We start from the raw sequence: 115,343 nt of genomic DNA, 5'->3' as shown, positions 1-115,343 counted from the left end.
GGCTGCGTGGTGATGCCCGGCCTGGTGAACACCCACTGCCACAGCCCCATGTCCCTGTTCCGGGGGCTGGCCGACGACATGCCCCTGGCCTCATGGCTCAACGAGCATATCTTCCCGGCCGAAGCCGCCCACATCAACCCGGAGACGGTGCGGGCAGGGGCCCTGCTCTCCTGCGCGGAGATGCTCTTGTCCGGCACCACCACGGTGTGTGACGGCTATTTTTACGAAGAGGAGGTGGCAGAAGCCGTGGTGGAGACCGGGATGCGCGGGGTGCTGGCCCATGGCGTCATCGATTTTCCCGCGCCCGGGGTGCCCGACCCTTCTGTGAACGTGGAAAAAGCCGCCGCCTTTGTGGAGGCGTGGAAGGACCGTTTTTCCCTTATCACCCCGTCCATCTTCTGCCACACCCCCTACACCTGCAGCGAAAAGACCCTGTCCGCGGCCAAGGAGGCCTGCCGCCTTTTGGGCGTGTTGTTCCAGATCCACGTGGCAGAAACCGAAGACGAGGTGCAGCGCCTGAAAGAGGAACGGGGGATTTCTCCGTATCAACTCCTGGACGACCTCCACATCCTGGACGAGGCAACCCTGCTCATCCATAACGTCTGGATGAACAACGGGGACATGGACCTTGTGGCACGCCGCGGTGCCGCCGCCTCCCACAACCCGGGGAGCAACACCAAGCTCGCCTCGGGGCTCTGCCCGGCCCAGGCCCTCATGGACAAAGGGATCCACGTGGGCCTGGGAACCGACGGCGCGGCCAGCAACAACAACCTGGACCTCTTCAACGACATGCAGGTGACGGCCAAGCTCCACAAGGCATACAGTCTGGACCCCGTGGCCATGGACGCCTGGACCGTCCTGGAGATGGCCACCCGGGAAGGGGCCAAGGCCATTGGCCTGGGGGGGAGTATCGGCAGCCTTCTTCCCGGCAAGCGCGCGGACATTATCCTGGTGGACATGAACAAACCCCACCTCACCCCCACCCACAACCCCGTCTCCCACCTTGTGTATGCCGCCTCAGGGGCCGATGTGCGGGACGTTTTTGTGGAGGGCAGGCAGGTGGTGAAAGAGGGCAGGCTCCTTACCGTGGACGTGGACTCCGTGATGGCTGAGGTCAATCGGATCGCCGCATCCATGGGGTGATCTTTCAGGGAACCGCATGGTTTGACCGTCTGATACGTTGTTGTTGATAAATTGTTACCCTGAAACAATGCAATCAATTTAAGGTGGACCATGAAGAAGATCTGGTTTGGATTTGTGGGGCTGGTGCTGCTTGCGGGCTGTGCATCCCTGTCTGGAAACGAGCCCAGGACCGTGAGCAAGCTGGTGATCGGAGACCTGGGCCTGGTGGCCCCTCCGGCACGTGCTTTTGCCATCTATCCGGTGGGCAATGCCGCCTACCTTGGCTCCGGATCCGGTGCAGAGATGCTTGTGGGCATGACGCGGGATGCCATCCGCAGGACCATGGAAGGCAAAGGCTACGTGCTGGTGGCGATGTCTGCGGAACCCGATTTCATCATCGGCTTCGGCCTGGGGATGGAGTCGAAGATTACCGATGAGGATATTTTTCGGAAAACCGGCATGGTGGCAGGGCTTTCCACCGAAGGGATCAACCAGTCGGCCTTTCAAAAAGGCTCCATCCTGGTGGCCATGTTCAGGCCGGGAGACAAAGAGCCTGCCTGGCGGACCCTGGCCCAGGGCATGGCAGACATGAAAAAAGCGAATGCCGCCCGGAAAGAGGCCATTGACGCCCTGGTGGCGGACATGCTGAGTCCCGTCCCCCCGGCAGGCAAGGAAACGCATTAAAGGGGACGGAGCCTTTGCACCGTCCCCCCTGCCCGCCGGAGTTTCGTTGTTTCCTTACTCCCGGGCCGCGGCAGGCTCTGCGGTGAGCCGCTCCACATCCTCAACGGTGGTGTTGGGGATATGGACGCCGTTTCGTTTGGAGAGGATCACCAGGGAGACTACCAGGGTGGCCATGGCCAGGAGCAGGCAGAGGGCGCTGCCCGTGATGCCCGCAAGCAGGTAGGCCACGAGGCTCACAGTGCCGTTGAGCAGGGCGTAAGGCAGCTGGGTCTCCACGTGATCGATGTGATCGCATCCGGCCCCGGTGGAGGAGAGGATGGTGGTGTCGGAGATGGGAGAGCAGTGGTCTCCGAAGAGCCCGCCGGAGAGGACCGCCCCGATGCAGGCGTGGAGGGGTGCACCCAGGGTTTCCGACATGGGGATGACCAGGGGCATGAGGATGGCAAAGGTCCCCCAGGACGAGCCCGTTGCAAAGGACATGATCCCACCGATCAGAAAGACCACGGCAGGCACGCCCCAGGCGGGCAGGGTGCCGTGGGTCACCTCGATGATGTAGTTTGCCGTTCCCATGTGTTTCCCCACAGCCCCCAGGGACCAGGCCAGCACGAGAATCACCGCCACGTTCATCATCTTGTTCATCCCGGAAAAATAGATATCGAAGCTCTCGCCCAGGGTTTTCACCTTATGAAAGACCATCAGGGAGATGATGGTGATGGCGGCAAAGAGGTACCCGGTGCTCAGGGCCGTGCGAAAGGTGCTGCCCGGGACCTTTTTCAGGGGAAATCCCAAGGGACCCAGGATGCCGAAGAGGGTGACGAAGAGGACGATGAGGGGGAGCCAGATGAGGATGGCCTTGCTGTTGGCGTTCCGCTCATCGTTGGCGTGCCTCAGGGGCTTGGAGTGGGGCCAGTAGCGCTCCCCGGTGTCGATGGTTCGTTTCTCGGCCCGGGCCATGGCGCTGAACTCATAGCCGGTGAACGCCACCACCGGCACCATGATGACCGCCAGGATCGGATAGAACTGAAAAGGAATGGCCTTGATAAAGGCGGTCCAGTCGGATTCGGCGATGCCCAGGGCTGTGAACTCCTTCTGGATGAGGCCCATGACGTAGACCCCCCAGCCGATGAAGGGAACGAGGACGGCAATGGGGGAGGCTGTGGAGTCGATGATCCAGGCCAGTTTCTCCCGGGAGACCCTCAGCTTGTCGAAGAGGGGTTCGGAGATGGGACCCACGATGAGGGGCGTTCCGAGGTCCGAGAAAAAGACGATGATTCCCCCCAGCCAGGCGGAGAGCTGCACCTTGAACCGGTTGTTGACGATCTCCGTCATCTTCAGGGCAAAGGCGGCAGCCCCGCCTGATTTTTCCATGAGCCCCACAAATCCCCCGATAAAAACCAGGAGAACCAGGACGCCCGCGTTGTAGCTGTCGGCGACCTGGGCAAAGAGATAGGATTTGATCATGGTGGTGACAGCCGTGACGGGATGACCTCCTGAGAGGATGAGAACCCCTGTGAGGACGCCTGCAAAGAGTGCCGGAATGACGTTTTTGAGCTTGATTGCGATGATGATTGCCAGCACAACCGGCAGAATCGAGACGATACCCATGTGTTCCATAGAAGAATCCTTAAAGACTGTCAGTGAATAATTTTAACTTATTTTCACTGTGCAGATAGGAGGAATCCACCGGTTTGTCAAGGGGGGATGGGCCTAAATAACTGAGGCGTCCGGCAATGTGCCGAACGCCTCAACGTTTTTTCTTTAGTAGGAAAATAGGAACTGATCTTCTGTCTGATACAGCAGATATGAAATCTTCGTCAGGCGCTGTAGTACTTTTTGTGGTACCAGCCTCCGTCACCGGGGGGACGGCCCATTTTCCGTCTGATGAGATAGGCAAAGAAAAGGAAGAGGACACGGGTGACGCCTTGAGTGAAGGGGGTTGCTTCCCAACGCCTGGGGGAGACAGTGACCCGTTGGGGGAGAAGCACCGGCTTTCCTGCGCGCTTCATCATCAGGGAGAGCTCCACATCCTCCATGAGCTTCATGGGGGGAAATCCCCCTGCCCCATCAAGGACTGACCTTACGAACTGACACTGGTCGCCGAAGCTGATGCCCGTGGTGTGGCAGCGCAGGTGATTTAACCCTGTGATGAGACGGGTGCGGGCCGTGGCAGGGGAAAACCCCATGGAGAAGGCGCCGCCGGGAACGGCGCTGTGGGCAAGGATCTTCCGGATGGCCTCGGCACCGTGGGCCGGAAAGCGGGCATCGGCATGGAGCACCACCAATACATCCCCGCTGCAGGTGGCCCACGCCTCGGCGATCTGCAAGCCCCGGCCCTTACGTGCGCACCTCACCACCCGGGCCCCGGCAGCCTCTGCCAGGATGCAGGTGGCATCCGTGGATCCTGCGTCGGCCACCACGATTTCCAGAAAGGGCCCGTCCATGGCAAGGCTTTCCACGGCTTCAGTGATTCCGGCCTCTTCGTTGAGGGTGGGGATGATGGCGGTCAGTGTGGGAAAGGGGGCTGGGTGCGTTTTCATGGGGAAAGTGTGCCACAGATGGACGGGGAGTGCCAGGGTGGTTTTGCCCTCACGGCGTGGTGGGGCCGTATTGAAATCGTAAATGGTTTTTCCGCATGCCATCAATACAAACGATTGGTTTTTTTACTCACTGCCCGATATATGCAACACCATTGAAATCGGTCGAAAAAGCACGGTGATGGCAGGGGGAACCATGGCATATGTTTTGAAAAACAGATGGGTTTACAGGGGACTCCGGTTTCTGGTGGCCGGAATTTTTCTGTGGTCCGGTGCGGGAAAGCTCATGGACCCGGCCGCTTTTACCGTGGTGATCGATGCCTTTGGACTTCTTCCCGAGGGGTTCTCCGGCCTGGTGGCCGTGGTGTTGCCCGTGGTGGAAGTGGTGGCGGGCCTGGCCCTGATTTTCGATATGCGGGGGGCCTTGGAGACCCTGTTTGTGCTTCTGCTGTTTTTCATGGCGATCCTCGGCTACGGGATCTACCTCGGCCTCGATATCGATTGCGGATGCTTTGGCCCGGAAGATCCTGAGGCGCGGGCCTTTGGCGGACTTCGCACAGCCCTTTACCGGGATGTTTTCTTTTGCGGTCTACTGCTCTCATCCGCCGTGAGCCGACGATTGAGGCGCGGTGCGGATCAACGTGTCGATGTCCAGGGACTTGACCCTCGAATGGCATGACAGCGCATCCCGTCGGTTGATTTGCGGATTGAGCAGTCCTTTTTGTGTGTTTGGATTTATGCGGTTTTTGAAACGGTTTTTTTAAGGAGAATGACGATGAAACGATTTTCTGCGGTGATTGCGGTGGGCCTGACCCTTCTGCTGGCCGGCAATGTGTTCGCTTTCGGCAAGAGCAAATTTGAAAAAGAGGTGGAAAAAGAGACCGGCGCCGTCAAGCTCGTGCGCGAGATCCAGCGCGGCGGCTACGACCTGGTGACCACCGCCGAGTTGAAGAAGATGATCGATGAGAACAAAGAGATGGTCATCGTGGACACCATGCCCTATGAAGCCAGCTACAAAAAGGCCCACGTTCCCGGCGCCGTGCAGTTCCTCTTCCCCATCCCCGACATGAACACCTGGAACAACGATGAGACCGCCGGTAAAACCCAGGCCGAATACGAAGCCCTCCTCGGCGCAGACAAAGAGAAAACCATCATCGTCTACTGCGGGTTTGTCAAATGCACCCGAAGCCACAACGGTGCGGTCTGGGCCAAGAAACTCGGCTACAAGAACGTCTACCGCTACAGCGGTGGCATCTACGCCTGGAAAGGCGCAGGCTACAAAGCCGAGAAGGTCGATTAAGACCGCCTAATTCCCTTTCTTCCAGGTCCTCCACCTGAAACATGAAACACCCCTGAACCGTGTCAGCCGGTTCAGGGGTGTTTTTGTTTGGTAAGTGTACATCCCAAAAAGCACAGCCTTCTGATGGTCAACGTGGGCGAAAAAAGCGTGCCTCCGGCGGCCAGGGAATAAATCCCCTGGACCCCAGGTTTCTGAAAGAATTTGCCCCTCGTTCCTCGGGCAAACCACATCCGCCTTTCAAGGAAGTCTTACCTTGATTATCGTTCGGCCATCGGCCTGTTTTCATCCCCACCCCCCGGACACCCTTGTTCCCAGGCTCCGCCTGGGAATGTTTTTCGAAAGGCTCTGCCTCCATGTGTGATGTCTCCGAAACCTGTGAAGCCCGTCAGCGAATGTGACGGGGCGAGGTACGAGCCCCGGAGCATTCGCACCTTGCTTTCGAGGTGGCACACCTCGCCGCCGGAGGCATGGTTTTATCGTTTTCTTGCCCACTCCTCCATGCGGCAGCGGGTGCGCAGGATAAAGAGGAGGCAGGGGATGGCGGCACCCGGGGCAAAGCCCAGGGCTGTATCGGCCAGGAGGCGGCGGAAGGTTGTGGTCGCTGACGGGGAGGTCCAGGTTTGTGTTTCGTCGGGAAAGGTGGCGGTGACCTTGTGGGTGCCCCACACCAGCGGGAGTGCGTTGCTGTTGGAGGCGGCCTGACGCACTTCGTCCGTGAGCCGGGTGCGAAGGTCTCGGATCTGTGATTGGCTGACGGGGCGCTTGGGGACGTCGAACCGATGGATCCATGGCATGTGGCCCTGGATACGGTCACAGGCAACGCCTTCGGCGCTGACAAAGGTGACGGGGATGTTGTGTTCTCCCAGTACGGCGGAGAAGAGCTCCACCTCGGTGACGGGGCTGTCATTGATGCAGAGCTTTCTTAGGCGCTTATGGAAAATGTGGGGGCTGAACCCTTCCTGGTCCGGGGCTGCGTGCCAGCCGACCATCACGGCGCAGTCTGCCTCGGGCATGGTGCCGATGAGGGGCACGGGGTGCCAGCGGTGGCCTTGGTCGCAGCGAGCTTCGGCCATGAGTTTTTCCGGGAGGATGTTAAAGCCCGTACCGTGCATGTCGCCGACGGTGATGCGGTGGTAACCGGCGTCAAGAAGGCCCCGGGCCGCGGCGTTGACATCGGCTGTGAGAAGGTGCCTTGCCTTGTGCCACGCATGGGAACCGGGCGTGCACTGGGCTTTGGCGTGAACGCCGATGATGCCTTCGATGTCTGCTAAGATAAGGGCTTTATCATTCATGGGGGCGCTTGCCTGTGGTTTGCCATACTCGGTTTTTGAGGGTGAGGATACTCCCTTGGGCTTTGCAGTCTCAGATCTCCAGCATGATACGTGGCTGATGGCGTTCAGGGCAAGAAAAAAGCCCTTTCTCCAAAACGGGCAAAGGGCTTTTTTATCTGTGCTCTGTCGACCGATGCACGTTCGGGTTACTTCTCCCACCCGGTAATCATCGCCTTTACATTGGGAATCGTGGGGCAGGTGGTGGTGTGGTGCGCATGATCACCAAAGGCCAGGATCATAAGGGCCCCCAGGGTGTGGATAACGGCAATGGCTCCCAGGCCAACGTCCGCCATGAAGTCGGTGCGGGTGTTAAAGCCATTGCAATCGAGAAATCCCGTGGCCATCTGAAGGGGAAGGAGCACGGCCGAGAAGACGAGGTAGACGATCCGCTGCAGGGGGTTGTGCTTGGCCCGCTCCGTGGCGGGGACGGGGTGGGGCTCGCCTTTGAAGATGCCCACGGCGTAGTGGCGCACCACCAGGGCCATCTTTCGGGTGGTGGGGATGTAGTGTTTCCATTCGCCGGTGGTGGCAATCCAGAAGGCAAAGAAGGCAAAGGCCACGGCCCAGGCGATGCCGGAGATGTTGTGGATAGTGACGGCTGCCTCAAAGCCCATGAGGGTGAAATTGCCGTGGACCTCTAAGCCCGTGACCATGAGGACGGTGATGACGGCCACCTGGAACCAGTGCCAGAGGCGCTCGTAACGGGTGAAAAGGTAGATGGGTTGGTTCATGGGATATCCTTTAAAAAAACGGGCGAAGGGCCAATGGATAAAGGCGAAAGGCCGTGGAGTCGCTTCGCTCCGGTCAGTTAAGTAAGGGAGGCAGGGCCTCCCGAGGGCCATTCCCAAAGCAGAGCCTGGGAACGAGACCAAAAAGGTGAGCCGTGTAATCGCAACCTGGGTGGAGGGGAGCCGTCCCTCTCCGCCAGGGCACGTTTTTACCCTTTTCGTCGCGCCAGCACGCGCAGCGTTCCGTGAATCACGACACCGACAAGGGATGCCAGGACCAGGGCCCAGCCCGAGGCTTCCAGGGGGCCACTGGTGTCGCGGCCAGGCATGTAGAAACCTGCCAGGTGGGGTGCGTCCATACGGCCGCCTTCCCGTGTGTGGCATTCGGCGCAGGCCACGGTTTCCTCTTTGGGGGCCACCATGTGGGTGATGGGAAAGACGTAGCTGGTCTCGGCAAAGGCGAGCTCCCCGCTGAAGGGAAGCCCGGCGTGCTCCATGCCGCTGGCCACGGCCCGGTTCCAGTCGTAGGTTTTCCAGTAGGCGTCACTCCCCTTTTTTCCGAAGAGGTGGGGGATGACGAGGTTCTTGCCTGGGCGTGGCTTGGCTGTGCTCGCCGAGACCGACCTCGCGAAGGGGAAGTAGGGCGTTGGGGTCCGTTCGGTTACCCAGGGGGCGGTTGACGGCGATCTCTTTTGACGGGTCCACGGTGTCCCGGGCCGTGAGGGTCTCGATGCTGCCGTTGAACCAAAAGTACTCGGGTTTGACGTGTTTCTCCCAGCGCATGTCCCCTTTCTTGGTCATGTAGACGGGCTTGCCGTAGGGGCCGTTTTCCACGTAAGGTTTTCCCTCCTTTTTGACGCCGGCCTTTGACCAGTCCCACCACATCTTGGTGGGCTTTTCCCGGGCAAAGGTGGGGATGTGGCAGGTCTGGCACGAGCCCCGCCCTTGTCGAGGTCGTTGGCCTTGGATCCCTTTTGGTGAGGGGTGGCCGTGTGGCAGGACTCGCAGGAGATTTTGTGGGTCAAATCATCTTCTACGAGGCTTTTTCGGCTTTCAAAGGCCGGGGTGCGGTAGGAGCGGCCCGCGATGTCATGGGCCACGGTGGTGTGGCAGCGTACGCAGTCGAAGTTTTTGCCCTTGGCATCCATGTGCACATCCAGGGCGTTGTCCGGCATGAAGAGGGAGGAGTCCAGGTCTCCGTGCTTGACTCCGTCCCCGCCGCCGCCGAAGAAGTGGCAGGTGCCGCAGTTTTTTCGCGTGGGGCGTGCCACGCTCTGGGCCACGGTGTTCCACTCAGGCGGGGTGAAGGTCTTTTTCCCGAACTTTTTGGGTTTGTCCACGGGCAGACCCGCCATGGTGGGGAATTTTTTGTAGGTGCCTGTCTGCTCATGGCAGACGAGGCAGTCGATCTTTGTCTCGTCGGTGAAATCAAAGCTTTTATCTTTCCAACCGTACCCGGCGTGGCAGGAGGTGCATCGGGGCTCGTTGCCGTGGATGCTGATGCAGAAGTTGTTCAAGGTCAGGCCTGCCTTGCCGATTTTCTCCTCTTCAGGGCTGTCGGGGTCCCGCCAGGTCCAGTGGATGGTCTGCATCACCTGGTTGCCTGCCTCGTTGTGGCAGGTGAGGCAGGCTTTGGTCACCTCGCTTCCCGAGGTGAAATTCTGCTTCAAGATGTCATGGTCGGCATGGCTCGTGGTGATCCACGGTGTGGTGTCTGCCGTGGCCTGCCTTGCCATGGCGCGTCCCGGTGCTTCGTCCGCCCGGGCAGATTCAAGCCCGAAGCAGGCCAGGCACGCCATGACCAGCCCCAGCCTTCGCATCATGTTTCCTCCCATAACGTCTCCCTTTGATGTGTGAAAAAACAGCCTCGCCGGAGGCCATTGAATAGTTGCATTCATGGTTAAGAGCAAAGGGTGTGCCAGGTGGCTGCACGTGTAACATATCGAAATGGTAGCTTCATATTGCAGGTGTGTTTGGGGTGTGTTAATAAATTAACGTAAGTATGGCAACAAATGTTAATTTACGTTAACTCCGCCCATGAGGTGACCCATGGAACACCTGATTTCCCATATTTTCGACACCCTTGCCGACGGCGTTCTCGTTGTGAACAGCAAGGGGCGGATCCTCGATGCCAACCGGGCTGCCGAGGAGCTCACGGGGTTTTCCCGGCAGGAGCTGAAAGGGGGCCCGTGCCGTATGCTGAACTGCTCGGGCTGCAAGCGGTTTGAAAAGGGTGGGGAACATCCGCACTGCAGCCTTTTTGCCTCAGGGGGGGAGAAGGTGGTGCGGTGCACCATCAAGTGCCGGAGCGGTGAGAGCATCCCGGTGTTGAAGCGGGCCCGGGTGATGGAGGACGGAGACGGGCAGGTTATCGGAGCCGTGGAGATCCTCACGGACATGAGAAAACTCGTGGCCCTGGAGAACCGGGTGGACGACCTGGCACGGGAGGTGGTGGCCAGCCGGGAGCACCACGGCATCGAAGGGGAGTCCGCAGCGATTCGTCGGCTCCTGGCCTTTATCGACAGCGTGGTTACTTCCACGGCCCCGGTACTGATCCAGGGCGAGAGCGGCACGGGCAAGGAGCTGGTTGCCCAGGCCATCCATACGGGAAGCATGGGGGCGGGGGCGCCCTTTATCAAGGTGAACTGTGCAGCCTTGAATGAAAACCTTCTGGAGAGTGAGCTCTTTGGCCACGTGAAGGGGGCCTTTACCGGTGCCTCCCGGGACCGGGTCGGTCGCTTTGAGGCGGCCCACGGGGGCACCCTGTTCCTGGATGAGATCGGGGACATGCCCGCCCCGATTCAGGTGAAGCTGCTGCGGGTCCTTGAGGAGAAGGTGATCGAAAAGGTGGGGGACCACACCCCGGTACCGGTGGATGTGCGGGTGATCACCGCCACCCACAGGGACCTGGGGGCCCTTGTTGAAAGGGGGGACTTCCGGGAAGACCTCTATTTCCGCATCAACGTCATTCCCGTTATCTGCCCGCCGCTGCGGGAGCGCGACGGCGACGTGCTGATCCTGGCCAACCGGTTTCTTACGCGGTTTGCCCTGCGGGACGGAAAGCCCATGACCGGCATCTCTCCGGAAGCCGCAGCAGTCCTTGACGCCTATGGTTGGCCGGGGAACGTCCGGGAGCTGCGCAACGCCATGGAGTATGCCATGGTCCTGAGCCGAAACGGGCGCGTGGAGGTGGAGCACCTGCCCGTCCATGTGGGGAACTCCCGGGAAGCCGTCCCCTTTCAGGGGGGACGGCGGGCCGTGACCAGGGATGACGTGGAGGCCGCCCTTTTTCGGGCGGGGGGCGTGAAAACCGAAGCCGCAAGGCTCCTGGGGGTGAGCAGGGTCACCTTGTGGAAATGGATGAAAAAAATGGGGCTTTGAATTAAAGGTCTGATCCCTGCGTCCCTTTCATCTCTTCCTCAATTTGCCTGTCCAGCTCCTCCATGCTTGTCTGCTCTTTGGGGGTGGTGACGGCGCTTTCGGCAAAGGGGTTTGCGTCTTTGCTCACCCAGCCCGTGCTGTCCCAAAGATGGTGGCGTTCGTCCATGGCTCCCTGCCAGGTGAAGGTGCCCCAGGGCGTTTTGAGGGCCTCTCCTTTTTTTCCTTCCATGCGTTTGCCATCCTTATAAAGGCTCCCGTGGTAGCCCTGGCTTCGGCTGCCCGGCTGGAGGATGTGAACCACAAGCTTCCAGCCATCTTCTTCCTTGACCATCACCTTGGGTGCGGTGCGGCCGCAGGGGGGCCGCTTTGTCATCTGGGCGACGCATGTGCGGTGCTGGGTCAGGCAGGCTTCCTGAGTTGCCGTGCAGGTGGTGCGGGGGCATGGGGTGGACGGGTCGGCCGTTTTGTTGGGGCAGGAGGACGGTGTGGCCCAGGCTGCGGCGGTCACGGCAAGGGCGGCTGTCAGGAACAGGCACATGCAGGTGCGTTTCATCATGTCGGGTCCTTTTTTGTTTTCTATGTCACGGAGATGGGTTGGGTACGGTTTGCTGCCCGTGGGTGGGCGTGTGAATGTCTATTTTTGCGGATGAGGGGGGAGAGGTCAAGGGGGAATGGGAGAAAGGGATAAGGGCTAAAGGGGAAAGGTTAAAAGGCTGAGGGCTAAAGGGGAAGGGCTAAGGGCAAAAAGGCTGAGGGATAGAGGGAAGGGGTAAAGGCAAAAAGGCTGAGGGCTAAAGGGGAAGGGGTAAAGGCAAAAAGGCGAAGGGTGAAGGAAAGGACGGGTTTTCCGGCTTGCGTAGAGGAAAGGGATCCGGCTAAAGTAAGCTTTTTGGGTAATGACTCAGCTCATCATTGCCTCAGGCGGCCCTGTCGGAGGCAACTGAATCGTTGCATTCATCATTTCTTCTCAGGACGTACCCATGAGCCATTCCGATCCGGTCATCCGCCACGACGCCCTCTCCCATTGCCGGATGCTCTTTTCCGGTGACTTTCGCCTGCTGGTCATGGCGGCCCGTGCCGGTCAGGGCAAGACCACGCTGGCACGGCAGCTGATGGCCTCGGCCCCGTCCCTTTGGCATGCCTGCTCACCGTTTCAGGACGACCCGTCGGTCTTTACGGACCGTCTGAGCCACAGTCTGGGGCTGCCTTCCCTGCCCGAGGGCGGCTTACCGGAGAATCGCTGGGAGCAGTCCCTGGCGCGGCTTGTAAAAGCTGCCCCCGATCTGGGGCCGGGCCTGCTGATTGTGGACGACTACCACCTGGTCATGGACAGCCCGGAAAACCGCACCTGTCTGCAGCAGCTCCTTGCCCACAGCCCGTTGCGCCTGGTGATTCTTACCCGTGAGTACCCGGATCACGCGGTCCTGGCCCCCTTGGGGGACACCCTTTTCATCGACAACGACCTTCTGGCCCTGAGCCTGGACGAAACCGCCCAGGTGGTGCAGGCTGCCCAAGGAGACCCTGTTGCGGCCCACACCATTCGGGACATCCATGCCCTCACCGAAGGGTGGCCCGGAGGGGTGCGGTTGATTCTGGAGCACGGGCGGCTGAGCGGCAGGCCCTTGTCCGGACATTTTCCCAAACTCTCCGGCAGCCGGATTCTCGGGGCCATGGATCTTCTCTGGACCGAGGCGTCTCCCAGGATGACCCTTCTGGCGGGGCTGGAGCGTATTCCTTTAGGGATCCTGACGGGCGACGGTCCCTGGCGCGCCGAGGGGGAGCTGCTTGCCTCCCTTGCGGACAGGGCGTGCTTTGTGAGGGTTCAGAAAGACAAGGATGGGGAGTGGGTCATCCTGCATCACTTGCTTCGGGATGCCTTTGCGGCCCGTAAATCCAGCCTGATGCCGGAGTTTTGTCGTCGCTGGGCCGAGGTGCTGGGTGCCGGATGCCTTGAACGGGGCCTTGTGGAGGAGGGGCTGCTCTGCCTGAGTCGGGAAGGCTGTCATCAAAGGCTTGCCGAGGAGCTGAGTTCTCACGGGCTGGCGCTTCTTGGACGGGGCCGGTTTGCCCTGGTTGCCTCTTTTCTCGATGTGCTATCGCCCTGGTCTTCAAGAAATTATCCCTGGCTGGACCTCTGTCGGGGGATCATTCTGCTCACCAAGGATCCTGTCTCCGCCCGGCAGTGGCTGGAGCAGAGCCTTGACGGCATGCGCGAGGCAGGTGATGAGGCAGGAGAGCTGCATGCCATCGGTCGCCTGGTGGAGTATGAGGTGCTCCACGGCGGGGCTTACGGCAGGCTTGCCCCGGACATCGAGCGGGGAAGGGACCTTCTTGAAACCATCGATTTGGCGGCGCATCACCGGCGTCATATCCTGGCGGCCCTGACTCTGGGGGCATGCTACGCCCTGGACGGGGCCGCAGCCCGCGGTCTGCTTCGCCTTCTGGAACCGGAACTTACGGCAGGCGGTGAAGATCACCTGGATCTTTTCAGCCTCCTGGTGCCCTGTTTGCACGCCATCCTGCGGACGGACGTTCCCAGTGCCCTTGCCGAACTCGACGCCAGGGTGGTGCCGGAGCGCATGGCGGCCTTGAGCCCGTCAAGCCGTTTTGCCGTCCACTTTTGTCTCTTGAACATCCTGCGTATTCGCGGCCGGGTGGATGATTTTACCCTGGCCGGGGGGTATGTGAAGACCCATTTTGCGCCTTTTCTTTCGTCGCCCTACCTGGTGAAGATGACCCGTACCTGGGACGCCCTGGCTGCGTTGCGCGGAGGCCGGGCAGAAGAGGCCCTCGGGATATTTGACGAGGTACTCACCACCGATGGCGGGCAAGACAACATCCACGCCGTGACCCTGGGCTGGAAGGCCCTGTGCCTGGCTCACCTGGGCAGGCACGACGAAGCCCGGGCCCTGTCTGCGGAGATCGGGCCGGTGGGACCCCTTGATTGCGGCCACTACTACGCTCGCCATTGTGCCATGATCCTGGGGTGCAGCCGAAGCCTGGACCCGGCGGATGATGGTGCGGTGCCCATCCTGATCCAGCACACCTCAGACCACACCCTTTTCGAGGATGCTTCCATCCAGGCCCTGGGGTTGGGATACCTGGCCAGGCGATACTTGACGGACGGCGAGGTCGATGCCGCCATGGGGACTGTTACGCGTATGCTCTCCATGATGGAGACCGTGGATTGCCTTAATTTTGCCGGGTTTGAGCCCCGCACGTTCACGCCCATGCTCACCGCGGCGGTGTCCGGGGGAGCCGAGAGCCAACGGGCTTTTCTGGCCGCCAGGCAAATGCTGGGCGTGGATCTCCTGGACGACGGCAGCGCCGTGCCCGTGCTGGACATCCGACCCGCCCCCGGTGGGCGCCTTGATGTTTGTTGCCTTTCCACGGGAAAATCGGTGACGATTCGAGCGGCCCAGCAGGTCCGGCTGCTCACCCTTCTGCTTGGGGAGCCCGGCACCTGCATGACCGCCCATCGCCTGGCTGCCCTTCTCTGGCCAGAGAAGGAGCCCAAAGGCCTCAGGGGGCGCCTCGACAACCTCATGAAGCGCCTGAGGCAGACCCTGGGCGCAGCCCTGGACGCGACGTCGCCCCGGTGTTATCTGGCCATTGACGCAGGCACGGCTGTGCTGCGCCATGTCCGGTGCGAGGCGGCCCGCCTCGATGACCTGCTGGAAGAGGGGCGGTTGATCTTGGAGCAGAAACGCCCCTGGACCGCCTCCGTTCTTTTGACCCGTGCCTTTTCCCTTCTCAAGGATCCCGCCCCCTTTGTCCCCGACCCCCGGGAAGTACGCCTTGCCGCCCTGGCGTGGTGTCCGGTGCTGGCACAGACCCACGGCACGGATCGGGCCCTGGATACCGGGCGCTGTGCCCTCACCTTCCTTCCCCTTTCTCCGTCCCTCAATCGACTTATCCATGATCTCTGCCTTGAGGCAGACCGTCCCCATCAGGCCCTGGACCAGGTGGAGCAGTTGCGAAAGTCCCTGCGCCGGTCGGGCCACAGCCTGGAAGAGCAGGAAGCGGTCATGGAGAGCTTTTGGGGGTAGGACATCCCACCGGTGGTTTTTATCTCGTTTTAACAGGTTACCTGAAAACGACAGGTCTCTGACAGGTGGGCCCCCAAGGGGGCGTATACTTTTGCCGATGGGTGGTTTACTTCATTCAGTCAGCCTTCCGGGTTGTACCGGGTATGCTGAATTAAGGAATCATCGAAAGGCACGTTATGTACTCTCCAAGATATCGACTCTTCTGGTGCGTGTGGTTGCTCTGCATGTTTCTGAGCGCTCCATTGCATGCCCTGGAATCCCCTTCCCCTGATGCCGCGGCACAGGGCGATCCTCTCTTTTCATCAGACAGTGCATCCCCATGGACCGTGGAACTCGGCGTGGACCTTGCCGGGTATGGGGCCGAAGCCACCTCAACGTACGGGGAGGAGGCTTACGACCTGAGCGTGCGTCACGGCATCAGTCCCATGGTGCAGGTGGCGTATCGGCTGAACGGCAACTGGGACCTGGAAGGCGGCGTGCGACACGACTGGATGCGCTGGAAGCTCTCTCCCTCCCTGGGGCCCGATGACGGTTCTGTGCGTGCGCTGACCCTGGCCCTGGGCGCGTCCCGGCACGGTGCCGAGTGCACGGTTCCTGTCTTGGGAGCCATCCGGCCCGTAAGCTCGATGGCCTTTTTGTGGCGCTTTCTCGACGCCGATCTGGACGGCCCTGTGCGGGACTACCGATCCGGACCCGGGGTGGAAGTCGCCGCAGGCTTTACCCGTGACTATTGGGGGCTCCGCGCCGGTCTCTCCTATACCCATCATGAAGGGTCCGACCTGCTTCCCGGAGCCACGGCCGAAGACCTGGACCTGCTGGGGGCGTTCGTGCGTTTTACCCTTTTTATAGGTCGTTAAGGTGGGAAACCTGTGGGGACCGGGTTGGGGAGCAGCTGTGTCCAGCCCGGTTTTGCCTATCCCCGTATCCCTCACCCCATGGATGGTTTTGTGATGAAAGACCCTGACATCAACCGCCGTACCCTGCTCAAGGGCATGGCCGCAGCCTCCCTCGCGCTGGCAGGCCTTTGCATGGGTCGTGTTGCCCTGCTCGATGGCACTTCGACCGGGCCTGTGGTCTCCCTTGGGGTTGCCCATGAGTGGGGAACCCTCAAAGAGGCCGTTGTGGGATCGCCTTACGTAAAGATCCCAGAGAACCTGTCCCCGGAAGTGCGCCGGTGGTTTCCCCGGAAATGGCAGGCGTTTTTTGTCGCCCATGCCGGGAAAACCCTGGCCGAGGCCGACCCCGCCTTTTACAGGCGCATGGATCGCCAGATGACGGCGGTTATCAAGGTGCTGACGGACCGGGGCGTCACGGTTCACAGGGCCCCGGAGATGACCCGGGTTGAGCTGGAATATATGGATTCGGCGTTCCCTGCCTGCGGGTCTCAGCTCTATCCCCGGGATCCGCTCCTGACGGTGAGGGACAGGTTCATCGAAACGGAGCTCCTGTTCCCGTTTCGTCGGCGGGAACGCTTCGGGATTCGGCGGGCATTGGACCGGCGGTTTGCACAAGCCAAAATGGCCCGGGTTTCCATGCCCCCCCTGGTGCCGCCGCCGGTGTACGGAAGAGGGGCTGTCCCATGGGGGCGGGGAGCTGTCCTCGAAGGGGGAGACGTCCTTGTGCTGGGGCGGGACATTCTGGTGGGGCTTTCCGGCAATGCAAGCAACCCCGAGGGCGTCCGCTGGCTGGCCGAGTACCTGGGAGCGGGCTACCGCGTCCATGGGGTGAGGCTCAGTCCCCATGTGCTTCACCTGGATTGCTGTCTCTCCACACCGAAGGAAGGCTTGGCCGTGGTGTGCCCCGAGGCCTTTCCCGACGGCCTGCCTCAATGCCTGCGCGGATGGGAGACCGTAGGCGTATCGGCGGCCGAGGCGTTGGAGGGCTTTGCCTGCAATGGCCTGATCCTGGATGAGAAGGCTTTGATCCTAACCGCGGGGGTGCCGCGCGTTGCCGACAGTCTGCGGGCCGCCGGGCAGGAGGTGATGGAGGTCCCCTTTGATGCCGTGACTTTTTTTGGCGGGTCCCTCAGGTGCTGGCATCAAGCCCTGGCGCGGGAGAGTGCCTGATGGGGCGAAACAGCAAAGGGAACCGGTTCAGCAAATGTGGGGTAGGCTTTTCGGCTTTGTCCGGGGCGCTTTTGGGCGTGGCCACCACGGCCCTGGTCTCCTGGCTGGCCTGGGGGTGCCTGGTTCCCTTTCTCCTTGCGGTGCGGAGCGCAAAAAAGTCCATGGCACAGGTGTGCTGGGCAGGCCTGGCCTACGGGCTGGTCATGTCGTTCTGGGTGGCTGGGGCCGCTTTAAGGTACACGGGCGACCGGTGGGGCGTGGCCTTGCTCTGTCACGGCGTGGCCGTGGGGATCATGGCCGCAAAGGCGGGAATTATCCTGATGCTCTTTGTCCCGGTGCGAAGGAAATCCGCTGGCGTTCAGCTGCTTTTCTGGCCCGCGGCAGCCATCCTTGCAGAGATGGGGATGTACCATCTCCTGGAGGGCTTTCCCTGGTTTCAGTACCCCATGGGGTTTTCCCAGGCCGGAAATCTTTATGTGAGTCAGCTGGCGGCCTTGGGAGGGATTTTTTGGCTCTCTTTTGCCGTTCTGGTGCTCAATCTGGTGTGCACCCATGGGATCAAAAGGCGCTCACCAGCCTGGGCGGCCTTTGTTGTGCTTTTCCTTGCCCTGCTCCACGGGGGAGGGGCCCTGGCGGTTCGTCAGGTGGAAGGGCTTCGCACGGGCGGGTTTCCTGTGGCCCTTGCCAACGATAACTCCTCGTTTACCCTGCGGTGGACCCGGGAGCGGGTCGACGAGTATGCGCAGCGCCTTCTGGGGCTGGCCGCATGCATTAAAGGGAAGGGCCAGTGCCTGACCATCTGGAACGAGGGTGTCGTGCCCTGGTCCTACAGGCCGGACGATGACCTCACCCTGGCCATTCTGAAGGCCACAAACACCTCAGCCGACACCCTGCACCTTATCGGCATGACCACCGCTGTTAAGGGCCACACCTTTAATTCGGCTTATCTTTTTACCGGCAAGGGGCAGGTGACGGGGCGCTACGACAAACAAAATCTTCTGAAGGGCATCGAAATGCCTGCTTCAGGGATGAAACTTCCGTTTTTTGAGGCCTCTCCCTTTGAAGAGCCTGCCGAGGCAAACCGGGGGATCCTTGCGGCCGGCCGTGCCCGCATCGGGGTGCTCATCTGCAACGAGAGCAGCACCAACCGGGTGGCAGCCTCCTTTGCCCGCAGCCCCTACGATTTCCTGGTGGTCCTGGCCAACAACAACTGGTTCACAGGCACGCCCCTGATCCGTCACCATTTTTACTTCAATCGGCTCCTGGCAATCCGGAACCGCAAAGACCTGGTGGTCAATAACAACCTCGGGGTGTCCGGCCATATTTCCGCCTCCGGCATCATTGTGCAGAGGCGGGAGTCCAAAGAGCCGTTTGTTAGCTATTGTACCGTCAAAAAAATCGTGAACCATGGAGATACTTGATGAAAAAACGCACCCATTGCTTGATGGCATTGTTTCTATGCGTCCTGCTCTTTGCTGCGGATGCCTCCGCGCGTATCGTTGCACACACGAATTGGCGCTGGCGCAATGACGACGGCACCGAAGAGACCGCCACCTGGGCCACGAAAGAGGCCCGACAGCCCGCGACCCTTGTGGGAAACGATGAAATCATCCGATTGAGGTTCAATAACATCAATGGATTCGACTGTGGCGAGTTGAAGGTGAAGGGCGCAGGCAGTGACTTTTTTACTCCGTACTCTGACTTTTTTTGTTATGGGGACTCGCGGTTTTTGACGGACGGGGAACCGGTGCAGAGGCGGTTGGGAGAAGATACCTGGGGTGGGAACGTTTATCATCCGGGTGGGGTTGCCGTGGAGTCTCCCTGTCTGATCATGGCGCCACCAAACGATACATTTCAGGAGATTGAGCTTTGCCTCAAGGCCAAAAAGGGACCGGGTGTTTCGGAGGGGACCTATACCTTTCAGCTGCCCGACGGGGATGAGACCCCTGTGGGACTCATTTACAAACATCCCCGGGCTGCCGTGGTCTCTACCCTGTCCCCGTGGGAAATCGCCGCCACCTCGGCCACAGGGCGGGGGGACTTGAAAGAACTCGGGCTAAGGCACCCCGTGAGCTACGGGGTGTGCTGGTCCGACACCCAGGACCCGGATACCACCTGCTCCAGAACCGACGGAGGCAAGACCGGCTCCACCGGAGTGTTCGGGCATGCCATGACAGGGTTGTCCCCGGGCACCACCTATTATGTGCGGGCCTTTGCCGTGAACACCGGGGGCACGGCCTACGGCCGAGGAGCGGGTGCGTTTGCCACCTGTCGGCTTCCGACACGGAAGAGCCCCGGGTGACGGGTGACGGCTAGCGAAAACAATGACAGCGTTTCCCTCAACATCACCCCCATGGTGACCTTCAGCGAGCCCATGGACCCGGAAAGCCTGACGCCTGAATCCGTGAACCTCACCACAGCCGGAGGCGTCAAGCCGCCTTTCCGCCATGTGTATGTGGAGGCCTCCCGGACCCTGGTGGTGATCCCCGAATCGGATCTGCCCGCCGATACCCTCTTGACCCTTATCATCTCCACCTCGGTCCGTGACCGGGCGGGAAACAGCCTGTACGAGACATTTGTGCGGCACTTTACCACGGCAAATCCGGGTGCTGACGAGGACAGCGACGGGGTGCCCGATTCCCTGGAAAAATTTCCCGGGGACAGCTCCCGTGCCACGGTGGCGACGGTCACCAACACAGGTCATTTTACCCTGGATGCCTCGGTGCTGAAACCTGGTGTGACACTCGCCGACGTGAGGACCCTCTCGGAATTCGACCCCTCTCTGGGGACAACGGGAAAACCCCGTGATGCCGAGTTCCCCGACGGGGTCCTTGCCTACCGGGTGGTTTCCGTGCCTTCAGGGGAGAGCGTGGAACTGCCCGTGGGGATGCCTTCAATCCTTCTTGAGGGGACTCGGGTCTACAAGGTGACGGAGGCAGGATACGTGGAGATCACGGAACGATGCCGCATGGAAGGCAACACCCTCTACGTGACCCTCACCGACGGAGGTGCAGGTGATGCCGACGGCGAGGTCAACGGGACCATCGACGACCCCCTTGCTGTGGCCGTTCCCAAGGCAAGTCCATCGCCGGATACGGACCCCGTGGGGGGCACCGACCAGGGAGGGCCGTGCTTTGTGCGAAGCGCGGCATGGCGGTAGGGGAAAGCCTCCGGCGGCCAAGGGCTGAGCCCTTGGAACCCAGGGGCGCAAATGCGCAGGGCGAGGAACGAGCCCCGGAGCATTTGCGAGCCTGGGGATTTATCCCCTGGTGTTTTTTCCGCTATTCGTGATCAGGAAACCAGGTTTTGTAGTTCTCCCGCATTTTGTACTTCTGCACCTTGCCGCTGGCCGTCATGGGGTATGCGTCGACAATGGCCACGTGTTTGGGGATTTTAAAGCGGCTGATTTTTCCCCGGCAGAAGTCCCGCACGTCTTCGGGGAGGAGATCTGCCCCCTGTTTCGGGATGACGAAGGCGGCCACTTCCTCGCCGTATTTGCGGCTGGGGATGCCCACCACCTGGACGTCCTGAATTTCTTCCATGGTGTAGAGGAACTCTTCGATCTCCCGGGGGTAGATGTTCTCCCCGCCCCGGATGATCATGTCCTTGTGGCGGCCGGTGATGGTGATGTAGCCGTCCTCGTCCATGGTGGCCAGGTCCCCGGAGTGGAGCCAGCCGTCTTTATCAATGGCTTTTTCCGTGGCCTCGGGCATGTTGTAGTAGCCCTTCATTACGTTGTAGCCCCTGCAGCAGAGTTCGCCCTGGGTTCCCGGGGCCACCACGTCTCCGGTTTCCGGATCGATGAGTTTTACCTCGATTTCGGGCATGGCTTTGCCCACAGTCTCCACGCGCTTTTCAATGCTGTCTTCGATGCGGGTCTGGGTGATCACCGGGGAGGCCTCGGTGAGGCCGTAGCAGATGGTGATTTCGCTCATGTACATTTTGCGGATCACCTGCTTCATCACGTTGATGGGGCAGGAGGACCCGGCCATGATGCCGGTGCGGAGCGAGGAAAAATCGAACTTGGCAAAGAGTTTGTGCTCCAGGATGGCGATGAACATGGTGGGCACGCCGTAGAGGGCTGTGCAGCGTTCCTCTTCCACGGAGGCCATCACCTGCACCGGGTCGAAGCTCTCTAAGACTACCAGGGTGCTGGCGTGGGTAACGGCGGCCAGGACCCCTAAGACGCAGCCGAAGCAGTGGAAGAGGGGAACCGGCAGGCAGAGGCGGTCTTCATGGGTGAAATTCTGGTTTTCGCCGATCCAGAAGCCGTTGTTGCCGATACTGTGGTGGCTAAGCATCACCCCCTTGGGAAACCCGGTGGTGCCGGAGGTGTACTGCATGTTCACCACGTCGTGGCAGGAGAGGGTTGCCTGGCGGGCTTGGTAATCTTCCTCTGAGACCATGGGGGCCATGGCTTCGATCTCGGGGATGGAGTACATGCCCCGGTGCTTTTCGTGACCCAGGAAAAAGACCCGTTTGAGGTGGGGGAATGTGTCGGTTTTGAGGTAGCCGCGCTGGCAGGTCTTGAGTTCGGGGATGAGGTCGCAGGCGATGTTGATGTAATCGGCGTCCTGATACCCGTTGATGACCAGGAGGTTCTCCGACTCCGACTGCTTGAGCAGGTACTCCAGCTCGGCGGACCGGTAGTTGGTGTTCACGGTGAGGAGAATGGCGCCGATTTTGGCGGTGGCAAACTGAAGGGTCACCCAGTAGGGGATGTTGGTGGCCCAGACCGCCACCTTTTCTCCCTTTTGGACCCCCAGGGCCATGAGGCCCCTGGCCACCCGGTCCACGGTCTCGCCGAATTCGCGATAGGTGAGCCGAAAGTCCCGGTCCACGTAGATGATGGCTTCGTTGTCCGGATGCTCGGCAACGGCTTTGTCGAGGATCTGCCCTAAGGTCAGTTCCCGAAGATTGGTGGTGGTCATGGTCTGCTGCTCCGTATTGCGCTGGCCCGTTTCACGGGCCGGGTTCGTAACCGAGGGATCTTCATGGCACGGGCGTGGCGGGTATCCGCCCGAACTATTCCGGAATGTAGAGCACCGCGTAGATGCACGCCGGGGTCTCTGAAGCACAGCTTACGTAGTGGGGGACCACGGAGTTGTAGTAGATGCTGTCTCCGGCCTTGAGCAGATGGGTCTCCGTGCCGTAGATGACCTCCACCTCCCCTTGGGTGACCACGATGAACTCCTCCCCTTCGTGGGTGGAGAGCTTTTTGTCATGGGCAGATTCGGGCAGGATCTCGATGAAGAAGGGTTCCATGTGCCGGTCGGTTTTGCCCTGGCCCAGGGAGAAGAACCTGAGGGCAACGGGTTTGTCCTTGTCCGGGAGCATGTCGATCTCTCTTTTCTGGTCGCCTTTGCGCACAATAAGAGGATCTTCGCTTACCTGATCATCAAGAAGGGTGCCCAGGCGGACCCCTAAGACCCGTGAAATTTTGAGCAGGGGACCAAGGGAGGGGAAATACTCTTTCTCACGGCCGATCTGTTCCAGGAACTCCCGTTGAAGTCCCGTGCGCTCCACAAGATCCTCCAGGGTGATGCCCCGTTGTTTCATCAGGCCGGCAATACGGCTGCCGATCTTCTCGATTTTCATGCAACGACTCCTTCATGTTGTGTTGGTGGATGGCTTGCCATCAAATATCACAAGGGGTGCCGGATTCCTTACAGGACGCAGGCACGTGGAGCGCCCCTCCTGCGGGATTGCTGACCGCCGGTCACCCTGGCGGGGGTTGAAAAGCATCGTGAGCCTGTCTCGTCGTGATCGGATGGGATGTCCACCGGTCGGGTGGGGGAAGAGGAAACAGCTTGAGAATGATCCCTTTCATGTTACAGGATCTCTTACCGAATTCATGCCTTGATTGTAAATGGATTTTTCGTGGAAAAACGTGTTTTTTTCGGTTTCTCCGCACGTGGGAAAGGCGGGTTTGCCCCCCGGGGCTTTCCGGGTGCGGGGCAAGCTGGGGAGAGGCGGGCGGCAGCGACGAATCGCAATGGGGGTATTCCTCCTTTACGGGGAACATAGTGGCTGATTACTTGGCCCAGAGGATGCGATGGTTTGCCGTGTCGATGGTGTGGGGAAAGTGTTTGAGAAAATCCATGCCCAAAAGGCCTTCGTGCTGGGTATGGCCTCCGTAATAGGGAATGACCGTGATGGTGGGGTTGTCCAGCTTCTTGGGACCCAGGGAGATAAAATCCGCCCTGGTGATACCTGTCTGGATGGTGTGGCCACCCGCCACCGAGGCATGGCCCGTAGCCATGTTCCTCAGACCGATGCGGCGTGCAAGGGCCTTGTGGATCACCGTGGTGCTGGCCCCGGTGTCCAGGAGCAGGATGGCCGAGACCGTCCGGTTGTTGTTGCCGATGGTCACCCGGACCAGGATTTTGTTGTCGGCAAAGGTGAACCGGGTAGAGGGCGCATTGGCCACGGGGGCGGGCTTGCCCTTCCGCTCCCGCTCTTCCTTGGTCATCTCTTCCTCTTTGAGGTCGACCACTGGCTCTTCGGGCTTCTCGTCAAACTGGTCGTAGAAGACCTTTGATTTTTCCGCCTCCTCTTTGGGCACCTGGCTCAGGTCGTCGGTAAAGCAGATGACCCCGTCTTCGTTTCTGTACTGGTAGAATTCCGCATATCCGGTCCCGCTGGAGAGAACCCAGGCCGCGGCAAAAAGTCCTGCGATGATGTGTCTGAGATGCATGGTGCTGTCCTCTCGGCCTGTTGCTCGGGTTATCCCATGGCCTCGGGAAGGACCAGGGCAATATCTGGAAAGAATATCACAAGAAGGGCAGCCAGGGCCAGGGCCGCAAGCAGAGGAAGCACCCCCTTGAAGATCACGGAAAGGGGGATGCTGGGCACAGCACTGGCGCCAGCGTAAGCGTGGATTCCCACAGGGGGGGTGATGACGCCGATCTGGGTGACCAGCACGATGACCACGCCGAACCACATGGGGTGAAACCCCAGCTCGGTGACCACCGGGTAGAAGATGGGGACGGTGAGCATGATCAGGGCCAGGGCGTCGATGAAGCACCCGCCCACCAGGTAGACCAGGACAATGAGGCCGATGACGGCATACGGGGGCAGGGCCATGTCCGCCACGGCCGTGGCGATCTCAAAGGGAATGCGGGTGACGGCCAGAAAATGGCCGAAGATGGTGGCCCCGGCAACGATGACAAGGATCATGCACGAGATGCGCGTGGTCTCGGAGAGGGCGGCTGCAAAGCCTGAAACGTCGATGGTGCCTCGGGCCAGGGCAATGGCCAGGGTGCCGAAGGCGCCGATGCCCCCCGCTTCCGTGGGGGTGAAGATGCCGAAGAAGAGCCCGCCCATGACCAGGGCAAAGAGGAGCAGGGTCTCCACCAGGCCGCTCAACGACGCCAGGCGCTCTTTGGTGGTGCTTTTGGGGCCCCGTGGCGCCACCTCCGGGGTGATGAGGGCCCAGACGGCAACGGCCGCGGCAAAGAGCAGGGTGAGCAGGATCCCCGGAAGGATGCCAGCCATGAAGAGCCCCCCGATGGACTGCTCGGTCATGATGCCGTAGAGAATGAAGATGACGCTGGGGGGCACGAGGATCCCCAGGCTTCCCCCTGCCGCCACCACCCCTGCGGCCATGGTGTCCTTATAGCCGTAACGCTTCATCTCCGGGATGGTTACCGAGGCCATGGTGGCGCAGGTGGCGTTGGTGGAGCCGCAGATGGCGGAAAATCCGGCGCAGGCACCGATGGTGGCGATGGCCATGCCCCCGGGCAGGTGACCCATGAACCGGTAGGCTGCCTTGAAGAGCCGGGTGCTGATGCCCGCATGGAAGGCAATCTGCCCCATGAAGATGAACAGGGGAATCACGGTGAGGTTGTACGATCCGAAAACGTCGATGATGTCCCGCACCGCCAAATTCAACGCCGCGTCAAAGGAGACCAGGGCACCAAACCCCAGGATGCCGGTGAGGGCCATGACAAAGCCCACGGGCATGCCCGTGAAGAGAAGGGCAAAGAGAAAAAGAAAACCGGCGGCCCCGGCGGTTGTTGGAGACATCATAAAGATACAGACCCTCAATAGCTCGGTTGAAAATGCCGAAAAGCCTCCGGCGGCGAGGTGTGCCACCTCGAAAGCAGGTTGCCATTGCGCTTCGCCCTTCGTTCCTCAGGGCAAATCGTAATGGCATTTTCTGCGGGCTCCGCCCGCAACCAAAGCTGGCGGCTTTACGGGACGGTTCATAATCTGTTTAGTCCGGGTGATATTAAGAAAATTCCAAAACCCTTCATCGTGTTTTTAGAAAAATGAAATGGGCCTCTCCTGCAAAAGCGGCGGCCACATGTCACACACCATGCGAATGCCTTGAAAACGGTTGCATGATGTCTGCTTTCATGCATTCGCCTCAGGGTTTCCAGGTGCCCCCACCTGGCCGCCGGAGGCTGGCTTTTCCTGCCCACTTTAACCATAGAAGGCTGGCTTTTTGACCATACAAGGCACGCTTTTCGCTACTTTAGCCGTGTGGCCAGTACGGCCACAAAGAGACCCATGCCTGCGGTGATGCCTGCCACCACGGGCCACACCGGGATTTTGAGGGTCATGGAGACCTCGGCGGCTTCTTTCAGCTCCAGGGCGTGGCTGCCCATGCGCAGGGTGAGGAGGCCGAAGAGGAGGATGAGCACCAGGGTGACGGTGCGGTCCAGCCATTTTGCAGGGGCCGGGGGGAGCTTTTCCCTCAGGAACGCCACGGCGATGTGGCCCCCTTTGAGGGTGGTGTCGGCCAGGGCAAAGGCCACCATAAGGGCGCTGAGGAACCCCACGGTTTCGTATGTCCCTGCAATGGGGCTGCGGAAGAAGCGCAGGACAACATCCAGGCAGGTTGCCGCCATCATGGCCAGAAGGCAGGCGGCGGCGAGCCAGGCAGAGAACGTGGCTCCCTTGGTGATGCCTGTGGTGAGCGGGCCCGGCCTGGTCATGCGCCCCTCGCCTGGAGTTGGAGGGCCATGATGCGTTTGAGGGTCTCCACCAGGGTGGCTCCGTCAAGGCCTTTCTCTGAGGCCCGGGTGATGTAGTCCGTCACCACCGGGCGGACCGCATCTTTCCAGGCCGCGTTTTCCTCTTTGGAGAGTTCCACGGTGCGGTTGCCCCGGGCAAGGCTGGCTTCCATACCTGAGGTATCCAGCTCGTCCCAGGCTTTGCCGTGGACATCCACCCACCGGGCGCTGGTCTGCTCCAGGATGGTTTGCAGGTCGGCGGGCAGGGCATTCCATTTTCGTTTGTTCATCACTACGTACATGGTGGTGGTGTAGCCCACGGTTTTGCAGAGGGTGGTGGAGGAGATCACCTCGGCCTGGCGCCAGCCCTTGAGGACTTCCACCGGCCCGAAGGTGCCTTCCACCACGCCCTTTTGAAGGGCCTCGTAGGTGCTGCCCTGGGGCATGGCCACGGGCACGGCGCCCAGGGCTTTTACCACCTTGGCCGAGAGGCCGGTGGAGCGGATCTTCAGGCCCTTGAGGTCGGCCAGGGAGGCCACCGGTTTTTTGGTGTGGAGCAGGCCCGGTCCATGGGCGTGGAGGTAGAGCACTTTCACGTTGTCCAGCTCTTTGGGGGCCATGGCCCGGTGGTAGGCATTGACCACCCGGGAGGCGGTGAGGCCGTCGGGATAGCCCATGGGGAGATCGCAGGCCTCCATGACGGGAAAGCGGCCCCGGTTGTAGGCGAACACCGACATGCCGATGTCGGAGATGCCCCCTGTAACCCCGTCGTAGCAGTTTTTGGCGTTGGTGAGGGTTCCGCCGGGAAAGACGGTGATTTTGATGCGGCCGTTGCTCTGTTTTTCCACCTCTCTGGCCCAGGCTTCGGCGGCCTTGGCCTGGCCGTGGGAGGCGGGAAAGAAGACGCTGTAGGTCAGCTTCCAGGTCTTGGCTGCTGCAGGGGTGGAAAAAAGGGCCAGGGCAAGGGCCCCGGCAAGAAGAAGGCAGGAACAGCGAAGGACATGTCGGGTCATGGTACACTCCTCGGAAATCCTGGTGTGATGTCACGTCGAAGGCCGTGGCGATGGCTCGGCCTGAAACCATGGTGTTTCGCCTTGTTGTGGAATGGTGATGCGTCATTAAAAAACCGTGACTGGCGGTCATTTGTCAAGGGAATTGTGGCTATGGTGGGGAATCCATGATGTTTTTTGCGTGCGGGTTCCCTATCAAGGGGCTGGGCGTGTGTTGATGGGTTGAGGCCGTCAAAGGGAGCGGTTTTCGGGAAAACAGGAATGAAAAAAGCCCTGCACGCGTCAAGTCGGGCGTGCAGGGCTTTTGGATGCAGGGAAACCGAAGTGTCTGTTTTATACCAGCCCTTCAGTCATTGGGGGTGTCGGCTTTTTCCACGATGCCTTTGTGGGGCTTGACCATCTCTTTTTTCAGCATTTTTCGTATGGCCTGACGCATGTCCGGGTCCTGGGTGAGCTTGATCATGTCTTCGCTCATCTTCATGGCGTCGGCGTCGTCGTGGGGAAAATCGTAGAGCCCGTTGGCTTCGTAGTAGGCGTGGTCGGCCTGGAAGACAAAGCGGTGGCGTCCCCACACGTCGTCTCGGAAGACCTTTCGCCCGCCGATGCCCACAAAGGTGGCCGGGCGCACATACCCGCGCTCGGCAAAGGCGGTGATGCGGCGGACCATGGTGTCGATGCGGGAGTCAATGAAGCCGCTTCTCTCCACCTCGTCGGTGACGGTGTCGGCAAGGTGGGCGCCCTGCCATTCGACGATGGCGTCCAGGGTCCCTTTCAAGGCCACCATCTGGGTCAGGGGGCCGGAGAGGAGCAGGCCCACCTGCTTGCCCTTCAGTGCGGGAACATGGTTCTGGAAAAAGCTGCGGTCGAAGAACTGCTTCCAGGTGGACGAGAGCCACCGGTCCCTGATTTCACCGGCGAGGATGAGGATATCGGCCGGGGCCACCTTTTCCCGGGCAAAGTCGATGAAGTCATCTTTGCCCTCGTAGATGCACGCGTGGTCGAATCCGCACTGGATACATCCCAGGCAGTCTCCCTTGACGTTGAGCTCTGAGAGGGTAACCACCTCGATGTCCGCCTTGAACCCTTGGGTGCAGCGTGCCACCATGCGCCCTAAATTGGTTCCGTCGTAGTTTTCGTCCTGGATGAGCAGCACTTTCAGGGGGCCTGAGTCCACGGGTTCAGGCGCCGGGCCGCTTTCGTAGACATGCCAGCTGTAGGAGAGCGGGTAGGTGCGCTTGCCGAACATGGCCCCGGAGGCGACATCCTCGAAGAGTTGCGCGGCAAACTGGGCCAGGCGTATCTGTCCTTCTTCCTTGAGGAGGTCGTAGGAATCTGCGGAGTAGGAGCCGGCGAAGAGGGTGTCTAAGTCGTCGTTGATGGCCCGCAGGTAGTCCACGGCATAGTTGTCGAAGAAGTTGATGGAAGTGGAGATGGCCGCAGCGTATTTCCCCTTGAATAGCGGGGCTTTGCCGTCGTTAAACACCTTCTCGATGAAGCGCTTGTACTGGGCAGGCACCAGGCAGGTATAGACGGGTGTGGCCCAGAGGATGAGGTCTGCCTGTTTCACTGACTCCATGACGGCGTCAAAGGCATCTCCGTTTTCTTCCATGAGGGCGTTGATTGTCTGGCCGATGTGGAACACATCGTAGGTATGTTCCGGGAACAGTTTACTGATGTAGTTGACCGATTGCAGGGTAACGCTGTCCTTACCCTTCGGGCTCCCACTAAGGACGGTGATGTTCATCTTTGGACTCCTTGAAGTTGCAAAAGCAAATCTTTAGGGGCCGGAAAGTGCACCATGAAACTACTGAAATGTCTACTTCCCCCTTCTCCACTGAGTGAGTTTTAGCAGACGGTCAATTCGTGTGTAAAGCGGAAAGTTTCACTTGCCACTTTGGTGGTTGAAACTTGGTAAACAATGTTTTAATATCGGAACCATTCTTGCCGCAAGTCCCCGAGGCGCGCGGTAATTGCTTTCCTCAGTTTTAAACTCGAATTTGTTGTTTTTTATGTAAGTGCTCAGACCCACTATGGTTCTTTGTTGAACCGCTGTTTTTTTTGAAAAAAAAAGGCACATGGGGAAGGGGCCTGCCACCACGACGGCAGGGTCGTGTCGTCGGGTTTGGACAACCCGCATCGGGATACACACGGTGATAAAATTCTACAATTCCAGGCCTGTGGGGGCGGAATTGCCAACCCATGCGAAGGATCGAGGATCAGGCACAATGGAGCAGATGATATCCGAAGATATTCCCCGTACGAATCGCGGGGTGCCTTATGTGAAGATGCGCGACCTCAAGTCGCTGACGGGGCTGCCCGGGTCCACCATTCAACACTATGCCAACCTGGGGCTCCTGCCGGGAACGGTGAAGACCGAGACCAATGTGGCGTGGTATCCCCCGGACACCGTGGCGCGGATCCGGCTGATCCGCCTGCTGCAGAACCGGCATCGCCACGCCGTTACTCAGGCCATTTCGCGGGAGGTCTTTATCCGCGACACCGGCCTCACCGCAGAGATCGTGGAACGGCTGGAGGCCTTAGGCCTTCTGCTTCCGGTGAGCGAAGGAAAGTATGATCGGGAGGACGTGATGGTGGCGTCCCTGGCCCGAAAAGCCCTGGCCATGGGGGTGGACCTGGAGGACCTCACTTTTTATTCGGATCTGGTGGGCAAGATGGTGGCCCGGGAGATGAAGCTGAGACGGGGGGTGAGCCGGGGGCTCAGCGTGGAGCAGAACAGCGCCATGACCCTGGAACTGACCCGCATGGGGCGGGCGTTTCGTATCTACCTGTTTGATCGGACTTTTCAGAAGGTGATCCTGGATTCGGTGTCGGAGGATGATTCGGAAACCATGTGACGGAGGCGCTGCCCCCGGCGGAGAGGCCGGGGGCAGTGCAGGGGCTTGTGCCTACAGGCCCAGGGGGGTGAGGCTTTCAAAGCCCTCTTCGGTGACCACGATGGTCTCCTCAAACTGGGCGGAGAGGGAGCCGTCACGGGTGACGGCGGTCCACTGGTCATCGAGGATATAGAGCTCGGGGCTCCCTAAGTTGATCATGGGCTCGATGGTGAAGACCATGCCGGGCACCAGGGGGATGCCGTGGCCCTTGCGGCCGAAGTGGGGGACCTGGGGGCCTTCGTGGAACTCGTAGCCTACCCCGTGGCCGATGAACTCCCGGACCACCGAGCAGCCCTGGCCTTCGGCGTAGCTCTGGATGGCGTGGCCGATGTCTCCGATGGTGTTGCCGGGGCGCACCACAGCAAGGGCCTGCTTCAGGCTCTCTTTGGCCACCTCCACGATTTTCACGGCGTCCTTGGACGGAGTACCCACATAGTGGGTCTGGTTGGCGTCTGCGTAAAATCCGTCCACAATGGAGGTGATGTCCACGTTGATGATGTCGCCGTCTTTGAGGACCCGGTCTCCGGGGATGCCGTGGCAGATGACATCGTTCAGGGAGAGGCAGACACTCTTGGGGTAGCCCTTGTAGTTGAGGGGGGCGGGGATGCCGCCGTTCTTGACGGTGAACTCGTGGACGGCGGTGTTGATCTCATCGGTGGTGATGCCCGGCTTGATCATCTCTTTGACCAGCTCGTGGGTCCTGACCACCAGATCGCCCGCGACCCTTATTTTTTCAATGTCTTCCGGCTTTTTCAGGCGAATGTCGAACTTGTTTTTGTAATACGCTTCCACGTTGTCGGGATCGGGCTGGCCTTTTTTCAAGGCGCAGCACTTCTTGTATTTTTTCCCGCTGCCGCAGGGGCAGAGTTCGTTCCGTCCGATTTTGATTCCTAATTTCTTTTTCATAAGGCCCAGTGTGAGTGGCAAGGTAAATGACATGGATAAACCCATGATGGCCTCAAAAACAAATGGGTGAGGCCGCGTTATATATACAACATGTCGCCAGCTGCCGCAGGGACCGGACAGGGAAAAAAGCAATACAGCCACCCAGGTAAGGTGGTGGGGGACGACCGCTGTCCGGCCTCGGGAATGCCTCGGCGTTCAAAGGGCCCGCGCTGTATAGTTGCCCGTTACTTTTTCATCCGTGCCCGCACGCCGTGTCGTCGGCTGGCGGTGACGTTTCCAACAACCGCATCAACCAGTGGTGTTGTTGCTCGAATGGATAAATATAGGGCAGGTTTAGGACAATGTAAAGGGGGGCACCGGAGACCGGTTGGCTGGGCGGGGGTGCAAGGCGGCAAAATGTTCCTTCTTTGATGATGAAATATCCGGGCTAAGGGGACTTCAGGCCGTGAATCCCCGGGCAGGGAGGGGCGGGTTGGTGTGACGGCCGGTGGGCCGGTCCATGGCCCGAAGGGGATCACTGCGGGTTGCGCGTGCCCAGAGGCGCCGTGAGAGAATATCGATTTTTTCGGTGCAGCCGCGGGTGATCCAGTGGGCCAGCTCCGATGCCGTGTCGGGAAAGGGACGGGGGGTGGGCATGGGGGCATCCAGCCACGCTGTGACGGTGCGTGGGGCAAGGCGTTCCATGCGAGTCGCAAAGCCAAGGAGTTCAAGGACCCTGGCGTTGGAGAGCTGCTCCATCTGGCTGTCGGGTCTCGTTCCACCAGGAGCTTTTTGCCCAGGTGAATCGCTTCGCTTGCAAGCTCAAACCCCGCGCTGCTGATCACCCCCTGGCAGGTGGCAAGATCTTTTTGGAACCCTGTGCGGCTGAAGGGGCGGAGGTGCAGGTTTCCCTGGTCCCGGGGGGCGTTGATGTCGCAATAGACCGTGTACCGGGCCTGTCCTGCCTGGGCAAGGACCTTCTCAACGGCGCGGCGTTCTTCAAAGGGCAGGTAGACCAGAATTTTTCCTGGGTCCGGCGGAGCCGCGGAGTGGGCTGTGTCGATGATGGGGGGCAGGATGTGCGGGGCATAGGGATGCCAGTGCAGGCCCACGGAGGTGGTGCAGGGGGCAAAGTATCTCATGACAAGGCGCTGCAGGGGCCGGGCTCCTTCCACGGGGACGGGGTCGGCAAAGGCGTTTTGGTGGGAGATGCCCAGGCACGGCAGGCCATGGAAGCGGCAATGCCAGGCCGTGACCGGTTCAAAGTCGCTGATGATGCGGTCAAAACCAGACAGGTCCAGGGCGCGGACATCCCGGAAAAAGGTGGGAAACGAAAGGTTGGCCGCTGTCTTCAGCGGGTCGATGCGTCCTTTTACCGTGGTAAAGGTAAGCCCTTTGCAGGCCCGGTAGTGACCAAAGGCCTCCATGTCGAAGAGTTTTTCCGGCGGCCTGCCGGAGAAGAGCCAGGTAACGTTTGCTCCTGCCGCTTCAAGGGCACGACCCAGGATTCGGGCTCGGGTGATGTGACCGTTTCCCGTGGCCTGGACACCGTAAAAGATCTTCACGGGGTCCCTCCCGGCATCAGGAGAAGGGCGGAGACGGCGCTGCTGATCCCCAGGGTCATGCCCGCCAGGATGTCCGTGGGGTAGTGGACCCGCAGGACCACCCGCGACAGGGAGATGAGAAAGGCCAGGCCCAGGGCCGGGATCATGAAGGCGGGGTAGACGTGTCCCACCAGGGTGGCCGTGACAAAGGCGGCGGCGCTGTGGCCCGATGGAAAGCTGAAGGTATCCGACGGGGTGATGAAGGCTGACACCTGGCCCAGGGCGTGGTTGGGCCGGGGCCTTCGGATGGTGTGCTTCAGGAACAGGTAGAGGGGCAGCTCAAGGGCAAAGGCCAGGAGCCCGGCCGCAAGAAAGTAGGGTCCTCTTACAGGCTCGAAGAGCGCAAGGCCCAATCCTGCGGCAAGGTAGAGGTAGCCGTCCCCCAGCCGGGAGATCCAGCGGAACACCCCGGCGATACGCTGGGCACGGGGCCTTTGGACAATCCAGAGGAAGAGTCTCACGTCACAGGTTGTGAACGTCTTGATGAGCGTGCTCATACATGGCCTCCTTGATGAGTGGTTGCATGTATTTTAAAGACATCCCTGTTTCGGTTGTGTGTCGGGGACGTGAGGGTTCTGTTGCCTTGCATCGGAGAAAATAAAAAGCCATCGGGGTGTGCCGTGGCTGTGGCCATCCAGCTCTGTATCCCCTGGGGTAACACACGGAAGAGACGTGTGAAAAGGTTTGGACAAAGGGGGCGCCCAGGCGCATGATAAAGGGCGATACGGATTTTCAGGCTGAGATGACTACGGAGAAAACGTGATGGCAGAGATGACAATTCGAGAAGCCCGCGTGCAGGATGCAGATACCCTCGCCGACATGATACGCCTCTCCCACTGGGACGTTGCAGAGCGTTTTGACCTTACAAAGGAAAATTGTCCCAAGCACCCCTCCTTTTGCCTGGACTCGTGGGTTCAGGCTGATTTTCAACGGGGCGTGAGGTACTTTTTCCTGGATACCGACGGCTCTCCTTCAGGGTGCATGGCCCTGGAACGGGCGTCGGATCAGGAAATGTACGTGGAGAGGTTATCGGTTCTTCCCCACAGGAGGCGCTGCGGAGCAGGTATCCGCCTTGTTGCCCATGCCCTGGGGGAGGCAGCCAACCTGGGCGTCGATACCCTGGGCATCGGCATCATTTCAGAGTTTGCCGAGTTGAAGGCCTGGTATCGGTCCCTTGGCTTTGAGACGGAGTCGGTGAAGCGTTTTGACCACCTGCCGTTTGAGGTGTGTTTTATGAAGCGCTGGGTGCCGGTGACGGTGTAGGGTATATAGAGCTCCCATGCCCTTGGAAAACAAAAAAAGCGGGCCCCGTATGGGGTCCGCTTTTCTGCGTTTGAGCCGGAGGTTGGGCTACTTGCCCTTGGCCGGATCCGGGAAGATGAATCCCTTGGCGGCGAGCTCCTCCTTGGAGAGGGCTTCCAGCTCGTGGGGGAGGACCAGCCAGTCCTGGGAGGCGTATTTGCGGTAATGAAAGTGGGGGGTGATGTCCACCTGGGTGTTTTCCGGCTTGTAGTAGAGGGCCGCCATTTTCACGTCTTCGGGGTTGCACTCCACCTCGTCCAGAACGCGCTCGTATACCGCCTTGAAGGTTTTTCCGCGGTCGAAGATGTCGTCCACGATGAGAAGGCGCTTGCCCTTTTCCATGCGGCGCTTCAAAGAGTCCAGGTTCTCTACCAGAACCTCACCGGCCTGGGCGATGCCCGTGTAGGACTGGGCGTGGATGGTGGTGAACTCCTTGGGGGTTCCGGAAAGGAGGCCAAAGACCTCCTGCATGTAGATACAGATCTGGGCCCCGCCCCGCGTGATGCCCGAGAGGATCTCAAAATCTTCCCCTGCCGTGAAAATTTTCTTGGCAAATCCCCAGCAGTCCCGTTCCATCTGGAGGGCGTCGATAAAAATTTTTTCGTTAACCTGGCTCATGTGAACTCCCCGGTTTTATAAAAAAGAGCCCTGTCATTCCCTGATTTAAGCGTGTTTGGCGCAGTCATACAGGGTTTTTGTCAGGATTTCCACTGAAGAATCATCCCGCAGCCACGAGAACAAGCCCCACGGACATGATGGCAATGCCCGTGAATTTCGGCGCGGTGCGGCTCTCCTTGAGGATCCCCATGCCCATGAGGGCGCCCAGGGGGATGCTGAGCTGGCGGAAGGCCACCACGTAGGTGACGTCCGAGGCAAAGTTCATGGCGGTGAGCACCAGGCTGTAGGTGCCGGAAACGCCGATACCGGTGACGGCGGCGTTCTTGAGGCGCCGGGTGACCGTGTGCCGGAGACGCCCTCGGGACGTTACCCTTGGCAGGACCAGAAGGAGCATAAAGCCGATACTTGTGAGGTTCTGGACGAGGAGGTAGAGCAGGGAGAGCCTGAAGGAGGAGATGCCCTGGTCCGTCAGGGGGGAGAGCAGGCGGATGCAGTGGTCGTCGGCCAGGGAGTAGACCACGGTGCACAGGGCCACCACAAGGGCCGTTGCCGAGGCGCGGTTGAGATATCCCCCGGGACGGATGTCTTTAAAGGAGGCCTGGGGCAGCACAAAGCAGCCCGCCATGATCAAGGCGCCGCCCGCAAGGCAGGTGGCGGAGATGGCGTCACCCCGACCCAGGAGAAAGGACCCGGCGGCAACAAAGACCAGGGGAAAAGCCCGGGCAATGGGGTAGACCACGGAGAGATCTCCGCACCGATAGGCCGCAGAGAGGCTGGTGTAGTAGAGGCACTGGAAGAGCCCCCCCACCGTCAGCGGAATCCAGACCGCCGGGGGAAACCGCAGCACGGTGGGAACCACGGGCAGCACCACTGGCGAAAGGGCCAAGGTGCCGATGACGGTGGCCACCAGGAAAAACGCGATGGAGGGGTGCTCGTGTTTTCCCAAGAGGTTCCATCCCGCATGGGTAAACGCAGAGACAATGATGAGGGCAACGGCGGTGAATTCCATGTCAGGGCTGCCTTTTCAGCATTGGGAGAATCTGGCTCAGGAGAAGGTCGGCACAGGCCTCGGGGGAACGCGTGCTGGTGTCGATGGTCAGATCCGGATTTTCCGGGGGCTCGTAGGGGGCGTCCAGGCCGGTCATGCCGGTGAGGACCCCCTGTTCTGCTCTGACGTAGAGGCCTTTGGGGTCTCGGGTGCGGCACACCTCAAGGGGGGTGGATACGTGGATCTCCACGAACCGGTTTTGAAATTTTCCCCGCAGGGCGTTTCGTTCGGCATGGTACGGGCTGATAAAGGCGCAGAGGGTGACGAGCCCGGCATCCAGAAAGAGCCCTGCCACCTCTCCGATACGGCGGATGTTCTCTTTGCGGTCGGAAGGCGAGAGCCCCAGGTCCTGGTTGAGACCGGAGCGGACATTGTCCCCGTCAAGGAGGATGGTGTGGACCCCGTGGTCATGGAGCCGTTGCTCCAGAAGACCAGCCACCGTGGACTTTCCCGATGCGCTGAGACCGGTGAACCAGAGGAGCAGGGGGGCATGCCCCTTTTGGGACGCACGCATCCCCGGGGTGACAGGGTGGTTGTGGGTGAACACTCGGGTCGTCATAACAGTTCCTTAACGAGTCTGGGCGGGGCAATGGCCGGATAGCCTTAGGTGATCCGTTCATACCATCGGACGGGGCGGGAGGAAATAGGAAAAGGGGGGTGGGGAGTGAATGGTCAATAGTGAATAGCGGGTGGGAAATAGCGAATGGGGAGCGGTTTCAGATGCGTCCCGTCATTACATGTGACGGAAAGGTGGCGCCGGGGCCTGGGGGTGTATTATAGCAGATGGCTTGGAAAGGTTTTTGGGTAGACGCAGGCAAGGAGAGAGGGAAATGGACGAGCCGGTATATATTGTCTCGGGATACATGCGATCCGGGACTTCCATGATGATGAAGGTGCTTGAAGGGGCGGGCATGGTGGCCCGGTACAACTCGAAAAAAGATGAGGTGCTGGGGGAAAAGTACGGCAGGGAGGATTACCACCCAAACCCGGAAGGGTTTTTCGAGCTGGGCCGCAAAGAGTTCGATGACCCCGGCTTTCCCGGGATTTTTTCAGGGCAGCTCATCAAGGTGCTTCACTGGCGGCTCAAGGGGCTGCCCGCCCACCCCTATCGCATCTGTTTTATGACCCGGGATCCCAAGGAGATCGAGGTGAGCTACCTCAAGATGTTCAGGCGCCGTCCCCCCTTTGTCCTTCAGAAATACCACGAGCTGGTGGCGGAGGTGGTTCGGGACGTGAATGCCCGGGGCGACTCCGAGATCCTGCTGGTGCCCCACGCCGAGATGCTCAGCGACCCGTCAACTGTCCTTGCCCGTCTTTCCTCAGCCGGGTGGCCCCTCACCGACCTTAAAAACGGCGCCGCCCAGGTGGATCCGTCCCTCTACCGCTCCCGCCCCGAGACCCTTGCCGAGGCCCGCGACGCCGTGCCCGGACTTCGCACCGACATGCCAGAGTGCCTGTCATAACAAAAAAGCCCCCGGAAAACCGGGGGCTTTTTTTTATATCATGCAGCGGTCGACAACGCGCCGCCTGCCAGGGAGATTATCCCAGAAGGATTTTCTTGGCAGACTGGTCGTTGATGTCCGAGATGTGCAGGATACCTGTCTCTTCGGCGGTCTCGCGGTTGGCTGCGAAGATGTCGTTTCGGGTCAGGGTGTCCATGGAGAAACGACGGGCACCTGCCATGAGCTGCTGGATGCCGCAGCCGAGCTTGTCGGCGAGGGTCCAGATGGCCATGGCGCCGTAGGGGATGTTTTCCATCTCCTCTTTGCCCACTTTCTTTTCGATGTCGTAGTAGCAGGAGAAGATCTCCTGGGGGGTGGTGCCGAACTGGGTAACGGTCTTGGGAAGTGCATCCCAGTTGCCGTTGACATTTTCCTTGCGCTCGTGGTGGATGGCACCTTCGATGTTGGCCCCGAGGAAACCGGGAACCATGAGGGCACGACCCATGCAGATGAGCTTGGTGAAGGGGGCACCCAGGGCCAGGCCCTTGTAGATGCTGTCTTCCAGGGCAAAACCGCCAGCAAAGGAGATGTCCACAACGTCCTGGCCGTTGGCAGCCAGTGCCGCAGCGTATTCGTAGGCCTTGGCGTGGAGGTTGATGGAGGGAACGCCCCAGCTCTGCATCATGTTCCAGGGGCTCATGCCGGTGCCGCCGCCGGAACCGTCGATGGTAAGCAGGTCGAGCTTGGCTTCGGAGGCGAACTTGATGGCCATGGCCAGCTCTTCCATACCGTAGGAACCGGTCTTCAGGGAGATGCGGGCAAAGCCGAGGCTGCGGAGGTAGTCCACGCTCTTCATGAAGTCTTCGCGAACGAGCTCTACGCTGTTGAGGTTGGTTCCACCGAGGCGGCTGTGTCGGGCAAAGGACTTGATGGCACCGCTCTTGAATGCTTCCTGAACTTCGGGAAGGAGGGGGTTGGGGTCAACCACGTAGCCACGCTCTTTAAGGAAGGTGGCGTAATCGAGGCTGGAGACCTGGATCTCGCCGCCGATGTCCTTGGCGCCCTGGCCCCACTTGAGCTCGATGATGCACTTGTCACCGTACTTCTCTGCAACGTACTCGGCCACGCCGTTACGGGTGTCTTCCACGTTGAGCTGAACGATGATGGCGCCGTAGCCGTCATAGTAACGCAGGTAGGTTTCGATGCGGCGGTCCAGCTCAGGGGAGTTGATGACCTTGCCGTTTTCGATGATGGACTTCTGGTCCACGCCCACGACGTTTTCGCCGACGACGATGGGAATACCGGTCAGGGCGCAGCCGATGGCAAAGGAGTCCCAGTATTTGGCGGCAATGAAGGTGGAACCCAGGGCACCGGTCATCAGGGGCATGCGGCACTTGGTCTTGATTTCGTTACCGAACTCGGTGGTCAGGTCCACGTTGGGGAAGATGCAGTCGTCCGGGTCGTTGGTAAGGGTGCCGTTGAGGCCCATGGCGCCGTACGCGTAGCCCTGGATTCGCAGGGAGTTGTAGGAGACGCCCAGGTGGGTGGTGTTGTTGGCACCAGCGGTGACCACACCGAAATCACGGGGGTAAAGGAGTTTACGGCCGACCATGCTGGAGAGCCAGGTCTCGCATTTGCCCTGACAGTCGGCGCGGCAAAGGGTGCAAAGTCCTGATTCAGCGGGGTTTCCACGGTTTACGGTTCCGAGTACATCGTTGTTTTTGGCAAAACGCATGACAATTCTCCTTCTCAAAGTGATCTTAAAAATATGTCAAATCAAAATTATCGTGATGCGGATGGCATGTTCTGTATGCAGCGTGATGTTCACGCGCTCGGTCACAGCGTTCTGAATGTAAATACCTGCTCAGGTATCGCAGTCCTTGATTAATAGAGAGTACAATGGCAAGCAAATGAGATCGCATGCTCGGTTCGTGATCCTGGGCAGATTTTATCCGGGGACGTCTCTGGCTGTTCAGGAGAACTCAGCAAAGGCGCAAAACATTCAGTGTAGCGCTTTGTATTATTAGTTTGACCGTTAAGATCGAACCAAAACACAGTTTATATGACAGTTCAAGAAAAAATTGAGCGAGATATTCCAAGGGATCGGGCAATGGAGTAGGCGCAAAATCCGCAAAAAAATGGGTTGAAGTAATTTACCTGCGATAAGTTTTAGAATGACTTATAAAAAGGGGGGAGACCGCTCCGAATTTTATTCGGGCTTTATGAGGATCAGCCGAATAATACAAAGAGGTCCATGCTCATTTTTTTCGCGCCGTGAACTGACGTTGACGTAAAATTCAGTCGTTGGTCCAGGGTTGGTACCCTGGCTGTCGGACGGGAATGCTCTGAATTTATTTGATATCTGATATATCACATATGTGAGAAACAGTGTTGTTCGGTCAAGGGAACGGTTCGCCGATTCGCTGCCTTTTGCCTGTTCTGCGTCAATCGCGAAACTGAACTGAATAATATTCGCGAAAAGGAATGTTCGGGGTGTGTTTCTGCGATTTGAGTTGAAATGACGGGGGGCTTTCTGTGGTTCGGTGAGTTCCGGCAGCAGGGCGGGGTGCGCGGAGAACGCCCCTGGCTCCTGAAACGGCGGGCGTTTCACCTTTATACGGGTTGGGTAAGGAAAAAGGCAAAGGGGGCTGTTCTGCTGAAAAGGCCTTTTGTAGCGTGGCCATGCACAGGAACAGCCCCCGAAGACTGCCGTTTTGGGGGTGCGGCCTTATCTTATACGGCAAGGCCCACAGAGAAGAGCAGGGAAAAGACCACCGAGAGCCTGGCCGTTGACGCCAGGGTCTCGTTCAGGGCGGGGCCCTTGGTGTGGAAGAGATCCTTTATAATAGGCAGCACCATGGGAGAGGCTCCCAGAGCCAGGAAGCCCGCAGCGCCCATGAAGCCGGAGAGGAAGAGCAGGGGCAGCATGAAAAACGGGATGAGGACAAGGAGTCCGCAGAAGACGGAGCTCATGCCGCGCCCCATGCGAACGGCAAGGGTCCGTTTGCCTGCCACGGAGTCCGTGGGGATGTCCCGGAGGTTGTTGACGTTCATGATGGCCGCCACCAGGAGGCCTGCAGGGATGGAGGCGATGAGGGGCCGGGGGCCCATGGCAAGGGCCTGGACGTAATAGGTGCCGCAGCACCGCCACCGGTCCGAAAAAGAGAAAGGCAAAAAAGCGACCTGAGGCCGTTGGAGGCGATGGGCAGGCCCTCCGCTGTATGCCAGGGTGGAGAGGATGCACAGCACGCCGATGACCACAATGGGCAGGCCGCCCCGGGCCACCAGGTAGATCCCCGTGACAGTGGCCAGCACCAGGCAGAGCACCATGGCGGCCAGGACCCGGTTCGGTGCGATGAGGCCACTCTGGGTTACCCGCACAGGCCCCATGCGCTTTTCCGAGTCGATGCCGTGCTTGTTGTCAAAGTAGTCATTGGCCAGGTTCACCGCCACCTGAAGGAACATGGCCCCGAAAAGGGCAGCCAGGGCCGGGAGAAAGGCAAAGGCGTTGTCGCCCATGGCACAGGCCGTACCCACGATAACCGGAGCCGCTGAAGCGGGAAGGGTTTTGGGCCGGATGGCAAGGAACCAGGGGGATGCAGTAAGGGTTTGAACGACAGACATGGGGAACTCCTTTATATAAAAAATGCCTCCGGCGGGTCGCTTTTTGAAAAAAGCTCCGCAAAAACTTTTCGATTGCATCGTCTTCAGCTGCCCAGCCCCGACGGGGCTGGGCAGCTGAAGACGATGCATGTGCGTTATGTTAACCCGGATATTTCACGAGTCGAGTGCACCCATATTCAAGGCATCAGAGCTGCAGATGTAGTGGTTTACCTCAAGGCTCTGATAACGCAGAAGGTGGGTGCACTCGGCCCGCCCGAAGGGTGAGAAAATCAAACAGCAAACGGCGATTTACATTTTGTATTTTCAAAATAGCTAATATTTTTATTGTAGATATCCGAAATAATAGCTCTTTTCTTTTCGGGGCTGGCTGCTTTTTCATGAAATATCCGGGTTAAAACAGCCCGCTTGTCGATAGCTTTCGGTCTGTCCATGTCGGTTGTAAGACCTGTTTTGTCAAACTTTTTCAGCCACGGCAGGGCCGCCGGAGGCTGAATTCCGTCTGCTTCTTACCCCTTTGCGTACCTTCGTTCGATGGTATGGATCAGGACATAGAGGGCCGCGCCCAAAAGGCCCATGGCCATGATGCCTGTGTACATCTCCGGGTACATGAGGACCTGGTAGGTCTCCACCACGATGTAGTAGCCGAGCCCCCAGCTGGTGAGGGACTGTTCGGCGATGAAGAGGACGGCCACGGCCGTGCCCACCGAGACCCTCAGGGCCGTCAGCACTGCGGGGATGGAGGCGGGCAGGTAGACGTAGCGGAAGAGGGCCCGTCGTCCCGCGCCCAGGGAGCGCACCGAGATGATGAGCTCGCGCCGGAGCCCTGCGGCTTCGTCCCTTACCACCACCAGGATCTGGAAGAAGATGATAAAGGCGATGAGGGTTATTTTGGAGAGATCGGTGATCCCCAGCAGCACGTAGATCACCGGCAGGAAGATGATCTTGGGGATGGGGTAGATGATGGCCACCAGGGGCCCGACGATGCGGTCGAGTTTGGGCAGCTGACCCAGGGCCAGGCCCAGGGGCGCTGCCGTGATGACGGCCAGGAGGATGGCGGCCAGGACCCGCGCTGTGCTGGCCAGAAGGTGGAGACCCAGTTCTCCGGGCAGGGCCTTGAGAAAGAGGGGTACCACCACGGTGGGGGGCGGCAGGATGGGCCGGGCAAGGAGCATGGAGGCCACCTGCCAGAGCAGGAGCAGGGTGAGGCTGCCCAGAAGGGTTCCCATGGGGGTGGAGCGCCGACGTGTCTGGCTCATGGCTCCTCCTTTCGGGACCGGGTTTCGATGAGGGCGCGCAGGGCGCTGCACTGGTCCAGGAACTTTCTGCCCATGCGCAGGTCGGGGTCTCCGGCGTGGGGATTGTCCACGATGGTGGGCGTTTGGTTCACGGTGTCGGACAGGACGAGAATTTTTTCGCCCAGGACCACGGCCTCTTCGATGTCGTGGGTGACGGTGAGGCTCGTGAGCCCGGTCTCCCGGTGAAAGCGGTTCATCACCCGCTGGAGCTCTTCACGGATGGGGGCGTCCAGGGCGGAAAAGGGCTCGTCCATGAGGAGGAGGTCCGGTGAGAGGACCAGGGTTCGGGCAATGGCGGCCCGCTGGCGCTGGCCTCGGGAGAGCTCTGCGGGGTATTTTTCCCGCACGTGATCGATGCCGAGCCAGGAGAGCCAGTGGCGGGTCAGGGCCTCTTCGGCCTCGGGGTCTTTTTTGGCGTCTTCGGGGCTGTGTTTGCCGTCGGGACCGTAAAACCCGCGGATCTTGAACCCCAGCTTCGTGTTCTCTTCCACCGTGGCCCAGGGCAGGAGCCCGTGGTCCTGGAGGACCAGGCCCGTGCGGGGCCGGGGTCGCTCAATGGGAGCGCCCCCCACGCGGATCACCCCTGAGTCTGGCCGGGTCAGCCCGGCCATGAGGTAGAGCAGGGTGGTCTTGCCGCAGCCCGAGGGGCCGATGACACTCCACGCCTCGCCCTGGCGGATGGTGAGAGAAAAATCCTCAAAGATGGGGGCTCGGTCCCGGTAGCGGAAGCCCAGGGTCTCTATGTCGATGATGGGAGGTGTCACAGGTCTCGCCTTACTCCTTGAAACGGCCGGTCACAACGGAGGTGCCGTAGGCGACGGGTTTTTTGAGGATGCCTTTTTCCGTCATCCAGGCCATGACATCGTCCCACTGTGCCTTTGATGGCACGGTGTTGACGGGAAAGGGCGGAATGACAAAGCTCTGGCGGACGTTCTTGGGGACCCGGATGTTTTTAAGCATCAGGGGACGGAAACTCTCCGGGTCGGCGTTGATGTCTTGGGCAGCCTTCATCCAGGCGTCCACAAAGGCCCCCACCGCCTGTTCGTTGCCGGTCCAGGCTTCGGCGCTGACGGAGAGGACGCTTGCGCTGTACAGGGGGGCGCGGGTGTCGTCCATCACCACATGGGCACCGGCCTTCATGGCGGCAAAGGCCAGGGGATCGGGCAGGGTGGCTGCCTTGATCTGTCCGGAGAGGAGCAGCTGCATGCGCTCGGGCAGGACAGGCACCGATTTTTTGACGATCTCTTTGGCAGAGAGCCCGCTGTCGCCCAGGAGCCGGTCCGTGAGGTACTCGATGACGGTGTGTTTGGAAACGGCAATGGGAACCCCTGCAAGCTGCTCCGGGGTGGTGATCTTTGAGCCGGGGCTGGAGAGGATGCGAAAAAGGGGCGAACTCCCCTTGGGTGCCCGGGCCACGGCCACGATCTTCATGCGCACCGTCTCCCGGTTGAAGCTTGCCGTGCCCGAGATTTCGTTGACCATGGCGTCGATGCGGCCCGCCTGCATGAGCTGGTCCCGTTCCAGGGCGCTGCCCACGGGGAGGGTCTCCACGCGGATGCCCGCCTCCTCGAAGTACCCCTTTTTCTCGGCCACGAACACGGGCAGCACATCGGGGATGGGCAAAAGGGCGATGCGCAGGGTGGGGGGCTGCTGGGCTGCGGAGGCTGTGGGGCAGACCGACAGCAGTGCCAGCAGGGCGAACAGGGTGGTGGCAGCCTCAATGGCGAGCTTTTTCATCATAGACCTCATGGCATGGGATTGAAAAGGCGGTGTTCCCATGGGGAAAACGCCTTACTGCATTACTCGTAACCTTACGGTGTATACAGGATTTTTACGGGGTAACGTACCCTGCCCGCACGCAGTTTTCACGCTTCGGTGATCCGGGGGATGGGCGTGGCAGGTCGTGAAGCGCTTTGATTTGAAGGGGTGTGATCGTCGTTTTTGTGCAAAAACGGTTGACACGGGTGGCGGGGTGTGACAGGAAGGAAGGCAACGGAAGCCTGTAGGTTTCAGAAGCAAAAATGGTTCTTTATGCGTTTTGGCCCCGAATCGGAAAGGGCTGGAAACGGCTAATCTTAAGCCACGAAGGCTGATGCATCGCGAGAGCGCGGTCCGTCATCATTTCGTGGTTTTTTTGTTTTTAAGGGCAGTTTTTTGTGATGCCATGGCTGGTTTGCGAGGGAGAGCCGGATGACTCGGGTGAGAAGGGGATGAGATCCCGACGCCGGCCCGGGAAGCCATGGAACGGTATGGGCCTGTGACGGGCCCGGGGCGAAGGTGCGGTTCCTGAATAGGTCAGGGCGGACGAAGGCGTCCATGATCGCGCCTTCGCCCTATTTTTTTGTGGGCCTAAGGGTACCAGGCATCCACCAGCTCGCCCACCTCAAAGGAGACGACCTCGTCGCGCTTTTCGAGCCAGGCGTTTGCCAGGGCTCGGTGCTCGTCGGTGACGCTGCCGCGGGTGGCCAGAACCACGAAACCGGCAAAGTCAAAACGGTCTCCGCCGCCGCCGAAATCCAGGCCGTTGGGATCGATCACTTCATCCAGAAAGGACTCCACAAAGGCGTCCAGGGCCTCGTTGGTGTTCTGGTCGGTGAACTTGATGGTGAGGTTGAAGCCAAACTCCTGGAACTCACCCACGTGCAGTTTTTTTCTCAGTCGTTTTTTCATGGTGGTGTCATTATCCTAATTTGATGGTTTACCCATGTTGTCGTGTTGTATTGGCGCCCCAGCTTACACGAATTCAAAGGGGACGCAATACAAAAAATCGCTTGATGCCGATCCGTTAGGGGGCTGCTTTTCCTAAGGCCCGGTTTTGGGGGATCGGGGGCGTATTTTGCGCGGGTTGAACCGGTTCACCGCCCGCCTCAGTTCCTGTGGCCTTTCGGTGCTGTCACCACCCGGGCCGTAGGTGAGGGCCACATAAAGGCGGATGATCCTGCGGGCCTCGGGGTAAAGGTGGGGGGCCTCTTTCTTGATCCGGTCGAGGAAGTCCAGGGGGCCGGTGGCCGGGTGGCGGGTGATTTGTTCTTTTTCCATTTTCTTTTGAAACAGCGCCCAGCTGGCCCGTACCGGTGGGATTTTGGTGCGGCTTCGCAGCTCCAGAATCAGCCAGGCCAGACCAAAGACAGCGCAGCAGAGGGCAACCCCCCAGGCTGCGGCGGCAACCCATCCTTTGGCGGATCGGGACGAGGCGCCCAGTTTTTTAAGGAACGCCTCCTGGAGGCTGCCGGAGTACCCGATGACCCGCGTGTCCCAGTGGTAGTTGAGTGCATCCCACCCCAGGCTGAGTCGCTGGAGCCCCCGGGCCAGGAAGGAGGCGCCGTCGCCGATGAAAAAGGAGGGGCGGTCCGCCTCGGGAAGCCCGAAGCCCGCCCCCCGCTCCACTCGGTCCGGGGCCACGGCTGACGTGGGGTCCACCCGCACCCAACCCTGTCCTTTAAGCCAGACCTCCGCCCATGCGTGGGCATCGGCCTGCCGGACGATGAGGTAGTTGCCCATGGGGTTGACGGTGCCGCCCAGGTAGCCGCCCACGATGCGTGCCGGAACCCCTGCGGCCCGCATGAGAAAGACAAAGGCCGAGGCGTAGTGTTCGCAAAGCCTGTCGGTGTCAAAGAGGAACCGGTCGATCCTCTCCCCGGGAGAATAGGCGAGGAGGTAACCAACCCGTTGGTGCCGAGATAGGCCAGAGCGCTGTCCACCACCTGGCGGGCATCCGTGGCCTGGGCCCGCCAGCGACGGGCCAGGCGGCGGCTTTGGGGGTTTCCCCCGGCGGGCAGGCGGGTGAACACAGCTTCCCAGGGGGCAAAGGGCCCGGTGGTGTAGGCGGTGAAGTCAAAACCCGGAGGGCGTCTCGAGGCCGCCCTTGGGCTTTTGCATGGTGTGGTCCGCCAACTGTGCCGTGCCCTTGGGCAGGGTGACGGGAAGGTCCAGGGGAAAGAGACGGTCCGTGTTTTTGGTTTCCACCATGATTTCGTAGGACGCAAGGGGGCCGGAACCTTTGACCGTTGCCCCCGATGGGGGGCGGATGGCGGCGCGCCAGGAGGTGCCGTTGAAGGTCTGGAAGACGATGCCCCGGAAGTAGCGCTGGTCCGAAGCGGGGATGACTCCGTCAAAGGTTACCCGGAAGACAGGGGCCTGGCTTTTGACCATCTGAGAGACGCTGCCCGGGGAGAGGGTGGTTGAAAACCCCGAGGAGGCGCTTCTGGTGGCGGTGATCCCGAAGAGGCTGCCGTCGATGCGCGGGAAAAAGAAGAAGAGGACCAGGGTGAGGGGGACTGCCTTGCCGGTGATGGCCCCCGATACCTTGAAGGCCTCTTTTAAGGGGACCGCAGGGCAGTTGATGCGCAGCAGGATGGCGGTGATGTGGATCATGGCCGCCACCATGTACGCTGTCATCACAAGGGAGGCGGAGAAAAAGAGGCTGGAGACCACCATGAAATAGGCAATGAAAATGGCGATGAACAGGTCCCGCTCCCGCCGGGTCTCCAGGGGCTTCAAACCCGCCATGACACACAGGAGGCTTGCCCCGAAGCGGTTGTCGATGACCCCGTTGCTGGAGACAAACACGCAGGCAAACCCCAGGAAGGTGAGGCACACGCGGGAAAGGGTCCGGGGCAGGGGCCACCCCTTGGGCTCGGACAGGACCGCATACCCCCAGAACCCCACACACCAGACAGGGATCCAGGGGCTGAGGTGGGTCATGTGGGGAATCAGCCCGGCCGCAAGGGCCGCCACCAGCAGGGGCAGGGTGCCTTTTACCGCCTCTTCCCTGGGATGGCGGCCCTTTTTTGTTGAAGACGTCGACACGGTGGTTGGTCCAACCCTTTCTTTCATGTTCTCATGGCAAGATGCTTTCGAGGTGGCTCACCTCGACGCCGGAGGCACGCTTATTGTTAATCGCTTGGTGGCATCATGGCCAGGGCGGTGAGGCATTGGTCCCGATGGGGGACGCTGGCCGGGGCACCCGGAGTGATGGCTATGCCCGGGGCCGAAAGGCCGTAAGGGATTCCTTGCCGGTGGGCTTCCAGCACCAGGTGGCAGAGGTGGCTGATGCGGGCTTCGGTTCCTGTTGTCCGGATGAGGTCCCAGGAGAGGGTCACGGCGTGGTTCTGCTCTGCCTCAAAGGATTTGGTCCAGAGTCCCTGGCCCCGGGCCAGGGGCTTCCAGGCAATTCGGCTTCCGGGGTCCCCCGGCCGATAGGTCTTGAGTTCCCTGAAGTCGCCGGTCTCGGAGTGGGGAGAGGTGCCTGCGCCTTGCCCAGGGGTAGGGGCTGCGGCCGTTTCAAAGGCATGGGGCAGGGGCGCGGGAAAGACAAGGCAGTGGGTGTCCAGCCGGATGCTTACCCAGGTGCGGAAGAGTCCGAAGGGGTAAGTGGACTCCACGACGAGGGGCGGGGGCCGGAAGCGTCCTCGCGTCAGGGTCTCAAGGGGCAGGCGGAAGGTGACGGTTTCCCCTGCCGGGATGTCCCGCACAACGCGTCCCTGGTTTTTAAAGCCTGCCGAGACCCTGTAGCGGGGGGCTGCATCGGCTTTGACGGCCAGCTCAAACCAGAGGGGCTTGCCCGCAAAGACAGGGACGTGCTTTTCCGATACCAGGGTGAGCACCTTGATGTTTTTCTGGGTGTAGAGGGTGGACATCAGGGCCATGGAGGCCAGGAGAAAGGCAAAGAGAAACCCGGGGTTGTTGGTGTAGTTCAGGGCCCCCCCGATCATGGCTGTCACCGCGCAGGCAAAAAGGAGTCCCCGGCCCGTGGGGAGGATGTAAATGCGCAGGGCCCTGATCCCAAGGGGAAGGGGCCGTCGGGGTCCCCGGGAGGTGAACCGGAGCAGGGCGTTTGCCGCGGCGACTCTCACGGGACGGGACCTCCATGAGCAGGTCCTGGAGCTGCCGGAAGGAGTATTCGGACCGCGTCTCCCGGGACTGGAGCCGGTGTCCGGCGATGTAGGGGAAGACAGCCTGGAGGTCTTCGGGGATCACGTGGTCCCTGCCGTTGAGGCAGGCCCAAGAGCGGGTGGCGTGGAGGATGGCCAGCCCGGCCCGGGGGGAGAGACCGTGGGTGAAGTGGGGGGCGTTCCGGGTGAAGTCAAGGAGGTCCTGCACGTAGTCCAGAAAAGCGGCGGAGACATGGATGGCGGCGATGCTGCTTCGAATGGTCATGACCTGCTCGGTGTTCAGCACCGGCCTGATTTTTTCAATGGCGTGCTTTCGGTTCCCGGTTTCAAGGAGTTCGCGTTCGGCTTTGCGGTCCGGATACCCCACGCTGATTCGCATGAGGAACCGGTCGAGCTGGGACTCGGGCAGGGGAAAGGTGCCGGACTGCTCCAGGGGGTTCTGGGTGGCGATGACGAAAAAGGGCTTGGCCAGGGGGTAGCTGTTGCCCTCAACGGTGACCTGCCACTCTTCCATGGCCTCCAGAAGGGCGCTCTGGCTCTTGGGGGTAGCGCGGTTGATCTCATCGGCCAGGAGCACCTGGGTAAAGATCGGCCCCTTGTGAAAGACGAAGCTGCCGCTGGCTTGGTCGAAGATGGAGACCCCCAGGAGGTCGCCGGGGAGCATGTCGCTGGTGTACTGCATCCGGGTGAAGCCAAGCCCCAGGCAGCGGGAGAGGGCCTTGGCAAGGGTGGTCTTGCCGATGCCCGGCCGGTCTTCGATGAGGAGGTGTCCACCGGCAAAGAGGCAGGTGATGGCAAGTTTTACCTCGTGGGTTTTGCCGAAAACCACCCTGCTCATGGCGGAGATGATGTCGTCAAAGGCTTTTTTCATGGCGGCCTTTATATCATTGTATCAGGCGGGCCGGGGCCCGGTTGCGTTTGGCATGGTTCCAGAAGGCGTTGGGTGCTGATCTCCTTCAACGGGGATGACCACAGGTGGTGATCCGGTACGAAAGGGTATCAATTTTTTGATGATACGTGGTTGACGGTGCCTTCGTCAAATCTTTCCGGCTTTCCGGGGGCTCTTCGGGCGAGCGGTTTGTCGTTGATTGAGACGCGAGATGTTTCATGGTACGCTATGACGTTTGATGGGGCCGTCTTGTGGGGCCCCATGCCATGAAACCTGGAAAGGAAAAAGGAACGGCCCATGCAGCGCATGATGATTACGGATTTTGACGGGACCCTGTTCCGCAGCGACCGCACGGTGGCGGATGAGGATCTCGAGAGCCTTCGGCGGCTGGGTGAGCAGGGCATCATCCGCGTCATCGCCACGGGGCGAAATCTGTACTCCTTCATGAAGGCCGCCCCTGCGGATCTGCCCGTGGACTACCTTGTCTTCTCCACCGGGGTGGGTATTGCCCGCTATCCCGATCCGGCGGCCAACATGATCCGGGAGGCGAGCCTCTCCCATGAGGCCTGCCTGTGCATCAAGGGCGTCTTTGATTCCTTTGGCCTGGATTACATGGTCCACGGGGCCGTGCCCGAGGGACATCGCTTTGTCTACCACCGGCACGCCCCGGAGAACCCCGACTTCGATACCCGTCTCTCCTTTTACGACGGGTTTTCCGAGCCCATCAACGGGCACTTTTCCGGCCCGGCCTCCCAGTTCCTGGCCATTACCCGGGAGGTTCGCGCCAGCTCTCTGTTTGCCGAAATCACCGAGGCTCTGGCCGATTTCACCGTGATCCGCACCACCTCGCCCTTTGACGGCACCAGCACTTGGCTGGAGGTGTTCCCCAAGGGGATCTGCAAGAGCGAGGCGGTCTCCTTTCTTGCCGAGCAATGCGGGGTTTGCCCCTCTCAGACCATGGCCGTGGGCAACGACTACAATGACGAAGACCTCCTTCACTGGTCGGGCAAGGGGTTTGTGGTGGCCAACGCGCCGGACGACCTGAAAGCCTGCTTTGCCTCTGTTTCCGACAACGACACCTGCGGGGTCTCCGAGGCCTATCGGTCGCTGGGCGCGTTACTTTTCCGCTCCTGCTGACCCGGGATATGTCATACGCAAACCACCAAATAAGAGCAGGTGGGTGAGGGCCGCCGATTGTTGAGGTATTTCAAAAACCCACCATGTAATTCACCGTTTTCTGCTCGACCCGTGAAATATTCGGTCTGGGGTTTGCACCACCCTCCGTCCTCCTTATTCTAAAAGAGCCTTCACGGTCCGTGGTTGCGGGCGGGGGCTGCTCTGGTTCTTTTCATATCTCTTCCGGTTCTATTCAGATGAGTTCCGATACGTGTGCCCTGGCATGCACATGTCCTGCCGTCTTGCGGGCCTTTGTCGGCTTTGCCCTTCGTCTCCCTTGATCGTTACAAAAGAGTTTTTTAAACATTTGTTTGAAATGAACAGTTGATTTAAACATATGTTTGAATTAAGCTGAGTCAGAATCGAAAACATGCCGGGATATGGTGTGGTTGAAGCGGATAACTGGAAGAGGAGACGAGAGATGGCGGTGGAAGAGACCAAGGCAAATATTCTGGACGCAGCGGAGTCGTTTTTTGCGGAGCTGGGGTTTCACGGTACCTCCCTCAGGCAGATTACCGAGCGCGCCGGGGTCAATGTCGCGTCGGTGAATTACCACTTTGGCAGCAAGGAGAACCTCATGGACGCGGTGCTCCGAAGGCGCCTTGAGCCCCTCAACGCCATTCGGCTGGCCCGGCTGGATGCCGTCAGGGCCGAGGCGACTGAGGCCGGTGAGCGTCCGTCGGTGCGGGCGGTGATGACGGCCCTTATCGAGCCCACCCTCCGGGCGGTTGTCCAGCCAGTTTATTATGAGCCGCGTCTAGCTCTGAGCACAAAGGGGCCATGATGGAACGTGTGGGCCCGTTGATCGAGCCCCTTCTCAAGCAGTACTTAGAGACCCTCTGGGAGGCCCTCCCGAACCTGCCCGAAGAGGAGGTGGTCTTGAGGTTACGGATGTCCCTGGGGGCCATGCAGCACGCGATCCATGCGGTGCGCGGGCACCAGACGGACTCCTGCCCGAAGGAATTGACCACGGCCATTCCCGAAGACGAGGTGGTGGACTCCCTCATCGATTTTGTTACACGGGGCATGGAGGACACATGAAACGAAGATGGATGATGGTTCTGGCCCTTGGCCTGGGGATCCTTTCAGGCTGCTCCGTCCATGACCGGACAGCGCCCGGGGCCCTGGCCGAGGAGGCCTCGGATTTACGGGAGGCAGGGGATAAAACCCCGCGCCCGGAGGTGGACTGGTGGCTTTTTCTGGAAGACGAGACTTTGAATACGCTGGTGGAGACGGCCCTGGAGGAGAACCCCACCCTGGATAGAGCCGCGGCCAACGTGCGAAAGGCTGATGCGCTGCTGGGGGCGCAAAAAGCGGCGGATCTTCCCGGGGTCAATCTCACCGGTTCTGCGGGCCGCGCCCGCACCGAAGGGTTCATGGCCGGGATCTCCAACTCCTGGAACCTCTCGGCGGCGGCCTCCTACGAGCTGGACCTCTGGGGCGGCAGGCAGGCCCTTGAAAATCAGCGGGCCCTGGATCGGGAAGCCTCCCTTGCCTCCCTTTCCGAAGCCCTTGTGACCGTATCGGCTCAGGTGGCGGACACCTGGTACCTCCGCCTTGAGCGTCAGGTGCAGCAGGATCTGTCCGAAGAGCGGGTGGCCCTGCGCCGGGAGCTGCTGGAGATGATTGAGTGGCGTTACGGCCAGGGCACGGCCACGGCCCGGGATGTCTACGACACCCGCACCGAGCTGGCCGTGGATGAGGTGACCCTTGCCAGGTACCGCACCGACGTGGCTGTGGCCGACCATGCCCTGTCTGCCCTGCTCAATCGCAAACCCGGCGGCCTTGAGGCCGTTGTCCCCGGAATATCGGACAAGCCCCTTCCCACCATGGCTCCCCTGGCCCGGGATCCCCTTTCATCACGCCTGATCCTCGGACGACCCGATATGGTCCGTGCCATGCTGGATGTGATGAAGGCCGATGAGGCCGTTGCCGTCTCTCTGGCGGACCGGTTTCCCACCTTCAGCCTCACGGCCGGGTACGGCAGGGCCGGAGACGGCTGGGAAGCGGGGTCCAACAGCGGCCCGGTGTGGAACATCGGCGGTGAGCTCCTGGCCCCCCTCATCGACTGGGGACGGCGAAAGTCCCTGGTGGAGGCCGACAGGGCTGCCTTTGACGATGCCCTGGCCCGGTACCGTACCACGGCCCTTACCGCCTTCACCGAAGCGGCGGACGCCCTCACCCGGTGCCGCAACGGCGAGCGGGAAGACGCCCGCCTCAAGGAGTCCCTGGATGCCTCATCGGCCACCACGGCTTACGTGACCAGCCGGTATCTGGAAGGCGCCTCGGATTACCTGACCCTGATGATCGCGCGTATCGCGGAAAATGAAGCCCGGAGCCGCCTGGCAACCAGCCGGCGCCTTCTCCTGTCCAACCGCATCGGCCTGGCCCGTGCTTTGGGAGGGTCTTTCAGCGACACATGGGTTGAGACGTATGTGACGACACACAGAGAAACGGAGTAATGGTCATGGAAGATGAACGGCGGTCGAGCAAGGAGAGAACCATGGGACAAAACTGGCGCCCGCGGCTGAAATGGATCCTGCCCCTGGTGATCCTGGTGGCGGGGTTTCTGGTGATGCGTGTGATGATCCACCTGAAACGGGCACCGGAGAGGACCACGGCCGAAGAGCGGGGCCAGCTGGTGGAGACCGTGCCCGTCACCCGCGCCGAAGGGCGGGTGCGCATCGTGACCCAGGGCACGGTGGTGCCCTTCCAGCAGATGGACGTGGTGCCCAGGGTGTCGGGGTATGTGACGGCGGATCACATGGAAGTGGGCAAGTCCTTTGTCGCAGGGGAGGTGTTGTTCACCCTGGATGACGAAGACTACCGCCTGGCCGCTGTCAAGGCCGAATCCCAGGTGGCCCAGGCCGCTCTGGCCCTGGCCGAGGTGCGCTCCAAGGCCCGGTCCGCCAAGCTGGAGTGGGAGCGGATGCCGGGCCGTGAGGGCATGACTCCTTCCCCCCTCTTGCTCTATGAACCTCAGCTGGCGTCTGCCAAAGCCCAGCTTGAAGGGGCAAAGGCCGATCTTGCGGCACGGCGCCTGGATATCGCGCGCTGCACGGTGAAGGCCCCCTTTGCCTGCCGGGTCCTTGCCGAAACCGTGGCCCCGGGCCAGTTTGTCTCCCAGGGCATGACTGTGGCCCGCCTCCTGGCCTCGGACCGCATGGACGTGGTGGTGCCGGTGACAGCCGAAGAGCTGGCCTGGGTGGACCCGGAGCAACACGAGGTCCGGGTGAGCCTGACGGCGGGTAAAGAAAAGGCCCTTCGCACCGGACGCCTGGTGAGGCGCCTGGCCGACGTGGACCCGGACGGCCGCATGGCACGGCTCCTGGTGAGGGTGGAAGCCCCTTTTAAGGATGAGGTGGCCGCCGTGGTCCCCGAGATGTACGTGGGGGTGGAGCTGACGGGCAGGCCCATTGCCTCCGGTTTCTCCATTCCCCTTGAAGCCCTGGTGGACGGCAAATGGGTCTATGTCCTCACCCCGGAAAGCACCCTGTCCGTGCGGGAGGTGACCGTGGTGTGGCGCCGCAAGGCCCGGGCCATTGTCACAGGTCCCCTTGCGGAAGGTGAGCTGGCCATTACCTCCGGGGTTGCCGGGGCCGCCCCGGGCATGAAGCTGAGGCAGTGGCAGGCAGCGCCCTGATCGGGGTGCCTCCGGCGGGCAGGGGATACATCCCCTGCACCCCAGTATTGCGAATGCTCCCGGCCTTCGTTCCTCAGGCCGATTCCATTCGCTGAGGGGCTTTGCCCGATATGAATGCCCATGGTTTGTGCGGGGTGGTCCACAAAGAAGAATGTTTGGTAACCATCCCCCTCAAAAAAAAGCCTCGGGCGGAGCCGCCGGAGTTATTCCGCTTAGAGCCAAGCGAAAACCCCATGAAGGGCATGGGGTTTTCAGGCGAATGACATAGGTCTTTGCAGCAAAATCGGTTGCCATATGTCATACCCCACGCGAATGCACCGAAAACGTCAGTATGGTGTCCACCTTCATGCATTCGCCATAGGGTTTCAAGGTGCCCTCCACCTTGCGTAGAAGGCGATGTCAGGGCAAGTATTCAAACCTATAACGTTGTGTGACCCTTAGGTGCCGAAATGAAAAAATGGATTGAATGGATGGCCAACAATCATGTGGCGGCCAACCTGTTGATGATGGTGTTTGTGGTGGGCGGTCTGATCAAGGGCCTGGGGGTGAAGCAGGAGGTGTTTCCCGAGATCGCCCTGGACAAGGTCCGGGTGGAGGTGGAGTACCTCGGGGCGGGCCCCGACGAGGTGGAAGAGGGCATCATCCTGAAGATCGAGGAGGCCATCTCCGGCATCGACGGCATTGACGAGCTCTCCTCCCAGGCCTTCGAGGGCCGGGGCAGCGTCATCGCCGAGCTGCGCACCGGGGTGGACCCCAACGTGGTGCTCCAGGATATCAAGAGCGAGGTGGACCGCATCACAACCTTCCCGGAAGACGCGGAGCAGCCCATTGTCAGTAAAATCTTAAACCTTCAGGAGACGGTGTCCGTGGTGGTCTACGGCGACCTGCCCGAACGGACCCTGAGGGAGCGAGCCGAGATGGTGAGAAACCAGCTCCTGGACCATCCCAAGATCACCCAGGTGGAGCTGGGCGGGGTGCGGCCCTACGAGGTGACCGTGGAGGTGACGGAGGAGAACCTGAGGCGTTACGGCCTCACCATGGAGACCGTGGCCGCGGCCGTTCGCCAGGCCTCCCTGGACCTGCCCGGGGGCACCATCAAGACCCGCAGTGGAGAGATCCTGCTGCGCACCAAGGAGAAACGCTACAAGGCGGCGGAGTACGCCGATATCGTCATTGTCCGGGGAGGCAACGGGGCCACGGTGAGGCTTGGAGACATTGCCGTACTCACCGATGGCTTTGAAGACACCGGCACCTACGCCCGTTTTGACGGCAAGCCCGCGGCCATGATCAACGTCTTTCGGGTGGGCGATCAGAAGCCCACGGAGATCTCCGATATCGTGCTGGCCTACGTGGACGAGCTCAACGCTCAGTGGCCGGACTCGGTGCGCGCGGCCGTGTGGAACGACACCAGCGAACTCCTGGAGAGCCGCCTCAATCTTTTGAAGAAAAACGCCCTTTTGGGCCTGTGCCTGGTGATCATCGTGCTGGGGCTCTTCCTGGAGCTGCGCCTGGCCCTCTGGGTGATGCTGGGAATTCCCATCTCCTTTATGGGCGCCTTGATGCTCATGCCCTCCTTTGATGTCTCCATCAACATGATCTCCCTGTTTGCCTTTATCCTGGCCCTGGGGATCGTGGTGGACGACGCCATCGTGGTGGGGGAGAATATTTTCGCCCATCGCGAAAAGGGAAAGCCCTTTCTCCAGGCCGCCATCGACGGAGCCGCCGAGATGTCGGTTCCCGTGACCTTCTCCATCCTCACCACCGTGGCCGCCTTTCTGCCCATCGCTTTTGTGGCCGGGACCATGGGCAAGTTCATGGTGGCGGTGCCCATCGTGGTGATTTCTCTTCTCCTGGTCTCCCTTGTGGAGAGTCTCTTCGTGCTTCCCGCTCACTTGAGCGGGGGATCGGCCAAGCCCCTTTCCGGCCCGGTGCTGGGGCGCATCGATGCGGTGCGGGTCCATTTCGGGGAGCGGCTGGAACGCTTTGTGTCCGGCCCCTATAAGCGTACCCTGGACCTGGCCCTTGCCCATCGGTACACCACCTTTGCCATCGGCATCGCCCTGCTTTTGATGAGCGTGGGGCTGGTTCGGTCCGGCCTTATCAAGTTCACCTTCATGCCCGAGGTGGAAGGGGAGCGCATCACCGCGGCCCTTCAGATGCCCGTGGGCACTACCCTGGAATCCACGGGCCGCCAGACCGACATGCTCATTGAAACGGCCATGGAGGCCGTGGCCGAGATGGATTCAGAAAATCCGGGGGAGCCCACCATCTTTCGCCATGTTTACGCCATCGTGGGCGGTGCCATGGCGGCCACCGGGCCTGGAAACGACGGCGAGGGCGCTGCCTCCTCCACCAACATCGCCCAGGTGGCCCTGTTCCTGACCCGGGCCGAAGAGCGCTCCGTACCCATCAGCGAGGTCAAGGCCCTGTGGAGGAAAAAGGTGGGGGAGATCCCCGGCGCCGATTCCCTGACCTTTACCACGGACCTGGTGCAGATGGGCGCCGACATCGATGTGGAGCTGCGGCATGTAGACTACCGGGTGCTGGAGGCTGCCGCCGAAGAGGTGAAGGCCTATGTGGCGGGCTACCCGGGTGTCACCGACATTGAGGACAACTTCTCCCCGGGCAAGGGGGAGATCAAGTTCACCCTTACGGACGAGGCCAAGACCCTGGGCATCACCGAGGCGGACTTTGCCCGGCAGGTGCGGGGCGCTTTTTTCGGCAGCGAAGCCTTGCGCCTGCAGATCGGTCGCAACGAGGTAAAGGTGAAAATCCGCTACCCGGAAGGGGACCGCAGGCTTATGCAGACCCTCACCGCCATGCGCATCCGCACCCCCGGTGGAGGGGAGGTCCCCATTGCCCGGGCCGCCCGGTTTGACCGGGGCCGGGGCTACTCCACCATCACCCGGAATAACCGCAAGCGGGTGGTGAACGTCACGGCCACGGTGAACGCCAAAGAGGGCAACGCAGGGGAGATCAACGCCGATATCCGGGAGAAGCTGCTTCCGGGCCTCATGGCGACCTACGACGGTCTCTCCTATGGGTTCGCAGGGGAGGAGAAAGAGAAACGCGAGTCCCTGGGGAGCCTGAAAGAGGGCTACCTCCTGGCCCTGTTTGCCATTTATGCTCTCTTGGCCATTCCGTTTAAAAGCTACGGCCAGCCCGTGATCATTATGTTCGCCATCCCCTTCGGCATTGTGGGGGCCATTTTCGGCCACCTTCTCATGGGCTACAACCTGAGTATGCTGAGTCTCTTCGGCGTCATCGCCCTCTCCGGGGTGGTGGTCAACGACTCCCTGCTCATGATCGACCGCATCAACACCAATCGGGCCAGGGGCATGACCATCCTCGAAGGGACCCGTGAGGCCGGTCAGCGACGGTTTCGTCCCATTCTTCTGACCTCGCTCACAACCTTTTTCGGCCTCGTGCCCATGATCCTGGAGACCAGCGTCCAGGCCCAGTTTCTCATCCCAATGGCCATCAGCCTGGGCTTCGGCATTCTCTTTGCCACCCTCATCACCCTGCTTCTCATCCCGGCCCTCTACATGATCCTTGAAGACGCCAAAAGGGTCTTGGGCTTGGGCAGGGAGATCCGTCGAGGCGATATACCGTCTTGATGGACTCGGTGTGGCGATATGTCGTCTTTACCGTCGCAACCGGGGGCGCTGTGACGCCCTCCGGTTGCCGGGTGCTTTTCCTTTCTTGTTGTTTTGTTGTTGCCCGGATTATACTGCCTGAACAGAAGGTTGTCCCACCTGCCCCCGGCTGTGCCCATGGCCGGATCGCGGGGCGGTTTTCCTTTTTGCGTGCCTGGAACGGATTCTGCACAGGTTGATGCCCGCATGGCTTCAACCACCCACCCGAACAAGGAGCAACCATGGATGCAAAGGCGCTTGTCGAGAAACAAAGGGAGTACTTCAACACAAACACGACCAAAGACCCGGCCTTTCGGGTGGCGCAGCTCAAAAAGCTCAAGGCGTTGCTCAAAGCCAGTGAGGCCAGGCTCAACACGGCCATTTACGAGGACTTCGGCAAGTCCGAGTTTGAAACCTACCTCACCGAGCTCTCCCAGATTTACCATGAGATCGACATGTTCGTGAAAAAGGTGCCCCGGTGGAGCAGGAGAAAAAGGGTCCCGGGGAGCTTGGCCAATGTGCCGTCCAGAAGTTACATCCTGCCCGAGCCCCTGGGCACCACCCTTGTCATCGGAGCGTGGAATTACCCGTACAACCTCTCCCTGATTCCGGCGCTTTCCTCTTTGGCCGCAGGGAACACCGTGATCCTCAAGCCCAGCGAGCTGCCCGCCCGGACCTCACAGGTCATGGCCGAGATCATCAACCAGGGCTTTTCCGATGCCTACTTTCATGTGGTGGAGGGCGGGGTGGAGGAGACCACCGAGCTGCTGGAGAACGCCTTTGACAAGGTCTTTTTCACGGGAAGCATCCCGGTGGGGCGCATCATCTACCAGAAGGCGGCCAAACACCTCACCCCCGTGACCCTGGAACTCGGGGGCAAGAGCCCCACCTTTGTGCTTTCGGGTTGCGACATCCGGGTGGCCGCCCGGCGCATTGCCTGGGCCAAGTTCCTCAACGCCGGGCAGACCTGCATTGCCCCGGACTACGTGCTGGTGGAAAAAGAGGTGGAGGCACCCCTGCTTGCCGCTCTGAAAGAGGAAATACAGGCCCGCTACGCTCCCGGAGAGGACCTTCGGGAGAACTACGTGCAGATCATCAACGAGCGAAACCTGGAGAGGCTGGCCGCCCTCATTGACCCGGCCAAGGTCTACCACGGCGGGGAGGTGAACAGGGCCGCCCGGACCATCAGCCCCACCCTCATGAACGGGGTAAACTTCGAGGATCCGGTCATGGAAGATGAGCTTTTCGGTCCCATCTTGCCGGTCATCGCCTTCTCCAACCTGGACGAGGCCATCGGCAAGGTCAAGGAGCGGTCCAAGCCCCTTGCCTGCTACGTGTATGCAAAGGACAGGGCACGGATCCGCAAGGTCCTCCGGGAGGTCTCCTTCGGAGGCGGGGCGGTGAACGACTCCCTGATGCACCTGAGCAACCCCAACCTGCCCTTTGGCGGGGTGGGGGCCAGCGGCATGGGCAACTACCACGGCAAAGCGGGCTTTCGGGCCTTTACCCACTACAAGAGCATCCTGGACAAACCCACCTTTTTTGAGGCTCCCCTGAAGTACTGGCCCTACGCCCCATGGAAGCTGAAGCTCATCAGGCGGATGTTCAACTGACCCCGGTAGAGGGGAAAAGCAAGCCTCCGGCGGCCAGGTGGGGGCACCTGGAAACCCTGTGGCGAATGCATGGAGGAGGGCATTAAGCAACCGTTTTCGGGGCATTCGCGTGGTGTGTGACATATACGATGATGGGGACTTGGGATTCGTTTTACGTTGACCGGAATCACTCCGGCGGGTTGCTTTTTGAGCAAAGCTTCGCAAAAATAAGAGGGACGAGGCTGTCGGAAACACATAATCACACAATGGCTTTCCAGAATACCGCTGGGATTTGACCCGAGGAACGAGGGGCAAAGCCCGGCGGTAATTTGCTTTCAAGGTGGCACACCTTGCCGCCGGAGGCTGTTTTTTGTGCTTTTATTTTTATTTTGAAGTGGGGCGCGTTCCCAAAAAACAAAACCTGTTTGTCGAACGTTTTCGTCGCGTTGGAGTCCTTGGTCGAAGGCGGACCAAACGTTTGGCCCCCGGCAAGGCTGTCGGAGGCAATGTTGAGCTGAAAAGTGACGGTGGGGGTGTATGCAGGAGCCTGTGAGTGATTCGGAGCAGTTTTCGTTTTTCAGGGAGTCCATTGGGTGCATCAGCGCGAGCCTGGACATGGACCAGGTCCTCAAGCGATTGCTGGTGTCCATGCAAGACCGGATACCCATGAACCGGCTTGTCCTGATCTACTTTGATTACCCGAAAAACTGCTTCAAGCGCCTGGGCTATGCCTCCCTGATGCATGAGACGTTCAACGCCTTTCCGGAATACCTCCACATTGAACAGGGAGCGGAGTACGTGGAGGAGGCCTTCAAGCGAACCGAATCCGCCATTGTCATCGAGGACCCGGACCGGGATCTCCTGGCCGGGGAGTATGTCCGTCACGCGGGCACAGCCGATGACTCGTTTATGGCGATCACCCTCATGCTCGACGGGGAGCGCATCGGCGCCCTCATCGCCGTCACCAGCGGCAGGAATCTCTTCACTCCGACCCACCAGGAGCTCTTCAGCCTTTTGAAGGAGCCCATGGCCCTGGCCCTCTCCAACACCCTGCGGTACCAGGAAGTGCTCCACTTGAAAGAGCAGTATCGGTACGAAAAACACGAGCTGACAAAAAAAATGGGAAGTGCCGTGGAGGGGAGCGTCATCGGTGAGACAGGTGGCCTGGGGCCGGTGATGGCGTCGGTGCGCAAGGTGGCGCCCCTGGACAGCTCCGTGCTTCTTCTGGGGGAGACCGGGGTGGGCAAAGAGGTGATCGCCAACGCGGTGCACGCGCTGTCGCCGCGAAGCGCCAGCCCCTTTATCAAGATCGATTGCGGCACCATCCCCGAAACCCTTGTGGAAAGCGAGCTGTTCGGCCACGAGAAGGGAGCCTTTACCGGGGCCGGGGGGCGAAAGCCCGGGAGCCTGGAGCTTGCCGACGGGGGCACCGTTTTTCTTGACGAGATCGGGGAGCTCTCCCTGACCGCCCAGGTCAAGCTCCTGCGTCTGCTGCAACACCGCGAGGTCGTGCGGGTGGGCGGTCACAAGGTCATTGCCCTGGATCTTCGCATTGTCTGCGCCACCCACCGAAACCTTCAGAAGATGGTCCGCCAGGGGACCTTTCGGGAAGACCTCTGGTACCGCCTCAACGTCTTTCCCATCCGGATTCCCCCATTGCGGGAGCGCAGGCAGGATATCCCCGCCCTGGTCGCCCACCTCATACGCAAGAAAGCCCGGGAGATGAACCTGGGCACGGCCCCTTTTCCCAACAACTTTGAACTCAGCGAGCTGGCGTCCTATGACTGGCCCGGCAATATCCGGGAGCTGGAAAACATTCTGGAGCGCTGGCTGATCCTGGGGTGCGGTTCCGTCTCCTTCCGCTCTCTCCTGAACCCTTCGGATGGCGCAGGCAAGGAGGCCTCGTCCCTTCTGTCGGTCTTTGACAGGGTCACCACCCCGGACCAGGTCCTTCCCCTTGCCACCATCGACCGTCGGTACATCGAATCCGCGCTGAAAGCCTGCAACCATGTGGTGGGAGGCAAAGAAGGCGCGGCCGTGAGGCTCGGCCTTCCGCGGACCACCCTTCGGAGCCGCATGGAAAAGCTGGGCATTCATCGCCGTCGGACCAAGAACACCCTGTAACGATTCAGCCTGCCTTCTATGGTGAAAGTACCCGTCAAAAAGCGTGCCTCCGGCGGCAAGGTGTGCCACCTTGAAAGCAGGTAGCGGAAGTGATTTGCCCCTCGTTCCTCGGGCAAATCACTTCCGCATTTAAAACGGCATTCATGCAAATATTTTTTTGTGACCTGTTTGCTAAACTTTTTAAAAGTTTAGCCCCCGGCAGGGCCGCCGGAGGCTTGTTTGAACGGAATCGTTACACCACCCTTACACCCTGAACCGTCCCACCACCTCTTTAAGGCGTCCGGCAAGGTCCAGAAGCTCACTGGCGTTTGTACTGACCGTGGCGCTGCTGGTTGTCATTTCCCTTGCCTGGCTGTGGACTTCGGCGATGTCTCCGCTGATGCCGTCGGTGGCTTTGGCGCTTGTTGCCACGTTGCCGTTGATCTCCGAGAGACCCTGGGATGCCTGGTTGACATTTTCGGCGATTTCCCGGGTGGTGGCGGCCTGTTCTTCCACGGCTGTGGCCGTGGTGGCCACGATTTCACTGATCTCGTCGATGACCGTGGTGATTTCGTTGATGGAGTCCACCGAGATCGTTGTCGCCTGCTGGATACCGCCGATCTGGTCCCGGATGTCTCCGGTGGCCATAGCCGTGAGCCGGGCCAGCTCCTTGATCTCCGATGCCACCACGGCAAACCCCTTGCCCGCTTCACCGGCCCGTGCCGCTTCGATGGTGGCGTTCAAGGCCAGGAGGTTGGTCTGGTCGGAGATGTCGGTGATGGTTTCGGTGACGGCATCGATCTTCTGGGCGGCGGCCCCTAAGTCCGAGATCTGCGTGTGGGCCTGTCTGGCACGGGTGACGGCGGTGTCCGCAATGCTACGGGCCGACTCCGTGTTCTGGGCCACCTCCTGGATGGTGGCGGTCATCTCCTCGGCGGCTGCGGCCACCATGGAGACGTTGGTGGATGCCTGCTCCATGGCCGCGGCAACGGCGGTCATGCCCGTGCTCATCTCTTCGCTTGCCGAGGCAACGGTCTCGGTCTTGGAGGCGGCCAGCCCTGCCCCGGAGGACATCTGGCCGGAGACGGCGGCGAGATCAGCGGATGAGGCCGACAGGGTCTCGACCCCGGAGGCGAGTTCCCGAATCACCCCGCCGATGTTTTCCGTCACATGGTTGAGAGACTCCCCCAACTTTCCCACCTCGTCCCTGTTACGGACCGTCAGGGTCCGGCTGAAATCCCCGGTGGCCATGGCCTCGGCAACATCGACCCCCTCCTTGATGGGGCCGGTGATGCTGTGGACGATGGCGTAAATGATGGCAATGAGAAGCAGCACCGACACCGTACCGATGCCCATGCTGATGCGCCTGATGCTGTCGGTCTCGGCATGGATCTCGCTCAAGGGCACGTTGACCATGACGGCCCACGGGGTTTTGGCCTTGCCGATGCGGATGGGCTCGCAGATCCGTACCACCTTTTCCCCAAGGGAAGCCGAGTGGTTGGCCACATCAAAGCCTTGTCCAGAGGCAACCTTGCCGAGGAGGCCCTTGATCCAGGGGTCGGTTTCCAGCACCGACCGGCCGATGCGTTTTGTTTTCGGATGGGTTACGTAGGTGCCTGCATTGGAGATGACGGTGAGGTAGCCGGTGTCAAGGATCCGGATGTCGGCGAGCCGTTTTTGGAGCGTGGAAAGGGCCATGCTGACGCCCGTAACCACGGGCCCCTCCCCGGAAGCGGATGGGCACGGCCAGGGTGGTCATAAGGGTCTCCCGGTTGTTTACGCTTCCCATGAAAGGCTCGATGAGGGTCTCGGTGCCCTGGGTCTTGGGAAGGCGATAGTAAGCCTTGGTCTCATACCCCTTGAGGGCCGCCAGGGAAACCTCTCCGCCTTTTCGGCTGGCAAAGCGGGCATAGCGCCCCGTGGCGTCGTAACCCGGTGTGGCGGCGAATTCGTTGTCGCGACCGTCAAGGGCGTCGGGTTCCCAAATCATCCAGGTGCTGAGAAAAGAGGGGTTGTCGGCAACGAGGCTTGCCAGGATGGTGTCCACGGCCTCTCGTCCGGGGGGATCCCCGGAGAGTTTCAAGCCCTCAAAGGTCTGTGCCAGGGTCCGGGCAGCGGTCATGGCCGTCTCCAGCTCCGCTTTGACGACGCCGCCGTATCGGTAGGATGTTTCCATGGCGTTCTCTTTGGCGCTTTCTTCTGTCACGTTCCGCCTTTACAGCGACCATACCGATGGTCACGGCAAAGGAGAGAAAAGCGACCGTACCGATGTAGAGAAGCATCTTGGTCTTGACCTTGAGGTGTTTCAGCATTGCACATTCCTTTCATCATCGGGACGGAGGTTCGACCGGGGGCGTTGCGTCGGGCTGTGGCATGAGCAGGACCGGAACGGGTACACTACAGATGTCAGTCATTCTATTTTATTTTGATTAATGTAAGTTTGGATAACAATATGGGGAGACGTGAGGAAAAAGTCAATGGGATAATGGGAATTCAATGCTTACGAATGGTAGTCATAAGATGTACTGTCTTGTTATAGCGATTGATCCTTTTTGCCCCTGGCTGCTTTGCCTGGAGGGCGTCATCCGGACGCTATGACTGGAATTGCTCCAGCCATTTTGCATGCACAATGAAGTTGATAATACATAGAAAAAAAGATAGCATCGGTGTCGGGTCCCGGTGGGGTCGCCAAGGGGCGGCGGGGGTATTATTTACCTCCATATTTCATGTTGAACACCATGCCTGGGTACAATCTGAAATATACCCATGCCCCTGCCAGTGCGCCGAGGCGCCTCACCGGGCCCCTCCAGTCCGGGCGGCAACCCGAAGGCCGTGTGACGGGCCTTCGGATTCACTGCAGGTTCCCGGCTCTTTACTCCCCGAACAACCCCTTGCTCTCGTCAAAGACGATCTCCCCATTGAATACCGTTGCCAGCACCGGGATCTCCCCGATGCGGCGGGCGTCCACGGTGAGGATGTCTTCCCCCAGGATGCAGAAATCAGCCACTTTTCCTACCTCGATGGACCCTTTTTCTTTTTCCATGTTGTCCTGCCAGGCGCCGTTCAGGGTGTAGGCACGGATCGCCTCTTCCCGCGTGATGCGTTCTTCCGGTCCGTTGACCCTTCCGGATACCGCGTTTTCTCGCAGTATCGCAGCCTGGACGCCCTGGCGCCAGTTGGGCAGGGTGACCGGGGCGTCGCAGCTGAAGGTGAGGACCAGGCCGCTCTCCTGGACCATGCGCGCGGGAAACTCCTTTGCTGCCCTTTCGGCGCCCACCACGGCAACCTCGAAGTCGGAGATCATGGCGCCGATGGTAGGCTGCATGGAGACCCCGCAGGGGTACTTGCCTAAAGCCCGGGTGGTCTCAGGGGCCATGAAGTCCCCGTGGATGAGCTGGTGCCTCACAGCCACATCGGGGTTGTTGTCACAGGCGTACATAAAGGCCTCGGCAGCGGCGTCTACGGCCCGGTCGCCCGTGGCGTGGATGCCTGCCATAAAGCCTTTGGAGTGGACGTAGTTCACCATCTCCTTGAGGTTGTTCCGTTTCTCCTCTTCGGTGTCACCCGGGACCACGGAGGCTCCGTATCCTCCGGCCTCGTATGGCTCCTTCATCCAGCTGGTGCCGGTGAGGGGGACCCCGTCTGCAAACATCTTGACCCCGGAGAATTGAAGCCTGTGCGGGTCGGTGTCCCCGGGGATGGGGAAGCCGGCCATGTTTTTTTGGATGTCTTCAAGGGTCAGGGCCCCGTAGTCTCCCAGGAGAAGGAGCACGTTGGTGCGGACCGTGAGTTTTCCTTCACTAAGAAGCTCCCGGTAGATCTCCACGAACTCACCGCTCATGACCCCGAAGAGCATGGTCTCGCCCCCCGGGCCGATGGCCGCGTCCGTAAAGCTGGTGATGCCGTTTTTATTGAGTTCGTGAATGGCGGTGAGCACGGCCTGGCGCTTCTCCTCCCGGGTCAAAAGGGGAATGTGGGTGGAGACCATGGCGATGGCCGCCGGTTCCTTGAAGAGACCCGTGGGCTCTCCGGTGGCAAGGTCCCGCTCCATCTCCCCCGAGGGTGGGGCCGGGGTCCGGGCGGTGATGCCCGCTATCTCAAGGGCCTTGCTGTTCACCAGCAGGGTGTGGCCTGAAAAGTCGTTGAACACCACGGGGTTGTCCGGTGAGACCGCGTCGATGTCCGATCTCCGGGGCATGCGGGACGGGTCGTTTTTGCACTCCTTCAGGGTCCCCACATCCCAGCCGAACCCGCGGATCCATTCTCCGGAAGGTGTCTCGGCCACCTTGGCCTTCAGGGCACCCACCATCTCCTCGATGGAGGTTACCGCAGGGGCCGTGAGGTCCAGGGCCAGGGGAGGCCGGGTGGCCCCGAAGTAGGGGCCGTGCATGTGGGTGTCGTTGATCCCGGGCAGCATGGTGTGGCCCTGGAGGTCGAGAACCCGGGTGGCGGGCCCGATGTATGGGGCCATCTCTTCATTTGTGCCCACGGCGACGATGCGTCCTGCTGACACCGCCACGGCTTCCCGGATGCTGTTGTCGCTGTCGACGGTGATGATGTGTCCATTTTTGATAACCAGCTCTGCGGCCATGTATCTTCTCCCTGTTGTGGGGCCGGGGCAGGCTCCCCGACCGTTATCTGATGCCCCTCAGTCTATCGTGGGACATTGGGAAGTCCATATGGAAAGAGTGCAGAGAAAAGTAGGCACAGGGCTCTATAGTCGGGCTAAGACTTGCCCTTTGGCCCCCATGGGATAACATGGGTGGGAACGGCAACCGGTGGTGATATATCGTCACGGCATAACGCACCTGGATGGAAGGAGAGAATCTGTGAAAGCAACGCATGGGAGAGCGCCGGTGTATGCGGAAAAGACAGCCAGAGACCTCATGGAAGCCGACATGCCGGTGGCCGCCTTGCTGCTGGATCAACGGTTTGCCCTCACAGGGTACAACCGGGGATATGCCGAGATCCTGTCCCGCTACAACCTTGGGATTCCCGAGGCGGGCAGGGGTGTCTCCTATTTTGATTGCGTCCCGGCGTGCACGGAGCGGCTGAAACCCATTCTGGCCCGCACCCTGGATCATGGGCGCCCCATGGCCCTGAGCAACATGGTTCTGGAGGCCGACCTCGGGGACAAAAAGGTAACGACCCTCTGGAATTCGTATCACGCCCCGGTTGTGGACAGCACTGGCAGGGTCAGCGGTGTGCTTGCCTTTATCCATGATGTCACCCCCAGGACGGAAGCAGAGGCCCGGGTCCGCGAGCTGGAGGCACAGGTGGCCGAGCTGAAGTCGGCCCTGAGGACGGTGATGGCCTTGAAAGCAGAGGACAAGGGGCTTCTGGAAACCCGCCTTGCCGCCAACGTTACCCACCTTGTCCGCCAGCCCCTGGAAGACCTCAAAGCCACGGGCCTCACCCCTCGCCAGCGATCGCTCCTCAGGGTGGCCGAGGCTGGCCTGGATGAGTTCACCTCCCCCTTCTCAGAGGTCCTGGTCACCTCAGGCTGGAACCTGACGCCCCGGGAGACCCGCATCGCCCATCTCATCAAATCCGGCAAAAGCACCAAGGAGATCGCCGACCTGCTCTGCATCTCCGTGGGAAGCGTCAACACCCACCGGCACCACCTGCGGAAAAAACTGGGCCTGACTCGTCACCCCATTTCCCTGAGAGCGTTTCTGCAAGAAGTCAGCGAGGGTTAACCCTTGAACGTGCCTCCGCCGCACGCCATCTAAAGGTACGTGCGGAGGGGGGGCGCGGGGTTGGTCAGTCGGTTTCCACGGCTCGGGGGTGCATGTGCTTCAGCCGCGGGGAGAGGGTTTTGATAAAGGCCTCGGCTTGCTCTTTGGAGTCGAAGCGCTTGGCCTGGTGGCGTTTCCCAAAACGGCTTTTCGTTACGATAAAGCAGCCACCGGGCTTGCAGCAGTCGATTTTGATCACGGCGTGTGCTGCAACGGCGGGGGAGACAAAGGCTGAGGATAGCAAAGCGCACGCCAGGACCAGGACCTGGATTGTCTGTTTGATGTGCATGGTTGCTCCGCTCATTTTAAAAAAGGGTCATGGTGTAAGTCACATTCACCTGGGTGTTGGATATCTTCTGGTCCATGCCGTACTCCCCGTCGGATTTCATGGTGTTGCTTCCGTGCTCTATCTCAAGGGCGAGGCCGGGGAGGGCAGGGGGGGCATAGGCAAGGCGGCCGCCGTACTCATGCTGCCTCAAGTTATCCACATACTCCGAGCCATCGTGGAGGTTGCGCCCTTCCACGTAGTAGGCTGATGCGGAAAGCCCGGAGAGGAGGCCAGCTATGATATCGTGGCCGATTTCGATTTTCTGGGCGGTCTCTCCGTCATGGTTGAAGATGCCCTGGACCCCGGTGGTGTAATAGCCATTGTCCTTGCAACCGGCCAGGGTAGAGCCATTCAAGGCCCAGTCCGTTCCCATGGTTCCGTCGATGGATTCGAAGAAGTCGGTGTTTTTCTCAACATCGGAGATCGCGAACTTCACCCATGTGTTTTTTCGGGTCAGGATCACTTGGCCGCCCACCATACCGAGGGTATGGTCGATATCCTCGTGTTGGGGTTTTGTGTCGTTTTTGAGACGGTACCCGCCAGCGGTCTGAATGTTCCAGAGGTCAGAAAACGTATGGAACCAGGTTCCTTCCAGAAAGGTATATTCAAGAATCTCTTTTTGGCGCCCATGGGCTGCTTTGAGGCCGAAGGGCCCTTTTTCAAACCGAAGATCAGCAATCTGAACCGGCTGCGGATCAACGATCCCGTCCCGCCAGTCCCCTTTGTAGGGGCCGAATTTGTGAAAGGTGTCGTCGGAGTAGTCGCTGCCGCCCATGACATGCATCAGGGTCAGGGTGACAGGCTCCCAGGAGATTTGGCCGGATACCAGTTCATACATGCGTGGGGTGGTTCTGTAGTCCCCCGGACCCAGAAGGACATGGTCGGATTCCATGCGCCCGTAGCGAAGCAGGAGGTTGTCATTGGGGGTGATGCGGACGCTGACCCCCACTTTTCCAAAACCGTTTTTTCCTTCCTGAAAAAAGGTTTCGTCTTTTCCGTATGTGTTTGCGGCGTTTTTTTTGTCGTATTTAAAGGGAATGACGTGGTAGGCCACGGCATCCACGCCAATGCAGTTTTTGAACAGGCCGGATGCATAGTGAAGGCTAAAGACCCCTGCGGATTGGTTTCGTGAGGTTTCAGGGCCGTACCCCGAGTCGGTGCGGGCATTTTCACCTGTGGCCCTCAACCTCAGCTCAAGGCTGCTGTCGGTGAGAAAGGGGTTGGCAGATGCCGGTGCGGCAAGGACAAGTAGAAGGATCAGGCAGGATAGAGAACGAAAAACGGGATGCACAACAAACTCCTTAATTAAAAAAACGATGGGGCTTTTAAGGCCACGGATCAACAAAAGCCCTATGACTATATTTTTTAAAAAAGGGGATCAAATTTTTAGTTTCAATGAGTATGTATGTCTATATCGAGTTTTACTATATTTAGTGATGCTCTGTATCCTTCCGCTGGGGATTTCCCATGGGCAACTGTTTTAAAAAGTTGGTAAAGAGGCTGTGAGGGTGCTGCTCTCTCCTTAAGGCACACACCGCTGTGTTCTGTGTTGCGTGATATAGACTAAATGTTCGCTGAAAAAGCGATTGGGTGAGATAAATGAAAGGTTATTACAGCGGGTTAAGGTGGTGGCCATTCTTTTTGGATGCAGCCTCCTTTAAAGGCGGATGTGGCTTGACCCGAGGAACGAGGGGCAAAGCACACCCGCACCCTGCTTTCAGGGTGGCACACCTTGTCACCGGAGGCATCTTATCGGAACTGAATAGTTTCTCAGGAAGATAAAAAGGAGGGGAGGAGATGACCGTGCCGAACGCCCCTGGGGGATTCAGCACGGCCACGTGTGCCTTGAATGCGGCTTTAAGATCAGCTCGCGCGACGTTGGCGACCGCCGCCGGAACGGCTGTGTCCGCCCTGACGGTTGCCGCCGGAGTTGCTGCGGTTGCCGTTTCCGCCTGTCCTGCGGGCGGCCTGCTGGGGCCGTGCCCCGGAGCGTCCGGTGCGTGCAGGGCGCCTGCCTTTGCGCTTGAGGATGGGCTCGGGCGCGATGGACGGATCCGGCTCATAGCCCGGGATGACCTCGGTGGTGATCTTGCGCTTGAGGAGTCGCTGGATATCGGAGAGCAGCTTGTTTTCGTCCACGCACACCAGGGAGACGGCGTGGCCGTCCTGCCCGGCGCGGCCGGTGCGGCCGATGCGGTGCACGTAGTCCTCGGGCACGTTGGGGAGCTCGTAGTTCACCACGTGGGGAAGCTGCTCGATGTCCAGGCCCCGGGCAGCGATGTCTGTTGCCACAAGGACCCTGACTTTTCCGTTTTTAAAATCGTTGAGGGCCCGGGTCCTGGCGTTCTGGGACTTGTTGCCGTGGATGGCGTCCGAGATCAATCCGTTGCGCTGGAGCTGTTTGCTGACCCAGTTTGCCCCGTGCTTGGTGCGGGTGAAGACCAGGACCTGGCTCCAGTTGTTGGCACCGATCATGTGGGAGAGCAGCTCCAGTTTTCGGGTGCGGTCCACGGGGTGGACCACCTGGGTCACGCGCTCTGCGGCGGTGTTCTGCCGCGCCACCTGGATGGTGGAGGGGGCGTTGAGCAGGTCGCTGGAGAGTTTTTTGATCTCCTTGGAAAAGGTGGCCGAGAACAACAGGGTCTGGCGCTCTTTGGGAAGCTCGGTCATCACCTTGCGGATGTCGTGGATAAAGCCCATGTCCAGCATGCGGTCGGCTTCGTCCAGGATCAGGGTTTCCACCCTGCCGAGGTCAATGGTGCCCCGCTGCAGGTGGTCCAGGAGACGGCCCGGGGTGGCCACGACAATGTCCACGCCCCTTCTGAGCTTTGAAATCTGGGGGTTGATGCCCACGCCGCCGAAAATCACGGCGGTGTGACAGGATATGTACTTGCTGTAGTCGCGGATGCTGTCGCCGACCTGGGCGGCCAGCTCCCGTGTGGGGACCAGGACCAGGGCCCTGACCACGCGGCGTTTGCCTTTGATGGGGTTGGCCTGCATTCGCTGGAGCATGGGCAGGGCAAAGCCTGCGGTTTTGCCGGTGCCGGTCTGGGCGCCGGCAAGGACATCATGGCCTTTGAGAACGAGAGGGATTGCCTGCTCCTGGATCGGGGTGGCCTGCTCATAGCCCTGATCCGCTATCGCGCGCAACAATTCGGCGGAAAGGCCGAGCTGTGAAAATAACATGGGGAAGAAAACTCCGGGATCACCCTGCCCCTGAGCCATGGATACATCGGCAGTCATGGGTCGGCCTGGGCCGGGCTTGTGTGTTGGACTCCCTGGTCCGCGGAACTGCGGGACGGAAGTGGATGGCGCCGACCGAAGTGCGCCAAGGAGTGCGGACTATAACACCGGAAACCGAGTCTGTCCACAGGGCAGCGTCGGTGTCGCAGGGCGATCTCATGGGGATTTTGCTATGGATGGTTGCTTTGGATATCAACCAGTTGAAATATTGAGGGAATAATTCTTGTGGGAAGTGGGCGTTCAAGGTGGCACTCCTTGCTGCCGGAGGATTGTGATGCAACCTCGCGAACCCTGTGGACATCGTTTTTGGGTGACGTCTGTTTTTCATGTCCCGGCAACCTGCCTGCCGGGCGTTCTTTGCTTATCCCCCTTGATTCTTGCTCTTTGTTGGGGGTATGTCATTTAGGGACGGTTTGTCCACCGGATTTTTTCAATACACCATTATCAAAAAAGGGACACGTATGAAGCGGATAGCATGGGTTGTTTTTTGTGCTCTTTTTGTCGGGGCCACGGCCGCCGACGCAGCGGTGATCTACATGAAGAGCGGCCGGGAGATCCTCACCGATACGTACTACAAAGAAAACGGCATGGTCTACTACACCGTGGCCGGCCAGACCGTGGGCGTCCCGGAGTCCACGGTGGAGCGGGTGGACGAGTCCGTCACCGACTCCGGGCCGGATCAGCGCCTCATCACCATTCGGATGCCCCGGTATGTGGAGGTGGCGTCTCCGGTTCAGGGCGTGGAAAACGGCTTGTATGAAGAGGTGGTGTCGGAAGGGGCCTGTCCTGTTTTCCGAACGCTCTTCGGCACAGGGGGGCTTTACGGCCGGGACTGCGCCAGTGCAAAGGGAGAGTGGGTCCTTGCAAAAGGGGGGTCAGCGTCCCGCGGAACCGAGACCCTTGCCGTGCTGAGGCACGTGCCCAAGGGCCAGGGGCCGGAGTATGGCGGGTCCCACTGGACGGCGTCAAACGGCAGGGTGTGCGAGGTGACCATCAAGGCCGTTGCCCCCCCGGCCACCACCGGTGAGAAGAAGCTGGTGCTGAAGTTCAACGGATTTCCCAACGGTTTTTTCAACGGGATCTACAAACCCTGGGCCATTGTCAACGGGCGCATCGCCTACAAGATGACCAAGGCCAAGGACGAGGCCTTCATTGAACTGAGGGCCAACGGTGGGGACGTGCCCTCCTATTACTGGGCCGTGAGCTTCGGCCACGACACTTACTATCACAGCGTTCCCTTCGATACCCCCGGGGGGCTTTTTCCCCATGAGGTGACGGTCTGGACCCACAAAGGAACGGACAACACCATTACCGGGGTGGTGGGGGAGGTGAGCACTGAGCGGGAGCACACCTTCGAGTTTCGATAACCCCCGGTTTTGTCGCGCTATGATTAAAAAAAGGCCCCCGGATCACCGGGGGCCTTTTTTATGCTGGTTACATTATAACCATTAATAATTGTCGGGCTTCAGCTCAAAGTGGGCCTGGGGATGTGCGCAGGCCGGGCAGCTGGCCGGAGCCTCTTCGCCGGTGTGGATGTACCCGCAGTTGCGGCAGGCCCAGACGGTACCGGCTTCGCGCTTGAAGACTTTTCCTTCTTCGATGTTGGCGGCCAGGGCGCGGTAGCGGTTTTCGTGGTGTTCTTCGGCGACGCAGATGCTTTCGAACATCACGGCGATGGCCTCGAAGCCCTCTTCACGGGCCACTTTGGCATAGCCGGGGTACATGCTGGTGAACTCTTCCTTCTCCCCTTCGGCTGCTGCCTTGAGGTTTTCAAGGGTGGTTCCGATGACCCCTGCCGGGAAACTCCACTTCACCTCTGCTTCTCCGCCTTCAAGGCACTTGAAAAATCGCTTGGCGTGCTCTTTTTCCTGGTTGGCGGTCTCTTCGAAGATGGCAGAGATCTGGACGTACCCCTCTTTTCTGGCCTGGGCTGCAAAGTAGGTGTAGCGGTTGCGGGCCTGGGACTCCCCTGCAAAGGAGGTGAGGAGGTTTTTTTCGGTCTGGGTTCCTTTCAGTGATGCCATTGTGTGTGTCTCCTTAAAAGAAAAGGTTGGGTCGTGACGACGCGGGCGATGTGTCCCGAGACGTTGGTTTATTTTACGATAAGGCCTTCTGGGGGCGACGTGCGCGGCATATGCCGGGGGGCTGCTTGGGCCTGATGGACCCGGGCACTGCCTGGCGGCTCTCATCGGACCGTGTGAACGGTCCAGGCACGAATGGGTTTGATCCTATCAGAAAGCGCTGAGCGTGTCATAGTCAAAAGGCGGTTTTGTCGTCAGGGTAAACGCATTTAGAAATCGGTAAAATCAGATATATGATATGGAAGCGTGGCCTCCGGCAGGGCTCCCCGGAGGGCTGCCGGAGGCAGTGACGGACGGTGGCGTTATCGGCGTTGTTCGTCAAAGTCGATGATCTCCGATGCCATGCGCTCAGGCTCTTCCCAGGGGATCATGTGGCCGGTGGCCGGTATTTTCGCCAGGTGCGCGTCGGGGATGAGGCGGGCATACTCCTCACCCGCGGACAGGGGCACGAGCTTGTCCACCTCGCCCCAGATACAGAGGGTCGGCAGGCTGATCCCGGTGGCGCGCCCGTCGAGGAAGTCCCGGAAGAGGCCGTCGCGGGTGGTTTGGGTAAGGGTGGCCAGGTCCATGGGCGTGTTGGTGTTGGTCAGGATGATGTCCCGGGTGCACTCCGGGTAGTCCGGACGTCCCGGGCCGGTCATGAAGAGGCGGTGGCTTTGGGCCAGGGCCTTTTCCGTGAGGAACCGGTTGATGACTTTCTGGGGCACAGGGGCCAGTGCCAGGCGGGCGTACCAGGGCAGGCGGTCCAGGACCTGCCTTAAGCCGATGGCACCGGCCAGGGTCAGGGTCTGGATCCGGTCCGGGGCTTGCAGGGCCATGCGGGCGGCGATTTCACCTCCCATGGAGTGGCCCACCAGGGTGAACCGTTCCACGCCGATTTCCGACAGCCAGGCCAGGAGCCTTTCCGCCTGTTTTTCGGGAAGATAGGACGTATGCTCCTTGGACGAAAGGCCGTGTCCGGGAAGGTCCGGGGCCAGGACCCGGTATTTTTCTTTGAACAGGGGGATCATGGGTTTCCAGAAAAAACCGGAGCAGGACCAGCCGTGGACCAGCACCAGGGGGGGGCCGTCTCCGGCTTCGATCCAGTGAATGCCGTGTTCATTGACTTCACACGTCGTTGAGCGGGCCTCCAAGTCACCCATGAGGGCCGTTTCCAGCGTCTCGGGTGCCAGGCCCCTGTGGCGCGTGACGAATTCGCCTGCTGCGTGCAGAACGTCTTTCATCTTTCTTTTCTCCTCTCTTTTCTCTTTTTCTCGTGGGAACTTTTTATGCTTCGTATAAAGCGTGAAGGCATTTATACGTGCTGTTTTTTTGTCTGTATGGCTTTTGATATCAAATTGGTATGCCGGTGGCATCTGGATGCGGGGCCTTTCGGCTGTTCATGCATACCTTCTTACCATATACCTGAGGCAGCAAAAGTCCAACCGGAATTGAGGGAAGGGCAGGGAGGATTTATCAGGTAAGGGGGAGGTCCGGGGAGCCCGTGGAACTGCCGGGCGCACCGGTGGGAGACTGGCAGAGTTGCTTCCTCAGGTCCTTCAATGTCACGAGATCTGCCCGAGATAGATCGGGGGGTCGGGGAGCTTGAAGGCTTTGAGGAATCCTTCCAGTTCTTCGGGGTGGAGGGTGAGCTTCTGGAGGGATTGCCTGGAGACCCACTCCACGGAAACCTGATGTGGGTCCGGGGCGTGCCCCATGACGGGGTCGTAGGGCTCGGTGAGTTCGCAGAGAAAGGCAAACTCCACATGGTGCTGGGTGATCTCCGGGTCTTTGCGTGCCGGGTGGCTGTGCTCGTAGACGCCCAGGAGACCCAGGACGTTGACAGTGGCGGCCACCTCTTCGTGGACCTCCCGGATTACGGCCTCTTCCAGGGTCTCCCCTGCTTTCTGGCGCCCGCCGGGCAGGGTGTAGAGGGTCTGGCCGTTGTCGTACTCCTTCATGAGCATCAGGATGTTCTGGCCGTCGGTAATGATGGCTTTGGCGATGTTTAACGAGATGATCATGGGGGCCTCCTTGATGACGGTGGCTCTGGAATGAAACCCGGTTTGTCTTGCATCTTATCCTGACTGAATTGGTTTGCGCAACCCTTAGGAAGGAACATGGCCTGTGCTGTTTTCCAGTTGCTGCATGCGAAAGTAGAGTCCTTTTTTGTCCATCAGCTCGTCGTGGCTGCCCGATTCGGCGATGCGACCCTTCTTGACCACCAGGATGCGGTGGGCGTGTCGGGCCGTGGAGAGGCGGTGGGCGATGAGGAAGGTTGTGCGGTTTTCCATGAGCCGGGACAGGGCGGCCTGGATCTCCGATTCGCTCACCGAGTCCACATAGCTGGTGGCCTCGTCCAGGATGAGGAGTTCGGGGTTTTTTACAAAGGCCCGGGCGATGGAGAGGAGCTGCCGTTCCCCGCTGGACAGGGGGCGGCCCCCTTCGGTGAGGAGGGTGTCGAGGCCCTGGTCCAGCCGGTCCAGGACAAAGCCGCACCCGGCCTGGCGCAGGGCGGCGTCAAGGGCTTCGGGGGCGGGTGGACGGTCCGGGTCGGGGAGGATGTTCTCCCGGATGGTACCGGCAAAGAGGAAGGGGTCCTGCATGACCATGGCGATGCGGCTGCGCCACCTTTGGGGGTCCAGCTCGGCCAGGGGATGGCCGTTGACCCGGATGGTGCCGCCCTGGGGATCCCAGAACCGGACGAGGAGGCTGACGATGGATGTCTTGCCCGCGCCCGTGGGCCCCACGATGGCGATGGTCTCCCCTTTTTTGGCGGCAAAACTGACGTTGGAAAGGACTGGCTCTCCATCGGTGTACCCAAAGCTGAGGTCGTCAAAGGCGATGGTGTCGATGGGCGCACCAGGGTCTCCGCCGGGCTGTTCATCGTCTGCCACGGGGGTGTCGAGGATGAGAACGAGGCGTTCGGCCGACGAGAAGGCGTTCTGGAGGATATTGTATTTTTCGGCGATGTCCCGGATGGGGCGAAAGAACATGCGCAGGTAGCTGATGTAGGCCACAAGGACTCCCAGGCTGGCAAAGCCCCCTAAAACCCGGTAGCCCCCGTAGAAGATGATGAGACTCAGGGCCGTTGCGTTGAGCACCTCGATGACGGGCATAAAAAGAGCAAAGATGCGCACCTGGGCCATGCCGGCGTCATAGTGCCGGTCCGAGAGTCGCCTGAAGGCGGTGTCGGTCTCCTTTTCGCGGGCAAAGAGGCGGATGACGCTCATGCCGCCGATGGTCTCGGCCAGGTGGGCGTTGATCTCGGCGATGCGTACGCGCAGGTCCCGGAAGGCGGAGCGGGATCGGCGGGCAAAACCAATGGCGGCGGCCACGGCCACGGGGATGACGATGAGGGTGACGGCGGCCAGGCGATAGTCCAGAATGATCAACATGGCCAGGATGCCAGCCAGCAGAAAAATATCTTTAAAAACAAAGGTAATGACCGAGGTGAACATCTCCCGCAGGTTTTCCACGTCCCCGGTGAGGCGCGTCACCACGCGGCCCGTGGGGTTTCGGTGGTACCAGGAGACCGGGAGCTTGCGGATGTGGGTGAACAGGGTGAGGCGCAGGTCGTGGATGATCCGCTGGCCCATGATCTCCAGGACAAAGGTCTGGCAGAACCCGAAGAGGAAGTTGAAAAAGAGGGCACCCAGAAGGAGCAGGGCGGCCTTGACTGCCCCGTTGATGTCGGCCGCCCGCAGCCTGAGGCGGGTCTCTGGGTCGGCCTTGTCCAAGGCGGCCCTGGGGATGGCAAGGGGGCCGTCATCTTTTGGCCGGAGCTCAGGATGGGCGAAAAGGAACCGGTTGACCGCGGGGTCGGAGGAATCCACGGCAATCATCCGGGTTTCGGGCCTGGCCGGGTCGGGCACGATGTAGCGGTCCAGGGCCTCTTTGGTGATCCAGGGGATGGAGAGGTCAAGGCCCGTCAAAACAATCACCAGAAGCAGGGCCGCCGCCAAAAGTTTCCGGTGGGGGGTGATAAAGGGGAGCAGGCGGCCTGCCAGCCGGTAGTCCTTGGACTGGGTGATATCTGTCTCTTCGATGTATCCGCCCCTACGCATGGTCTGCCTCCTCGATTTCCATGGCCAGGCTCTGGAGTCGCCAGGTTTCCCGGTAGTATTCGTCCGTTTCCAGCAGGTGGTCGTGGGAGCCCCTGGCGCGGATGTGCCCCTCCTCCATGACGAGGATCTCGTCGCAGGGCACGATGGCGGCAAATCGGTGAGACGCCACCACCAGGGTGCGGCGGGCATCGGCAAACACAGCCTCGATGATGTGGTGGGCGGTGCGGGTGTCCACCTGGCTGACAGGATCGTCCAGGATGAGAACGGGGGATGGGTCGTAGAGGGTTCGGGCCAGGGCCACCCGCTGCTTCTGGCCGCCGGAGAGCATCACCCCCTTTTCGCCCACGATGGTGTTCAGCCCGTCTTCAAACCCTTCGATGGTCTGGGCAAGGCATGCCGCCGTAACGGCCCGGTTCAGCTTGCCGGTGTCCGCGCCTTCACCCAGCCCGCAGATGTTCTCTTCGATGGTGCCGGAGAAGAGCCAGGGCTCCTGGGGCATGAAGCGGACAAGGCGCCTCACGTCCGCCGTGGGAAGGTCGGGCAGGGGCACGCCGTCCATGCGTATGGTTCCGCCCGTGGGGTCGTAGAGGCGGACCAGAAGGGAGAGCAGGGCGGTCTTGCCGCTTCCCGGCGGCCCGACGATGCCTAAGCTCTTACCGCTCTCCACGGCCAGGGAGATGTGCCTTAACACCTGCCTTGAACCGTTAAAAGAGAAGGAGACTTTCTCCATATCCAGACGGCCTGCGGGGTTTGGAAGGGGGGTGGGGTGACGGGGCTCGGCTACCTTGGGCCGTTCGCTGAAGATCACGGCCAGGCGGTCCAGGGAGGCTTTTCCCCGCTGGACGAGGTTGGTCATCCAGCCCAGGGCCATCATGGGCCAGGTGAGAAGGCCCAGGTAGCTGATGAAGGCCACGAAATCCCCCGGAGAGATGCCGCCGGTGATGACAAGCCGCCCGCCTGCCCCCACCACGATGGCCGTGCCCATGCCCGAGAGAAAGATCATCAGGGGCATGAGGCTCCCCGTGATCCTGACCAGCCGCAGGTTTCGCCCCACGTAATCTTTGGAGAGATCCTTCAGCCTGTCGTCTACCTGTTTTCCCCTGCCGAACACCTTGACCACCCGGATTCCGTCCACGGCCTCCCTCACATGCTCGGTGATGGCGGCAAGCCCCTCCTGCACCGACTTGTGGCGCGCGTGCATGCGTCTGCCGAACACCCGGGCGCTCAGGACGATAAAGGGCATGGGGACCAGGGCCATGAGGGTGAGCCCCGGGTGGATCCAGGCCATGAACCCGATGGCCGCGCCCCCCAGGACCACGGCGTCGGTGACGGCGACGATGCCCATGCCTGTTGCCATGCGGATGTTGTTGATGTCGCTGGTGGCATGGCTCATGAGGTCCCCGGTGCGGGTGGTGTCGAAGTAGCGGGCGTCCAGGGTGAGCAGGTGGGAAAAGAGATCGCTCCGGATGGCCCGCTCCACCCGCCGTGAGGTGCCGATGAGGCAATGGCGCCAGCCAAACCGGAACACGCCGATGAGCACTGCAAAGCAAACGATGATGCCGCCGTCCCGGGCAAGGAGATGCGGCGTGGCCGTTCCCGCGGACAGGGCGTCCACCGCGTGCTTGACGATGCGGGGAATAAAGAGCTGAAAGGCGTCCACGCCAAGCAGGAAGAGAAGCCCTGTGGCGATGCGGCGCAGGTTTTCGCGAAAGTAAGGACGGATCAGGTCAAAGGCAGTCATGGCATATCCACAAAAACAAGGGTGGCAGGTGAGGTAATTCACTGTTCAAAATGGGGATTAAATGACGGGAAGTCAAGGGCGTTGGGGCGTGAGTATCGACCAGACAACGGCGAAAAGAAACATGCCTCCGGCGGCCCTGCCGGGGGCCAAACTTTTAAAAAGTTTGACAAACAAGTCTTAACCACGTCTTTTCAGGTTCCGCCGAAGTCATGCTACAGAGCTTTTTTTAAAAGAAACGACCCGCCGGAGGCTGATCGGTTAAATCCACAAAGGCAAGCGGCAGCAATGTATTCTGTTGCGTCGAAGCTTGTGAGCCAGCCCGCCCACAGCATCAGCGTTTGTGTCGGGCGAAGCCCGAGCCGAAGGCCCTTGCGCTTTGGCCCGAGGAACGAGGGACAAAGCGCAAGGGCAATGAGCTTTCGAGGTGGCTCACCTCGCCGCCGGAGGCTTTTTTTATTCCGTCATTCCGTACTCCGCCCGTTCGATGAGTTCAATCTGCTGGGCGTGGTTGAGGCGGACAAAGTAGGCGTTGTAGCCGGAGATGCGGACGATGAGGTTGGGGTAGTGTTCCGGGTGGGCCATGGCGTCTTTCAGGGTGCGGGAGTCCACCACGTTGAACTGCATCTGCATGCCTCCCATGCCGAGGTAGGCGGTGACGTATGCGGCCATGGTATCCACGATCTTCTGGCGGTTTTCCCCTGGTTTGGGGACGAGTTTGACGTTGAAGGCGATGTTGTTGTCCATGTGGGCGGGGTTGAGCCGGGCCACATCGGAGATGAAGTCCAGGTAGTTGGCCGAGGCGTGGGGTTCCGGGGTGAGACCGGGGGTGAAGGCCTTGCCGGCCAGGCGCCCCGAGGGCAGCGTGCCGGAGAGGGCGCCGTAGGCCACGTGCTGGCTCATGGACCAGAACCCGCAGGTGTAGGGGCCGCCGCGGTGGTTGGTGAAGCTGTGGTAGGTGGTGCTCAAAAAGCGGGTGATCTCGTTGCAGAGGGAGAGGGCCTCCTTGCTTCCGGACCCGAACAGGGGGGCGTGGTTGCGGACCAGCTCGCGGATGTGGGGCGCTTGGGTGAACTGGGTGTCCACGGCCTTTTTGAAGGCGGCAAGGCTGAGCCGTTTGTCGTCGAAGACGAGTTTTTTGACGGCCAGAAGGGAGTCGGTGACATCGGCCAGGCCGATGTTGGAGGTGCCTGAGCTGTTGTACAAGGCGCCCCCCTGGGTGATGTCTGTTGCCGTATCCAGGCATCCGTCCATGAGAATGCTCAGGAGGGGCGTGGGGCGCATCTCCGCGTGGAGGGCGGCGTAGGTGTTGTTCAAGGCGACGGCGTGTTGGATGAGAAAGCGCTGCTGGGTTTTTCAGGCGTTGAAGAAGGCCTCGAAATCGGTGAAGTGCTCCGGGGTGCCGGTGGTTACCGCAGGATGGGCAAATCGGTTTTGTTTGTCGGGAGGATGATGGGTGTGGTATTCTAATGATCTGAAATTATGGTGCTATATCGGCGTGCATGGCCCTCGTCTGATGGAAGGGCCGTCCAGGGGGCATAAAATTTTATAACGCCTGGAAATATGCGCGGGGAAAGGCTTTGCACGGTTTTTTAGTAAAAAGGCAAAAAAAGTATTTGACAGGAGGCTTCCGAGGTCTTTAAAACTTCATACATGTCAAATGTCGACATTTGGAACGGGCGCAAAGGGGAGTCCCCTTTTCCCCCTTCAATGATGGACATGATAACCCAACATAATGAAGGATATCACGCATTATGACCCAGCCGATCCAGACGCCCGACGCACCCGCAGCCGTAGGCCCCTATTCCCAGGGGATTGTTTCCAACGGATTTGTTTTTGCCTCAGGCTGCCTCCCCATCGATCCCGCCACCTCCACCATGGTGGAAGGGACCATCGCCGAGAAAGCCACCCGCGCCCTTGAAAACCTCAAGGCCGTAGCCGAAGCAGGTGGAAGCTCCCTCGACAAAGCCGTGAAGGTGACGGTGTTCCTTGCGGACATCGCCGATTTTGCCGAAGCCAACAAGGTGTACGCAGAGTATTTCAAAGAGCCTTATCCGGCCCGAAGCGCTTTTCAGGTGGGCGCGCTGCCCTTGGGCGCCGCCATTGAAATCGAGGCGATTTTTGCTGTGTAAATGAAGATCCGGGCGGTGATGGGTTCCATGATCGCCCGTATTTAAACGGACCTTGCAGATAGATCCGATAAACGCTTATTCCCTCCCAAATAAGGAAATAAAGACCATGAATTTCACTAAATTTCCCCGTCGCGGTTACCTCCAGGGCCAGACTCCTGTCGAGCCCATGAAAAACCTCAGCAAAGCCCTCGGCGGCGAGGTGAACCTCTTCGTCAAGCGTGACGACCTGCTCCCCGGTGCGTCCGGCGGCAACAAAACCCGTAAACTGGACTTCTGCATCGCCGACGCCATCGAAAAGGGTGCCGACACCATCATCACCTGCGGTGCCATCCAGTCCAATCACTGCCGCCTCACCGCTTCCTGGGCTGCCAAAGAAGGCCTCGAGTGCCACCTCGTTCTCGAAGAGCGCGTCAAGGGCTCTTATAAAGAAGACGGCAGCGGCAACAACTTCCTCTTCGAACTCCTTGGTGTGAAGTCCAAGCGTGTTGTTGAAGGCGGTTCCGACATGATGGCTGAGATGGAGAAGACTGCTGCAGAGCTGAAAGCTGCCGGCAAGAAGCCCTACATCGTTCCCGGCGGTGCTTCTAACCCCATCGGTGCCCTGGGTTACGCTGCATGCGCCGAAGAGCTGATGAACCAGCTCAACGACATGGACCTGAACATCGACTACGTTGTTGTTCCCTCCGGTTCCGCCGGTACCCACGCCGGTATGGTTGTGGGCATGACCGGGATCAACGCCAACATCCCCGTCATCGGCATCAACGTGTCCCGTACCAAGGAAGCCCAGGAAGAGATCGTTTTCGGTCTGGCACAGAAGACCGCTGAGCTCCTCGACGTCAAAGGCGGCGTTGCCCGTGAAGACGTGGTTTGCTACGGCGACTACGTCGGCCCCGGCTACTCCCTGCCCACCGACGCCATGGTTGAGGCCGTGAAGCTGTTCGCCGGTGAAGAGGCGATCCTTCTCGACCCCGTCTACACCGGTAAAGTGGCTGCCGGCCTGGTAGACCACGTACGCAAGGGAACCTTCCCCAAAGGCTCCAACGTTCTCTTCCTCCACACCGGAGGATCCCCCGCCCTCTACGCTTACCTGGACACCTTCAGGTAGCATTCGGCGAGTGAGATCGTAAATTTCCGCAGCACCGGTGAAGGTTATCCGGTGCTGCGGTTTTTTTGTTTGTGCGGGTCGGCAGGGCCAGGTGCCCTGGAATGTGCAGGTGCGTGAGTTTCGGTTGATCTCACGGAGAATATGTTGCATAAAATGAGTGCAAACGAACCAATAACCCAACACCGGTCGTTCTCCTGACCAGGGAGCCCGGAGCCCGTAACGGAATATAGATGCACCATGGCGGAAATCAAAACGTACAGTGAGCAGGTAACCGAGTACATCAAGCGATCGATTCTGGAAGGGTCCCTGAACCCCGGTGACAAGGTCAACGAGGTGCACGTAGCCGCCAGCCTTTCCATCAGCCGGGCACCGGTGCGGGAGGCGCTTCAGATGCTGACCCGCGACGGGCTTATCGTTTCTGTTCCCCAGAAGGGCAAGTTTATCAACTGCCTGACCAAAAAGCAGATCAAAGAGAGCTACTTTACGGGCGGGGTTCTGGAAGGCGCTGCCGTTGCCGCCTCCATCGACGAGTTTACCGAAAAAGATTTCGACACCCTCCAGGCCATTGTGGACCGTATGGAGGTGGTGGCCTCCATGGAGACGGCCGCCGATTACATGCCTGCCCTGGACGACCGGTTTCACGAAGTCCTCTTCTCCAAGACGGACAACACCCTTCTGGTGGAACTCTCCCGGAGATACTGCCACGGCCTTTCCAAGTTTCTCCTCTTCCGGTACTGGCGTAATCTCTTCTCACCCCGTACGGTCTGGCTTCGCCACAAATCCATTGTGGACGCGCTGAGAACCCGGGACAAGGTGGTTATTGAGAGGGCGCTTCGCGAGCACTACATTGAATCGGGTGAGCGCATGTCCATGTACGGATGTGAGCAGGACAACCCGTTGTGTAAGATTTGCAGGTAAAGCAGGTGATAGGTAAAACAGGTCATAGGCAAGGCAGGTCATAGGCAAGGCAGCTCATAGGTAAGGCAGGTCATAGGCAAGACAGGTTATAGGTAAGACAGGTCATAGGCTATTAGGTGGCGGCTGGGCGTGGGTTGTGGATCACGTCAGGGGCCTGTGACGCAGAAACAGTCGCCGTGTCTTTTTCCCATTTTTCTCCATTCTTTCATCCCCCATGTCCGAAACACGGACTCCTCTACCATCCCTTCCGGTTAACCGGCAGATACAAATCGGTATATCCATTCAATCTATGTCCTCATGGGGCTTTGTTTTTCAGGCTTCTTTGCATTCTCTGGTGGGCGTCGTCAGTGCTCAATACAAGGGAAAGGAACGATACATTGCATCAGGGGCTCTTTCGTTCCCAGGCTCCGCCTGGGAATGACGCAGGGAGGCTCTGCCTCCACGATTGAAGTCGCTTCACCCTGTATGTTTTACCCATTATGCCGCTATGCTCCGCACCGGCAAGGCAGAGGCTTGTTTCTAATGGGTTTTGAACAGGGCGGGGACGTTGCCTTTGGCAGGCTCCGAGGCGATGCGGCCTGTGTTGGGGTCCATGTGGCGGAGGGTGACGCCGTCGGGGCGGTCGAAGCGGGCGGGGGGGCTGTTTTTCCAGGCGGTCTCCATGAGATCTGTCCAGATGGGCAGGGCGGCCCGGGCACCGGTTTCGACGCGGCCCAGGGTGGTGTAATTGTCGTTGCCCACCCAGACCCCTGCGGCGACGTAGGGGGAGAAGCCCAGGAAGAGGGCGTCCCGGTAGTTGTCGGTGGTGCCGGTTTTGCCGGCCAGGGGTTTGCCCACGCGCAGGGCGCCTTTGCCGGTGCCTTCGGTGACCACGGCGGCGAGCATGTCCGTGACCACGGCGGCGTCTTCCCGTGAAATGGCCACGGTATGGCTGGGGCGGCCCTCCCAGATGACCCGTCCGTCCCGGTTTTCGATGCGGGTAATGGCCATGGGCTCGGATTTGATGCCCTGGTTTGCAAAGACCGCATAGGCCCGGGTGAGATCCATGAGGGTGGTCTCCGAGGTGCCCAGGGCCAGGGAAAGGTTGTTGGCCAAAGGCGAGGTGATGCCCAGGCGGCGGGCAAAGGCGGCCACATTGGCCACGCCCAGGGAGTCGGCCAAACGTACGGCCGGGATGTTTTTGGAGAGGGCCAGGGCCTTTCTCAGGGTGATCTCACCGCTGTATGTTTTGGAGAAGTTCTTGGGCTGCCACGGCTTTTTCCCTCGCCCCATGGAGAAGGAGACCGGGGAATCCAGGATAAGGCGGTTCTGGTCGATGCCCTTTTCCACGGCAAGGCCGTAGATAAAGGCCTTAAAGGAGGAGCCGGGCTGGCGCTTGGCCTGGGTGGCCCGGTTGAAGTGGCTTTTTTTGAACTCCCGGCCCCCGGCCATGGCCAGGATGCCTCCAGATTGAACGTCCATGGCAACAAAAGCACACTGGGGCGCCGGGTTTTTGATGCGGTGTTTCTTCATGCGGGCCTCAAGGCGGGCCATGTTTTTGGCCATGGAGGCTTCCCCTGCCCTCTGGAGGGAGAGGTCCAGGGTGGTGCGGATGGTGAGGCCGTCCCGGTAGAGGCGGTCGAGCCCCACGATGCCTGCCAGCTCGCCTTTGAGGTAGTCGATGAAGTAAGGGGCTTCGAGGACCCTTCCGCGTCCGCGCTTGCCGGCCAGTGCCAGGGGTTCGGCCAGGGCTGCGTTGTAGGCCGGGGTGGTGATGCGGTGGCGGTCGTGGAGGAGTTTGAGCACGAGGTTGCGACGTTTGATGGCTTTTTTAGGGCTCACCAGGGGCGAGTATCGGGACGGGGACTTGGGAAGCCCTGCCAGCAGGGCGCACTCAGCCAGGGTGAGTTCGGAGACCCCTTTATCGAAGTAGATGTTGGCGGCGGACAGCTTTCCGCCAGCGCCCCACTGCCGAAGTAGATCTGGTTGAGGTAGAGCTCCAGGATCTCTTTTTTGGTGTAGCGGCGTTCCAGCTGAAAGGCGAGCATCGCCTCCTTGAGCTTTCTGTCGATGCTTTTTTCCCGGGTGAGGAAAAGGGTCTTGGCCAGCTGTTGGGTGATGGTGCTGGCCCCTTCCACGAAGTTCCGGGCGATGATGTCCTTGACGATGGCCCGGGCGATGCCTTTTAAGTCCACCCCGTTGTGGTCGTAGAAGTTTCTGTCTTCGGTGTTGATGATGGCGTTTTGCAGGTGGGTGGGGACAATGGCAAGGGGCACCGGGTCCCGTTTTTCCGCGTAGAATTCGGCCAGGAGGGCCCCTTCCCTGGAGTAGACACGGCTCACCGACGAGGGCTTGAAGGACTTTAAGGCCTCGATCTGGGGCAGGTCCCTGGTGGTCCCGAAAAAAAGGCCGGCCATGAGGCCGGCCGCGGTGCCGATGACAACAACGGCGATGACGGTCAATGCAAAGCGTCGATTCATGGGGTCATACTACGTTGGGGCACATTAAAAATCAACGGCTTCCTTGACGGCGATGAGGCGGCTGACCATCTCGGCGAGGCCTTCGTCTGTAAAGGGCTTCATGAGGATGGCGTCCACGGGGCTGGCCCCGTCCCCGGCAGGGGGTGCCGCGTCGCTCTGGGTGGTGACCATGAGAATGGGCAGGCGCGAGCTGTCGGCATGCCTGCGCAGCTGGGAGGCCAGGGTGAACCCGTCCATCTCGGGCATGTTGAGGTCCGTGACCACCAGGCGGGGAGCCAGGGCCGGGATCTCCCGGGCGGCGGTCTCCGGGTTCTCGAAGGTGGCGACTTCATAGCCCAGGCCGTTGAGTTTTTTCATGTAGAGCATGAGCATCATCTTGGAGTCGTCCACGCAGGCGATGAGGGGGCGGCTTACGCCGGTATCTGCCGTGGCTTTTTTCACCCGGTCGGCAAGGGCCTTGAATCGTTTTTTGGATAAAAAGGCCACGCAGTGGGCCCGCACGTCCGGGTGGGCGTGGCGGATGAGGTGGGTCTCGGTGAGCCCTTCGAACCCGTCGATGGTCAGGAGAAAGCGCAGGGTGTTGTCCGACTGGGAGTCGATGAGGGCCCCCACCACCTTGGCGGCGATGTCGTCCCCGAAGGAGACGATGTTGGTGATGCCCTTGATCAGGGGGGTGGAGATGTTGCGGTCCACGGCGCGTGCCGCGGACATGCGCACGGCCTCGGAGTCGTCGGCCAGCCCGCGGGCCAGGTGGAGGGCCCATCTGGGGGAGGGGAGGCGTCCGGCTGCCTCGTAGACAGCGTAGCGGATGTTGGGGTCCCGGGGCAGGGAAGCCAGCAGGCCCAGCAGGGGCGGCAGGGCCTCGGGGGCACCGCAGCGGCCCAGGGCGTTGACCGCGTGGATCACCAGGTCGGTGTTGTCGCTTTTGAGCTGGGCGGACAGGGCGCAGACCCCTTCGCTGCCTGCGGCGGCAAAGATGTCGATGGCCAGGTTGCGCAGGGTGTGTTCTGTGGAGCCCAGCAGGGCGGCCACGGCAAAAAAACCGGGCTTGCCCGTGAGGGGAAGGGTCTCGGCGATGCGCTGCCCCTGTTCCCGGTTCTCTTCGCAGAGGCGCTTGATGAGCATGGGGCCGTCCTCTCCGGACAGGCCGAGGCTCGCTCGCAGGGCGGCGGTGAGGACCAGGGGTGAGCGGCTGGTGGCCACCAGGTCCAAAAGGCGGGGCAGGGCCTGGGGCAGGTCCAGCTCCACCATGGCGTCGGCCCAGAAGGAGAGGCGGTTCTCGTCCATGGGGCCGAAGGTGTTGCCGGCCAGGAACTGGCCGATGATCCACTCCACCTCCATGCGGTTGCCCTTTTTCCTCAAGTCGTTGGTGAGGAACTTGACGATGGGCAGCCCCGGCGACTCGCAGCTCAGGAAGAGCTTTTTGAGGGTGGTGTGCTTCATGGTTTCGGAGATGGTGGTGAAAAAGGGCATCAGCGCGCAGCCCTTGACTGCGTCGTTAAAGTCGATGCAGTGATTCAGCTCTTCGATGTACTGGCGTTCTTGTTTATCCATGGACGGCCCTCGATGGGGTCATGCGGGGCGCCGCCGAAGGGGAGGCGTCCGGCAATTGATAAAACGTGGAGTTCAGGTAACGCATGGGGACAAAGGGCGACTCCTCCTGGGCAAGGGATCGGGTTCAATACAGTAGGAGGCAGCCGTCGGGCTCGAGCTGGCGCGAGAGGTTGTCGAAGAGCCGCAGCCGGTCTTCACGGGTGAAGTAGATGGCCACGTTGCGGCAGAGGATGATGTCGAATTTGCCGAGTCCGGTCAGGGGGCCGAGCAGGTTCTGCTTGCGAAAGGAGACCATGCTGCGGATGTCGTCGTTGATACGGTAGCCGTCCCCCTTGGGGGTAAAGTATTTGCCGAGGCGGGCCGGTGAGAGGCCGCGGGTGACCTCAAACTGGCTGTAGAGACCGTAGCTGGCCCTGGCGATGGCCGCATCGGAGATGTCCGTGGCCAGAAGCTGCAGGTCGATGCCCGGTTTGGGCAGGCCCAGTTCCCTGAGGACCATGGCCGTGCTGTAGATCTCCTGGCCCGTGGAGCTGGCGCTGCTCCAGATGCGGATGGTGACCCGGCCCCCTTTTTTGCTTTTGCGGTCAATGAGGTCCGGAATCAGGCGGTGCTGAAGCAGGTTGAAGGGGGCGTTGTCCCTGAAAAAATAGGTCTCGTTGGTGGAGATGGCATCGATGATCTTTTTTTCGAGGGTCCGGGACGCTTCGGTGCGGGAACGGGTGAGCAGCTCCTGGTAGGAGCGGCAGCTGTATTCCGCGGCAAGCTGGCCCAGCCGGGTTTCGATGAGGTACTCCTTGCCTGCGGCCAGGGTAATCCCCGAGATCCCATAAATGTATTTTGAGAGCGCTTGAAATTCGCTTTCGGTGACCTTCAGTCTGTTCATCGGACCTGCTTGTTGTTGCGATGTGGTTGCCGTTTCAGAGCCCTTACGGGGCGGTGGAAACACCTACCCTGTGCGCCGTGGTGTCGCCTCCGGCGCCGGAGCTCGGTCAAATGGGTGAAAGGCATTATTTGAGCGTGCCCATCAAGGCGCGGGCCATGTCCGGGAGGGGGACCACCTTGTCCGTGATCCCGGCCTCTGTGGGTGCCTTGGGCATCCCGTACACCGTGCAGCTGGCCTCATCCTGGGCCAGGATGACGGCGCCGTTTTCGTGCATCCTCTGCAATCCCTTGAACCCGTCCTGGCCCATGCCGGTCATGATGATGCCGGTGGCCCGTCCCACGTAGTGGTCTGCCACGGAGCGGAACAGGTAGTCGGCCGAGGGGCGGCAGCTGTTTTCCGGGGGATCGTTGGTGATGCGGACCATGCGATGGGTCCCGTCCCGGTGGGCCTCCACGCGCATCTGTTTGCCTCCCGGGGCGATGAGGGCAAGCCCCGGTTTCAGGAGGTCACCGTCTTCGGCCTCCTTGACCTCAATGGCGCATTTGGTGTTGAGGCTGCCCGCAAGGGACTTGGTAAAGACCGGGGGCATGTGCTGCACAATGAGGATGGGCACACCGATATCGGCCGGAAGCTTGGGCAGCATGGCAGCAAGGGCGTTGGGACCGCCGGTGGAGATGCCGATGGCCACCACCTCGGAGGGGCGGCTCACCGTGCGGGTGATGCGCCTTGGGGGCGGGGTGGCCGGGGTGGCGGCCGGTTTGGGCCGTGCCTCCCGCGGGACGGCGGTGCGGGCCAGGGTGGCCCGGGCGTTGTCCAGGCGCGATCGGAATTTCTTCTCCTGGATGAGCGCGGTGACCGCCGGTGTGAGCTGGGTGCGGATTTTTTCGACGTTTTCCGCGGCGGTTCCGGACTGGGGCTTGGTGATGAAGTCAAAGGCCCCCAGCTCCAGGGCGCGGATGGTCATGTCCCCGCCGGTGGTGGTGAGGGTGGAGAGCATGATGATGCGGGGCAGCTTCATGCCCGTTTTTTTCAGCTCTTGCAGGAGCTCCAGGCCGTTCATCTCCGGCATCTCGATGTCCAGGGTGATGAGGTCGGGCTTGAAGGTCTTGATCTTGGTCAGGGCAAATCGCCCGTTGGCCGCGGTGCCGCATACTTCGGCACCCGGGATGGACGCAATGACGTCTCCGACAACTTTACGATAGAGAATGGTATCGTCAACCACCAGTACTCTGATGGGATCCATGGCGATTCCTCCAGGAAACAAAAGAAGGGGTTAAGGGCTCGGGCACCAACGGATTCACGGGGTACCGGCAGGCTGGCTCATGCCGGGATGCACACCCAAATGGGGTCCGGGCTGCGACGACCGCAGTGCGGAGGCACGGGGACCTCCCGCAGGAGGTCCCTTGTCCGCTTTTCTGCCGAAGGGTTCACACGACTCCGGCGATGGTGACCTATCACCGAATGGGAATCGGGGTTAGCTTTATTACATCCGGCGCTCGGGGGCTGTGCTTACCCTTCGGTGAGGACCCGTTCGATGTCCAGGACACCGATGAGGCCTGCTTCGGTCTTGACCACCCCTTCGAAGTAGCTTCCTTCGATACCGCCCAGGTTGGCGGGGGGAGGTTCCACGTGGCTGGGGTCGGCGCTCATGACGTCGCTGATGCGGTCCACCAGCAGCCCGATGTGCTCACCCATGGAGTCCACAATGATGTTGCGGTTGTCCTTGTCCCGGGTGATGGGGGAGAGCCCCGTCTTGAGGCCGAGGTCGATGACCGTGACGATGCGCCCGCGCAGGTTGAGGACCCCCACCACGTAATCGGGGGACTGGGGCACACCGGTGACCTCGGTCTGCTTGTTTATAGTTGTATCTTGAGGATGTCGATGCCGCACTGGGCCTCCCCTACGGAGAAGGTGGCCAGTTCCAGCATGGACGAGTTTCCGTTTTTTTTAGCCTGTTCATTCATGGTGTCTCTCCTAACGCTGATGGGGTTGCACGGCTACAGGGAGTATTCCCGAACCACATCGATGAGCTTTTCCCGGTCCAGCTTGATCTGGTAGCTGTCGATGCCGGCCTCCTTGCCTTTCTGGATGTCCCGCTCGCTGGCAAGGGAGGTGAGGGCCACCACGGGCAGGTGCCCGAAGGTTTCCGAGGCTTTGATCTTTTTGGTGAGCTCAAAGCCGTCCATGTTGGGCATCTCCAGGTCGGTCAGGATGACGGTGAAGTCGTCCACCCCTTTGTTGAGGTAGTCCCAGGCCTCGGCCCCGTCTTCGGCGGTGGTGACGATGAACCCTTCGTCGTTGAGGAAGTCGGAGACCTGATTGCGGAAGAAGGCCGAGTCTTCGGCAAAGAGGACGCGGATTTCGCCGCCTGTGGCCGTGGTGTCCGGGCCGGTGGGGCGGTTCTCCTCAAACCAGGTGGGGTTGACCGTGCGCACCAGCTCGAAGATGTCCACCATGAGGGTGGTGTGGTCCCCCACGATGAGGGAGCCCATGATCCCCTCCTGCTTGAGGGTGGAGGCGTCCACGTTGAGGTCCACTTCCACGGCGTCCACCGGGGGCGTGACGAGAAGGCCCGTCTCCCGGCCTCCCACGCGGAAGACCACCACTTCGTACTGATCGCTCTCCGGCACAGGGGCCACGTTGGCCACTTCGGAGACCTCGTTCAGGGGCAGGGTGCCGCCGCGATACTGGATCACCCGGCGTCCGCCCACCTCTTCGATCTCTTCGGATTTTATGCGCTCAATGCGTTCCACCAGGTTGAGGGGGGCTGCGAAGTGTTCGGCCTCGCCCCCTTTGAAGGTGAGCAGGGCCGTACGGTCGCTGCCCGCGTTGTTGCGTTCGTTGGCCGAAGCCTCTTCGGCGGCGCTGATGGTCTTGGAAGAGGTCTCGTTGAGGGAACCCATCTTGGCCAGGGAGGCCACGTCCAGGATGAGGGCCACACGGCCGTCGCCCATGATGGTGGCTCCGGCGTAGCCGTCGCATTTGCTCAGGTGGCGGCCCAGGGGTTTGACCACGATCTCTTCTGAGTCCCGCAGCTCGTCCACCACCAGGCCGTACTTGAAGTTGCCGGCGGAGACCACGGCGATGTTGATGGCGCTGTCGCTTCGGTAGCGCCGGTCCTCGCCGCTTCGCATGTCGCGAATCTCTTCGGGGAGGTCGTCCTCGTTCTGGCGGCGGTCGGCCAGGTTGCGGCGTTTGTCCGGGTAGACCTTGCCGTCTTCCGGGTGGACAAAGGTGGGGGCGATGTCCAGCAGGTCGGTGAGGCGCAGCAAGGGCAGCAGGGCCCCGCGGAGTCTCACCACGTCGGCGTTGCCAACCTTTTCGATGCGGTCCTTCACCTGGGCCGCGGGGATACGCAGGAGCTCGTCCAGGTTCACCTGGGGGATGGCGTAGCGTTCGTTCTCCACGGAGACGATCTGGCTGGGGATGATGGCCAGGGTCAGGGGCAGCTTGATGAGGATGGTGGTCCCTTTCCCGGGCTTGGAGTGGATGTCGATGATCCCGCCGAGCTTGTCCAGGTTGGTCTTGACCACGTCCATGCCCACGCCGCGGCCGGAGACGTCCGTTACCTGGCGTGCGGTGGAAAAACCCGGGAGGAAGATGAGGCCCACCTTCTCTTTGGTGCCCATGACGGCCACGTCGGATTCGCTGAGCAGGCCCTTGCGAATGGCTGCCGCGGCAATGGCGTCTCCGTCGATGCCGCCGCCGTCGTCACTGATCTCGATGTTGACCTGGCCTGCTTCGTGGAAGGCCTTGAGGAAGATGCGTCCCGTGGGATTTTTACCCAGGCGGGCACGGTCTTCCGGGGATTCGATGCCGTGGTCAACGGAGTTTCTCACCAGGTGGGTGAGGGGGTCGTTGATGGACTCGATGATGGTCTTGTCGAGCTCCACGTCCTTGCCCTCGATGAAGAGGTCCACCTTTTTGTTCAAGGTGCCGGCAAGGTCCCTGACCACGCGGGTGAATTTGTTGAAGACGTTGGAGATGGGCTGCATGCGGGTGCGCATGATGGCCTCCTGGAGTTCGGAGGTGATCATGTCGATGCGTTGCCCGGATGTCTCCACGGCCCGTGTGTTGCTTCCGGTGATGCCCTGCATGAGCTGGTTGCGGCTGAGGACCAGCTCCCCTGCCAGGGTCATGAGGGTGTCGAGAAGTTCCAGGTTGACCCGGATGGAGGTCTGGCCCTTGCTTCGGGGCTCCATCTCCATGGGCTTGGCTTCGTGCTCGTCCACCCTGGCGGGGGTGGCAACGGCCTGGGGAACTGGCTGGGGCGCGGGTGCGGCCACCGGTTGCGACGGCTCGGCCGGTTCGGGGGCGCTGGGGGCTGCCGGAGTCGCTGCGGACTCGGCGTCCTCGATGATCTGGTCCATGGCGGCTTCGCCCCCGCCCAGGAGCGGGGTGATGTCCTCCACGGCGGATTCGTCAAGCTCGGCCAGCAGGGGCGCGATGTCCGGTTCGATGATGGAGGCGAAGAGGACGAGGAAGGGGCGGTCTCCCTTGGCGTCGGCGGGAACCGTGGGGTCGGTGGAGCCCAGGATCATGCCGCTGTTGCCCAGGGTGTTCAGGACCTCGTTGACCACCTTGCCCTGATCGGCGATATCCCGGTTCAGGTCGTAGGTGAGTCGGTAGACGTATTTGCCCTGCCGGAGAAATTTGTCCAGCTCCTCTCTGTCCACCTCAAAGGCGGCCAGGGGGTCTTCGTCGTCTTCGGTCACGAAGGGGGCAGGGGCCTGTGCCTGGGGCTCAGCGGGAGCCTCGGGCAGGCTGTCGATGGCGACGAGGGCATCGACAAAGGTGGTGATGTCCGCCTCGTTGCTCGTCTCGATGTTGTTGACCAGGTCCGTCAGTTTGTCGAAGGCGGTGAGCAGGGTGCTGATGACCGCAGGGGCCGGGTCCAGCTCACCGTTGCGCATCATGTTCAGGGCGTTCTCCAGGTTGTGGGAGAGCTCCTTGACCGTGGTGAGGCCCATGAACCCAGCGCCTCCTTTAATGGAGTGGGCTGCACGGAATACGTTGTTGATCAACTCTTCGCCGTTTTCAAGTCCCGCCTCCTCAATGGCCAGGAGGTCGCTTTCAACTGTGGGAAGGTCCTGCCGGACTCTTCCACGTACATTCTTAGGGTGTCGTCGTCTTCAAAAATCATTGCATATACCTCCAGCTCAGCCGGTCAGGTGCATTTGGATGCCTTGTCCGTTGGACGTGTTATTCATTCGCTTAATCGTACTTATCGGCAGGAAGGGAAGATTACTTACCCTTTTTTTTGCAGCAGCGGTGATTTCAAATGACTTCGGTAAGATGGGTGAACAGGGGCGGGAATATGCGGGAAATATACGGGGCGGTCGGGGTAAATTGCTGTTTGGTAAGGAAATACGGACCGGATCTTTTGTTTGCCTTTCCTCGGTAACTTCCATATAATTTGCCCGTTCATTGACCGGGTACACAGATTTTTCTGAGAGAACTGGCCTTGTATCCACCCCCCTTTGTCCCATTGGAGTTTGAACTATATGACTGGTTTTCTGACGGTTTCGTGGGGCGCAGCCTTTGCTGCGGGCCTGCTTTCGTTTTTTTCCCCGTGCGTGCTGCCGCTGGTTCCCGCTTACTTTACCTTTATAACTGGCTTTTCTCTGGAGGAACTCCATGCCGGAGGGGCGGGGGTGAGAAAGCAGGTGATTTTAGCCACCCTGGCCTATGTGTCGGGGTTTTCCCTTGTGTTTGTGCTCTTGGGGGCGGCGGTCTCCTCCCTGGGCGGCCTGCTCTACGACAGCAAGGAGTGGCTCCGCATGGGCGGAGGGATCCTCGTGATCCTTTTCGGGCTTCACTTTCTGGGGCTGCTCCGCGTTCCCAGCCTGCAGGTGGACAAGCGCCTGAGGGTACAGCACAAGCCCCTGCACCTTTTCGGGGTGTTTGTGGTGGGCATGGCCTTCGGCGCAGGGTGGAGTCCCTGCATCGGCCCCATGCTGGGATCCATCCTTGTCCTTGCCGGGAACCAGGAGACGGTGGCCCGGGGCATGGGACTTCTCACGGTCTATTCGGCGGGCCTGGCCCTGCCCTTTATCCTGATTTCCGTTTTTATCCACGCCATGTTGAATTTTATGAAAAAGGCGCGCAAGGTGCTGCCCTATGTGAACAAAGTGGCCGGCGTCCTGCTTGTGGCCGTAGGGATTCTGCTCCTGGGCGGGTATATCAATGCCCTTGCAATCCCCTGACCGTTATGCTGTTGTAAAAGGAGCGCTTTTGCCCTGTCCGGGGACCCGGCTACGGGCAAAGGCGATAAACCGAATCCATCGATGCCCGGGTGGCCGGTCACGGTGGGAGAACCCATCCGGAGGATACCCATGCGCAACGCATTGATATCGTTTGTGGCGGCCCTGGCCTGCCTGCTGATGACCGACACGAGCGCCCTTGCCCTGGATACCACCCCCGGCGGCATCCAGTGGAAGTAATTGCGGAAGGGGTGAGCATGTCCGCTTCCAGCGGCAGGAAAATATATGTCAATTTCCATGCGGCCTGGTGCAAGTACTGCACCCTCATGGCCGAAACCACCTTTCAGTCCGAAAAAGTGATCGCCTACTTGAACGAAAACTTCGTTCCGGTGCAGGTGGATGCGGACCGGGAGAAGGAGCTGGCCCGCAAGTACCGGGTGAGGGGGTTGCCCTACAGCCTGTTCCTCGATGAGAACGGGGCCCAGATCAGCTTCATGAATGGATACCTGGATGCCGATACCTTTCTGGAACGGCTCCGGTTCATGGCCAACGAGGGGTATAAACGCTAAATGGACACCACGGCCCCCTTTGATGTGAATTACGCGCGGGAGATGATTCGTACCACGACACACCCCGATTCCATCGGAGACCACCTGAAAAAGGCCTCCGTGTTTATGCTCATGCGGACCCCTGAGACCGACCCCACGATCCTGGCCATCTTGAAGGCCGACAACAAGGGGTACCCCTGGGCCAACCAGGTGGCCTTTCCCGGCGGACACCAGGACCCGGTGGACGCCTCGCCCCTCTCCACGGCGTACCGTGAGCTGAGGGAAGAGACGGGGATCCTGCCCGATCAGGTGGATTATGTGGGCTCTCTGGGCCATTTCCAGACCATCAAGAACACCGAGATCGAGGCCTTTTTCGGGATCTGGCACGGGGAAGAGGAGGAGGTGGTCTTCGACCCCTCGGAGATCGCCCGTATTGTCATGATTCCGTTGGGAGAGGTGGTGAAGGCCCATCATGAAAAGGCCTATTCCGGTCGCGTGCCGGGGTGGGATGAGCTGCAGTACCCGGTGGAAAACATGGCCGTGTGGGGCGCCACCGCCCGCATTTTTCACTACTTCACGGAGCTGCTGCTCGTGTAGGCCTGCAGGAACGGAGGGGCCTTTCGCTCAAGTCCGCCCTGATACAACCATACAAACTGCCCTGCGGCTGCCCGCGCACCCGCAGGGCAGTTTTTTTGTGCCGCAAGGATGGCGCCACGGGCCCCTATTTTGTGAAGAGCTTGATGCGGATGGCGTGCAGGAGGATGGAGACGAAGATCCAGACCGCCAGGACAATGAGCAGGGCCGGGACCCAGATATGGGCTTCCCACATGGGTTCCGACAGGCAGACATCCAGGCCTACCCCACCGAAAATGGCCGACACAATGGCGATGATGAGCAGCAGCCGCGTGGCCGTCCGGGACCGGTACAGCCCGCCGATGGCCCGCCTGATGTCTGGGGGCGTCTTTTCTACCAGCCGTTTGTCGGCTCGTTTGTCGTCGAACATGGCAATCTCCTTGAAAGGGCGGCTTAGGGCCCTGGATGGGGCGTTTTTTATCCGGGGCCACCATGGCGTCGGGCACCGGCAATGCGGGAAAGCATAGCACGCCTTTGGCCCGGTGAGGGACGGCTTTTTTTGCCGTGGGCCTCGATGGCTTGCGGAGCGGCGTATCCCGTGCTGATTTCAGGTCTGGGCGGACATAAAAAAATAGGGGTGCAACGGGTGTTTACATGCGTGGTCATGTGTATACTGGCTTGATTTTTTTCAAGATATGGCTGGTGGTGGTCCGGAGGGGGAATATACAACATGTGGGAGAATAGGGTTGACACTGACTATATATTGTGTAAACTTGAGCTGTCGCTGGGGCCAATACCTGACCGGCGACATCCCCGGGTCACCACCTGACACCCGATTTTACCATGCCGCCCTCTCCTGGGGCGCGGCAGGCTGAAAACCGAGTTCTCGGAAGCCCGAACAATCAGAACATTTCATGACGACATGGGGCAACAGAGGCAACCATGGCAAGGCACCCATCCGGAGCTGATTCCGGGTAGCCCTCCGTGGGCATTGCCCGGTCCCCAACTCACTGAACGAGGAACATCCGATAAGATAATCCATGACGGCGTCGGTGTCTCACGGCAGGAAGGATTCTGCTCAGGCGCGTCCGGCGTCATGTCACGTCGTTGCCGGTCTCACATTAGGGCGTAGTTGATCCCTGCCTTGAGGGCTGTCGGTCGGCATCATTCCACACAACAATTCGATGTAAGCAGTCTTTACAACATACAAGAGGAGATGGTGGTTACATAGTCTGCGGCTGTCCATGGGGATGCGTGCGTGCATTGCAGTTCCCCGGACCGTTCCGAACCGTCGGAGCGCGGCTATGCAACCGGAACCCTGACCTGACCGGTACGAGTGAGAGATGCGGCCTTTAGGCATAAGGTGCAAGAGGGCTCTCCGCCGTGCGGTCTGTGTAAACCTGTGAACGTTAAAGATGAAGAAGGGGTAGGCATTTGTTCGAACGAATCAAAAAACGAAACGGTAGCGTGGTGGAATTTGACTCTTCCAAGATTACGGCGGCCATCGCAAAAGCGGGGAAAGCCACAGGGGAGTTCGGGGAGCGGGAAGGCAAGATGCTGACCATGAAATTTCTCTCCATGGCCCGGACCCTGCGTCTGGGGGCGGTTCCCGACGTGGAGGAGGTCCAGGACATTGTGGAGCGCGTGCTCCTGGATTCCCCGTTTTACAAGACCGCCAAGGCGTACATCCTCTACCGTGAGCAGCGTGCCCAGATTCGGAACATCACCATCAAGGCCAACACCGAGCTGATGGACAACTACATCAAGAAGCTCGACTGGAAGATCAAAGAGAACAGCAACATGAGCTACTCTCTCCAGGGCCTGAACAACTACATCTCTTCGGACATCACCGCCGAGTACTGGCTCAACAAGATTTACCCCGAAGGCATTCGCGAGGCCCACAACCAGGGGCACCTGCACATCCATGACCTGAGCCTGCTCTCCGTATACTGCGTGGGCTGGGACCTTCAGGACCTCCTGCGCGTAGGGTTCAAAGGCGTGGCCGGCAAGGTGGAGAGCACCCCGCCCAAGCACCTGCGCACTGCCCTGGGCCAGATCGTGAACTTCTTTTACACCCTCCAGGGCGAGGCGGCCGGGGCCCAGGCCATCAGCAACTTCGACACCCTTCTGGCCCCCTTTATCCGTAAGGACAAGCTCTCCTACGGCAAGGTGAAGCAGGCGCTCCAGGAGTTTGTGTTCAACATCAACATCCCCACGCGTGTCGGTTTCCAGACTCCCTTTACCAACATCACCATGGACCTTGTGGTGCCCAAGAACCTCAAGGACACCCCCATCATCATCGGCGGGGAGGACCTTGACGAGACCTACGGCGAGTTCCAGGAGGAGATGGATACCCTGAACCGCGCCTTTGCCGAGGTGATGATGGAAGGGGACGCCAAGGGCCGCGTCTTTACGTTCCCCATCCCCACCTACAACATCACCGAGGATTTCGACTGGGACAACCCCAACCTCGACATGATCTGGAAGATGACGGGTCGCTACGGCATTCCCTACTTCTCCAACTTCGTCAACTCCGACATGAGCCCCGACGACGCCCGGTCCATGTGCTGCCGACTGCGCCTGGACAACCGCGAGCTCCTCAAGCGCGGCGGCGGGCTCTTCGGCGCCAACCCCCTCACCGGCTCCATCGGGGTGGTCACCCTCAACCTGCCCCGCATCGGCAAAGAGGTGGAGACCGAAGAGGCCTTCATGGCACGCCTTGACGAGCTCATCGACCTGGCCAAGGAGAGCCTGGTGATCAAGCGCAAGATCCTGGAAGAGTTCACCGAAAAGAACCTCTACCCCTATTCCAAGTTCTACCTGCGCCACATCAAGGAGCGCTTCGGGATCTACTGGAAGAACCATTTCTCCACCATCGGCATCATCGGCATGCAGGAAGCCCTGGTGAACTTCATGGGCCAGGGCATCGCCGAGACCGAGGGCAAAGAGATGGCCCTGAGGATTCTGGACCATATCCGCGGTCGCCTGGAGCAGCTCCAGGACGAGACCGGGGACATCTTCAACCTGGAGGCCACCCCCGGGGAAGGCACCGGGTACCGCCTGGCCATGAAGGACAAGAAGATCTACCCGGATGCAGCCTGCGCCAACGAAGAGGCCTTCAGGAACGGGGACGACCCCTTCTACACCAACTCCACCCACCTGCCGGTGAACTACAGCGACGACCTCTTTGAGGTGCTGGACCTCCAGGACGAGCTCCAGACCAAGTACACCGGCGGCACTGTGCTTCACATGTTCCTCGGGGAAGAGGTCTCCGATGTGGAGGCGGTCAAGTCCCTGGAAGAGACCTCGGCAACTACCGTCCTCTTCACCCTGACCCCAGCCTTCAGCGTCTGTCCCTCCCACGGCTACATCGCAGGGGAGGTGAAGACTTGCGAGAAGTGCGGTAGCGCCACGGAGATTTACTCCCGCGTGGTGGGGTACCTTCGGCCCGTATCCCAGTGGAACAACGGCAAGCAGAGCGAATTCTGCATGCGTGAAACCTTTAAGGTGGCCTAAAGGGCCATTCCCTGGCCATGGCAGGGGCTGCGTCCCGTGCCGTGGCTTATGCGTTTTTTTATGTATTCCCCGTGTCCGAAAGGGGAGTCGACATAAGGAACGGCCTCGTTGCCGAACCCTTGACCTGTGTGTCGGGGCCGATTTCTCCTTGCAGGAAAGATCGGCCCCGACTATTTTGGAGCGGCAGATGCGCGGACCCCATAGACGGCCGCCATCTGGTGATGGAAGGAGAGTCCTGAACGATGATTATCGGTGGTTTGAATAAATGCTCGCTGATCGATTACCCCGGAAAGATCGGGGCGGTGGTCTTTACCTACGGATGCAACCTGACCTGCCCTTACTGCCACAACGCCGGCCTGGTGAATGATGGCGGGCCTGAAACGCCCTACGAGGTGGATGAGGTCCTGGGTTTTTTGCAGACGCGTGTGGGGCGACTGGACGCTGTGGTGGTGAGCGGGGGAGAGCCCTGCCTCCACAGCGACCTGCCTGAGTTCATCCGAAAGGTCAAGGAGATGGGGTTCCTGGTCAAGCTGGACACCAACGGAAGCCGTCCGGCCATGCTCAAGTCCCTGATGGACGAGGGGCTGCTGGACTATGTGGCCATGGACATCAAGGCCGATCCCGCCGCTTACATGCCGCTGCTCTCACGCCGCCCCATGGAGGCGGAGCTCAAGGAGAGCGTGTCGGCCATCCTGCACTCGGGCCTGCCCCACGAATTTCGCACCACCTGCACCTCGCCGTTCATCGACGAGGCGGTCCTGGACACCATCACCGGCATGATAGAAGGCGCAGAGCTTTACGCCCTGCAGGAGTTTAACCCCAAGCACACCCTGAATCCAGACTTTTTCGACGTTTACGAAGGGATCTCACCCGAACTCCTGAAGCGGTTCAAATGCGTTGCCGAGGAGAAGGTCAGGCGCTGTGTGCTCAGGATGGCGTCGTGACGACGGCGGGACCGATGCATGCCTGCTACGGTTCCCTTGCCGGATCTGCGCCTGTGGAGGTGCCCTTGACAGCAACCGCTAACGTCCCTGAACCCATCTTTGCGGAGATCGATCTTTCCCGCATCGCCGCCAATGCACAGATATTGAAAGCCCATGCGGGAAAAGCCCGTCTCATGGCCGTGGTCAAGGCCAATGCCTATGGCCACGGTGCCGAAGAGGTGGCCCGAACCGCCCTTGCAAACGGCGCGTCCTGGCTGGGGGTGGCCCGGGTCTCCGAGGCCGTGATCCTGCGTGAGGCGGGTATCGAAGCCCCCATCCTTATCCTGGGAGTCACCCCGGAGTCGGGGGTGCCCCTTTTGATACGCTACGGCCTGCGTCAGGCTGTGGTGGACGACGGGTATGCCCGCATGCTGAGCCGGGTGGCAGGGGAGCTGGGCGGTGAGGTTCTGGGCCATATCAAGGTGGACACCGGCATGGGCCGCGTGGGGTTTGACGCGGTTCAGGATCCGGGCCGGGAATCTCCAGAGGCATGCGCAGAAGCCATTGCCCGGGCTGTGGCCCTTCCGGGGATCCGTGCCGAGGGCATTTTTACCCATTTTGCAACCGCCGATGAAGCCAATCTGGTGGAAGCCCGGAATCAGCTGGCCCGTTTCACCTCGGTTCTGGGATGCCTTGAGGCCCTGGGGGTCACCTTTGAGCTTCGCCATGCCGCCAACACGGCGGGCATCTTCACCCTGCCCGAGGCTCGGTTTGACATGGTGCGGGGGGGGATCTCCCTGTACGGACTGAACCCCTCTGCCAAGGTGCGGGTGGATACTCTGGGCGTCCGGCCCGCCATGCAGGTGAAGGGGAGCGTCGTCCAGGTCAAGCGCGTGAAAAAAGGCGCGTTCATCAGCTACGGCGGGACCTGGCAGGCGGAGAAGGAGACCGTGGTGGCCACGGTACCCTGCGGGTACGGAGACGGGTACCCCAGGCTCATGTCAAATCGCGGGCACATGCTGGTGCGGGGCCATCGCGTCCCTGTTCTGGGGCGGGTCTGCATGGACATGACCATGGTGGATGTCACCGACGTCCACGGCGTGGCCGTGGGGGACGAGGTGGTGATCATGGGCAGCCAGGGCGGCGCATTGGTCTCCGCCGATGAGATCGCCGAGGTCGTCGGCACCATCAACTATGAAGTGACCTGCATGGTTGCCTCCCGGGTTCCCCGGGTCTACCGTCCATAAATCCCGGGGCGGGGAGCCGGCGCTCCCCGGCCTCGGTGGCGTAGAAACAGACAAAATTCCGGAATGTTACTTTTCTTTTTGCGATTTTCTTAAATCAGCTTCTTTTGCTTCATCCCTTCTATTCTACTTGCCGCACGTGATCTGCCTTGACCGATATCCCTTGGTTTTTTATGATTGCATGTTACTTTGGATAGCTATTATTGCTAATGGCATCGCAACACGCCCGGGAGAATCCCCGGGATAAGCCCGATAATATGGTTTTTCAAGATCGGCCCTGAGCTCGTATGGAGTGATTGTGTGCTGCGGGCTTTTTGCTTCGTTGTCAACATGTTAAGGAAGGATATGCGGTGGCGGTTTTGTTTGGCGCGGCGAAAACAGCGGTGAAAATAAAGGGATACGGGGACGGGTTTCTACTCTCCGTGGACCCCAGGGCCTCGGAAGACCATCTCCTGAAAGCCACGATTCGAATTTTCCGCCAGCTTAGAAACCTCGCGGCCGGAGCCCTGGTACAGGTGGACGCCGGCAGCTGGTCCGGCTCGTCCCTCTGGGCGGATCGCCTTGCCCCGGTGCTTCAGGACCGGTTCGCCGTGTCCGGTGTGTTGCCTTACGGTGAGCCGCCGGAGAGCGAAGGAGCCGAGGTTATCCCCACCCCTTCAGCTTCGGAGACCCAGGTCCTTACCGGGCGCGTGCGATCCGGGCAGCGGGTCACCGCGGAGCGTCACCTTCTGGTGCTCGGGGACGTGAACCCCGGGGGCGAGGTGGTGGCCGGAGGCGACATCTATGTGATGGGGGCCCTTCGGGGAACCGCCATTGCCGGATCCCCCGGAGATTCAGACTCTATCGTGATGGCCCTTGATTTCCGTCCCATGCAGCTGCAGATCGGGACCCACGTGGCAGATCACCGCACACCGGGCGTCCCTGGGCGTGTGGCGTATGCTTCGGTGGCCGGGGGGGGCGTGGTGGTGGCCGATTACCTGGAAGAAAATCCCTTCGCCAAAGCCCCGGTTCTGACCTGGAGAGCGTAAGCGGAACGCGGGTCGTTTAAGGGGGACCCCATAGTATAAGGCGATGCCTTTTTGAGGCTGCGCATCATCGTAAACGAACAACAACGCACGCACAGGAGAGTTGGATACGTGAAAGGCAGAGTAATCGTCATCACATCGGGCAAAGGCGGTGTGGGCAAGACCACGGCAACGGCTTCCATCGGAGCGGCCCTGGCCCTTGCGGGCAAGAAGACGGCCGTGGTGGACATGGATATCGGACTGCGGAACCTGGACGTGGTGATGGGGCTTGAAAACCGTATCGTCTTCAACGTCGTGGATGCCGTCAAACAACGGTGCAAACCCTCCCAGGTGGCCATCAAGGACAGGCGCATCGACAATTTGTTTCTCATCCCCGCCTCCCAGAGCGACAACAAAAACACCATGGGGCCGGATGAGGTGACCTCCTTCATCGAGGAGATTCGAAACGACTACGACTACATCCTCATCGATTGCCCGGCGGGCATCGAGCAGGGCTTTGAGAACGCCGTGGCCGCAGCCGACGACGCCGTGGTGGTCTGCATGCCCGAGGTCTCTTCCATCCGGGACGCCGACCGCATTATCGGTTTGCTCCTGGCCAAGGAGATCGCCCCCAAGCTGGTGGTGAACCGCATCGTGCCCCAGATGGTGGAACGCGGTGATATGCTCAGCCACGAAGACGTGGTGGACGTGCTTTCCGTGGAGCTCATCGGCCTCGTGGAGATGGACGAACAGGTCATTGTCTCCACCAACACCGGGGTACCCCTGGTGATGCAGAAGGACTCCAAGGCCGGGCGTGCCTTTGAGCGCATTGCCGCTCGCCTTGCCGGACAGACCGACCTGCCCATCGAGGTGCCTCGAACCGACAGTGGATTCTTTAAACGCCTCGGCCGGAAAATGGGTCTGGCAAGGTAAGGAGGAGATGATGCTGAACAACCTGTTGCAGAAGATGATGGGCACCAAAGAGGAGCCCCGAAGCAGCGAGGTGGCCAGAAAGCGCCTGAAGCTCGCCCTGGTGTGCGACAGCCTGGAGGTCTCCGACGAGGTCCTGAGCAACCTGCGCGAGGACCTTCTCAAGGTGATCTCCAGTTACTTCGAGATCGACAAAGCAGGGTTCTCCCTGGATATCGACAAAACCGACGACTATTCGGCCCTGGTGATGAACACCCCCATTTTGTCGTCCCTCCGCAGATAGGGGCGGCTTTTTTCACGGACCCCGGAGGGCGGGCTGACGCCGGGGACCTACGACCATTGACACAAGAGGATGCCATGGATCTCACACACGACCTGCTGCGGACCATTCCCCTGTTTCGTTCCCTGGACACCGCCAGCCTTGATCGCATCGCAAGGGCCGTCAAACCCGTGACCCTCAAGCAGGGCGAGGCCCTTTTCCGCAAAGGGGACGAAGGCAACGAGATGTACATCATCGAAGAGGGGGCCGTTAAGATTGTCCTGCCCTCCAGCGTGGGGGAGGAGATCATCCTGACGGTGCTGAGGGAACCCTCCTTTTTCGGGACCATGTCCATGTTCGACGGCCAGAGCCGAAGCGCCGATGCCGTGGCCATGACCGCCAGTCGCCTTCTGGTCCTGGAGCGCGACGCCTTTATCCACATCCTCCAGGAGGACGAGCACGCCCTGCGCACCATCCTGTGCGATCTTTCTTCCATGATCCGGAAAACCGACGACCTCCTGGAAGGCCTTTGCTTCTTCAGCATCTCCACCCGCCTGGCCAAGTGTCTCCTGGAGCTTGCCGAGAAGGTCTCCGACGGCCGGGACAAGCCCGTTGAGATCGATCTGACCTTCACCCAGAAAGAGCTGGGGGAGATGGTGGGCGCCACCCGTGAAAGCGTCAACCGGGAACTCAAGAAGCTCCGCGAAGAGGGCATCATCCAGCTGAACCGGGGTGTGATCACCATTTCTGACTGGGACGCCTTGGAAGAGCTTGCCGTGCCCATGGATTTTTAGGCCTGGGCCGATGTGTGAACAGATAGTTCGTTATCTCCGTAAAGAAAGGGACAGGCTCTTTATGAGTTATGCGGTAATTTTAAGGGGACAGGTTATTAATACTGACGCACGTCTGGAACCGACGCAGGGCGTCCTGTTTCTATTCATACTCGCAATGGGTCATGCTTTTTTATGGATGATAGCGATCTGATTGTCCGCTGGGCGTGCTGAGTCGGGATGAGAGGATGCTGAAGGGGGAAGCCAAGGCGCATTTCACCCCGGGTTCTGAGGCCGCTCCCTTTATGGAACGGGTTTTGCCAAGGCCATGGGCATCGATTTTTATTAGACCGGAATTCGGGGTCAGGCTTCGGTCAGCCGCTTCAGTGAGTACATTCCTTCTATCCCCCGGACACGCTTCGGGATTTTATCCTGTGATGCCTGAAAGTGGTCTCTGAATGTTTCGTAATGCCTTTCAACAAAGGCCCGGGACCCGATGATTCCGGAATCCGTAAAGTAGCGGGTCCGGTAGCGGAATCTTTTTGTGCGATTGATTTCGAATCCCTGTGCGGCCTCTTCATCCAGAATGGGTTTGGGTATGCTTGCCTTTCCTCTCTTCTCAATGGCTCCCAAATGATACAGGTACTCCCTGTAAGTCTTGAGCTGCGTCTCGGCAGCCTCCATAGTGGCATCAGGCATCCCAAAATCCGATGAGAGAAATTCGTATCTGTTGTCGGTTTGGACATGGTACCCGATGGAGCACCAGCGGTAATCTTCCGGTCGCTTCACGATTCCGGCCCTAACCGCATTCAAATCAATATATGCGAGACAGTGGATCAACGTGTTTCCCTGCTCGACGATAACGCTTTTGAATCGTTCGCCCCACAGGGTGCCTTTTCGGTTTTTCCGCTTGTTATAAAAACAGGAGAATCGCTGCTTGATGTCCTTGACGTAGGCGGACAGGCTGCAAAACCTTTCCCGGTACTCTTTGATGCGAGCCTCGGGGAATGCCGTATTATCCCCATAAAGAAGGCGGAATCGTGTTCGCACCTCGTCGTCGGAGACCATGTCATCGGGGTGCACCTCAATGAGCAGGTGAAAATGGTTTCCCATGACGGCAAATCCCAGGACCTCGACACAGTAAATTGTGGAATACTTTTGAATGATTCGCACAAGCTCGTCTTTTTCAACCTTACCAAACGGTAGTCCGTCCAGTGCGGTCCGGCTGATTACATGGTAGGCGGCTTTTTGTCCTGAATCTGTAACGACCATACGGGGAACGCGCGGCATGGAACCCTCCTTTTCGGTCTTGCAGAATCTGATTGTGGGATTGGCTTTGTATGACAGATATTGTTCATGATTGCGATGAGATATCGGTTTGAAAGAGTGTGACACAGGATGCATGGTTTGTCCAACATAAAGAGCCTGTCCCGGTTTTGATTTGGCAGGCAGGTCTTGCTTTGATGCGGCGCTTAAGGTAGTAGAAAAAGACTGTTTTTGTTGATGCATGATGTGACGGCAGCTTTTATGCCATAGGCTCCCGGAGCCCATACCGGCCATCGCTAAAGAATAAACGACGATAATTCATGGAGAGACAGCAGCGATTCGATCCCTGGAAGAAGGGGAAATCGTCTCTTTTTATGTCGGATCGTTTTGGCGCAAAGGCCCGGGCCCTGTGAGAGTCCACTGCCACAGCTGGTGGTTTACCTGAATTGACATGAGGACACTATGACAGACAAACGTATCATTTACACCGCTATAGATGAGGCTCCCGCGCTGGCAACCCATTCCCTGTTGCCCATACTTGAGTCCTTTACCAAGGGTTCAGGTATCTGTTTCGAGAAAAAGGACATCTCCCTTGCGGGGCGAATCCTTGCGAATTTTCCGGAAAACCTAAGCGAAGACCAAAAGGTCGCCGATCATCTGGAAGAGCTCGGGGCCCTTGTCAAGGAGCCTGCCACCAACATCATCAAGCTGCCCAACATCAGCGCCTCCATTCCCCAGCTCAAAGCGGCCGTCAAGGAGCTTCAGGGCAAGGGCTTTGACGTTCCGGATTACCCGGAAGAGCCCCGGACCGATGCGGAAAAAGAGCTTCACGCACGCTATGCCAAGGTCCTCGGCAGCGCCGTGAACCCCGTGCTCCGGGAGGGAAACTCCGACAGAAGGGCTGCAGCCTCGGTGAAGGCCTTCGGGAAGAAGAAACCCCACAGGCTCATGAAAGCCTGGCCGGATCACTCCAAGGCCCGCATCGCCCATATGGAAGACGGGGATTTTTACGCCAGCGAAAAATCCGTTGTGGTGGACAAGGCGTGTTCCGTGCGCATTGAGTATGTGGACCCCGAAGGCACGGTGTCTGTGTTGAAGGGAGAGACCCCCCTTCTTGACGGTGAAGTCATGGATTCCGCAGTGATGAATGTCCGCGCCCTGCGTGAGTTCTACGCCGAGCAGATCGCCCTTGCCGCCAAGGACGATGTGCTGCTCTCCCTGCACCTCAAGGCCACCATGATGAAGGTGTCCGACCCCGTCATGTTCGGCCACTGCGTCTCCGTCTTTTACAAGGAGGTGTTCGACAAGCACGGTGAAACCCTTTCTCCCCTGGGCATCAACGTCAACAACGGCCTGGGCGACCTCTACGCAAAAATCCAGGACCTCCCCGAAGAGAAACGCTCTGAAATCGAATCCGATATCATGGCCGTGTACGAGGCTTCCTGCCAGCTTGCCATGGTGGACTCAAGCAAGGGCATCACCAACCTGCATGTTCCCAACAACATCATTGTGGACGCCTCCATTCCCGTGGCCGTCCGCGACGGCGGCAGGATGTGGGGCGCCGACGACAAGCTCCACGACACCCTCGCCATGGTGCCGGACCGCTGTTACGCCACCATGTACCAGGAAGTCATTGAGGATTGCCTGAAGAACGGTGCCTTTGATCCCGCCACCATGGGCAGCGTCTCCAATGTGGGCCTCATGGCCCAGAAAGCCGAGGAGTACGGCTCCCACGACAAGACCTTCGAGGCCCCGGGAAGCGGGGTGATTCGCGTCATCGACGACGCCGGAAAGACCCTCATGGAGCAATCCGTGGAACAAGGGGATATCTTTCGGTCGTGTCAGACCAAGGATGCACCCATCAGGGACTGGGTGAAGCTGGCTGTGACCCGTGCCCGCGTCACCCAGACACCCGCCGTGTTCTGGCTTGACGAAGACAGGGCCCATGACGCACAGCTCATGGGCAAGGTCAACGCCTACCTGAAAGGTCACGACACCGACGGGCTGGATATCAGGATCATGGATCCGGTTTCGGCCATGGCATACTCCCTTGAGAGGATCAGGCGAGGTGAAGACACCATCTCCGTCACCGGAAACGTCCTGCGTGACTACCTCACGGACCTGTTTCCCATCCTGGAGCTCGGCACCAGTGCCAAGATGCTCTCCATCGTGCCGTTGATGAAGGGTGGCGGCCTGTTTGAAACAGGGGCCGGGGGCTCTGCACCCAAGCACGTGGAGCAGGTGCTGAAGGAAGGCCACCTCCGTTGGGATTCCCTGGGCGAGTTCTGCGCCCTGGTGCCCTCCTTCGAGCACATCGCCGCAACCCACAAGGATGCAAAGGCCACCATCTTTGCAGAGACCCTGGACAAGGCCATCGGCCGCTTTCTGGAAAACGAAAAGTCCCCTTCCCGAAAAGTAGGCGAGATGGATACCCGGGGAAGCCACTTTTACCTTGCACTTTACTGGGCACAAGCCCTGGCCGAGCAGACCGCCGATGCGGACCTTGCCACCCGCTTTTCCGCCATGGCAGACAAGCTGGCAGCCGCCGAAGCCGTGATCACCGACGAGTTGATCAGCGCCCAGGGAAGCCCCGTTGACCTGGGCGGCTACTACCGCCCCGACGTCACAAAGACCACACAGTTCATGCGGCCGAGCCCCACGTTCAATACCATTATCGACCAGCTGTAAGAACGTTTCCCCTTGCCTTCGGCCCTGCCGGGGCAAGCCGCGAAAGCCCATGCAATTCCCACGCCCCTTTCCTTTTTTCCCTTTGGCAAGAAGGGAAGGGGCGTTTAAACATGCCCCGCCGTTGCCTCTCCTCTGTTGCTGTTGTCAATATGCAGCTATCCATATTTTTAAATAAGAACAGCCGTTTTATAATGGAAGCGATACTAAAAAGCGTGCCTCCGGCGGGTCACTTTTTTGAAAAAAAGCTCCGCAAAAAACTTTCCGGTAAGAAAGGTTAGAGCAGTCAGAATCGCCGGAATTCATAGAAAAGCTGTCAAGACCTGTTTGTCAAACCCAGATCATATAGTTTGGCAAAAGTTTGTCCCCCGGCAGGGCCGCCGGAGGCTTCTTTGGATGACCAGTAACAAGCTGGTTAAGGGGATGTGGGGTTGGGCGTGGTGCAATGGCTGAGATTGGGGGCGAATTCGGTCTGGATGATGGTGTGGAGCTTTTTGCCCACCTCCAGGCCGATGTCGATGAAGCCTGGCCCGTAGAGCTTTCCGGTCTGGGATCGGAAGGTCTTCTTGATGCGGGCGATTCCTTCCAGGGCCCTGGGGTAGTGGCTCATAAAGAGGGGTAGGGGGATTCGTGCGTAGGAGACCATGTCCCAGACGGTGTGGGCGAAGTTGTCGGGTCCCCAGCGGAATTTGTCGGCATCGTAGAGGGCGTCAGCCAAAAGCTGGGCGTCCGGGCTTGCCGGGCAGGTGCCGTCATGGGTTTTGAAGGCTTCGTGGCAGGCGATGGCAAAGGCAATCTCGTGGATCTCGTGGGTGGGAAACCCCAGTTCGGTCAAAACGCGTTCCGCGTATGCCGCGCCTTTTTCCGCGTGGTCCTTATGTTTTCGCATGGTGTCGTGGAGCAGGCCGGCGCAGTGGGCCTTGAACATGAGGCGCGTCATGGAAGGGGCGTCTGCGTCACACTTTTTTTCCCGGGAGCAGCGCTCCACCAGCACGATGGCGCCAGCTTCAATGGCCACCTTTTGGGCGTGGAAGAGCCCGTGGCCAAAGTCCTCATCCAGTTCGGCTTCCAGGTGGGAGATGAGCCCCTTGAGCGTTTCGTTTCGATCAAAAAGCCGGTGCGACCTTTCAAGGGCATCGGCTTCCTCTTTATAAAAGGCGGGTTCCGGGAGGTCCTTGACCAGCTCCCGCGCCCGTTGTCGAATTTGTCTGTATGTCTCATCCATACCTCAAAGTGTAGCACACACCCCGTCTTCTTGAAAACAGGCAAGGGGTACCGGACGCTTCTCAAGAAGGGCTTTCTGTGGCATGGGGAAAGGAAAGGCGCGTGTGGAGGCTTCCCCTTTTTGTCTCTTGTTTACGCGATGTTCCGACCTGTGGCGGCCTTATTTTCATGGGGTGAAAAAAACATTGACAGGTCCTGCGGCCTGGTCTAAATAACAACTTATGAGCATATGCTCATAACCAAGGAGGAGTCATGGTACGTCCAAAAAAAGAACGGGTGGTGGGAGTTCCCTCCAGCCTCAGCTACTTCAAACCGGGGGGCATTCCCCTTCGGCAGCTTGAGGAGACCCTGCTCACCGTGGACGAACTGGAGTCCCTCAGGCTCTGTGATCTGGAACAGCTCTCCCACGAAGAAGCGGGACGTCGCATGAACGTGTCCCGGGCCACCCGCGAGAAGCACGGCGCAAGGTGGCCGATGCCCTGGTTCACGCCAAGGCCCTGCGCGTGGAGGGCGGCAACTATCGGATCACGGAGGAGTTGCGCCTGTTTGTCTGCAGCGGTTGCGGCAAAAGGTGGCAGGAACCTTATGGAACCGGGCGCCCGGACGGGTGCCCCTCGTGCGAGAGCGTGAAGTTCCACAGGGTCTGGAAAGAAGAAGCCGGGTTTCCCGAGTCCGAATGATGCCGTGCGCAAGCTTTTTTTGATACCGACCGATCCGGCCCCCATATCCGGTATCGGTGCTCATCAAAAGGAATTTCACAGACATCCCGTTTCGGGGATCCGACGGTTAAGATAAACCCGTAACACGGGGTAGTGAACGCCATGATGATCACGGTAGCAAGCGGCAAAGGGGGCACGGGGAAAACCGGCGTGGCCACCGGCTTGCCGCCGTGGGCGATAGGAAGGGGCCACCCTTCTTGACTGCGACGTGGAAGAACCCAATGTCCATCTGTTTTTGAATCCCGAGTCGGTCATAACGACACCTGTCACCACCATGGTCCCGGTGGTGGACGAGGATGTGTGCGTCCAGTGTGGCGCGTGCAGTGAGTTGTGCCAGTTCTCTGCCATCACCCTGGTGGCAGGCGAACTCTATACCTTTCCCCGCATGTGCCACAGCTGTGGCGGGTGCGTGATGGTGTGCCCCTCCGGGGCCCTTTCCGAAGGCACCCGCGAGCTCGGTGAGCTGGAGCGGGGCCGGTACAAAGGCATTGAACTGATTACAGGGCGCCTGAAGGTCGGCGAAGCCATGAGCCCTCCCCTCATCGACAGGGTGAAGGAGGCCGCCGAGGGCAAGGAGCTGGTTATCGTGGATGCCCCTCCGGGGACCTCCTGCCCGGTGATCGCCGCCATGGGCGGGACCCATTACGTGGTGCTGGTCACCGAGCCCACGCCCTTCGGGCTCAACGACCTGAAACTCGCCGTGGAGGCGGTTCGGGTCCTGGGTATTCCCTTCGGCATCGTTATTAACCGTGCCGACGCCGGGGACGACCGGGTGGTCCGGTACGCGGAGGAAGAGGGCATTGAGATCCTGATGTCCATCCCCTACAGCCGGAAAGTCGCGGAGTACTACGCCAGGGGACGCCTCTTGGTGGAGGCGATGCCGGAGATGGCCGAGGCCTTTGAAGGCATGGTGAACAAGATCCGCAAAGCCACGGAAGGGGGGACACGATGAAAGAGATCACCATCTTAAGCGGCAAGGGCGGCACCGGAAAAACCACGGTCACCGCGTCCTTTGCGGCCCTTGCCACCAACAGGGTGCTGGTGGACGCAGACGTGGACGCCGCCAACCTGTACATGATCACCCCCCACACCGTGGAGGAAGAGCACCCCTTTCAAGGGGGCAACCTGCCGAAGATCGATATCCAGGCCTGCACCCACTGCGGTGAGTGCGAAGCCCGGTGCCGATACGGGGCCATTGAAAAGGGGCCCCGCCTCAACCGCATCGCCTGTGAGGGCTGCGGGGTGTGTGCCCACTTCTGCCCGGAAGGGGCCATCACCATGGAGCCCCGGGTGTGCGGCACCTGGTTCAACTCCAGCACGGAGAACGGTCCCCTGGTCCACGCCCGCCTGGGCATTGCTGAAGAGAACTCCGGTCTCCTTGTCTCCCTGCTGCGCCGCGAGGCACGTAAAAAGGTGGAGGAGACCTCGGCCAACCTGATCCTGGTAGACGGCCCTCCGGGCATCGGCTGCCCGGTGATTGCCGCCACCACTGGCTGCGATGCCGTGGTGGTGGTGACCGAACCCACGGTCTCGGGTCTCCACGACCTGGAACGCGTGGCCGAGCTCACCGCCTTTCTCAAGGTCCCGGCCATGATCACCATCAACCGGTGGGACCTCCACCCCATGATGGCGGAGCGGATCCGGGAGGTGGCAAAGGAAAAGGGCATGCATCATTTAGGCGACATTCCCGTGGACGAGGCGGTAACGGCGTCCATGGTGCAGGGCAAGCCCCTGGTGACCTGTTCCGACGGTCCTGCGGCCACGGCGATTCGCGGTGTGTGGCAGCAGGTCGTTAATTTTCTGGATGACAAACGCGGGCCACTGAAGATGGCTCTGTAACCCAAGGAGAACCCCAATGAAGATCGCAGTGACAGCTACAGCGCCGGATTTCGACGCCCCCATGGACCCCCGGTTCGGCCGCGCCGCCTGTTTTCTCGTGGTGGACACCGAGACCATGGCCTGGAGCGTGGTGGAAAATACCCAGAACCTGAACGCAGCCCAGGGTGCCGGCATCCAGGCCGGAAAGACCATCGTTGAGACGGGCTGCACGGCCATTATCACGGGCAATTGCGGCCCCAAGGCCTTCCGCGTGCTTACGGGCGCGGGCATCAACATCTACACCGGAGCCAAGGGCTCCGCCCGTCAGGCCGTTGAGCAGCTCAAGGCCGGAGAGCTTCAGGCCTCCGCCGAAGCCAACGTGGAAGGACACTGGATTTAGTCCCTTTGACAACTTTGCATTCAAGGTGGCTTTGCCTGCCGCCGCTTTTGTATACCCATGAAGGAGAAAAAAATGAAAATCGCCATTCCACTGGCCATGGGCCAGCTTACAGCACATTTCGGACATTGCCAGGAATTTGCCTTCGTCAACGTAGCCGACGGGGAGATCAAGGAAACTGAAAAGCTTGTTCCCCCGCCCCACGAGCCCGGTGTGCTTCCCAAGTGGCTGGCGGATCACGGCGTGACCCACGTCATCGCCGGTGGCATGGGCGGCAGGGCCCAGCAGCTCCTCAACGCCAGCAACATCGAAGTGGTCACCGGTGCCCCCGTGGAAGACCCCGAAGTGCTCGTCAAAGCCTGGCTCGCCAAGACCCTGGAGACCGGCGAGAACGCCTGCGGTCACGACGAAAACCATATCTGCGACCACTGATGCACAGATAGACCGACGTGCCTTGAGGCGGCGGGGGAGACCCCTTGCCGCCCCCAACGCGTTTTACGGCGGGTCTGATTCACCTGTCCGTCCACTCGAAGAAGAGGGCCGGCCGTAAAACACAAAAACCCCGTTTTTGCAAAGGGACCTCCTTGGATGCAAAACGGGGTTTTTTTATTGGGGCTGTCCGGGCAGCCGTCAGGGAGCAAAAAACAGGGCGGCTTCGGCTGCGATCTCCGCCCAGGAGGTACAGCGGGTGCAGGCGGGGTGCACCCTGCCATGCCGATTCCAGGGGCGATCAAAAAGAAAGGTGGGGACCTCCATGGGGCCGCTGAGAAAGGCGGCCATGGACAGGGAGTCCTCCACGGCAAGGGTGTAGGCCCTTTGTTTGACCTCGTCCAGGGTGATGAAGGGACCCTGGCGCGGGTGGTGGCGGCCGTATTTGTCGCAGATGTCAAAGCTGTCAAAGGGCACCTTCTCCCTCTCCAGCCAGGCAAGGGAGATCTCCCGGGTTTCAGGGGGACGCCCCGTGACCACGGCGATGGGGTACCCTTGAGCCTGCCAGGCCGCCAGGGTCTCTTTTGCCCCGGGGACCGGGGAAAAGCCCATGAGCACCTCTCGGGTGTGAACCACCTTGAAGAGGTGCGCCAGCTGAGCACGGGTGAGGCCGAAGGAGTTGGAGAGATCGAAATCGGCGATCTCTTCGTAGCTGGCCTCAATGCCGAATTCCCGTCTCACCAGGTCCGGGTAGGTACGCGTGGTCTCGGCGATGACATCATCCATGTCCAAAATGGGTGCTTTCATGGATGGCTGCTCCAGAGCGTCGATCATGGAAAAGCAGCCCGTGGTGCCGGAAAGGCGTTTTTTCTCCAGAAAGGCCACAGCGTCGAGGGTACCTTCGGCGTAGATGTCCCGGCCGTTGATGTTATGGGTGATGCCGAATTCGGAGCTGCCGTCCGGGGCACAGAGGGTGTAGGTGTGCCAGCCGTGGCCGTCGATATGCTCTTCGGGAATGCCCATGGCTTTCTGGGTCTCGGGCTCGCGGACCATGTCGATGTCTGCCTCGGTGAAGTCCACGCCCAAGAGGTTGAACTGGCGGATGATGGCCTTGGCCGTGCCGCTGGTGTCTGCCTTCCAGCTCTGGTGGCTCTCCTTGACGGTCATTTGAAAACCCTTGAAGAGGCCGGGAAAGTTCTTGGCCCCGTACTCGATCATGGCCTGGAGACCCACGATCTGCTTGGCCATGTTGGGGGCGATGACCGCCGGGATGGTCGAGTTGTTCACATCCTCGCGGATCTGTTCCCGGTTGCCGCCTGTTGTGCCCATGACAAAGGGGAGGCCTTCGGCGCAGTAGAAGGCGACGTTGGCGTCCACGGCTCTGGGGTGGGTGTAGTCCACGGTGATAAAGGAGTCGCAGCGTTTGCGGATCTCCGCAAGGGCTTCTTGGCGCTCGTTCGGGGAAACCAGGGTGATTTCCGTCTCCTTGACCCGGATGCTTTTGTCCGTGTCCGGTCCGGTGAAGGAGTAGGGCAAAACGGTAAATCGCTCGTCATCTATCGCGTGGGCCAGGATGGTGGTGGCCACCTTGCCCGGAACGCCGTTGATCATGATGTGGGTGGTCGTCATGGTATCGCCTCGTCAGTAGGATTCGGGGTGGTTGGTTGTGGGCCTCGGCAGGCCCGCTCGGTAACCTACCATATTTGCCGGCGCGATTCAAAAACGGGGTCAGGGCAACCCTATAAGGCAACTGAATGGTTACATGCGTTGGCCCTGCCCCGGACGCTGCGCCTTGTTGTCCTTGGGCCGCCCATGTGGTAAAAACAGAGCAAGATACCGTATCTGTCTCGCCTTTCCGTGCGCATAAAAGAGCATAAAAGAATAGAATAGATGAGATGAATAGACGCACGGTGTGTCCGCCCCTCTTTTTTTCCTGTCCGATACCGAAGGAGAACCCGCTGCCATGAATGCCATATCCCGAGAAAAATTTTCTCCGAAGTCCGTGTTGACCCATCTTGTCCAGGGGGGATACCTCTCCCAGGACCAGGCCAGGCATGTGGTCTCCATGCGGGAGAGCGTGGAGAGAAAGCTCTCCCGGAGAAAGGGAGACGTCAAGGCCGGTATCATCGAGGTCTTGCGGCATCTGTCCATGGACCGGGCGGACAGGCCCGGAGAGCCCCTGGACGAGGACGCCATCTACCAGGCCCTGGCCGAGGCTTGGGCCATGGATTACATGAAGATCAACCCCTTGAAGCTCAACATGGAGACGGTGACCAAAACCATCCCCAAGAATTTTGCCATGAAGCATCTGGTGCTGCCCGTGGCCATCAAGGACGGGGAACTCACCGTGGCCATGTCCAATCCCTTTGACACCGAGGTGCTGGATGACCTCAAGCGGGTGAGCCAGATGCGCATCCGCCCGGTGATGGCCTGCCGCTCCGACATTGAGCGTTACATCAACGAGTTTTTCGGGTTCCGTTCTTCCATTGCCGCGGCCAAGTCCCAGTACGCCGGTACCGGCATCGACCTGGGGAATCTGGAGCAGTTCGTCAAGCTGGGCTCTTACGGAGAGCTTCAGTCCTCGGACCATCACATCATCAACGCGGTGAACCACCTGTTCAGCTACGCCTTTGATCAGCGGGCCAGCGATATCCACATTGAGCCCAAGCGGGACGTGACCGTCATCCGCATGCGCATCGACGGGGCTCTGCACTCTGTTTACGAGCTGCCCAAGACCATTCACAGCGCCCTGGTGACTCGAATCAAGGCCATGAGTCGCCTGGATATGGCGGAGAAACGGCGTCCCCAGGACGGCCGTATCAAGACCGACCAGGACGGCACCGAGGTGGAGATCCGTGTCTCCACCGTGCCCGTGGCCTTTGGTGAGAAGGTGGTGATGCGAGTCCTGCACCCGGACATCATGTTCCAGGATCTGGAAAAGCTCGGGTTCACCGGGGAAGACCTGGGGCGGTACGAGGCCCTCGTGAACCGGCCCCACGGTATCGTGCTGGTGTGCGGGCCCACGGGCAGCGGAAAGTCCACCACCCTCTACTCCACCTTAAGGCGCAGGGCGAGCCCGGAGCTTAACATCACCACCGTGGAGGACCCCATTGAGATGGTCCACGAGGAGTTCAACCAGATCGCGGTACAGCCCCAGGTGGGGATCAAGTTCGGGACCATCCTGAGGAATATTTTGCGTCAGGACCCGGACATCATCATGCTCGGGGAGATGAGGGACCTGGAAACCGCGGAAAACGCCGCCCAGGCATCCATGACCGGTCACCTGGTCCTCTCCACCCTGCACACCAACGACGCCCCTTCGGCCATCACCCGTCTTCTGGATATCGGCATTCCGTCTTACATCATCCAGGCCACCCTCTCCGGGGTGGTGTCCCAGCGCTTGGTGAGGCGGGTCTGTCCCCATTGTGTGGAGACCTACGACATGGACAGCGAAAAATTAAAAGGGCTTGGGCTGGACTCGAGGCGTGAGGGGATGCTCACCCTCTCCCGGGGCACGGGGTGCCTCAAGTGCCGGGGGACGGGGTATCTGGGGCGGCTGGCCATCTTTGAGATCCTTACCTACTCCGAGGCGATCCGTCGTCTTACCACCCAGGACGCGGATGTGGCTGCCATTCGCAGGCAGGCAACCAAGGAGGGGATGGTGAGCTTAAGGGAGAGCGGGATCCGGCAACTTCTGGCGGGCAACACCACCTGGGAAGAGCTGCTCCGGGTGACCTGGGAGAGCCACTGATCCCGTGACCGACAAAAAGGCCTCCGGCGGCCCTGCCGGGTGCCAAACGT

General features: G+C 60.2%; 99 protein-coding genes (1 of these 99 running past the window's edge). 45 read left to right on the top strand and 54 right to left on the bottom strand.

Annotated features, from left to right (window positions below; all coding sequences use genetic code 11):
* Together ACOYW2_RS20445 and ACOYW2_RS20440 are read left to right on the top strand one after the other, a co-directional pair.
* Window positions 1-1,143, top strand: partial view of an amidohydrolase gene (locus tag ACOYW2_RS20445; protein WP_482767777.1) — the 3' portion only. 162 nt of this gene lie to the left of the window's left edge; the window shows 1,143 of its 1,305 coding nt (coding positions 163-1,305); its start codon lies off the left edge, out of view; the stop codon is at window positions 1,141-1,143.
* A 90-nt stretch (window positions 1,144-1,233) separates the two neighbouring features.
* The gene (locus tag ACOYW2_RS20440) at window positions 1,234-1,806 is read left to right on the top strand and encodes a DUF4136 domain-containing protein (protein ID WP_482767776.1); all 573 of its coding nucleotides are present in this window, start codon (window positions 1,234-1,236) and stop codon (window positions 1,804-1,806) included.
* Between the two features lie 54 nt (window positions 1,807-1,860).
* On the opposite strand, the gene ACOYW2_RS20435 is transcribed toward ACOYW2_RS20440, so the two are convergent.
* Both ACOYW2_RS20435 and ACOYW2_RS20430 read right to left on the bottom strand, forming a co-directional pair.
* Entirely contained in the window at window positions 1,861-3,420 is a 1,560-nt protein-coding gene (locus ACOYW2_RS20435) for a Na+/H+ antiporter NhaC family protein (RefSeq protein WP_482767775.1), read from the bottom strand.
* Window positions 3,421-3,620: 200 nt separating this feature from the next.
* Complete coding sequence (locus tag ACOYW2_RS20430; protein ID WP_482767774.1) at window positions 3,621-4,343, bottom strand: TIGR04283 family arsenosugar biosynthesis glycosyltransferase; 723 nt, start codon at window positions 4,341-4,343, stop codon at window positions 3,621-3,623.
* A 193-nt stretch (window positions 4,344-4,536) separates the two neighbouring features.
* Here ACOYW2_RS20430 and ACOYW2_RS20425 point away from each other — a divergent pair, with 193 nt between their 5' ends.
* Window positions 4,537-5,019, top strand: coding sequence for a MauE/DoxX family redox-associated membrane protein (locus ACOYW2_RS20425; RefSeq protein WP_482767773.1), 483 nt, complete (start codon window positions 4,537-4,539; stop codon window positions 5,017-5,019).
* A gap of 96 nt (window positions 5,020-5,115) precedes the next feature.
* Window positions 5,116-5,640, top strand: a complete 525-nt coding sequence (locus tag ACOYW2_RS20420) for a rhodanese-like domain-containing protein (protein WP_482417831.1) — start codon at window positions 5,116-5,118, stop codon at window positions 5,638-5,640.
* 473 nt (window positions 5,641-6,113) lie between these two features.
* Here the strand turns inward: ACOYW2_RS20420 and ACOYW2_RS20415 are convergent, their stop codons facing one another.
* The 5 genes from ACOYW2_RS20415 to ACOYW2_RS20395 all read right to left on the bottom strand — a co-directional run bounded on the left by ACOYW2_RS20415 (window position 6,114) and on the right by ACOYW2_RS20395 (window position 9,522).
* The gene (locus ACOYW2_RS20415; RefSeq protein WP_482767772.1) at window positions 6,114-6,932 is read right to left on the bottom strand and encodes a M55 family metallopeptidase; all 819 of its coding nucleotides are present in this window, start codon (window positions 6,930-6,932) and stop codon (window positions 6,114-6,116) included.
* 185 nt (window positions 6,933-7,117) lie between these two features.
* Window positions 7,118-7,702 (bottom strand): cytochrome b/b6 domain-containing protein, encoded by a 585-nt coding sequence (locus ACOYW2_RS20410; RefSeq protein ID WP_482767771.1) that lies wholly within the window; start codon window positions 7,700-7,702, stop codon window positions 7,118-7,120.
* Between the two features lie 206 nt (window positions 7,703-7,908).
* A complete protein-coding gene (locus ACOYW2_RS20405) occupies window positions 7,909-8,274 on the bottom strand; it encodes a hypothetical protein (RefSeq protein ID WP_482771065.1) in 366 nt (121 codons plus the stop codon).
* The gene (locus ACOYW2_RS20400; protein WP_482767770.1) at window positions 8,243-8,533 is read right to left on the bottom strand and encodes a hypothetical protein; all 291 of its coding nucleotides are present in this window, start codon (window positions 8,531-8,533) and stop codon (window positions 8,243-8,245) included. Before ACOYW2_RS20400 ends, ACOYW2_RS20405 begins: the two co-directional genes overlap by 32 nt.
* Window positions 8,497-9,522 carry a multiheme c-type cytochrome gene (locus tag ACOYW2_RS20395; RefSeq protein WP_482767769.1) on the bottom strand — a complete coding sequence of 342 codons (1,026 nt, stop codon included), beginning with the start codon at window positions 9,520-9,522 and terminating at the stop codon, window positions 8,497-8,499. The genes ACOYW2_RS20400 and ACOYW2_RS20395 overlap by 37 nt, the downstream gene beginning before the upstream one ends.
* A 226-nt stretch (window positions 9,523-9,748) precedes the next feature.
* Here ACOYW2_RS20395 and ACOYW2_RS20390 point away from each other — a divergent pair, with 226 nt between their 5' ends.
* Window positions 9,749-11,080: a sigma-54 interaction domain-containing protein gene (locus tag ACOYW2_RS20390; RefSeq protein ID WP_482767768.1), complete on the top strand. Its 1,332-nt coding sequence runs from the start codon at window positions 9,749-9,751 to the stop codon at window positions 11,078-11,080.
* A gap of 1 nt (window position 11,081) precedes the next feature.
* On the opposite strand, the gene ACOYW2_RS20385 is transcribed toward ACOYW2_RS20390, so the two are convergent.
* Window positions 11,082-11,636: a hypothetical protein gene (locus ACOYW2_RS20385; RefSeq protein ID WP_482767767.1), complete on the bottom strand. Its 555-nt coding sequence runs from the start codon at window positions 11,634-11,636 to the stop codon at window positions 11,082-11,084.
* A 424-nt stretch (window positions 11,637-12,060) separates the two neighbouring features.
* Between ACOYW2_RS20385 and ACOYW2_RS20380 the strand changes: the two genes are divergently transcribed.
* The 6 genes from ACOYW2_RS20380 to ACOYW2_RS20355 all read left to right on the top strand — a co-directional run bounded on the left by ACOYW2_RS20380 (window position 12,061) and on the right by ACOYW2_RS20355 (window position 20,355).
* Window positions 12,061-15,129, top strand: coding sequence for an AfsR/SARP family transcriptional regulator (locus ACOYW2_RS20380; RefSeq protein WP_482767766.1), 3,069 nt, complete (start codon window positions 12,061-12,063; stop codon window positions 15,127-15,129).
* A gap of 224 nt (window positions 15,130-15,353) precedes the next feature.
* On the top strand, window positions 15,354-15,986 hold the full coding sequence (locus ACOYW2_RS20375) for a hypothetical protein (protein WP_482767765.1): 633 nt from the start codon (window positions 15,354-15,356) through the stop codon (window positions 15,984-15,986).
* Between the two features lie 93 nt (window positions 15,987-16,079).
* Window positions 16,080-17,195: a dimethylarginine dimethylaminohydrolase family protein gene (locus ACOYW2_RS20370; RefSeq protein ID WP_482767764.1), complete on the top strand. Its 1,116-nt coding sequence runs from the start codon at window positions 16,080-16,082 to the stop codon at window positions 17,193-17,195.
* Window positions 17,195-18,616, top strand: a complete 1,422-nt coding sequence (gene lnt / locus ACOYW2_RS20365) for an apolipoprotein N-acyltransferase (RefSeq protein ID WP_482767763.1) — start codon at window positions 17,195-17,197, stop codon at window positions 18,614-18,616. The genes ACOYW2_RS20370 and lnt overlap by 1 nt, the downstream gene beginning before the upstream one ends.
* Entirely contained in the window at window positions 18,616-19,497 is an 882-nt protein-coding gene (locus ACOYW2_RS20360) for a fibronectin type III domain-containing protein (protein WP_482767762.1), read from the top strand. Before lnt ends, ACOYW2_RS20360 begins: the two co-directional genes overlap by 1 nt.
* 3 nt (window positions 19,498-19,500) lie before the next feature.
* Window positions 19,501-20,355 (top strand): Ig-like domain-containing domain, encoded by an 855-nt coding sequence (locus ACOYW2_RS20355; protein WP_482767761.1) that lies wholly within the window; start codon window positions 19,501-19,503, stop codon window positions 20,353-20,355.
* 121 nt (window positions 20,356-20,476) lie between these two features.
* Here the strand turns inward: ACOYW2_RS20355 and ACOYW2_RS20350 are convergent, their stop codons facing one another.
* The 7 genes from ACOYW2_RS20350 to ACOYW2_RS20320 form a co-directional block, all read right to left on the bottom strand.
* Window positions 20,477-22,126, bottom strand: coding sequence for an AMP-binding protein (locus ACOYW2_RS20350; RefSeq protein ID WP_482767760.1), 1,650 nt, complete (start codon window positions 22,124-22,126; stop codon window positions 20,477-20,479).
* A 94-nt stretch (window positions 22,127-22,220) separates the two neighbouring features.
* Window positions 22,221-22,793 carry a helix-turn-helix domain-containing protein gene (locus tag ACOYW2_RS20345; protein ID WP_180139290.1) on the bottom strand — a complete coding sequence of 191 codons (573 nt, stop codon included), beginning with the start codon at window positions 22,791-22,793 and terminating at the stop codon, window positions 22,221-22,223.
* Between the two features lie 436 nt (window positions 22,794-23,229).
* Window positions 23,230-23,892 (bottom strand): retropepsin-like aspartic protease, encoded by a 663-nt coding sequence (locus ACOYW2_RS20340; RefSeq protein ID WP_482767759.1) that lies wholly within the window; start codon window positions 23,890-23,892, stop codon window positions 23,230-23,232.
* A gap of 29 nt (window positions 23,893-23,921) precedes the next feature.
* On the bottom strand, window positions 23,922-25,223 hold the full coding sequence (locus tag ACOYW2_RS20335; RefSeq protein ID WP_482771064.1) for a TRAP transporter large permease: 1,302 nt from the start codon (window positions 25,221-25,223) through the stop codon (window positions 23,922-23,924).
* Between the two features lie 446 nt (window positions 25,224-25,669).
* Window positions 25,670-26,137, bottom strand: a complete 468-nt coding sequence (locus ACOYW2_RS20330) for a TRAP transporter small permease (protein WP_482417819.1) — start codon at window positions 26,135-26,137, stop codon at window positions 25,670-25,672.
* Complete coding sequence (locus ACOYW2_RS20325) at window positions 26,134-27,168, bottom strand: TRAP transporter substrate-binding protein (RefSeq protein WP_482767758.1); 1,035 nt, start codon at window positions 27,166-27,168, stop codon at window positions 26,134-26,136. Before ACOYW2_RS20325 ends, ACOYW2_RS20330 begins: the two co-directional genes overlap by 4 nt.
* 343 nt (window positions 27,169-27,511) lie before the next feature.
* Complete coding sequence (locus tag ACOYW2_RS20320; protein WP_482417817.1) at window positions 27,512-28,909, bottom strand: NAD(P)H-dependent oxidoreductase; 1,398 nt, start codon at window positions 28,907-28,909, stop codon at window positions 27,512-27,514.
* Window positions 28,910-29,390: 481 nt separating this feature from the next.
* On the opposite strand from ACOYW2_RS20320, the gene ACOYW2_RS20315 reads away from it, so the two are divergent.
* Entirely contained in the window at window positions 29,391-30,020 is a 630-nt protein-coding gene (locus tag ACOYW2_RS20315; RefSeq protein WP_482419762.1) for a MerR family transcriptional regulator, read from the top strand.
* Between the two features lie 51 nt (window positions 30,021-30,071).
* Here the strand turns inward: ACOYW2_RS20315 and map are convergent, their stop codons facing one another.
* The 3 genes from map to ACOYW2_RS20300 all read right to left on the bottom strand — a co-directional run bounded on the left by map (window position 30,072) and on the right by ACOYW2_RS20300 (window position 33,045).
* Window positions 30,072-30,965: a type I methionyl aminopeptidase gene (gene map / locus ACOYW2_RS20310; protein WP_482767757.1), complete on the bottom strand. Its 894-nt coding sequence runs from the start codon at window positions 30,963-30,965 to the stop codon at window positions 30,072-30,074.
* 224 nt (window positions 30,966-31,189) lie between these two features.
* Window positions 31,190-32,509 carry a glycosyltransferase family protein gene (locus ACOYW2_RS20305; protein WP_482767755.1) on the bottom strand — a complete coding sequence of 440 codons (1,320 nt, stop codon included), beginning with the start codon at window positions 32,507-32,509 and terminating at the stop codon, window positions 31,190-31,192.
* Entirely contained in the window at window positions 32,506-33,045 is a 540-nt protein-coding gene (locus ACOYW2_RS20300; RefSeq protein WP_482767754.1) for a phosphatase PAP2 family protein, read from the bottom strand. Before ACOYW2_RS20300 ends, ACOYW2_RS20305 begins: the two co-directional genes overlap by 4 nt.
* Window positions 33,046-33,310: 265 nt before the next feature.
* Between ACOYW2_RS20300 and ACOYW2_RS20295 the strand changes: the two genes are divergently transcribed.
* Window positions 33,311-33,811: a GNAT family N-acetyltransferase gene (locus tag ACOYW2_RS20295; RefSeq protein ID WP_482767753.1), complete on the top strand. Its 501-nt coding sequence runs from the start codon at window positions 33,311-33,313 to the stop codon at window positions 33,809-33,811.
* Between the two features lie 87 nt (window positions 33,812-33,898).
* On the opposite strand, the gene ACOYW2_RS20290 is transcribed toward ACOYW2_RS20295, so the two are convergent.
* From ACOYW2_RS20290 to cysC, 3 genes are all read right to left on the bottom strand, one after another.
* The gene (locus tag ACOYW2_RS20290; protein ID WP_180139322.1) at window positions 33,899-34,468 is read right to left on the bottom strand and encodes a phosphoribosyltransferase; all 570 of its coding nucleotides are present in this window, start codon (window positions 34,466-34,468) and stop codon (window positions 33,899-33,901) included.
* Between the two features lie 100 nt (window positions 34,469-34,568).
* The gene (locus tag ACOYW2_RS20285) at window positions 34,569-35,477 is read right to left on the bottom strand and encodes an EamA family transporter (protein WP_482767752.1); all 909 of its coding nucleotides are present in this window, start codon (window positions 35,475-35,477) and stop codon (window positions 34,569-34,571) included.
* Between the two features lies 1 nt (window position 35,478).
* Complete coding sequence (cysC, locus tag ACOYW2_RS20280) at window positions 35,479-36,075, bottom strand: adenylyl-sulfate kinase (protein WP_482767751.1); 597 nt, start codon at window positions 36,073-36,075, stop codon at window positions 35,479-35,481.
* A 271-nt stretch (window positions 36,076-36,346) separates the two neighbouring features.
* On the opposite strand from cysC, the gene ACOYW2_RS20275 reads away from it, so the two are divergent.
* On the top strand, window positions 36,347-36,979 hold the full coding sequence (locus tag ACOYW2_RS20275; protein ID WP_482767750.1) for a hypothetical protein: 633 nt from the start codon (window positions 36,347-36,349) through the stop codon (window positions 36,977-36,979).
* 76 nt (window positions 36,980-37,055) lie between these two features.
* Here ACOYW2_RS20275 and ACOYW2_RS20270 read toward each other — a convergent pair whose 3' ends face one another.
* The 10 genes from ACOYW2_RS20270 to ACOYW2_RS20225 all read right to left on the bottom strand — a co-directional run bounded on the left by ACOYW2_RS20270 (window position 37,056) and on the right by ACOYW2_RS20225 (window position 48,642).
* The gene (locus tag ACOYW2_RS20270) at window positions 37,056-38,693 is read right to left on the bottom strand and encodes a glutamate synthase-related protein (protein WP_482417807.1); all 1,638 of its coding nucleotides are present in this window, start codon (window positions 38,691-38,693) and stop codon (window positions 37,056-37,058) included.
* A 998-nt stretch (window positions 38,694-39,691) separates the two neighbouring features.
* On the bottom strand, window positions 39,692-40,582 hold the full coding sequence (gene menA, locus ACOYW2_RS20265) for a 1,4-dihydroxy-2-naphthoate octaprenyltransferase (RefSeq protein ID WP_482767749.1): 891 nt from the start codon (window positions 40,580-40,582) through the stop codon (window positions 39,692-39,694).
* A 269-nt stretch (window positions 40,583-40,851) separates the two neighbouring features.
* Complete coding sequence (locus ACOYW2_RS20260; RefSeq protein ID WP_482767748.1) at window positions 40,852-41,013, bottom strand: hypothetical protein; 162 nt, start codon at window positions 41,011-41,013, stop codon at window positions 40,852-40,854.
* Between the two features lie 75 nt (window positions 41,014-41,088).
* Window positions 41,089-41,838 (bottom strand): ABC transporter permease, encoded by a 750-nt coding sequence (locus ACOYW2_RS20255; protein WP_482767747.1) that lies wholly within the window; start codon window positions 41,836-41,838, stop codon window positions 41,089-41,091.
* Window positions 41,835-42,641 carry an ABC transporter ATP-binding protein gene (locus ACOYW2_RS20250; RefSeq protein WP_482767746.1) on the bottom strand — a complete coding sequence of 269 codons (807 nt, stop codon included), beginning with the start codon at window positions 42,639-42,641 and terminating at the stop codon, window positions 41,835-41,837. The genes ACOYW2_RS20255 and ACOYW2_RS20250 overlap by 4 nt, the downstream gene beginning before the upstream one ends.
* Before the next feature lie 10 nt (window positions 42,642-42,651).
* The gene (locus tag ACOYW2_RS20245) at window positions 42,652-43,617 is read right to left on the bottom strand and encodes an ABC transporter substrate-binding protein (RefSeq protein WP_482767745.1); all 966 of its coding nucleotides are present in this window, start codon (window positions 43,615-43,617) and stop codon (window positions 42,652-42,654) included.
* A gap of 609 nt (window positions 43,618-44,226) precedes the next feature.
* Complete coding sequence (locus ACOYW2_RS20240; RefSeq protein ID WP_180139396.1) at window positions 44,227-44,547, bottom strand: YggL 50S ribosome-binding family protein; 321 nt, start codon at window positions 44,545-44,547, stop codon at window positions 44,227-44,229.
* Window positions 44,548-44,679: 132 nt separating this feature from the next.
* The gene (locus ACOYW2_RS20235; RefSeq protein WP_482771063.1) at window positions 44,680-45,612 is read right to left on the bottom strand and encodes a DUF4129 domain-containing transglutaminase family protein; all 933 of its coding nucleotides are present in this window, start codon (window positions 45,610-45,612) and stop codon (window positions 44,680-44,682) included.
* 99 nt (window positions 45,613-45,711) lie between these two features.
* The gene (locus ACOYW2_RS20230; protein ID WP_482767744.1) at window positions 45,712-46,713 is read right to left on the bottom strand and encodes a TgpA N-terminal domain-containing protein; all 1,002 of its coding nucleotides are present in this window, start codon (window positions 46,711-46,713) and stop codon (window positions 45,712-45,714) included.
* A 708-nt stretch (window positions 46,714-47,421) separates the two neighbouring features.
* A complete protein-coding gene (locus tag ACOYW2_RS20225) occupies window positions 47,422-48,642 on the bottom strand; it encodes an AAA family ATPase (RefSeq protein WP_482767742.1) in 1,221 nt (406 codons plus the stop codon).
* A gap of 315 nt (window positions 48,643-48,957) precedes the next feature.
* Here ACOYW2_RS20225 and ACOYW2_RS20220 point away from each other — a divergent pair, with 315 nt between their 5' ends.
* The 8 genes from ACOYW2_RS20220 to ACOYW2_RS20185 all read left to right on the top strand — a co-directional run bounded on the left by ACOYW2_RS20220 (window position 48,958) and on the right by ACOYW2_RS20185 (window position 60,830).
* The gene (locus tag ACOYW2_RS20220; RefSeq protein ID WP_482767741.1) at window positions 48,958-49,797 is read left to right on the top strand and encodes an HAD hydrolase family protein; all 840 of its coding nucleotides are present in this window, start codon (window positions 48,958-48,960) and stop codon (window positions 49,795-49,797) included.
* 424 nt (window positions 49,798-50,221) lie between these two features.
* Window positions 50,222-50,620 carry a TetR/AcrR family transcriptional regulator gene (locus ACOYW2_RS20215; RefSeq protein WP_482767740.1) on the top strand — a complete coding sequence of 133 codons (399 nt, stop codon included), beginning with the start codon at window positions 50,222-50,224 and terminating at the stop codon, window positions 50,618-50,620.
* Window positions 50,617-50,877 (top strand): hypothetical protein, encoded by a 261-nt coding sequence (locus ACOYW2_RS20210; RefSeq protein ID WP_482419745.1) that lies wholly within the window; start codon window positions 50,617-50,619, stop codon window positions 50,875-50,877. Before ACOYW2_RS20215 ends, ACOYW2_RS20210 begins: the two co-directional genes overlap by 4 nt.
* Window positions 50,874-52,298 carry an efflux transporter outer membrane subunit gene (locus ACOYW2_RS20205; RefSeq protein WP_482767739.1) on the top strand — a complete coding sequence of 475 codons (1,425 nt, stop codon included), beginning with the start codon at window positions 50,874-50,876 and terminating at the stop codon, window positions 52,296-52,298. Before ACOYW2_RS20210 ends, ACOYW2_RS20205 begins: the two co-directional genes overlap by 4 nt.
* A 41-nt stretch (window positions 52,299-52,339) precedes the next feature.
* A complete protein-coding gene (locus ACOYW2_RS20200) occupies window positions 52,340-53,479 on the top strand; it encodes an efflux RND transporter periplasmic adaptor subunit (protein WP_482767738.1) in 1,140 nt (379 codons plus the stop codon).
* A 449-nt stretch (window positions 53,480-53,928) separates the two neighbouring features.
* A complete protein-coding gene (locus tag ACOYW2_RS20195; RefSeq protein ID WP_482767737.1) occupies window positions 53,929-57,096 on the top strand; it encodes an efflux RND transporter permease subunit in 3,168 nt (1,055 codons plus the stop codon).
* Window positions 57,097-57,356: 260 nt separating this feature from the next.
* Complete coding sequence (locus ACOYW2_RS20190) at window positions 57,357-58,727, top strand: aldehyde dehydrogenase family protein (protein ID WP_482767736.1); 1,371 nt, start codon at window positions 57,357-57,359, stop codon at window positions 58,725-58,727.
* A 528-nt stretch (window positions 58,728-59,255) separates the two neighbouring features.
* Entirely contained in the window at window positions 59,256-60,830 is a 1,575-nt protein-coding gene (locus tag ACOYW2_RS20185) for a sigma-54-dependent Fis family transcriptional regulator (RefSeq protein ID WP_482767735.1), read from the top strand.
* A 243-nt stretch (window positions 60,831-61,073) separates the two neighbouring features.
* On the opposite strand, the gene ACOYW2_RS20180 is transcribed toward ACOYW2_RS20185, so the two are convergent.
* The 3 genes from ACOYW2_RS20180 to ACOYW2_RS20170 form a co-directional block, all read right to left on the bottom strand.
* Window positions 61,074-62,525: a methyl-accepting chemotaxis protein gene (locus ACOYW2_RS20180; RefSeq protein ID WP_482767734.1), complete on the bottom strand. Its 1,452-nt coding sequence runs from the start codon at window positions 62,523-62,525 to the stop codon at window positions 61,074-61,076.
* Entirely contained in the window at window positions 62,458-63,015 is a 558-nt protein-coding gene (locus tag ACOYW2_RS20175) for a cache domain-containing protein (protein WP_482767733.1), read from the bottom strand. Before ACOYW2_RS20175 ends, ACOYW2_RS20180 begins: the two co-directional genes overlap by 68 nt.
* Before the next feature lie 666 nt (window positions 63,016-63,681).
* Window positions 63,682-65,400, bottom strand: a complete 1,719-nt coding sequence (locus ACOYW2_RS20170) for an amidohydrolase (RefSeq protein WP_482767732.1) — start codon at window positions 65,398-65,400, stop codon at window positions 63,682-63,684.
* Between the two features lie 238 nt (window positions 65,401-65,638).
* On the opposite strand from ACOYW2_RS20170, the gene ACOYW2_RS20165 reads away from it, so the two are divergent.
* Window positions 65,639-66,508, top strand: a complete 870-nt coding sequence (locus tag ACOYW2_RS20165) for a LuxR C-terminal-related transcriptional regulator (RefSeq protein ID WP_482767731.1) — start codon at window positions 65,639-65,641, stop codon at window positions 66,506-66,508.
* A gap of 64 nt (window positions 66,509-66,572) precedes the next feature.
* Here the strand turns inward: ACOYW2_RS20165 and ACOYW2_RS20160 are convergent, their stop codons facing one another.
* The 3 genes from ACOYW2_RS20160 to ACOYW2_RS20150 all read right to left on the bottom strand — a co-directional run bounded on the left by ACOYW2_RS20160 (window position 66,573) and on the right by ACOYW2_RS20150 (window position 70,061).
* Window positions 66,573-66,836 carry a hypothetical protein gene (locus tag ACOYW2_RS20160; RefSeq protein ID WP_482417788.1) on the bottom strand — a complete coding sequence of 88 codons (264 nt, stop codon included), beginning with the start codon at window positions 66,834-66,836 and terminating at the stop codon, window positions 66,573-66,575.
* Window positions 66,837-66,852: 16 nt separating this feature from the next.
* The gene (locus ACOYW2_RS20155) at window positions 66,853-68,166 is read right to left on the bottom strand and encodes an OprD family outer membrane porin (protein ID WP_482767730.1); all 1,314 of its coding nucleotides are present in this window, start codon (window positions 68,164-68,166) and stop codon (window positions 66,853-66,855) included.
* Between the two features lie 572 nt (window positions 68,167-68,738).
* Window positions 68,739-70,061: a DEAD/DEAH box helicase gene (locus ACOYW2_RS20150; protein ID WP_482767729.1), complete on the bottom strand. Its 1,323-nt coding sequence runs from the start codon at window positions 70,059-70,061 to the stop codon at window positions 68,739-68,741.
* Window positions 70,062-70,579: 518 nt separating this feature from the next.
* On the opposite strand from ACOYW2_RS20150, the gene ACOYW2_RS20145 reads away from it, so the two are divergent.
* Window positions 70,580-71,485 carry a hypothetical protein gene (locus tag ACOYW2_RS20145; protein WP_482767728.1) on the top strand — a complete coding sequence of 302 codons (906 nt, stop codon included), beginning with the start codon at window positions 70,580-70,582 and terminating at the stop codon, window positions 71,483-71,485.
* 81 nt (window positions 71,486-71,566) lie between these two features.
* Here the strand turns inward: ACOYW2_RS20145 and rbr are convergent, their stop codons facing one another.
* From rbr to ACOYW2_RS20115, 6 genes are all read right to left on the bottom strand, one after another.
* The gene (gene rbr, locus ACOYW2_RS20140) at window positions 71,567-72,142 is read right to left on the bottom strand and encodes a rubrerythrin (RefSeq protein ID WP_482417784.1); all 576 of its coding nucleotides are present in this window, start codon (window positions 72,140-72,142) and stop codon (window positions 71,567-71,569) included.
* A 359-nt stretch (window positions 72,143-72,501) separates the two neighbouring features.
* Window positions 72,502-73,422, bottom strand: coding sequence for an alpha/beta fold hydrolase (locus ACOYW2_RS20135; protein ID WP_482767727.1), 921 nt, complete (start codon window positions 73,420-73,422; stop codon window positions 72,502-72,504).
* Between the two features lie 321 nt (window positions 73,423-73,743).
* Window positions 73,744-74,202: an NUDIX domain-containing protein gene (locus tag ACOYW2_RS20130; protein ID WP_482419728.1), complete on the bottom strand. Its 459-nt coding sequence runs from the start codon at window positions 74,200-74,202 to the stop codon at window positions 73,744-73,746.
* Window positions 74,203-74,286: 84 nt separating this feature from the next.
* A complete protein-coding gene (locus tag ACOYW2_RS20125) occupies window positions 74,287-76,245 on the bottom strand; it encodes an ABC transporter ATP-binding protein (RefSeq protein WP_482767726.1) in 1,959 nt (652 codons plus the stop codon).
* Window positions 76,238-77,986, bottom strand: coding sequence for an ABC transporter ATP-binding protein (locus ACOYW2_RS20120; protein ID WP_482767725.1), 1,749 nt, complete (start codon window positions 77,984-77,986; stop codon window positions 76,238-76,240). Before ACOYW2_RS20120 ends, ACOYW2_RS20125 begins: the two co-directional genes overlap by 8 nt.
* A 453-nt stretch (window positions 77,987-78,439) precedes the next feature.
* The gene (locus ACOYW2_RS20115; RefSeq protein ID WP_482767723.1) at window positions 78,440-79,300 is read right to left on the bottom strand and encodes a pyruvate formate lyase family protein; all 861 of its coding nucleotides are present in this window, start codon (window positions 79,298-79,300) and stop codon (window positions 78,440-78,442) included.
* Between the two features lie 12 nt (window positions 79,301-79,312).
* On the opposite strand from ACOYW2_RS20115, the gene ACOYW2_RS20110 reads away from it, so the two are divergent.
* From ACOYW2_RS20110 to ACOYW2_RS20095, 4 genes are all read left to right on the top strand, one after another.
* Complete coding sequence (locus ACOYW2_RS20110) at window positions 79,313-79,453, top strand: hypothetical protein (protein WP_482767722.1); 141 nt, start codon at window positions 79,313-79,315, stop codon at window positions 79,451-79,453.
* A 284-nt stretch (window positions 79,454-79,737) separates the two neighbouring features.
* Window positions 79,738-80,115 (top strand): RidA family protein, encoded by a 378-nt coding sequence (locus ACOYW2_RS20105; RefSeq protein ID WP_092208575.1) that lies wholly within the window; start codon window positions 79,738-79,740, stop codon window positions 80,113-80,115.
* 106 nt (window positions 80,116-80,221) lie between these two features.
* Window positions 80,222-81,220: a D-cysteate sulfo-lyase gene (gene cuyA, locus ACOYW2_RS20100; protein ID WP_180139461.1), complete on the top strand. Its 999-nt coding sequence runs from the start codon at window positions 80,222-80,224 to the stop codon at window positions 81,218-81,220.
* 237 nt (window positions 81,221-81,457) lie between these two features.
* Window positions 81,458-82,138: a GntR family transcriptional regulator gene (locus ACOYW2_RS20095; protein ID WP_482419724.1), complete on the top strand. Its 681-nt coding sequence runs from the start codon at window positions 81,458-81,460 to the stop codon at window positions 82,136-82,138.
* A 519-nt stretch (window positions 82,139-82,657) separates the two neighbouring features.
* Here ACOYW2_RS20095 and ACOYW2_RS20090 read toward each other — a convergent pair.
* The 7 genes from ACOYW2_RS20090 to ACOYW2_RS20060 all read right to left on the bottom strand — a co-directional run bounded on the left by ACOYW2_RS20090 (window position 82,658) and on the right by ACOYW2_RS20060 (window position 92,058).
* Window positions 82,658-84,019 (bottom strand): penicillin-binding transpeptidase domain-containing protein, encoded by a 1,362-nt coding sequence (locus ACOYW2_RS20090; RefSeq protein ID WP_482771062.1) that lies wholly within the window; start codon window positions 84,017-84,019, stop codon window positions 82,658-82,660.
* Window positions 83,956-84,597: a transglycosylase domain-containing protein gene (locus ACOYW2_RS20085; RefSeq protein WP_482767721.1), complete on the bottom strand. Its 642-nt coding sequence runs from the start codon at window positions 84,595-84,597 to the stop codon at window positions 83,956-83,958. Before ACOYW2_RS20085 ends, ACOYW2_RS20090 begins: the two co-directional genes overlap by 64 nt.
* A 24-nt stretch (window positions 84,598-84,621) precedes the next feature.
* Window positions 84,622-86,151: a response regulator gene (locus tag ACOYW2_RS20080; RefSeq protein ID WP_482417775.1), complete on the bottom strand. Its 1,530-nt coding sequence runs from the start codon at window positions 86,149-86,151 to the stop codon at window positions 84,622-84,624.
* A 124-nt stretch (window positions 86,152-86,275) separates the two neighbouring features.
* Window positions 86,276-87,034: a CheR family methyltransferase gene (locus tag ACOYW2_RS20075; protein WP_482419721.1), complete on the bottom strand. Its 759-nt coding sequence runs from the start codon at window positions 87,032-87,034 to the stop codon at window positions 86,276-86,278.
* A 124-nt stretch (window positions 87,035-87,158) separates the two neighbouring features.
* Window positions 87,159-88,277: a protein-glutamate methylesterase/protein-glutamine glutaminase gene (locus ACOYW2_RS20070; protein ID WP_180139477.1), complete on the bottom strand. Its 1,119-nt coding sequence runs from the start codon at window positions 88,275-88,277 to the stop codon at window positions 87,159-87,161.
* Between the two features lie 266 nt (window positions 88,278-88,543).
* Entirely contained in the window at window positions 88,544-88,867 is a 324-nt protein-coding gene (locus ACOYW2_RS20065; RefSeq protein WP_482419719.1) for a chemotaxis protein CheW, read from the bottom strand.
* A gap of 164 nt (window positions 88,868-89,031) precedes the next feature.
* Window positions 89,032-92,058: a hybrid sensor histidine kinase/response regulator gene (locus ACOYW2_RS20060; RefSeq protein WP_482767720.1), complete on the bottom strand. Its 3,027-nt coding sequence runs from the start codon at window positions 92,056-92,058 to the stop codon at window positions 89,032-89,034.
* A gap of 480 nt (window positions 92,059-92,538) precedes the next feature.
* On the opposite strand from ACOYW2_RS20060, the gene ACOYW2_RS20055 reads away from it, so the two are divergent.
* The 3 genes from ACOYW2_RS20055 (at window position 92,539) to ACOYW2_RS20045 (ending at window position 94,382) form a co-directional block, all read left to right on the top strand.
* The gene (locus tag ACOYW2_RS20055) at window positions 92,539-93,240 is read left to right on the top strand and encodes a cytochrome c biogenesis CcdA family protein (protein ID WP_482417771.1); all 702 of its coding nucleotides are present in this window, start codon (window positions 92,539-92,541) and stop codon (window positions 93,238-93,240) included.
* Between the two features lie 227 nt (window positions 93,241-93,467).
* Window positions 93,468-93,806 carry a thioredoxin family protein gene (locus ACOYW2_RS20050; protein ID WP_482419715.1) on the top strand — a complete coding sequence of 113 codons (339 nt, stop codon included), beginning with the start codon at window positions 93,468-93,470 and terminating at the stop codon, window positions 93,804-93,806.
* Entirely contained in the window at window positions 93,807-94,382 is a 576-nt protein-coding gene (locus ACOYW2_RS20045) for an NUDIX hydrolase (protein ID WP_482417769.1), read from the top strand. It abuts the gene before it with no gap.
* Window positions 94,383-94,506: 124 nt separating this feature from the next.
* Here the strand turns inward: ACOYW2_RS20045 and ACOYW2_RS20040 are convergent, their stop codons facing one another.
* Entirely contained in the window at window positions 94,507-94,788 is a 282-nt protein-coding gene (locus ACOYW2_RS20040; RefSeq protein WP_180139492.1) for a hypothetical protein, read from the bottom strand.
* A gap of 1,004 nt (window positions 94,789-95,792) precedes the next feature.
* Between ACOYW2_RS20040 and ACOYW2_RS20035 the strand changes: the two genes are divergently transcribed.
* The 7 genes from ACOYW2_RS20035 (at window position 95,793) to ACOYW2_RS20005 (ending at window position 103,028) form a co-directional block, all read left to right on the top strand.
* The gene (locus ACOYW2_RS20035; RefSeq protein WP_482767719.1) at window positions 95,793-97,874 is read left to right on the top strand and encodes a ribonucleoside triphosphate reductase; all 2,082 of its coding nucleotides are present in this window, start codon (window positions 95,793-95,795) and stop codon (window positions 97,872-97,874) included.
* A gap of 242 nt (window positions 97,875-98,116) precedes the next feature.
* Complete coding sequence (locus ACOYW2_RS20030) at window positions 98,117-98,818, top strand: anaerobic ribonucleoside-triphosphate reductase activating protein (protein WP_482417767.1); 702 nt, start codon at window positions 98,117-98,119, stop codon at window positions 98,816-98,818.
* Between the two features lie 65 nt (window positions 98,819-98,883).
* Window positions 98,884-100,044 carry an alanine racemase gene (gene alr / locus ACOYW2_RS20025; RefSeq protein ID WP_482767718.1) on the top strand — a complete coding sequence of 387 codons (1,161 nt, stop codon included), beginning with the start codon at window positions 98,884-98,886 and terminating at the stop codon, window positions 100,042-100,044.
* A 347-nt stretch (window positions 100,045-100,391) separates the two neighbouring features.
* Window positions 100,392-101,069, top strand: coding sequence for a septum site-determining protein MinC (locus tag ACOYW2_RS20020; RefSeq protein WP_482419711.1), 678 nt, complete (start codon window positions 100,392-100,394; stop codon window positions 101,067-101,069).
* Between the two features lie 108 nt (window positions 101,070-101,177).
* Window positions 101,178-101,978 carry a septum site-determining protein MinD gene (minD, locus tag ACOYW2_RS20015; RefSeq protein WP_482417764.1) on the top strand — a complete coding sequence of 267 codons (801 nt, stop codon included), beginning with the start codon at window positions 101,178-101,180 and terminating at the stop codon, window positions 101,976-101,978.
* 7 nt (window positions 101,979-101,985) lie between these two features.
* Entirely contained in the window at window positions 101,986-102,258 is a 273-nt protein-coding gene (gene minE / locus ACOYW2_RS20010; protein WP_482419708.1) for a cell division topological specificity factor MinE, read from the top strand.
* Between the two features lie 74 nt (window positions 102,259-102,332).
* Window positions 102,333-103,028, top strand: a complete 696-nt coding sequence (locus ACOYW2_RS20005) for a Crp/Fnr family transcriptional regulator (protein ID WP_180139509.1) — start codon at window positions 102,333-102,335, stop codon at window positions 103,026-103,028.
* 339 nt (window positions 103,029-103,367) lie between these two features.
* On the opposite strand, the gene ACOYW2_RS20000 is transcribed toward ACOYW2_RS20005, so the two are convergent.
* Window positions 103,368-104,513 (bottom strand): transposase, encoded by a 1,146-nt coding sequence (locus ACOYW2_RS20000; RefSeq protein WP_482767716.1) that lies wholly within the window; start codon window positions 104,511-104,513, stop codon window positions 103,368-103,370.
* 219 nt (window positions 104,514-104,732) lie between these two features.
* Between ACOYW2_RS20000 and ACOYW2_RS19995 the strand changes: the two genes are divergently transcribed.
* Complete coding sequence (locus ACOYW2_RS19995) at window positions 104,733-106,958, top strand: NADP-dependent isocitrate dehydrogenase (protein ID WP_482767715.1); 2,226 nt, start codon at window positions 104,733-104,735, stop codon at window positions 106,956-106,958.
* Window positions 106,959-107,370: 412 nt separating this feature from the next.
* On the opposite strand, the gene ACOYW2_RS19990 is transcribed toward ACOYW2_RS19995, so the two are convergent.
* The gene (locus ACOYW2_RS19990) at window positions 107,371-108,180 is read right to left on the bottom strand and encodes an HD domain-containing protein (RefSeq protein WP_482417760.1); all 810 of its coding nucleotides are present in this window, start codon (window positions 108,178-108,180) and stop codon (window positions 107,371-107,373) included.
* 251 nt (window positions 108,181-108,431) lie between these two features.
* Between ACOYW2_RS19990 and ACOYW2_RS19985 the strand changes: the two genes are divergently transcribed.
* The 5 genes from ACOYW2_RS19985 (at window position 108,432) to ACOYW2_RS19965 (ending at window position 111,545) form a co-directional block, all read left to right on the top strand.
* Window positions 108,432-108,809, top strand: a complete 378-nt coding sequence (locus tag ACOYW2_RS19985) for a DUF134 domain-containing protein (RefSeq protein ID WP_482767714.1) — start codon at window positions 108,432-108,434, stop codon at window positions 108,807-108,809.
* A 297-nt stretch (window positions 108,810-109,106) separates the two neighbouring features.
* On the top strand, window positions 109,107-109,850 hold the full coding sequence (locus ACOYW2_RS19980; protein WP_482767713.1) for a 4Fe-4S binding protein: 744 nt from the start codon (window positions 109,107-109,109) through the stop codon (window positions 109,848-109,850).
* Window positions 109,847-110,737 carry an ATP-binding protein gene (locus tag ACOYW2_RS19975; protein ID WP_482419702.1) on the top strand — a complete coding sequence of 297 codons (891 nt, stop codon included), beginning with the start codon at window positions 109,847-109,849 and terminating at the stop codon, window positions 110,735-110,737. The genes ACOYW2_RS19980 and ACOYW2_RS19975 overlap by 4 nt, the downstream gene beginning before the upstream one ends.
* A 16-nt stretch (window positions 110,738-110,753) precedes the next feature.
* Entirely contained in the window at window positions 110,754-111,116 is a 363-nt protein-coding gene (locus ACOYW2_RS19970) for a NifB/NifX family molybdenum-iron cluster-binding protein (protein WP_180139531.1), read from the top strand.
* Between the two features lie 72 nt (window positions 111,117-111,188).
* Window positions 111,189-111,545, top strand: coding sequence for a NifB/NifX family molybdenum-iron cluster-binding protein (locus ACOYW2_RS19965; protein ID WP_482417758.1), 357 nt, complete (start codon window positions 111,189-111,191; stop codon window positions 111,543-111,545).
* Window positions 111,546-111,743: 198 nt separating this feature from the next.
* Here ACOYW2_RS19965 and ACOYW2_RS19960 read toward each other — a convergent pair whose 3' ends face one another.
* On the bottom strand, window positions 111,744-113,171 hold the full coding sequence (locus ACOYW2_RS19960; RefSeq protein ID WP_482767712.1) for a 5' nucleotidase, NT5C type: 1,428 nt from the start codon (window positions 113,169-113,171) through the stop codon (window positions 111,744-111,746).
* A 334-nt stretch (window positions 113,172-113,505) separates the two neighbouring features.
* Between ACOYW2_RS19960 and ACOYW2_RS19955 the strand changes: the two genes are divergently transcribed.
* Complete coding sequence (locus ACOYW2_RS19955; protein ID WP_482767711.1) at window positions 113,506-115,293, top strand: GspE/PulE family protein; 1,788 nt, start codon at window positions 113,506-113,508, stop codon at window positions 115,291-115,293.
* The last annotated feature ends 50 nt before the right edge of the window (window positions 115,294-115,343 follow it).

The organism is Desulfoluna sp. CLI2B, assembly GCF_056847375.1.
The sequence above is the reverse complement of the archived record's forward strand: the minus strand, read 5'-3'. Positions and strand labels throughout refer to the sequence as shown.

Coding starts and splice junctions, on each gene's coding strand:
- ACOYW2_RS20440 (WP_482767776.1), top strand. CDS start 1,234: ATGAAGAAGATCTGGTTTGGATTTGTGGGGCTGGTGCTGCTTGCGGGC.
- ACOYW2_RS20435 (WP_482767775.1), bottom strand. CDS start 3,420: ATGGAACACATGGGTATCGTCTCGATTCTGCCGGTTGTGCTGGCAATC.
- ACOYW2_RS20430 (WP_482767774.1), bottom strand. CDS start 4,343: ATGAAAACGCACCCAGCCCCCTTTCCCACACTGACCGCCATCATCCCC.
- ACOYW2_RS20425 (WP_482767773.1), top strand. CDS start 4,537: ATGGCATATGTTTTGAAAAACAGATGGGTTTACAGGGGACTCCGGTTT.
- ACOYW2_RS20420 (WP_482417831.1), top strand. CDS start 5,116: ATGAAACGATTTTCTGCGGTGATTGCGGTGGGCCTGACCCTTCTGCTG.
- ACOYW2_RS20415 (WP_482767772.1), bottom strand. CDS start 6,932: ATGAATGATAAAGCCCTTATCTTAGCAGACATCGAAGGCATCATCGGC.
- ACOYW2_RS20410 (WP_482767771.1), bottom strand. CDS start 7,702: ATGAACCAACCCATCTACCTTTTCACCCGTTACGAGCGCCTCTGGCAC.
- ACOYW2_RS20395 (WP_482767769.1), bottom strand. CDS start 9,522: ATGATGCGAAGGCTGGGGCTGGTCATGGCGTGCCTGGCCTGCTTCGGG.
- ACOYW2_RS20390 (WP_482767768.1), top strand. CDS start 9,749: ATGGAACACCTGATTTCCCATATTTTCGACACCCTTGCCGACGGCGTT.
- ACOYW2_RS20385 (WP_482767767.1), bottom strand. CDS start 11,636: ATGATGAAACGCACCTGCATGTGCCTGTTCCTGACAGCCGCCCTTGCC.
- ACOYW2_RS20380 (WP_482767766.1), top strand. CDS start 12,061: ATGAGCCATTCCGATCCGGTCATCCGCCACGACGCCCTCTCCCATTGC.
- ACOYW2_RS20375 (WP_482767765.1), top strand. CDS start 15,354: ATGTTTCTGAGCGCTCCATTGCATGCCCTGGAATCCCCTTCCCCTGAT.
- ACOYW2_RS20370 (WP_482767764.1), top strand. CDS start 16,080: ATGAAAGACCCTGACATCAACCGCCGTACCCTGCTCAAGGGCATGGCC.
- lnt (WP_482767763.1), top strand. CDS start 17,195: ATGGGGCGAAACAGCAAAGGGAACCGGTTCAGCAAATGTGGGGTAGGC.
- ACOYW2_RS20360 (WP_482767762.1), top strand. CDS start 18,616: ATGAAAAAACGCACCCATTGCTTGATGGCATTGTTTCTATGCGTCCTG.
- ACOYW2_RS20350 (WP_482767760.1), bottom strand. CDS start 22,126: ATGACCACCACCAATCTTCGGGAACTGACCTTAGGGCAGATCCTCGAC.
- ACOYW2_RS20345 (WP_180139290.1), bottom strand. CDS start 22,793: ATGAAAATCGAGAAGATCGGCAGCCGTATTGCCGGCCTGATGAAACAA.
- ACOYW2_RS20340 (WP_482767759.1), bottom strand. CDS start 23,892: ATGCATCTCAGACACATCATCGCAGGACTTTTTGCCGCGGCCTGGGTT.
- ACOYW2_RS20335 (WP_482771064.1), bottom strand. CDS start 25,223: ATGTCTCCAACAACCGCCGGGGCCGCCGGTTTTCTTTTTCTCTTTGCC.
- ACOYW2_RS20330 (WP_482417819.1), bottom strand. CDS start 26,137: ATGACCAGGCCGGGCCCGCTCACCACAGGCATCACCAAGGGAGCCACG.
- ACOYW2_RS20325 (WP_482767758.1), bottom strand. CDS start 27,168: ATGACCCGACATGTCCTTCGCTGTTCCTGCCTTCTTCTTGCCGGGGCC.
- ACOYW2_RS20320 (WP_482417817.1), bottom strand. CDS start 28,909: ATGAACATCACCGTCCTTAGTGGGAGCCCGAAGGGTAAGGACAGCGTT.
- ACOYW2_RS20315 (WP_482419762.1), top strand. CDS start 29,391: ATGGAGCAGATGATATCCGAAGATATTCCCCGTACGAATCGCGGGGTG.
- map (WP_482767757.1), bottom strand. CDS start 30,965: ATGAAAAAGAAATTAGGAATCAAAATCGGACGGAACGAACTCTGCCCC.
- ACOYW2_RS20300 (WP_482767754.1), bottom strand. CDS start 33,045: ATGAGCACGCTCATCAAGACGTTCACAACCTGTGACGTGAGACTCTTC.
- ACOYW2_RS20295 (WP_482767753.1), top strand. CDS start 33,311: ATGGCAGAGATGACAATTCGAGAAGCCCGCGTGCAGGATGCAGATACC.
- ACOYW2_RS20290 (WP_180139322.1), bottom strand. CDS start 34,468: ATGAGCCAGGTTAACGAAAAAATTTTTATCGACGCCCTCCAGATGGAA.
- ACOYW2_RS20285 (WP_482767752.1), bottom strand. CDS start 35,477: ATGGAATTCACCGCCGTTGCCCTCATCATTGTCTCTGCGTTTACCCAT.
- cysC (WP_482767751.1), bottom strand. CDS start 36,075: ATGACGACCCGAGTGTTCACCCACAACCACCCTGTCACCCCGGGGATG.
- ACOYW2_RS20275 (WP_482767750.1), top strand. CDS start 36,347: ATGGACGAGCCGGTATATATTGTCTCGGGATACATGCGATCCGGGACT.
- ACOYW2_RS20270 (WP_482417807.1), bottom strand. CDS start 38,693: ATGCGTTTTGCCAAAAACAACGATGTACTCGGAACCGTAAACCGTGGA.
- menA (WP_482767749.1), bottom strand. CDS start 40,582: ATGTCTGTCGTTCAAACCCTTACTGCATCCCCCTGGTTCCTTGCCATC.
- ACOYW2_RS20260 (WP_482767748.1), bottom strand. CDS start 41,013: ATGGACAGACCGAAAGCTATCGACAAGCGGGCTGTTTTAACCCGGATA.
- ACOYW2_RS20255 (WP_482767747.1), bottom strand. CDS start 41,838: ATGAGCCAGACACGTCGGCGCTCCACCCCCATGGGAACCCTTCTGGGC.
- ACOYW2_RS20245 (WP_482767745.1), bottom strand. CDS start 43,617: ATGATGAAAAAGCTCGCCATTGAGGCTGCCACCACCCTGTTCGCCCTG.
- ACOYW2_RS20240 (WP_180139396.1), bottom strand. CDS start 44,547: ATGAAAAAACGACTGAGAAAAAAACTGCACGTGGGTGAGTTCCAGGAG.
- ACOYW2_RS20230 (WP_482767744.1), bottom strand. CDS start 46,713: ATGAAAGAAAGGGTTGGACCAACCACCGTGTCGACGTCTTCAACAAAA.
- ACOYW2_RS20225 (WP_482767742.1), bottom strand. CDS start 48,642: ATGAAAAAAGCCTTTGACGACATCATCTCCGCCATGAGCAGGGTGGTT.
- ACOYW2_RS20220 (WP_482767741.1), top strand. CDS start 48,958: ATGCAGCGCATGATGATTACGGATTTTGACGGGACCCTGTTCCGCAGC.
- ACOYW2_RS20210 (WP_482419745.1), top strand. CDS start 50,617: ATGATGGAACGTGTGGGCCCGTTGATCGAGCCCCTTCTCAAGCAGTAC.
- ACOYW2_RS20205 (WP_482767739.1), top strand. CDS start 50,874: ATGAAACGAAGATGGATGATGGTTCTGGCCCTTGGCCTGGGGATCCTT.
- ACOYW2_RS20200 (WP_482767738.1), top strand. CDS start 52,340: ATGGGACAAAACTGGCGCCCGCGGCTGAAATGGATCCTGCCCCTGGTG.
- ACOYW2_RS20195 (WP_482767737.1), top strand. CDS start 53,929: ATGAAAAAATGGATTGAATGGATGGCCAACAATCATGTGGCGGCCAAC.
- ACOYW2_RS20190 (WP_482767736.1), top strand. CDS start 57,357: ATGGATGCAAAGGCGCTTGTCGAGAAACAAAGGGAGTACTTCAACACA.
- ACOYW2_RS20170 (WP_482767732.1), bottom strand. CDS start 65,400: ATGGCCGCAGAGCTGGTTATCAAAAATGGACACATCATCACCGTCGAC.
- ACOYW2_RS20160 (WP_482417788.1), bottom strand. CDS start 66,836: ATGCACATCAAACAGACAATCCAGGTCCTGGTCCTGGCGTGCGCTTTG.
- ACOYW2_RS20150 (WP_482767729.1), bottom strand. CDS start 70,061: ATGTTATTTTCACAGCTCGGCCTTTCCGCCGAATTGTTGCGCGCGATA.
- ACOYW2_RS20145 (WP_482767728.1), top strand. CDS start 70,580: ATGAAGCGGATAGCATGGGTTGTTTTTTGTGCTCTTTTTGTCGGGGCC.
- rbr (WP_482417784.1), bottom strand. CDS start 72,142: ATGGCATCACTGAAAGGAACCCAGACCGAAAAAAACCTCCTCACCTCC.
- ACOYW2_RS20135 (WP_482767727.1), bottom strand. CDS start 73,422: ATGAAAGACGTTCTGCACGCAGCAGGCGAATTCGTCACGCGCCACAGG.
- ACOYW2_RS20130 (WP_482419728.1), bottom strand. CDS start 74,202: ATGATCATCTCGTTAAACATCGCCAAAGCCATCATTACCGACGGCCAG.
- ACOYW2_RS20125 (WP_482767726.1), bottom strand. CDS start 76,245: ATGCGTAGGGGCGGATACATCGAAGAGACAGATATCACCCAGTCCAAG.
- ACOYW2_RS20120 (WP_482767725.1), bottom strand. CDS start 77,986: ATGACTGCCTTTGACCTGATCCGTCCTTACTTTCGCGAAAACCTGCGC.
- ACOYW2_RS20105 (WP_092208575.1), top strand. CDS start 79,738: ATGACCCAGCCGATCCAGACGCCCGACGCACCCGCAGCCGTAGGCCCC.
- cuyA (WP_180139461.1), top strand. CDS start 80,222: ATGAATTTCACTAAATTTCCCCGTCGCGGTTACCTCCAGGGCCAGACT.
- ACOYW2_RS20095 (WP_482419724.1), top strand. CDS start 81,458: ATGGCGGAAATCAAAACGTACAGTGAGCAGGTAACCGAGTACATCAAG.
- ACOYW2_RS20085 (WP_482767721.1), bottom strand. CDS start 84,597: ATGAATCGACGCTTTGCATTGACCGTCATCGCCGTTGTTGTCATCGGC.
- ACOYW2_RS20080 (WP_482417775.1), bottom strand. CDS start 86,151: ATGGATAAACAAGAACGCCAGTACATCGAAGAGCTGAATCACTGCATC.
- ACOYW2_RS20075 (WP_482419721.1), bottom strand. CDS start 87,034: ATGAACAGACTGAAGGTCACCGAAAGCGAATTTCAAGCGCTCTCAAAA.
- ACOYW2_RS20070 (WP_180139477.1), bottom strand. CDS start 88,277: ATGGATCCCATCAGAGTACTGGTGGTTGACGATACCATTCTCTATCGT.
- ACOYW2_RS20055 (WP_482417771.1), top strand. CDS start 92,539: ATGACTGGTTTTCTGACGGTTTCGTGGGGCGCAGCCTTTGCTGCGGGC.
- ACOYW2_RS20045 (WP_482417769.1), top strand. CDS start 93,807: ATGGACACCACGGCCCCCTTTGATGTGAATTACGCGCGGGAGATGATT.
- ACOYW2_RS20040 (WP_180139492.1), bottom strand. CDS start 94,788: ATGTTCGACGACAAACGAGCCGACAAACGGCTGGTAGAAAAGACGCCC.
- ACOYW2_RS20030 (WP_482417767.1), top strand. CDS start 98,117: ATGATTATCGGTGGTTTGAATAAATGCTCGCTGATCGATTACCCCGGA.
- minE (WP_482419708.1), top strand. CDS start 101,986: ATGATGCTGAACAACCTGTTGCAGAAGATGATGGGCACCAAAGAGGAG.
- ACOYW2_RS20005 (WP_180139509.1), top strand. CDS start 102,333: ATGGATCTCACACACGACCTGCTGCGGACCATTCCCCTGTTTCGTTCC.
- ACOYW2_RS20000 (WP_482767716.1), bottom strand. CDS start 104,513: ATGCATCAACAAAAACAGTCTTTTTCTACTACCTTAAGCGCCGCATCA.
- ACOYW2_RS19995 (WP_482767715.1), top strand. CDS start 104,733: ATGACAGACAAACGTATCATTTACACCGCTATAGATGAGGCTCCCGCG.
- ACOYW2_RS19990 (WP_482417760.1), bottom strand. CDS start 108,180: ATGGATGAGACATACAGACAAATTCGACAACGGGCGCGGGAGCTGGTC.
- ACOYW2_RS19985 (WP_482767714.1), top strand. CDS start 108,432: ATGGTACGTCCAAAAAAAGAACGGGTGGTGGGAGTTCCCTCCAGCCTC.
- ACOYW2_RS19975 (WP_482419702.1), top strand. CDS start 109,847: ATGAAAGAGATCACCATCTTAAGCGGCAAGGGCGGCACCGGAAAAACC.
- ACOYW2_RS19970 (WP_180139531.1), top strand. CDS start 110,754: ATGAAGATCGCAGTGACAGCTACAGCGCCGGATTTCGACGCCCCCATG.
- ACOYW2_RS19965 (WP_482417758.1), top strand. CDS start 111,189: ATGAAAATCGCCATTCCACTGGCCATGGGCCAGCTTACAGCACATTTC.
- ACOYW2_RS19960 (WP_482767712.1), bottom strand. CDS start 113,171: ATGACGACCACCCACATCATGATCAACGGCGTTCCGGGCAAGGTGGCC.
- ACOYW2_RS19955 (WP_482767711.1), top strand. CDS start 113,506: ATGAATGCCATATCCCGAGAAAAATTTTCTCCGAAGTCCGTGTTGACC.